This is a genomic window from Chryseobacterium sp. L12 (assembly GCF_056133985.1).
Genome location: NZ_JBVYOF010000015.1, coordinates 1 through 115,343, shown reverse-complemented (window position 1 = coordinate 115,343; position 115,343 = coordinate 1). Strand labels below are relative to the sequence as shown.

At 35.4% G+C, this 115,343-nt stretch carries 93 protein-coding genes (1 of these 93 running past the window's edge); 42 read left to right on the top strand and 51 right to left on the bottom strand.

Annotation, left to right across the window (positions count from 1 at the left end; all coding sequences use genetic code 11):
- Positions 1-150 carry the beginning of a vitamin K epoxide reductase family protein gene (locus AC0NBN_RS09600; protein WP_160812635.1) on the bottom strand. Its footprint begins 1,422 nt before the window's first position, so the window shows 150 of its 1,572 coding nt (coding positions 1-150); the start codon lies at positions 148-150; the stop codon falls past the left edge of the window.
- Between the two features lie 22 nt (positions 151-172).
- A complete protein-coding gene (locus AC0NBN_RS09595) occupies positions 173-1,291 on the bottom strand; it encodes a TlpA disulfide reductase family protein (protein ID WP_160812634.1) in 1,119 nt (372 codons plus the stop codon).
- A 313-nt stretch (positions 1,292-1,604) separates the two neighbouring features.
- Here AC0NBN_RS09595 and AC0NBN_RS09590 point away from each other — a divergent pair, with 313 nt between their 5' ends.
- Together AC0NBN_RS09590 and AC0NBN_RS09585 are read left to right on the top strand one after the other, a co-directional pair.
- Positions 1,605-1,976, top strand: coding sequence for a helix-turn-helix domain-containing protein (locus AC0NBN_RS09590; RefSeq protein WP_160812633.1), 372 nt, complete (start codon positions 1,605-1,607; stop codon positions 1,974-1,976).
- Between the two features lie 8 nt (positions 1,977-1,984).
- Positions 1,985-2,470, top strand: coding sequence for a hypothetical protein (locus tag AC0NBN_RS09585; RefSeq protein WP_160812632.1), 486 nt, complete (start codon positions 1,985-1,987; stop codon positions 2,468-2,470).
- Positions 2,471-2,822: 352 nt separating this feature from the next.
- Here the strand turns inward: AC0NBN_RS09585 and AC0NBN_RS09580 are convergent, their stop codons facing one another.
- Both AC0NBN_RS09580 and AC0NBN_RS09575 read right to left on the bottom strand, forming a co-directional pair.
- Complete coding sequence (locus tag AC0NBN_RS09580) at positions 2,823-3,866, bottom strand: PA0069 family radical SAM protein (RefSeq protein WP_160812631.1); 1,044 nt, start codon at positions 3,864-3,866, stop codon at positions 2,823-2,825.
- Positions 3,867-4,005: 139 nt separating this feature from the next.
- On the bottom strand, positions 4,006-4,197 hold the full coding sequence (locus tag AC0NBN_RS09575; RefSeq protein ID WP_160812630.1) for a hypothetical protein: 192 nt from the start codon (positions 4,195-4,197) through the stop codon (positions 4,006-4,008).
- Positions 4,198-4,382: 185 nt separating this feature from the next.
- Between AC0NBN_RS09575 and AC0NBN_RS09570 the strand changes: the two genes are divergently transcribed.
- Entirely contained in the window at positions 4,383-4,727 is a 345-nt protein-coding gene (locus AC0NBN_RS09570; RefSeq protein WP_160812629.1) for a hypothetical protein, read from the top strand.
- A gap of 100 nt (positions 4,728-4,827) precedes the next feature.
- Here AC0NBN_RS09570 and AC0NBN_RS09565 read toward each other — a convergent pair whose 3' ends face one another.
- Positions 4,828-7,335 (bottom strand): hypothetical protein, encoded by a 2,508-nt coding sequence (locus tag AC0NBN_RS09565; RefSeq protein WP_160812628.1) that lies wholly within the window; start codon positions 7,333-7,335, stop codon positions 4,828-4,830.
- 27 nt (positions 7,336-7,362) lie between these two features.
- On the bottom strand, positions 7,363-8,154 hold the full coding sequence (locus tag AC0NBN_RS09560; RefSeq protein ID WP_160812627.1) for a DUF2797 domain-containing protein: 792 nt from the start codon (positions 8,152-8,154) through the stop codon (positions 7,363-7,365).
- Positions 8,155-8,547: 393 nt separating this feature from the next.
- Here AC0NBN_RS09560 and AC0NBN_RS09555 point away from each other — a divergent pair, with 393 nt between their 5' ends.
- The 20 genes from AC0NBN_RS09555 to AC0NBN_RS09460 all read left to right on the top strand — a co-directional run bounded on the left by AC0NBN_RS09555 (position 8,548) and on the right by AC0NBN_RS09460 (position 45,959).
- Positions 8,548-11,688 (top strand): glycoside hydrolase family 2 TIM barrel-domain containing protein, encoded by a 3,141-nt coding sequence (locus tag AC0NBN_RS09555; protein WP_160812626.1) that lies wholly within the window; start codon positions 8,548-8,550, stop codon positions 11,686-11,688.
- A 133-nt stretch (positions 11,689-11,821) separates the two neighbouring features.
- Complete coding sequence (locus AC0NBN_RS09550; protein WP_160812625.1) at positions 11,822-13,705, top strand: Ig-like domain-containing protein; 1,884 nt, start codon at positions 11,822-11,824, stop codon at positions 13,703-13,705.
- Between the two features lie 17 nt (positions 13,706-13,722).
- The gene (locus AC0NBN_RS09545; protein ID WP_143883112.1) at positions 13,723-14,565 is read left to right on the top strand and encodes a glycoside hydrolase family 16 protein; all 843 of its coding nucleotides are present in this window, start codon (positions 13,723-13,725) and stop codon (positions 14,563-14,565) included.
- Positions 14,566-14,714: 149 nt separating this feature from the next.
- Complete coding sequence (locus AC0NBN_RS09540) at positions 14,715-18,137, top strand: hypothetical protein (RefSeq protein WP_160812624.1); 3,423 nt, start codon at positions 14,715-14,717, stop codon at positions 18,135-18,137.
- A 185-nt stretch (positions 18,138-18,322) separates the two neighbouring features.
- Positions 18,323-19,537: a glycosyl hydrolase family 17 protein gene (locus AC0NBN_RS09535; protein ID WP_160812623.1), complete on the top strand. Its 1,215-nt coding sequence runs from the start codon at positions 18,323-18,325 to the stop codon at positions 19,535-19,537.
- Between the two features lie 105 nt (positions 19,538-19,642).
- On the top strand, positions 19,643-21,127 hold the full coding sequence (locus tag AC0NBN_RS09530) for a glycoside hydrolase family 30 protein (RefSeq protein WP_474468249.1): 1,485 nt from the start codon (positions 19,643-19,645) through the stop codon (positions 21,125-21,127).
- A 13-nt stretch (positions 21,128-21,140) separates the two neighbouring features.
- Positions 21,141-23,504 carry an MFS transporter gene (locus AC0NBN_RS09525; RefSeq protein WP_160812622.1) on the top strand — a complete coding sequence of 788 codons (2,364 nt, stop codon included), beginning with the start codon at positions 21,141-21,143 and terminating at the stop codon, positions 23,502-23,504.
- A gap of 91 nt (positions 23,505-23,595) precedes the next feature.
- Positions 23,596-24,492 (top strand): glycosyl hydrolase family 17 protein, encoded by an 897-nt coding sequence (locus AC0NBN_RS09520; RefSeq protein ID WP_160812621.1) that lies wholly within the window; start codon positions 23,596-23,598, stop codon positions 24,490-24,492.
- A 513-nt stretch (positions 24,493-25,005) separates the two neighbouring features.
- Positions 25,006-26,703 carry a family 16 glycosylhydrolase gene (locus AC0NBN_RS09515; protein ID WP_160812620.1) on the top strand — a complete coding sequence of 566 codons (1,698 nt, stop codon included), beginning with the start codon at positions 25,006-25,008 and terminating at the stop codon, positions 26,701-26,703.
- Positions 26,704-26,753: 50 nt separating this feature from the next.
- Positions 26,754-28,310 carry a T9SS type A sorting domain-containing protein gene (locus AC0NBN_RS09510; RefSeq protein ID WP_160812619.1) on the top strand — a complete coding sequence of 519 codons (1,557 nt, stop codon included), beginning with the start codon at positions 26,754-26,756 and terminating at the stop codon, positions 28,308-28,310.
- A 150-nt stretch (positions 28,311-28,460) separates the two neighbouring features.
- Positions 28,461-31,073, top strand: coding sequence for a triple tyrosine motif-containing protein (locus tag AC0NBN_RS09505; RefSeq protein WP_160812618.1), 2,613 nt, complete (start codon positions 28,461-28,463; stop codon positions 31,071-31,073).
- A gap of 199 nt (positions 31,074-31,272) precedes the next feature.
- Positions 31,273-34,872 (top strand): S8 family serine peptidase, encoded by a 3,600-nt coding sequence (locus AC0NBN_RS09500; RefSeq protein ID WP_160812617.1) that lies wholly within the window; start codon positions 31,273-31,275, stop codon positions 34,870-34,872.
- A gap of 244 nt (positions 34,873-35,116) precedes the next feature.
- Positions 35,117-35,464, top strand: a complete 348-nt coding sequence (locus AC0NBN_RS09495; protein WP_160812616.1) for a transposase — start codon at positions 35,117-35,119, stop codon at positions 35,462-35,464.
- Positions 35,465-35,556: 92 nt separating this feature from the next.
- Positions 35,557-36,711 (top strand): hypothetical protein, encoded by a 1,155-nt coding sequence (locus AC0NBN_RS09490; protein WP_474468244.1) that lies wholly within the window; start codon positions 35,557-35,559, stop codon positions 36,709-36,711.
- A gap of 13 nt (positions 36,712-36,724) precedes the next feature.
- Complete coding sequence (locus AC0NBN_RS09485; protein ID WP_160812614.1) at positions 36,725-37,747, top strand: GDP-mannose 4,6-dehydratase; 1,023 nt, start codon at positions 36,725-36,727, stop codon at positions 37,745-37,747.
- A gap of 141 nt (positions 37,748-37,888) precedes the next feature.
- Positions 37,889-38,110 carry a DUF2795 domain-containing protein gene (locus AC0NBN_RS09480; RefSeq protein WP_027382805.1) on the top strand — a complete coding sequence of 74 codons (222 nt, stop codon included), beginning with the start codon at positions 37,889-37,891 and terminating at the stop codon, positions 38,108-38,110.
- Positions 38,111-38,231: 121 nt separating this feature from the next.
- The gene (secA, locus tag AC0NBN_RS09475) at positions 38,232-41,306 is read left to right on the top strand and encodes a preprotein translocase subunit SecA (protein ID WP_160812613.1); all 3,075 of its coding nucleotides are present in this window, start codon (positions 38,232-38,234) and stop codon (positions 41,304-41,306) included.
- Between the two features lie 146 nt (positions 41,307-41,452).
- On the top strand, positions 41,453-43,588 hold the full coding sequence (locus AC0NBN_RS09470; RefSeq protein ID WP_160812612.1) for a TonB-dependent receptor: 2,136 nt from the start codon (positions 41,453-41,455) through the stop codon (positions 43,586-43,588).
- A 96-nt stretch (positions 43,589-43,684) separates the two neighbouring features.
- Positions 43,685-44,914: a PepSY-associated TM helix domain-containing protein gene (locus AC0NBN_RS09465; protein ID WP_160812611.1), complete on the top strand. Its 1,230-nt coding sequence runs from the start codon at positions 43,685-43,687 to the stop codon at positions 44,912-44,914.
- A 76-nt stretch (positions 44,915-44,990) separates the two neighbouring features.
- Positions 44,991-45,959: an ROK family protein gene (locus tag AC0NBN_RS09460; RefSeq protein WP_160812610.1), complete on the top strand. Its 969-nt coding sequence runs from the start codon at positions 44,991-44,993 to the stop codon at positions 45,957-45,959.
- 66 nt (positions 45,960-46,025) lie between these two features.
- On the opposite strand, the gene AC0NBN_RS09455 is transcribed toward AC0NBN_RS09460, so the two are convergent.
- From AC0NBN_RS09455 to AC0NBN_RS09445, 3 genes are all read right to left on the bottom strand, one after another.
- On the bottom strand, positions 46,026-46,334 hold the full coding sequence (locus AC0NBN_RS09455) for a thioredoxin family protein (protein ID WP_143883126.1): 309 nt from the start codon (positions 46,332-46,334) through the stop codon (positions 46,026-46,028).
- 11 nt (positions 46,335-46,345) lie between these two features.
- Entirely contained in the window at positions 46,346-47,755 is a 1,410-nt protein-coding gene (locus tag AC0NBN_RS09450) for an MBL fold metallo-hydrolase (RefSeq protein ID WP_160812609.1), read from the bottom strand.
- 105 nt (positions 47,756-47,860) lie between these two features.
- Positions 47,861-48,916, bottom strand: a complete 1,056-nt coding sequence (locus tag AC0NBN_RS09445; RefSeq protein WP_160812608.1) for a hypothetical protein — start codon at positions 48,914-48,916, stop codon at positions 47,861-47,863.
- 124 nt (positions 48,917-49,040) lie between these two features.
- Between AC0NBN_RS09445 and AC0NBN_RS09440 the strand changes: the two genes are divergently transcribed.
- From AC0NBN_RS09440 to msrA, 13 genes are all read left to right on the top strand, one after another.
- Positions 49,041-50,570: a helicase HerA-like domain-containing protein gene (locus AC0NBN_RS09440; protein ID WP_160812607.1), complete on the top strand. Its 1,530-nt coding sequence runs from the start codon at positions 49,041-49,043 to the stop codon at positions 50,568-50,570.
- Between the two features lie 108 nt (positions 50,571-50,678).
- A complete protein-coding gene (locus AC0NBN_RS09435; RefSeq protein ID WP_160812606.1) occupies positions 50,679-51,902 on the top strand; it encodes a 3'-5' exonuclease in 1,224 nt (407 codons plus the stop codon).
- 222 nt (positions 51,903-52,124) lie between these two features.
- Entirely contained in the window at positions 52,125-53,324 is a 1,200-nt protein-coding gene (lysA, locus tag AC0NBN_RS09430; RefSeq protein WP_474468237.1) for a diaminopimelate decarboxylase, read from the top strand.
- Between the two features lie 132 nt (positions 53,325-53,456).
- A complete protein-coding gene (locus AC0NBN_RS09425) occupies positions 53,457-53,939 on the top strand; it encodes an energy transducer TonB (RefSeq protein WP_143883131.1) in 483 nt (160 codons plus the stop codon).
- Between the two features lie 20 nt (positions 53,940-53,959).
- Entirely contained in the window at positions 53,960-54,355 is a 396-nt protein-coding gene (locus AC0NBN_RS09420) for an energy transducer TonB (RefSeq protein WP_474468234.1), read from the top strand.
- A 67-nt stretch (positions 54,356-54,422) separates the two neighbouring features.
- Positions 54,423-55,112, top strand: coding sequence for a hypothetical protein (locus tag AC0NBN_RS09415; protein ID WP_160812604.1), 690 nt, complete (start codon positions 54,423-54,425; stop codon positions 55,110-55,112).
- Between the two features lie 136 nt (positions 55,113-55,248).
- The gene (gene miaB, locus AC0NBN_RS09410; protein WP_160812603.1) at positions 55,249-56,688 is read left to right on the top strand and encodes a tRNA (N6-isopentenyl adenosine(37)-C2)-methylthiotransferase MiaB; all 1,440 of its coding nucleotides are present in this window, start codon (positions 55,249-55,251) and stop codon (positions 56,686-56,688) included.
- A gap of 129 nt (positions 56,689-56,817) precedes the next feature.
- Complete coding sequence (locus AC0NBN_RS09405) at positions 56,818-57,279, top strand: DUF1016 N-terminal domain-containing protein (RefSeq protein WP_160812602.1); 462 nt, start codon at positions 56,818-56,820, stop codon at positions 57,277-57,279.
- A gap of 9 nt (positions 57,280-57,288) precedes the next feature.
- Positions 57,289-57,720 carry a hypothetical protein gene (locus AC0NBN_RS09400; RefSeq protein WP_160812601.1) on the top strand — a complete coding sequence of 144 codons (432 nt, stop codon included), beginning with the start codon at positions 57,289-57,291 and terminating at the stop codon, positions 57,718-57,720.
- An 88-nt stretch (positions 57,721-57,808) separates the two neighbouring features.
- The gene (locus AC0NBN_RS09395) at positions 57,809-59,104 is read left to right on the top strand and encodes a sigma-54 interaction domain-containing protein (protein ID WP_160812600.1); all 1,296 of its coding nucleotides are present in this window, start codon (positions 57,809-57,811) and stop codon (positions 59,102-59,104) included.
- Positions 59,105-59,128: 24 nt separating this feature from the next.
- On the top strand, positions 59,129-59,650 hold the full coding sequence (locus AC0NBN_RS09390) for an LptE family protein (RefSeq protein WP_160812599.1): 522 nt from the start codon (positions 59,129-59,131) through the stop codon (positions 59,648-59,650).
- Positions 59,651-59,654: 4 nt separating this feature from the next.
- Positions 59,655-61,832: a midas domain-containing protein gene (locus tag AC0NBN_RS09385; protein ID WP_160812598.1), complete on the top strand. Its 2,178-nt coding sequence runs from the start codon at positions 59,655-59,657 to the stop codon at positions 61,830-61,832.
- An 11-nt stretch (positions 61,833-61,843) separates the two neighbouring features.
- On the top strand, positions 61,844-62,395 hold the full coding sequence (msrA, locus tag AC0NBN_RS09380; RefSeq protein WP_143883140.1) for a peptide-methionine (S)-S-oxide reductase MsrA: 552 nt from the start codon (positions 61,844-61,846) through the stop codon (positions 62,393-62,395).
- 164 nt (positions 62,396-62,559) lie between these two features.
- Here the strand turns inward: msrA and AC0NBN_RS09375 are convergent, their stop codons facing one another.
- The 14 genes from AC0NBN_RS09375 to mraZ form a co-directional block, all read right to left on the bottom strand.
- A complete protein-coding gene (locus AC0NBN_RS09375) occupies positions 62,560-63,006 on the bottom strand; it encodes a GatB/YqeY domain-containing protein (RefSeq protein WP_160812597.1) in 447 nt (148 codons plus the stop codon).
- Between the two features lie 103 nt (positions 63,007-63,109).
- Complete coding sequence (gene ftsZ, locus AC0NBN_RS09370; protein WP_160812596.1) at positions 63,110-64,996, bottom strand: cell division protein FtsZ; 1,887 nt, start codon at positions 64,994-64,996, stop codon at positions 63,110-63,112.
- A gap of 80 nt (positions 64,997-65,076) precedes the next feature.
- On the bottom strand, positions 65,077-66,459 hold the full coding sequence (ftsA, locus tag AC0NBN_RS09365; RefSeq protein ID WP_160812595.1) for a cell division protein FtsA: 1,383 nt from the start codon (positions 66,457-66,459) through the stop codon (positions 65,077-65,079).
- A 31-nt stretch (positions 66,460-66,490) separates the two neighbouring features.
- Positions 66,491-67,426: a cell division protein FtsQ/DivIB gene (locus AC0NBN_RS09360; protein ID WP_143883144.1), complete on the bottom strand. Its 936-nt coding sequence runs from the start codon at positions 67,424-67,426 to the stop codon at positions 66,491-66,493.
- Positions 67,427-67,505: 79 nt separating this feature from the next.
- The gene (murC, locus tag AC0NBN_RS09355) at positions 67,506-68,858 is read right to left on the bottom strand and encodes a UDP-N-acetylmuramate--L-alanine ligase (protein ID WP_160812594.1); all 1,353 of its coding nucleotides are present in this window, start codon (positions 68,856-68,858) and stop codon (positions 67,506-67,508) included.
- Between the two features lie 54 nt (positions 68,859-68,912).
- The gene (murG, locus tag AC0NBN_RS09350) at positions 68,913-70,046 is read right to left on the bottom strand and encodes an undecaprenyldiphospho-muramoylpentapeptide beta-N-acetylglucosaminyltransferase (RefSeq protein WP_160812593.1); all 1,134 of its coding nucleotides are present in this window, start codon (positions 70,044-70,046) and stop codon (positions 68,913-68,915) included.
- Between the two features lie 76 nt (positions 70,047-70,122).
- Positions 70,123-71,361, bottom strand: a complete 1,239-nt coding sequence (locus AC0NBN_RS09345; protein ID WP_160812592.1) for an FtsW/RodA/SpoVE family cell cycle protein — start codon at positions 71,359-71,361, stop codon at positions 70,123-70,125.
- 11 nt (positions 71,362-71,372) lie between these two features.
- A complete protein-coding gene (murD, locus tag AC0NBN_RS09340) occupies positions 71,373-72,710 on the bottom strand; it encodes a UDP-N-acetylmuramoyl-L-alanine--D-glutamate ligase (protein ID WP_143883149.1) in 1,338 nt (445 codons plus the stop codon).
- 74 nt (positions 72,711-72,784) lie between these two features.
- Positions 72,785-74,026, bottom strand: coding sequence for a phospho-N-acetylmuramoyl-pentapeptide-transferase (gene mraY / locus AC0NBN_RS09335; protein WP_160812591.1), 1,242 nt, complete (start codon positions 74,024-74,026; stop codon positions 72,785-72,787).
- Positions 74,027-74,057: 31 nt separating this feature from the next.
- Positions 74,058-75,518 carry a UDP-N-acetylmuramoyl-L-alanyl-D-glutamate--2,6-diaminopimelate ligase gene (locus tag AC0NBN_RS09330; protein WP_160812590.1) on the bottom strand — a complete coding sequence of 487 codons (1,461 nt, stop codon included), beginning with the start codon at positions 75,516-75,518 and terminating at the stop codon, positions 74,058-74,060.
- A gap of 15 nt (positions 75,519-75,533) precedes the next feature.
- A complete protein-coding gene (locus AC0NBN_RS09325; protein ID WP_160812589.1) occupies positions 75,534-77,525 on the bottom strand; it encodes a penicillin-binding transpeptidase domain-containing protein in 1,992 nt (663 codons plus the stop codon).
- A complete protein-coding gene (locus AC0NBN_RS09320; RefSeq protein ID WP_143883153.1) occupies positions 77,509-77,874 on the bottom strand; it encodes an FtsL-like putative cell division protein in 366 nt (121 codons plus the stop codon). Before AC0NBN_RS09320 ends, AC0NBN_RS09325 begins: the two co-directional genes overlap by 17 nt.
- Positions 77,875-77,969: 95 nt before the next feature.
- Positions 77,970-78,863 carry a 16S rRNA (cytosine(1402)-N(4))-methyltransferase RsmH gene (gene rsmH, locus AC0NBN_RS09315; protein WP_160812588.1) on the bottom strand — a complete coding sequence of 298 codons (894 nt, stop codon included), beginning with the start codon at positions 78,861-78,863 and terminating at the stop codon, positions 77,970-77,972.
- Positions 78,864-78,885: 22 nt separating this feature from the next.
- Positions 78,886-79,344 carry a division/cell wall cluster transcriptional repressor MraZ gene (mraZ, locus tag AC0NBN_RS09310; RefSeq protein WP_160812587.1) on the bottom strand — a complete coding sequence of 153 codons (459 nt, stop codon included), beginning with the start codon at positions 79,342-79,344 and terminating at the stop codon, positions 78,886-78,888.
- A 268-nt stretch (positions 79,345-79,612) separates the two neighbouring features.
- Here mraZ and AC0NBN_RS09305 point away from each other — a divergent pair, with 268 nt between their 5' ends.
- The 3 genes from AC0NBN_RS09305 to AC0NBN_RS09295 are packed head-to-tail and all read left to right on the top strand — an operon-like array spanning position 79,613 to position 81,498.
- Entirely contained in the window at positions 79,613-80,374 is a 762-nt protein-coding gene (locus AC0NBN_RS09305; RefSeq protein ID WP_130914409.1) for an alpha/beta fold hydrolase, read from the top strand.
- A 58-nt stretch (positions 80,375-80,432) separates the two neighbouring features.
- Entirely contained in the window at positions 80,433-81,056 is a 624-nt protein-coding gene (gene yihA, locus AC0NBN_RS09300; protein WP_144281402.1) for a ribosome biogenesis GTP-binding protein YihA/YsxC, read from the top strand.
- Complete coding sequence (locus tag AC0NBN_RS09295; RefSeq protein ID WP_160812586.1) at positions 81,049-81,498, top strand: GNAT family N-acetyltransferase; 450 nt, start codon at positions 81,049-81,051, stop codon at positions 81,496-81,498. Before yihA ends, AC0NBN_RS09295 begins: the two co-directional genes overlap by 8 nt.
- Before the next feature lie 78 nt (positions 81,499-81,576).
- Here AC0NBN_RS09295 and AC0NBN_RS09290 read toward each other — a convergent pair whose 3' ends face one another.
- The 4 genes from AC0NBN_RS09290 to AC0NBN_RS09275 form a co-directional block, all read right to left on the bottom strand.
- Positions 81,577-81,810: a DUF3820 family protein gene (locus AC0NBN_RS09290; protein ID WP_160812637.1), complete on the bottom strand. Its 234-nt coding sequence runs from the start codon at positions 81,808-81,810 to the stop codon at positions 81,577-81,579.
- Positions 81,811-81,825: 15 nt separating this feature from the next.
- A complete protein-coding gene (locus AC0NBN_RS09285; protein WP_160812585.1) occupies positions 81,826-82,914 on the bottom strand; it encodes an AI-2E family transporter in 1,089 nt (362 codons plus the stop codon).
- On the bottom strand, positions 82,915-83,646 hold the full coding sequence (locus AC0NBN_RS09280; protein WP_160812584.1) for a beta-carotene 15,15'-monooxygenase: 732 nt from the start codon (positions 83,644-83,646) through the stop codon (positions 82,915-82,917).
- Between the two features lie 69 nt (positions 83,647-83,715).
- Positions 83,716-84,438, bottom strand: a complete 723-nt coding sequence (locus AC0NBN_RS09275; RefSeq protein WP_160812583.1) for a hypothetical protein — start codon at positions 84,436-84,438, stop codon at positions 83,716-83,718.
- Between the two features lie 46 nt (positions 84,439-84,484).
- Between AC0NBN_RS09275 and AC0NBN_RS09270 the strand changes: the two genes are divergently transcribed.
- Both AC0NBN_RS09270 and AC0NBN_RS09265 read left to right on the top strand, forming a co-directional pair.
- The gene (locus AC0NBN_RS09270; RefSeq protein WP_160812582.1) at positions 84,485-85,462 is read left to right on the top strand and encodes an aminodeoxychorismate synthase component I; all 978 of its coding nucleotides are present in this window, start codon (positions 84,485-84,487) and stop codon (positions 85,460-85,462) included.
- On the top strand, positions 85,446-86,072 hold the full coding sequence (locus AC0NBN_RS09265) for an aminotransferase class IV (protein ID WP_160812581.1): 627 nt from the start codon (positions 85,446-85,448) through the stop codon (positions 86,070-86,072). Before AC0NBN_RS09270 ends, AC0NBN_RS09265 begins: the two co-directional genes overlap by 17 nt.
- Before the next feature lie 10 nt (positions 86,073-86,082).
- On the opposite strand, the gene AC0NBN_RS09260 is transcribed toward AC0NBN_RS09265, so the two are convergent.
- The 7 genes from AC0NBN_RS09260 to AC0NBN_RS09230 form a co-directional block, all read right to left on the bottom strand.
- Positions 86,083-86,727, bottom strand: coding sequence for a response regulator transcription factor (locus AC0NBN_RS09260; RefSeq protein ID WP_160812580.1), 645 nt, complete (start codon positions 86,725-86,727; stop codon positions 86,083-86,085).
- Between the two features lie 19 nt (positions 86,728-86,746).
- Positions 86,747-87,511: an ATP-binding protein gene (locus tag AC0NBN_RS09255; RefSeq protein ID WP_160812579.1), complete on the bottom strand. Its 765-nt coding sequence runs from the start codon at positions 87,509-87,511 to the stop codon at positions 86,747-86,749.
- A 14-nt stretch (positions 87,512-87,525) separates the two neighbouring features.
- Positions 87,526-88,164 (bottom strand): hypothetical protein, encoded by a 639-nt coding sequence (locus AC0NBN_RS09250; RefSeq protein WP_143883165.1) that lies wholly within the window; start codon positions 88,162-88,164, stop codon positions 87,526-87,528.
- Between the two features lie 12 nt (positions 88,165-88,176).
- Positions 88,177-88,737 (bottom strand): hypothetical protein, encoded by a 561-nt coding sequence (locus tag AC0NBN_RS09245; protein ID WP_160812578.1) that lies wholly within the window; start codon positions 88,735-88,737, stop codon positions 88,177-88,179.
- Positions 88,738-88,844: 107 nt separating this feature from the next.
- Entirely contained in the window at positions 88,845-90,836 is a 1,992-nt protein-coding gene (gene uvrB, locus AC0NBN_RS09240; RefSeq protein WP_160812577.1) for an excinuclease ABC subunit UvrB, read from the bottom strand.
- A 51-nt stretch (positions 90,837-90,887) separates the two neighbouring features.
- Positions 90,888-92,321, bottom strand: a complete 1,434-nt coding sequence (locus AC0NBN_RS09235; RefSeq protein WP_160812576.1) for a M56 family metallopeptidase — start codon at positions 92,319-92,321, stop codon at positions 90,888-90,890.
- A gap of 2 nt (positions 92,322-92,323) precedes the next feature.
- A complete protein-coding gene (locus AC0NBN_RS09230) occupies positions 92,324-92,695 on the bottom strand; it encodes a BlaI/MecI/CopY family transcriptional regulator (protein WP_160812575.1) in 372 nt (123 codons plus the stop codon).
- 111 nt (positions 92,696-92,806) lie between these two features.
- Between AC0NBN_RS09230 and AC0NBN_RS09225 the strand changes: the two genes are divergently transcribed.
- On the top strand, positions 92,807-94,006 hold the full coding sequence (locus AC0NBN_RS09225; RefSeq protein ID WP_160812574.1) for a PQQ-dependent sugar dehydrogenase: 1,200 nt from the start codon (positions 92,807-92,809) through the stop codon (positions 94,004-94,006).
- 126 nt (positions 94,007-94,132) lie between these two features.
- Here the strand turns inward: AC0NBN_RS09225 and hemE are convergent, their stop codons facing one another.
- From hemE to AC0NBN_RS09140, 17 genes are all read right to left on the bottom strand, one after another.
- Entirely contained in the window at positions 94,133-95,164 is a 1,032-nt protein-coding gene (hemE, locus tag AC0NBN_RS09220; RefSeq protein ID WP_143883171.1) for a uroporphyrinogen decarboxylase, read from the bottom strand.
- A 44-nt stretch (positions 95,165-95,208) separates the two neighbouring features.
- A complete protein-coding gene (locus AC0NBN_RS09215; RefSeq protein ID WP_160812573.1) occupies positions 95,209-95,889 on the bottom strand; it encodes a uroporphyrinogen-III synthase in 681 nt (226 codons plus the stop codon).
- A gap of 117 nt (positions 95,890-96,006) precedes the next feature.
- A complete protein-coding gene (locus AC0NBN_RS09210) occupies positions 96,007-96,663 on the bottom strand; it encodes a peptidoglycan recognition protein family protein (protein ID WP_143883173.1) in 657 nt (218 codons plus the stop codon).
- Between the two features lie 6 nt (positions 96,664-96,669).
- Positions 96,670-97,251: a DUF1287 domain-containing protein gene (locus AC0NBN_RS09205; RefSeq protein ID WP_160812572.1), complete on the bottom strand. Its 582-nt coding sequence runs from the start codon at positions 97,249-97,251 to the stop codon at positions 96,670-96,672.
- A gap of 241 nt (positions 97,252-97,492) precedes the next feature.
- A complete protein-coding gene (gene hemC, locus AC0NBN_RS09200) occupies positions 97,493-98,401 on the bottom strand; it encodes a hydroxymethylbilane synthase (RefSeq protein WP_160812571.1) in 909 nt (302 codons plus the stop codon).
- Entirely contained in the window at positions 98,388-99,659 is a 1,272-nt protein-coding gene (hemA, locus tag AC0NBN_RS09195) for a glutamyl-tRNA reductase (RefSeq protein WP_160812570.1), read from the bottom strand. Before hemA ends, hemC begins: the two co-directional genes overlap by 14 nt.
- Before the next feature lie 390 nt (positions 99,660-100,049).
- Positions 100,050-100,547, bottom strand: a complete 498-nt coding sequence (locus tag AC0NBN_RS09190; RefSeq protein WP_160812569.1) for an SMI1/KNR4 family protein — start codon at positions 100,545-100,547, stop codon at positions 100,050-100,052.
- A 17-nt stretch (positions 100,548-100,564) separates the two neighbouring features.
- Complete coding sequence (locus AC0NBN_RS09185; protein WP_160812568.1) at positions 100,565-101,194, bottom strand: deaminase domain-containing protein; 630 nt, start codon at positions 101,192-101,194, stop codon at positions 100,565-100,567.
- Between the two features lie 8 nt (positions 101,195-101,202).
- A complete protein-coding gene (locus tag AC0NBN_RS09180) occupies positions 101,203-102,942 on the bottom strand; it encodes a hypothetical protein (protein ID WP_160812567.1) in 1,740 nt (579 codons plus the stop codon).
- 134 nt (positions 102,943-103,076) lie between these two features.
- Positions 103,077-107,150, bottom strand: coding sequence for a coiled-coil domain-containing protein (locus AC0NBN_RS09175; protein ID WP_160812566.1), 4,074 nt, complete (start codon positions 107,148-107,150; stop codon positions 103,077-103,079).
- A 206-nt stretch (positions 107,151-107,356) separates the two neighbouring features.
- A complete protein-coding gene (locus tag AC0NBN_RS09170; protein ID WP_474468218.1) occupies positions 107,357-110,830 on the bottom strand; it encodes a pyocin knob domain-containing protein in 3,474 nt (1,157 codons plus the stop codon).
- Between the two features lie 257 nt (positions 110,831-111,087).
- Positions 111,088-111,255, bottom strand: coding sequence for a hypothetical protein (locus tag AC0NBN_RS09165; RefSeq protein ID WP_160812565.1), 168 nt, complete (start codon positions 111,253-111,255; stop codon positions 111,088-111,090).
- A 187-nt stretch (positions 111,256-111,442) separates the two neighbouring features.
- Entirely contained in the window at positions 111,443-112,480 is a 1,038-nt protein-coding gene (locus tag AC0NBN_RS09160) for a patatin-like phospholipase family protein (protein WP_160812564.1), read from the bottom strand.
- A 135-nt stretch (positions 112,481-112,615) separates the two neighbouring features.
- Positions 112,616-113,857 carry a beta-ketoacyl-ACP synthase II gene (fabF, locus tag AC0NBN_RS09155; protein WP_160812563.1) on the bottom strand — a complete coding sequence of 414 codons (1,242 nt, stop codon included), beginning with the start codon at positions 113,855-113,857 and terminating at the stop codon, positions 112,616-112,618.
- A complete protein-coding gene (locus AC0NBN_RS09150; protein ID WP_160812562.1) occupies positions 113,857-114,282 on the bottom strand; it encodes a PaaI family thioesterase in 426 nt (141 codons plus the stop codon). Before AC0NBN_RS09150 ends, fabF begins: the two co-directional genes overlap by 1 nt.
- Positions 114,283-114,287: 5 nt before the next feature.
- On the bottom strand, positions 114,288-114,890 hold the full coding sequence (locus tag AC0NBN_RS09145) for a TetR/AcrR family transcriptional regulator (protein ID WP_160812561.1): 603 nt from the start codon (positions 114,888-114,890) through the stop codon (positions 114,288-114,290).
- 194 nt (positions 114,891-115,084) lie between these two features.
- Positions 115,085-115,285 (bottom strand): OsmC family protein, encoded by a 201-nt coding sequence (locus AC0NBN_RS09140; protein WP_474468256.1) that lies wholly within the window; start codon positions 115,283-115,285, stop codon positions 115,085-115,087.
- Between the last annotated feature and the right edge of the window lie 58 nt (positions 115,286-115,343).

Genomic DNA, 115,343 nt, shown 5'->3' with positions numbered 1-115,343 from the left:
TATTTTAAAAAAAGAAAAAGCATCTGAAAATGCCAACAAACTAGGATAATCTGGATGAGATTCTATTTGAAATTCAAATTCTGCTTTGTCTAGTGATATACTTTGAGATTGAGCATAAGAAATTACTGCTTCTAAGTTTTCAGATGCCATAAGTAATGTTAAAATTTAAGTTTTAGTTTTTTAAGTTTTCTTCAAGAAATTGTTCTAACTCTTCAGGAGAAATATCTTTTTTGATAATTTTTCCTTCTGAATCTAACAAAAATGTTGTTGGAAACTTATTAATGTTATATTTCTTCGCTTCCGTACCATTTTCATCCAAATATTGCCTCCAAATGAGTTCTTTTTCTTTAATTACTTTTCGCCAATTTCCTTTATTTGAAGTTCTATCTGTTGAAATACCTATGATTTCAAAGCTGCGTCGTTTATATTTTGAATATAATTCTTTGTACTTTGGCATTTCTATTAAGCAGGGTCCACAATTGGAAAACCAAAAATCGACTAATGTATATTTTGTGTCTAAATTATATCCATTTTTCTTTACATCATTATAATCTTTTAAAGAGATTTTTGTAATCTTATCTTCAAAATTTTTTTCATTGAGTTTCTTAATAAAAACCTTTGCTGTACTTGTTTTTTTAATTTTTGGGGATAGATAATTATAAATGTCTAAAAATTTATCATTATAACCTATAACAGAATATCTTTCAATTGCGAACCATAGACTTATATAAGAATTAGGATATTTTTTTGTATAATCCAATAGATATTGGATTTTCTTTTCATTGAATTCTCTTCTAATTTTTTTATAATCTTTTTCTTGGACAATATTTTTATCTTCAACAGCAAGTTCTTCATCTTGAAGAATCTTATAATACTGAGGCAAAAACTTTTTATTTAGTTCAGTATTAATTTCTGAATTTGAAAGATTATAATACTTATTAGGAATAAATTCGTCAATTGAAAGAGTATGATTCCCTTTATCTACGAGTATCATTTGGGTCATTGCATAGCCTCCATTGGAATTTTGAAAACTTAAAAACAAACCTATAGGATAAGAAATCTTTCCGGTAAAAGTAAAATTGTTATTTTCAATTTTGGATATGAAAGATTTGTTTTCGTAAAATGATGTGTCAATGAAAGCAGGCTCTAAATATATAGAGTCTGCTTTTGTTACAGAAGGTTTAACAACCCCTTTGATTTCAAAAGATTTAGAACTATTCTGACCAAATATATTTATGCTAATCCCTAAAGCAATAAATAAAGTTTTCATTTTAGCTCCAACAATAATCATGACGATGTGCATTACAAGTTACACACGTTAGCCCACCACAACAGCTTTTGTTAGCCGTGTAACAAGCCTCTCCTCTTGATGCACATCCAGTACCACCACTACCTCCCATGATACTTCTCATTTCACTTCTAGTTAAGCTATCTTTTGCAGCTTTAAGATTCATTTTTTTCATAATAGAATTATTTAAATTATTTTAACATTTCAAAACTAAAAATAATAATCATAATACCACACTTAATAATTTGCAATTTTTTGGTAATTTTTTTGCAGATTGTGTACAAATTGTGCAAATTTGCTAATCTAAAACATTCAAATGATACAGCATAAGCTTCGTAACCAAAGAAAACAAAAAGGATTTTCGCAAGAACAAATGGCAAAAATTTTAGGAACCGATACTTCTAATTATTCTCGTAAAGAACGGGGAGAAGTAAAAATACATGACGAAGAATGGGAAAAAATGGCTAAAATATTAGAGGTTTCTGTGGAGGAAATCAAAAATCAGGATCACAAATTTTCTTTTCAATTTGAGAACTCTACTTTCCATGATCATTCTGGGAGTAATATAACATATTCTAATGTACCCGATTTCTTCTTAGAAACTCAAAAAAAATACATTGAAAAAATAGAACAAGAAAACGAATCTTTAAAAAAAGAAAATATACAGCTTAAAGAACAACTAAAATAAAAACACTTATGTCAATCACCAATCTTAACAACACCCACCTGAATTCCCAGCAAATTGCCGATGCTCAAGCTGCCATATTAGCATTAGAAAATGCCTTGTCTGCAATCAATATAAATCTCACCGCAGATGACCGAAGAAGATACGGAAGCATTAATGAACAAAATAAACTGTTCGTTAACAAAGTCTATGATTACGGTAAAAACCAACCCTCTCTTGCTGCACCAGAGGTAGATTGGCAAGAGTTTAATAGCGACTATTCATCTCGTCAGGTATTAGAAGGTTTTATCGCTCGTTTAGAAAGTCTTACTACCCGATTGGGCAACGCTAAAATTCTTTATGATTACGACAATTTTCAGGCTGCTCTTACAGATTACGCATACACTACCTACAAGGCTGCCACTTCTGAAGCAGGGTATGAAACCAAACAAAGCGATCTGAAGCAGTTTTTTGCCAAAACCTCAAAAAATACCGAAAATCCATCTTCTGAAAGCTAAACGATATTCAATATCCACAAAAAAGCTTTTTTGTTACCCCGCAAAAGAGCTTTTTTGTGATACAATTGTATTGATTACCACAAATTATCTTTATTGTAGAACAAGGGAGATCTGCGGTTGACATCATGATATATGCTGCATCGATCTGCACTCATTCAGCAAATATATTTCGGGGTTTGGCAATGTATATTTTGGGGTTTCGAACATCAAAAAACAAATCAGTAACCTCAAAAGAGAACTTCGGAACGTAGAATTTGATATAGATAAACGTGTAAAGAGGAGTTGGTAACATATTGTGATATTTAGCGAACGTGTAAAATGTACTTAGAACGTATATTTATTGCAAATAATTCTAAAACAACCTCAGCTGCTGCTCCTTCGTCCCTGTAAAGCCATCCGTTGAAAGCTTCGGAAACTCTTTTCCTTCAAAGAATTTCTTTCTGCCGATTTTAAAAGTATTGTGAATCATTTCAGCAATATTTCCTTCACCTTTCTGTCGGTCAAAGTATCTTTTTTCGCCCAGTTTTCCGCCATGCATAGACTTTATTAAATTTAAAACCTTTTGTGCACGATCAGGAAATGCATTTTCAATCCATTGTACAAAAACAGGTTCTACCGTATCGTTCAGCCTTACCAATGTGTAACCAAAACTTTGTGCGCCTGCTTCTGAAATAGCTTTTAAAATAGCTAAAGGCTCATCACTGTTAAGTCCCGGAATGATTGGTGCAACCATAACATGAGTTGGAATTTTGCTCTCAGAGAGAATTTCAATAGCTTTCAGTTTGTTTTTCGCAGAACTCGTACGTGGTTCCATCTTTCTGCGCAGATCCTCGTTTATGGTCGGAATACTAAGAGATACAGAAACTAAATTCTGTTCTGCCATCGGTTTTAAAATATCCAAATCCCGCAGCACCAAAGCATTTTTCGTTAAAACATTCACAGGATTTCGGTAATCAAGACAAACCTGTAAAAGCTGTCTGGTAATTTCAAATTGTCTTTCGGCAGGTTGATAGCAGTCTGTATTTCCGGAAAGCAGAATCGGAAAAGGTTGGTACCCTCTTTTCTTGAAAAATTTCTCCAGCAATTCCGGAGCATTTTTTTTTACCATTATTTTTCTTTCAAAATCAATTCCTGCACTGTAACCCCAATATTCGTGGGTAGGTCTTGCAAAACAGTAGGAACAGCCGTGTTCACAGCCTTGATAAGGATTCATTGAATATTCCATAGGCAAATCTTCGCTTTTTACCTTATTGACAATCGTTTTAGGAAAAATCTCCGTGAAAGTAGTTTTTATGGATTCTAAATCTTCATCATCAGGTTCATAGGTAAATCTGTCGAAACGGTTATTAACATTCCGTTGCGCTCCTTGACCTTTTTTGAAATTTTCGTTCTGCATATTTTTATAAACGTAAAAATAGGTTTAGAAGTATTGAAAATAATAAGTTTTAACAGGATAGTTTTCCACAAAAAATCCGAAATCAAAAAATGATTCCGGATTTTAAAAAAATTATATTCTTACTATTTCTTACGGGTCGCTACTTAAGGGCATAAAATTCTATTCCATGATCATCATCAGGGTTTTTGTTGTCAAAATGTCTGTGATAATCAGAGTAATAGTCGTTATATTTTCTATTTTTCTTAGATAATATTTTTTTTACGCCAAAAAAACTCAAAACTGCCAAAAGTCCTACGCCTCCTGCCAGTAAAACTCCTACTTCTTTTTTCATATGTAGATATTATTTAATGTTCCAAGATCAATAAGATTTAAAGAAATATTACCGATCTGTTTCAAACTATATCAAATAATATACCTTTTTGTTTTTTAATGAATGATAAATTTTGTTAATTATCAAAATAATGCTTTCAGTGTTTTATGGTTTAAAAATTGTACTAAACATAAAAAAATATTATTATGGAAAGTTCAGAAAACATAGACAGAATGACAACGCTTACCGGTGTCATGGAAACTTTAAGACAAAGAGGAATTCACAGAGAATTCAGAATGAATGAAGACTGCGAAATGAAATATGAAGGATCAGACAAAAACTATAAGCCGGACGAGCTTAGAATTGTAAAAACATACAGGTTTGAAGGTCCGAGTAATCCTGATGATAATGCTGTTTTGTATGTAGTGCAGGATACCGAAAAAAACATAGGAATCATTCTTGATTCTTATGGAGCAGACAGCAATTATCCGGGTCAGGAATTTGATGCTTTCCTAAGAGATATTCCTATTGAAGAAAGCGATGAGTACTAATTTTTAATTCATATTAGCATAAAAGAACATCCCGAAATATTCACTTTCGGGATGTTTTATTTTAAACTTTTCTACGGTATAATTCAGGTTTTAGCTATTTTTATTTTTTTGAAGACTCATTTTTCGTATTGTTTTTAGCTTTATCGGGATTGATTCCTAATAAAGTTTTTTTCAAACCACTTTCCACACCTTTCCAAAACATATTGAAAAAAGATTTTGTAGGATCTCTTTCCACACCTTCTACGATCACAGATTCGGGAAACTGACCGGAGTCTGTTTTAATAAAGATATTGGCAACCGCACTTAGGAGATTCTTTTTTTCTTTGCTTTTTTTGTCTAAAACAGAGATCTTTAAATCCTTGTGTTTGATATTGAATGTTCCACCGATTCCCTCCGGATTGCCTTTAAAGTTAAAAAGCATTTGCTGAATAGATCCTGTTGCCGAAACACTCATATAAGGAACAATAAACGAATTTAGTGCGACAGCCGGAATATTGTCTAAATTTCCTGAAATCGCAAAACGGTCACTCTGATCAGCAGTATTAAAAGTCCAGTTTACCGCCAACGGCGATGTATTCATAAACTTACAGTCAATCTTTATACTAACCTGAGTGGGTTTCCCCTTCATTTTTGCAGAATTGAGATTATTAACATTCATATTAAAATTACTGAAAGTCAATTTTCCAGGGCCACTGCTTTTCGGAGTGTCTTCTTCATATTCTAAAGTCGAATTTTTAAGTTGAAGATTGGTGACAAACATGGGAATTTTAATGGTTCGCAATAACTTTGAATATAAAGGCTTTATTTTCGGATCATCTTCCGGAATTTTACTTCTGAAAATATTGGCATTTGCAGACTGAATGATAACTTGTGATGCATAAAATGATTTATTTTCGGAAAATAAATCCCAGTTGCCCCGCGCAGAGATCTGATCTGCTTTAATATCATACAGATCCTGTTCTACAGGAATCATTCTTATAAATTCCGCTCTTGATACAAGCGGAATCATTGCAAAACGATTGATCTGAAGTTTATTTTGATCTAAACTCAGGGCAGCCGTTTTCATTTGATAGAACTTAGTTTTGTAACTGAAATCGTTTGCAGTAATATGATAATTTTTTACCTTCACAGCCATTCCGTCTTTTGCAGAATTATCTGTTAGTTCAAGATTTTCAATGGAAGCATTAAGATTATTGAGACTTAAAGGTTGCTGGTTACTCTCATAAGTAATATTGGAATTTTTAAGATCAATTTTTCCAATTTTAACGGGAAAATGAATTCCTTTTGCTGAATTTTTCTTTTTTTGTGGCGTTTTTGAAGAAGCTATTTTACCGTTTACGCCATCAATAAAAATATCATTTACATCCAAATTGAGTTTTTTATTTTTAATATCAAACGTATTGATGTTGAATTTTATCAGGTTGGTTTTAAAATCCATTACCAGATCAGAGTTTGTAGGCTTGGCGATAATGTTTTTAATCTGACCGCTTTTGGGTGTTAAACTGAAACTTTCTGCATACAGATTCTGTTGGTCATTGTAATAGATTCCGTTTCCTGAAATTTTGAAATCTTTATATAAAACAGGAATCACTTCTTCCGAACTCTCTTTAGTCATCTGCAATTCGGAAATGTCCATATTCAGATCCTGTGCAAAAAAGAAATCTTTTGCATTCGTTTTCACCATTTGTATTTTTGCATGGCTCACCTTTACATTTTTCAGATCAAGTTCAAAACTTTTTTTCTTTACTGCCTTTTTAACCGAGACACCGGTGTCATAAGCTCTTATAAATGGGTTTACAAAGATGGCGTTGGCGAGAGAAACTTTATTTTTTTTGAGAAAAATATCCTTGAAAGTCATCTTGGGAACCATAAACTGAAACATTTTAGATTTTTCAGGATATGTTTTCTTAAACTGCTCAAATGAAATCAGCGGTTGAAGATGAAAATTCTCAACAGAAATTTGACCGTTGGTGGTTGCAATTTTAGCGATTTTAAGCTCATAAATATCATCGGGCTGAAAAAAGAAATTTTTTCCTTTAATTTTATACTGGTCAAAAATTACAGGAAGTCTTTCTTCAACAGATTCTTCCGTTAATTGAAGGTTTTCCACATAGAGATTAAGCTCTTCCACACCAACGAATTTTTGTCTGGTATGACGGAAAACAGCAATAGTTCCGTCATTGATTCTGATGTTTTCAAATTTAACCGGATTGGGCTTTTTACCTGTTTTTTCGTCAACAGGTTTTGGAAGAATAATATTTAAGTTGGGTTTAGAAAGCAAAAGATCATTGGAGCTGATTATTTTATTAAACACAGCATCGTAGATCCCGAAACGACTTATTTTTAGCGTATCAATCGTTCCCTGAAGTCCTATAACCGAAGTATTTGTTGGGTTTTTATTATTAACAGTAACTCCGGTTGCAAGAATATTTCCTGTTCCCAAGTCTACATTCAAAGATTTATAAGTTACTCGGTAATCCGTATTTTTCTTAATATAGTCTGGAAGTTGGGTTTTGAGCCAGATATTTAAGCCAAAATTTGCCAGTAAAATTATTCCCAACAATATGCCAAAGCCAATAAAAAGCTTCTTAACCCAAGGTTTTTTCATGATTATATCTTGTTTTTCATTAAATTATTAGATTTTCAATTCTACTAAATATCCTTCATGTCCTCTTACATTCATAAAATTTCCGCCTTCAAAAGCTAAATACTGCCCTTTTATTCCGGTAAGTCTTCCTGTAAATTCAGGGTTTTTATCCAGTGTAAAAGAAGTTACTTTTTCAGGTTTGTCAAAAGGATAATCAAACTTCCAGAGATTTTCTCCTTCCGAATAAAATTTTTGGAAATCTTCAGGAAAGTATTCTTTAATCTTCTGCTGAAAATCTGCTAAATCCATTTCGCCTTCAAAGTCATCCTGAAGCATTTTTTTCCAGCTTGTTTTATCTGCAACATGTTGTTTTAGGGCGACTTCTATCATGCCTGCTTCATAGCGGTTTTCTGTTCTGGCAATAGGAAGAGCAAAAGTCGCTCCCTGATCAATCCATCGTGTCGGAATTTGGGTGTTTCTTGTTACCCCTACTTTCACATCACCTGTGTAAGCCAGATATACGGTATGTGGCTGCAGTTGGATTTCTCTCTCAACATTCAAATCCCGTTCCGCAATTCCAAGATGTGCAGTAGAAAGTTCAGGACGAATGATCGTATCACTTGCATAAGGGCTTTCAAAAAAACAGCTTTTGCAGAATCCCATTCTGTAAACTGTTTTGTCTAATCCGCAATTGACGCATTGGTAACCAATATGTCTTATGGTTAATTCTTTCCCGAACAGCTCATTCATGTGAATCAAATCATTGGAAAGATTAAGATAATACTGAATAGGCTCGTCATTGAAGCTCGTCATTTTTAATATTTGTCCCTGAAACTGCATGTTTTAAAATTTTAAATAAATATAGAAATTAAAATCTACTTTGATTTGTTCTATTTCACATAAAATAACATGGTAATCCCAAGCTAAAATTTTAAGGGATTGAGAATAAATCTTTTTTAGAGTAGGTTTTATGTTAAAATATCAGCTAAATACTTTTGGTTTTTGTTCTCATATTAATGTATAGAAAGTTCTTTTTATAAGTTAATTTTATTGTGTTTAAATTGTAAATAATTGTTTTTCAATATTTTAATTGTTGTATATTAAATGTATATATATAAGATTTATGAACTAATTGTTAACATTTTTAAATTAGGCATGTTAAGATTCTTAAAGAATAATATGACAGCGCTTATTTAAGACAGCATAATAAAACTTAAAAAAATTATATAAATCATGAGAAGAATATTACTTTTTTTAGTTTGTTTAAGCACTCATATCTATTACTCCCAATTTCAAAAAGTGGAAGTAGTAAATGACTTAAACGGACAAAAATTAGAAGTCAACGGGAAGCCTTTTATTGTAAATGGTATGAATTGGGATTACTTCCCGGTAGGAACTAATTATAATTATTCATTCTGGACTCAGTCAGATGATTTCATCAGAAAAGCATTGGATGATGAAATGTCATTGCTGAAAAATATGAATGTAAATGCAATCCGTGTATATACAGGAATTCCCAAAAAATGGATTACCTATATCTATGAAAACTATGGCATTTATACGATGCTCAATCACTCCTTCGGAAGATACGGACTTACTATTGACGGTGTTTGGACACCCGTTACCCATTATGATGATGCTAAAACTCAAGAGCTTCTAATGAAGGAAGTGAAACAACTGGCGTCTCAATACAAGAATACACCAGGCTTATTACTCTATTTATTAGGAAACGAAAATAACTATGGTTTATTTTGGCAAGGTGCAGAAACTGAAGATTTTCCAGATGATGAAGAACAGAAAAAATTTGTTGGAGAAAAAAGAGGACGGCCTATGTATCGTTTGATGAACGATGCAGCTAAAGAAATGAAATCGTTGGACGGAAATGTTCCGGTGGCGATTTGTAATGGCGATTTATTGTTCCTAAACATTATTAATGATGAATGTAAAGATGTAGATATTCTCGGAATCAATTCTTACCGTGGTGTTTCTTTTACCGATTTGTTCGATAGAGTGAAAAAAGAATACGGAAAACCGGTACTTTTTACAGAGTTCGGAGCAGATGCCTTCAACGAACTTTCTCAGCAGGAAGATCAGGATGCACAAGCCTACTATCTTAAGGGGAATTGGCAGGAAATCTACGAAAATGCAGCGGGAATGGGAAAAGCTGGAAACTCCATAGGTGGTTTTACGTTCCAGTTTAGCGATGGATGGTGGAAGTACAAACAAACCGAAAATCTGGAAGTTCATGATTCTAATGCTTCTTGGAGCAACGGCGGCTATATCAAAGATTTCAAACAGGGACAAAACAATATGAACGAAGAATGGTTCGGTATCTGTGCCAAAGGTAAAACCGATGCTACGGGTCATTACCAACTGTATCCAAGAGCGGCGTATTATACTTTGAAGGAAATCCATCAGTTTAATCCTTACAACACTAGTGCTTCCAGATCTGGAAATCCTGTGCAGTCTTATTTCGGAAATGTAAATACTGCCGATGCTCAACTTCGTGCGAGAGGAGACAAAGCCGCTTTAAAAGGGGAAAGTACTGATTTGATTAGAATCAGCCAGCTTAGAGCAGATTTCACCACATTTAATACAGGCGGAAGTCTTACAGAAACCCCAAAAGACAAATCAGATGCTTATACCAAATACCCCAATAAACAGGGTTTTGATCATATGCAATCTTATTTCGTAGGAATTGAAGGAAATCCTGCACCCAATATGAGAGCCAATGTCAATTTCAACATTTTAGGAAATGTAGCAGAAAATCCTATCGATCAGATTTTCTACGAAAACCGAGGCAGACCTATCAAAGTAATGAATGCCGACGGAACCATTACCGAGATGAGAGACCTGAACAGAGTACAAGTCTATAGCGCAAGTTACAACTGGAATCACAAAAATTTCGACTTGCACGGTTTCTACAGAACAGGTCATTATCATTGGGCTTATGAAGGAGATTTCTTTAACCTATATCCTGAAGCCAACTATGGGCAAATGATTGATATCTACAATGGTGAAGCTCCTTTTGGTTTTGAATTTACAGGTAAAAAAGAACTAAACGGTCTAAAGATCGCTTTTGGACCAGAGCTTTGGTGGGGAGCCAACCCGGCATTTTTAGTGAAATACTCTAAAAACTTAGGCAAATTCAATTTTACAGGGATTTTCCACGAAGATGTAGACCAAAGAGGAGATTCTCAAAGTTCATTTGCTGTTCCTCAGCCAAAAACCAGAAGAGCAACTTTAGCCGTACAAAGAAAATTCGGCAAGTTTGCAGTAGATTTAGGAGGTATTTGGGCAGGTCAGCCGCTTAACGGCAGAGACTTCCAATTATACAGAGACGGAAACATCTATCAAGACCAAATTAATGGTAATGACAACTGGGGAGGAAAAGCCAAACTTACCTACACCGGAGGAAAATTCAACTGGTACGCACAAGGTTCTGCAATGGGATTGGTTGCTAACGGAGGTTGGGATCAAACGCAGACCTTCACCGGTTGGAGACTAAAAGATACCGGAAGCGGTAACCAATACAATTTCCTTACAGGTTTTACCTACAAAATAGGAAACTTTGAAATCGCACCCAATTTCCTTTGGCAAGAACCCATCGAAGGGCCAATTCCTGCCACAGCAGCAGCTCCAGGAAGACCAAGAAACATTCTTCAAGATCCTTTTGTAGTAAGAGTGAATAGAAAACAAACCGCAGGAGAAATTTTGTTTACCTATGATCCTACTCCTGCAACATGGATGTACGCTTGGGATAGCGACAGAACAGAAGATGCACCATTTGCATTCAGTGCGGGGTTTGTGTACAGACATTTACCAACCACTCAAGATGCTGCTATCGGTATTTTAGGAGACGGAAGATCGTTGTTTGCGTTTCCAGGTGCAGCTCCAGCTGCAGATCTTTGGGAAGCCAACGCCAGAATTGTTTCCAAAATATCGCACGATTTCGGGGTAATTGCCAACATTTATGGAGGAACAGGTCAGGCAAACGGAAGCGACCCTCGAAAAGTAGAACGATTCGGTCTAGACCTAAGAACCATCTACAAAAAAATGAAATTTATTTCTGGAATTAAATTCAACGATTGGGGACCATACGATTTCCACAGAGACTTCAATCAGACATTCCCGATGCAGTTAATGGGAGATTTATCTCTTGAAATCGGAAAACCGGATTGGTGGATTCTTCCTGGAACGAGAATCGGAATCAGAGGAACCTACAGAACGCTAGACCAATACTCCCCAAGATACAACCCGACACAAACAATTGACGGTGCAGGAAACTGGGTTCCTGATCCCACTGCAATTGGCTTTCCCAATGGAAATGAATGGGAAATCAGAACGTACATTCAAATTAATATAGGTAAATAAAACAGAATTTTTAGGGCAGCTTTATCCGCCTTCCGCTACCAATCTTTTTGTTTCGCTTTGCTCAACAAAAAGGATTTCCGCTCAAGTCGGGCTGCAACATTCAACCTTAAAATTTAGAATTAAAAAAATCAAAATGAAAAATATACTTAAAAATAGAATCATAAAATCCGTATTAGGATTATCCATGCTTTTGGCTTTGGGTTGTCAGCGCGACCTGAATGAATTGGAAGAAGCCGGATATCCTAAAAATCCCGAGATTTTTATCGATGGTTTCAGTTCAGGACTCAATTATGCTGCATTTGGAGGCTCTGCTCCTAAAGCATTTCAGGTAGATAATGAAGTAAAATATGCCGGAACAGCATCTATGCGTTTTGAAGTTCCGGATTTTGGAAGTCCGGAAGGAGCTTATGCAGGCGGAAGTTTCTTTACATCTGTCGGCAGAGATTTATCAGACTACAATGCATTAACATTTTGGGTAAAAGCGACCCAATCTGCAAACATTGATATTATCGGATTCGGTAACGATTTAGGAGAAAACAAATATCAGGTTTCTATCAGTGCATTAGCTGTAAACACCAATTGGAAAAAAGTCTATATTCCGATTCCGGATGCAAGCAAACTCATTGCTGAAAAAGGAATGTTTTTCTATTCCGAAGGTCCGGAAAACAACAACGGATACACTTTCTGGATTGATGAGGTGAAGTTTGAAAAAGTTCCGGGTGTTGCTCAGGGAACAGCAGGAATTCTAAACGGGGATGCAAAAACAGTCACTTCTTTTGTGGGAGTAAACCAAAATGTTGACGGTTTAATTTCCACATTCAGCCTTCCGAACGGAATCAATCAGGTGGTGAATCTTACTCCGTATTATTTTAATTTTTCATCTTCCAATCCTTCGGTTGCGACAGTAAATACTCTGGGAAATGTAGCTACAGTTTCAGGAGGTTCTGCGGTAATTACAGCAACTTTGGGTGGAAAACCAGCTTCTGGTAGTTTAACAATCAACTCTCAGGGGAATTTTCTGGCAGCTCCAACACCTACACTTCCTGCAGATAAAGTAATTTCGGTTTTCAGTGACGCATATACGAATGTTCCGGTAGATTATTACAACGGATATTGGGCGCCTTATCAGACGACACAATCTGCAGATTTTACAGTAAACGGAAACAATGTGCTCAATTATTATAATTTTAATTTTGTAGGAATACAGTCTGCCGCCAACCCAATTAATGCTTCTGCAACTTCGCATTTTCACGCAGATATTTACCTTCCAAATGCATTAGCAGCGGGAGCAAATTTCAAAGTAAATATTGTAGATTTTGGACCAAATGGAGCTTTTGGAGGAAATGATGACAGCAATCACGTTACAACCATTACCGCACCTGCTTTGCAGGGGCAAAACTGGGTAAGTATCAACATTCCTTTTAGTGCGATGACAGGTTTAACTTCCAGAAGCAAAATCGGACAGATTATTTTTGAAGGTACCAATATTCCGGCTTTCTACGCAGACAATATATATTTCTACAATGACGGAAGCATTATCCCATCTACACCAGCTACAGCTGCACCAGCACCTTCTCATCCGGCTTCTGGAGTTCTTTCGGTTTTCAGTGATGCGTATACAAATGTTGCCGGAACAGATTTTAATCCAAACTGGGGACAAAATACGGTAGTTTCCCAACTTCTGATTGCGGGAAATAATACTTTGAAATATGCAGGTCTTAATTATCAAGGAACACAATTCGCAAGTCCGCTTAATGTATCTTCTTATGGTTTTGTTCATTTGGATTATTACTCTGCCAATTCTACCAGCCTAAAGTTCTATTTAATCAGTCCCGGACCGGTTGAGAAAGTGTACACTTTGTCTGTACCTTCAGGTATTGGAACTAATACAAATGGATGGAAGAGCATCAGTATTCCACTCTCTGCATTTTCAGGAGTGAATTTGAGCAATATTATTCAGTTCAAAGTAGATGGGAACGGAGATGTTTTCTTTGATAATATGTATTTCCACAATTAAAATCAAAAAGAAGAATTATGAAATTTTTAAATCAACATAAATTTTTAATGTTTACATCGCTTGTTGCTTTTGCATTTTTTGCAGTTTCTTGCGAAGAAGAATCGGTTCAGACGTTACCCGAAAGAAGCTGGGAGCTTACCTGGAGCGATGAGTTTGATGGTGTGGCGGGAACTTTACCTGATGCTGCCAAATGGTCTTATGATATCGGTACCGGAAGTGGTGGCTGGGGAAATCAGGAGTTACAATATTATACCAACCGTCCTGAAAACGTTTCGCTGGACGGAAACGGAAATCTTGTCATCACAGCCAGAAAAGAAAATTATAATGGCTCAGCATTTACATCTGCAAGAATCAAAACCAAAGGGCTTTTCGACCAGCAATACGGAAGATTCGAAGCAAGATTAAAAACGCCTTACGGACCTGGATTATGGCCGGCTTTCTGGATGCTGGGTGCAAACATAGACACTGTTCAGTGGCCTCAATGTGGTGAAATTGATATTATGGAATTACGTGGACAGGAACCGCACATAGCTCACGGAACTCTTCATGGACCAGGTTATTCTGCTGGAAATGCAATTACAAAAGCTTATGCATTAAAAGACGGAAGATTTGATGTTGATTTTCATCTTTTCGCAGTAGAATGGGACGCAGACAAAATTGATTTTTTTGTAGATGATTATCTGTATCAACGTTTGACCCGCGATGAAGTAGAAAAAAAAGGTCAATGGGTGTATAATTCACCGTTCTTTATGATTCTAAATGTCGCTGTTGGAGGAAATTATGTTGGCTTCCCGGTGGATGGAACGCCTTTCCCACAAAAAATGACTATAGATTATGTAAGAGTTTACAAAACAAAATAAATTTTCAAAAATCTTAAACCTTATAGTTTTCAAAACCTATAAGGTTTCACTATAAAACAACATTTTTCAGACCATTACATCCGAGGATCTTTTTTCCTTCGGAAGGGTTTTACAACCAATTTTAAAATTAATTTATCAAAATTTCAATAATGCAATCCACGATTTCCCATATCGAATCCTCTTTAGAAGCTGTAAAAATCAACCACGAAGTTTTTTTCAAAATTTCCGATGCCGAAGCTTTGCGTCCGTTTTTTATGACCATCGTGAGCGACTCCAATCATTGGATGTTCGTGTCCAGCAATGGCGGACTTTCCGCAGGAAGAAAAAACTCAGAATTTGCCCTTTTCCCGTACTACACCGATGACAAAATCACCGAATCGGCAGAAATTACCGGAAGCAAAACAATGGTTCAGGTGCATCAAAATGGGGAAACACTAGTTTGGGAACCTTTTTCCGTTCGCAACGAAGCACAATTTCGCACCACCAGAAATGTGTACAAAAACGAATTTGGCAACAAACTCATTTTTGAAGAAATCAACCACGATTTAGCACTCGCTTTTTCCTACGAATGGAACAACAGCAGCGAATTTGGCTTCATCAAAAAATCAACCATCAAAAACTTAGCCTCCGAAAATCAAAACGTAACTGTTTTAGACGGATTGCAAAACATTTTACCGTACGGAATCGGCAGCGATTTGCAAATGAGGGTCAGCAATTTGGGCGATGCCTATAAACGTACCGAGCTCGATGCAAAATCAGGTCTCGGAATTTTCGCATTAAGTGCCATTATCGTAGATAAAGCCGAACCCAGCGAAGCTTTGAAAGCCAACACCGTTTTCTCCATCGGAACAGAAAATCCAACGTATTTGCTGTCTTCGCTTCAGTTGAAAAATTTCAGAAAAGGCGAAAAAGTAAGTCAGGAAACCGACATCAAAGGAGAGAAAGGAGCGTATTTCGTTCAACAAGAATTAGCATTAAACACCAATGATGAAAAAAATTGGTGGTTTGTAGCCAATGTGAATCAGTCGCAATCGAATGTTATTAACTGGATTGAACGCATTAAAACCGAAAAAAATCTTGCTTCAAGCATTCAAAAAGATATTGATTTAGGCACCGAAAATCTTAAAAAATTAGTTGCTGCAGCCGATGGTTTGCAGTTTACCAACGACGATTTGCGAGACAGCCGTCATTTTTCCAACACGCTGTTCAACATTATGCGTGGCGGAATTTTCGATGACAATTACACCATCGAAAGGTGGGATTTTTCCAAATATATGGAGAAAGCCAACCAACAAGTTTTCAAAAATTCAGATAAAATTTTAAACAATCTTCCAGAGAAATTTTCTTTGTTTGAATTGAAAGCAGCGCTAGAGAATGCTGATGATGCCGATTTTATCCGATTAGCAAAAGAATATTTACCGCTCAAATTTTCCCGCCGTCACGGAGATCCTTCCCGTCCGTGGAACAAATTTTCCATCAACACCAGAAGTGAAGTGGACGGTTCTAAAATCCTCGATTACGAAGGAAACTGGAGAGATATTTTCCAAAATTGGGAAGCTTTGGCGCATTCCTATCCGTATTTTATCGAAGGAATGATTTTTAAATTCCTAAACGCCACGACTTTTGACGGGTACAATCCGTACCGGGTAACCAAAGACGGTTTCGATTGGGAAACCATTGAAGAAGACGATCCGTGGAGTTACATTGGTTATTGGGGCGATCATCAAATTATTTATTTACAGAAATTTTTAGAATTTACCGAAAATTATTTCCCTAATTCGTTAGAAAATCTGTTGGATCAGGAGCTTTTTGTGTACGCCAATGTTCCGTACAAAATAAAATCCCACGAAGAAATTCTGAAAAATCCGAAAGATACCATCGATTTTGATTTTGAATTGGACGCAACAATTCACCAAAGAAGAGCCGAAATGGGAGCAGACGGCGCTTTGCTTACCGATGAAAACGGAGAAGTGTTGAAGGTAAATTTCACCGAAAAAATATTAGCAACTGTTCTGGCTAAATTGTCCAATTTTATTTTGGAAGGCGGTATTTGGATGAATACGCAACGCCCAGAATGGAACGATGCCAACAACGCTTTGGTAGGAAACGGCGTTTCGATGGTGACGTTGTATTATTTGCGAAGAATGATGCAGTTTTTCCAAGGTATTTTTGAAAATTCGGCTTTGGAAAACGTGAAGGTTTCTACCGAATTGGTAGATTTTTACAAAAAAATACGAGAAGGTTTCCAAGAAAATCTTGCGTTATTGGAAGGAAACATCAGCAACGAAGACCGCAAAAAAATCCTCGATCTATTTGGCGAAGCGGCTTCGGAATACCGAAATCACGTGTACACCAAAGGATTTTGGGGTAAAAAACGTACCGTTTCTTTGGAAGGGTTGAGAAGATTTACCAACCTTTCGTTGCAGTTTTTGGAGCATTCCATCAAAGCCAACGAAAGAAAAGACGGTTTATATCACGCCTATAATTTGATGACTTCCAACGAAAAATCTGTTACGATTTCATACCTCAGCGAAATGTTGGAAGGACAAGTTGCGGTGTTGAGTTCTCAATTTTTAACTTCAAATGAAGCATTGAAAGTTCTCGACGCGTTGAAAAATTCGGCGTTATTTAGAGAAGACCAATACAGTTATTTATTGTATCCGAACAAGCAACTGAAAGGATTTTTGGAAAGAAACAGCATTCCTGAAAATTTAGTTCAAAAATCAGCATTGCTTCAACAATTGGTTGCGGAAAAAAATACGCAAATCATTGAAAAAGATGTGTTAGGAAATTATCATTTCAATGGAAATTTCAAAAATGCAGGCGATTTAGAAATAGGATTAGATGCTTTAAACGTTGAAAATCAGGAAAAAACCTTGATTTTAGAAATTTTTGAAGAAGTTTTTAACCATAAAGAATTTACCGGAAGAAGCGGCACATTCTACGGTTACGAAGGTTTAGGCTCTATTTATTGGCATATGGTTTCCAAATTATTGTTAGCCGTGATGGAAGTTTGCCAAAAAGCCATCAACGAAAATGCTTCGCCCGAAACGGTGGGAAGATTGTTGGAACATTTCTACGAAATCAACGCAGGAATCGGGGTTCACAAATCACCGGAATTGTACGGTGCATTCCCAACCGATGCGTATTCGCACACGCCATTTACCAAAGGCGCACAACAACCGGGAATGACGGGACAGGTAAAAGAAGATATTTTGAGCCGTTTCGGAGAACTGGGAATGGTGGTAAAAGACGGACAATTGCAGTTTAAACCCGATTTATTGAGAAAAGAAGAGTTCTTAACGGAAGAAAAAACCATCGAATATTTTGATGTACAATCCAATACTTCATCGTTGAAGTTACCCGAAAATTCGTTGTTTTTCACCAAATGCGAAGTTCCAGTAATCTATGAAATTTCGGAAACTGAAAGCGTAGCAATTTTTAATGAACAATGTGAAGCAAAAATAGAGAACAGTTTAACCATTAATAAAGAAGATTCTGAAAACATTTTCAAAAGAAACGGAAAAGTGTCTTTGATTAAAGTGAAAATCAGAAAAGAACAGTTGAAATAAATCTTTTCCCGCAGATTTCCGCAGAATTTTTCCGCAGAATATCGCAGAGAAAAAGAAATATCAGCGTAAATCAGCGGTTTAAATCAGAGAAGATCTGCGGGAAAAACGGAAAATTTCGATTAAAAATGAAGCTATTCAGCCTAATATCAACCCTTTTTTTGACATTTTTAATGTCCTGTACCAGTATGCAAAAAACAACGAAACCACATAAATCAGCTTCAGAAATTTTGGGAAATCCCAATTATTTAGCAATGTCTTACGGCGGTTATAGAACCAACTCCAGAAGATTGCAACCTACCATTGCCCAATTAAAGGAAGATATGAAAATAATGGCGGCAATGGGCGTGAAAATCATCCGAACCTACAACGTGCATCTTCCGCACGATGTGAATGTTTTGGAAGCTATTCATCAACTGAAACAAGAAGATCCCAACTTTGAAATGTATGTAATGTTGGGCGCTTGGATCGATTGCAAAAATGCGTGGACCGGTTTTGAACCCAATCACTACGAAGAAAGCGAAAGAAACGCCACCGAAATAGAACGTGCTGCTGCTTTGGCAAAACAATATCCCGATATTGTGAAAGTGATTGCCGTAGGAAACGAGGCGATGGTAAAATGGGCAACAGCGTATTACGTGCAGCCTTCCGTGATTTTGAAATGGGTGAATCATTTGCAAGATCTAAAGAAAAAAGGAGATTTACCAAAAGATTTATGGATCACCACTTCTGATAATTTTGCAAGTTGGGGCGGTGGCGACAAAGAATACCACACCAAAGAACTTACAGAGCTCATTAAAGCGGTGGATTATATTTCGATGCACACCTACCCGATGCACGACACGCATTACAACCCGATTTTTTGGGGAATTTCGGAAGATGAATTTCAGTATTCTAAAGAAAAACAGTTGGAATTGGCAATGTTGCGTTCTTTGAAATACGCACAATCGCAGTACAATGCAGTGAAAAAATATATGCAAAGTTTGGGCGTAGAAAAACCGGTACATATTGGCGAAACCGGTTGGGCAACTTTTTCTAATGAATTGTACGGAAGCAACGATTCTAAAGCGGTGGACGAATACAAATCGGGTGTTTTTTACAAAATGATGCGAGACTGGACCAATAAAAACAATATTTCGTGTTTCTATTTCGAGGCGTTTGACGAGCCTTGGAAAGATGCCGGAAATGCAGGCGGTTCGGAAAATCATTTCGGATTGTTTACCGTAGATGGAAACGCCAAATATGCACTTTGGGATTTAGTAGATGAAGGTGCTTTCAAAAAATTGAAAAGAGACGGAAACACCATTCAGAAAACCTTTAACGGAAACCTGAAACGATTATTAGACAGCGTAGAAATGCCTCCACATCGTGAGTTTGAAAAACAATTGATGGAAACGAAGTGATATTTTTCCCGCAGATGAGCGCAGATGATTTTTCGCAGACTACCGCAGAAAAATAGTAAGAATCAGCGAAGATCAGCGGGAAAAAAAATCAGAATAAATAAAAAAATGATTGCAAAAAGCCTACATATTGCCATACTAATGAGTGTAACAATGAGTTGTACCGCACAAAAATCGTGGAAAGCCAATATCTACGAAACTTCGGCAAGCGGAAATCAATTAACTAAAATTGATGCGAGAAATGCTGTTGAAAATTCAATTAAAATAAACATTAAACCCGAACAACAATTCCAAAAAATTACGGGATTTGGTGGCGCTTTTACCGAAAGTTCGGCGTATTTACTGGGTAAATTAAGCCCCAAAAATCGGGAAAAAGTATTGCAATTGTACTTTGGCAAGGAAGGTGCTAATTATTCTTTAACCCGCACCACGATTGCTTCTTGCGATTTTTCTTTGAACAATTACACGTATGCTCCGGTTGCCGATGATAAAGAACTGAAACATTTTTCGGTAAAGGAAGATATGGACGATTTGGTGCCGATGATTAAAGACGCACAAAAAATTTCCAAAGATGGTTTTAAAATTTTGGCTTCACCGTGGACTTCACCACCGTGGATGAAGGACAACAACTCTTGGATCAACGGAAAATTATTGCCGCAATACAACGAAACTTTTGCTTTATACTTTTCAAAATATTTAACCGAATATAAAAAATTAGGCATTCCGATTTGGGGAATTACCGTGGTGAACGAACCTCACGGAAACGGCGGAAATTGGGAAAGTATGCTCTTTACGCCAAAAGAAATGACGGATTTTGTGGAAAATTTCCTTGGCCCAAAATTAGAAAAAGACGGTTACGGAAACGTGAAGATTTTCGGCTACGACCAAAACCGAGCGGAACTCAAAAATTGGGTGGACGAAATGTACCGGTCCGAAAAATCGTCGAAATATTTCGCAGGAACTGCCATTCATTGGTACGAAAGCACTTGGAAAGTGTTTGAAGATGAGTTGCAATACGCACACAAAAAAAATCCATCCAAACACTTAATCCAAACCGAAGCCTGCATTGATGGCGATATTCCGAAATGGAAAGACGATTCTTGGTATTGGAGTCCTGAAGCTACCGATTGGGGTTGGGATTGGGCAAAAGAAGAAGAAAAATATTTGCACCCGAAATACGTTCCGGTGTTCCGTTATGCAGGAGATATTATTGGTTGTTTGAACAATCAAGTCGATGGCTGGATTGATTGGAATATGGTTTTGGATAAAAATGGCGGTCCCAATTGGTTCAAAAACTGGTGTGGCGCACCGATTTTGGTAGATCCCGAAACCGATGAAGTGTATGTAACGCCTTTGTACTACACGATGGCGCATTTCAGCAAATTTATTCGTCCCGATGCGGTACGAATTGGTTTTGAAAACCCGGATAAAGAATTGCAAGTAACGGCGGCAAAAAATCCCGACGGTTCGGTTGCAGTGGTGGTTTTCAATCCATCGGAACAGGCGAAAAACATCGAAATTTCTTTAGGAAATCAATACATATCCACAAATATCAATGCGAAAGCATTGCAAACCGTTCATCTAACTTTTTAAAAACTAAAAGTATATGTCACAATCAGTAATTTCAAAAAATAAAGTTCCATTAGGACAGAAAATAGCTTTCGGTTTGGGAATGTTGGCGAACCAAATGTTTCCTGCAGCACTAGGAATCTTCATCGTAGTATTGGTTCAGAATTTAGGATTTTCTGGTTGGATGTTAGGATTAATTTATTTTATTCCAAAGTTGTTTGATGCCATTACTGATCCATTGATGGGGTTTATATCGGATAATACCAAGTCGAAATGGGGCAGAAGAAGGCAATATGTTATCATTGGTGGCATCATTACAGGGATTGCGTTTGCATTAATGTTTCAATTGTATTCTTCTAATTCGCCAACGTTCAATTTCTTTTATTTTTTACTGATTTCATTAGTTTTCTTTTTGGGAATTACCATATTTAGTGTTCCGTATGTGGCAATGGGTTATGAAATGAGTGATGATTTCCACGAACGAACCAATATTATGGCGGTGTCACAATTAATCGGACAATTGGCTTGGGTTATTGCGCCTTGGTTTTGGGTGATTATGTATGATCCCGATTTTTTCCCTACCGCAGAAATAGCCACCAGAACTTTGGCCATCTATGTTGCCATCGGTTGTACCATACTCGCAGTTATTCCGGGTATTTTTATCAAAAGTAAATCAACGCTCAACGAAAATTATGAACCCTTAAATTTAAAAAACGCGAGTAGAAGTTTTGATTTAATCATCGAAGGATTTAAAGAAGCTTTAAAAATAAAGCCGTTTAAAAAACTATGTATTGCTACTTTTTTAATTTTTAATGCATTTAATACGGTTGCAAGCTTTACATTTTTTGTAATTGTTTATCATTTATTTAATGGAAGTCCAGCTGATGCTGGGATTTGGCCAACTCTTTTTGGTTGTTTAGGAGCAACCTCTACAACGCTTTTTGTGATACCCATCGTGAGATGGATGGCCAATAAATATGGCAAAAAAAATGCTTTTATCATCTCTCAAAGCATTTCTATTTTAGGGTATATTTTGCTTTGGTTTTTATTAGTTCCGGGCAAACCCTATTTGTTTATTATTGCATTGCCTTTTTTCTCCTTTGGTATAGGGAGTTTGTTTACCATTATGATGTCGATGACCTCCGATGTGATTGATATTGACGAACTCAATACCGGAAAAAGAAGAGAAGGAATATTTGGCGCTATTTATTGGTGGATGGTAAAATTTGGCGCTGCTATTGCGGGTGGATTAAGTGGTTTAATTCTAACTTGGGTAGGCTTCAAAGAAGGGATTCCTACAACACAACAAGAAGGGGCAATTTCTATGTTGCATATTCTTTTCTCGGTAATTCCAATTGCAGGTACATTAATAGCCATTTGGGTAATGTGGGATTATGATGTGTCAGAAGAAAAAGCCAGAGAAATAAGTGCAGAATTAGCCAGAAGAAAAGCGCCAAAACCTTCTGGATACGGTGCCAACAATATATTGAAAGGAATGAATTTGGCTGGACTTTCCCGATTGCAACTGCAACAGCAATTTCCGCAGTATTATTTCCCAACCTTTGATTATACCAATGTTGAAGGCATAAAAACTGAATTTTACAATGTTTTCAAAGCCGGAATGAGTGGCATTTGTTTCAGTGCATTCACCGAAAAACAATTTCCGGGCGATTACATCACTGAAGAACAAATCCGAAAACGCTTGGAAGTGCTGCAACCTCATACACAATGGATCAGAGTCTTTTCTTCCACGCACGGACACGAAAATATCCCGAAAATTGCCAAAGAAATGGGCTTCAAAGTATTGATGGGAGCGTGGATTGGCAAAGATGAAACCGAAAACCAACAAGAAATTCAGGCTTTAATTCAGTTAATCAAAGAAGGAAATGTAGATATCGCCGCCGTTGGAAACGAAGTATTGTTCCGTGGCGACCAAAATGAAGAAACGTTGTTGAGCTACATTCAACAAGTTAAAAATCAAACGATGGATGTTCCTGTAACGTATATTGATGTGTATTACGAAATCATCAATCACCCGAAATTGGCAGCAGCAACCGATAAAATTTTAATCAACTGCTACCCGTTCTGGGAAGGTGCTTCTATAGACAATGCCGGAATGTATTTGCAGGAAATGTATCATCAAACCAAAAAAATAGCGGGTGGAAAAGAAATCATCATTGCAGAAACCGGTTGGCCAAGTAAAGGTGACGCCGTACAAAATGCACAACCATCGCCAGAAAATTTAATGCGATATTTCTCCGAAGCACAAAAATGGGCATCGAAAGAAAACTTAACGCTGTTCTATTTCTCTTCTTTCGACGAATCTTGGAAAATCCATTTCGAAGGTTGGGCAGGAACTTCATGGGGATTGTGGGATGCCAACGAAAAATTCAAATTTTGAAAATAGACGCAAGATATTAGACACGAGACACAAGATTTTAGAAACTGTCAATAATCAATTAACCATTATCAACTCATAATCATCATTACCAATGTCATACAGAGCAGAGCAATATTTATCCTTACCCAAACTCAATCAGGATAATTATATTATAGGAAAAACCGAAACCGAAAAAAGAGATTTGTTTCGGGAAATTCTCAACAATGGCGTTCACGGCTTTTGTTTCAGTTTGTATGAAGACGGACAAAAACCCGGCGACATCATTTCCGAGGAGCAAGTTCGCCGAAGAATGGAAATCCTGAAACCGCACACATCGTGGGTTCGCTCGTTTTCTTGCACCGAAGGCAACGAACACATCCCGAAAATCGCCAAAGAATTCGGAATGAAAACCCTGGTCGGAGCTTGGTTGGGAGACGATCCCGAAATCAACGAAAGAGAAATTGAAGGATTGATAAAACTCGCCAAAGAAGGATATGTGGACATTGCAGCCGTAGGAAATGAAGTGATGTACCGCAAAGATTTAACCGAAGACGAATTGCTGGATTTCATCAACCGTGTAAAAAAAGAACTCCCCGAAATTCCCGTAGGTTACGTAGATGCCTATTACGAATTTACCATAAAACCAAGAATTACAGAAGCTTGCGACGTTATTTTGGCAAACTGTTATCCGTTTTGGGAAAGTTGCCCCGCCGAACATTCGCTCAATTATATGAAGCAAATGTATTATCAGGCAAAACAGGCAGCCAACGGAAAACCCGTCATCATTTCCGAAACCGGTTGGCCAAGCAAAGGCGAAGATTTGAAGGGCGCTTTTCCGTCCAGAGAAAACGCTTTGAATTACTTCATCAACACCCAATTGTGGTGTATGGACGAGCAAATCGACTGTTTCTACTTTTCCTCCTTCGACGAAAGTTGGAAAGTAGGTCCCGAAGGCGAGGTCGGCGCACATTGGGGAATCTGGGACAAACACGAGAAGTTGAAGTATTGAGAAGAGTTGCGAGTTACGAGTTACGAGATGCGAGTTTTTTTTGGGCAGCTTAATCCGCCTTCCGTTCCCGCTTTTTTGCTCATCGCATCCTGAGCTTTGCCGAAGGACTCCTCACAAAAAGAGCTCCACTCAAGTCGGGCTGCGAGAGATTCAACGCAAAAACCTTGTCAGGGTTTCAAACCCTGACAAGGTTGAAAAAAAATAAAAATTTTTAAAAAAAATAAATGACATAGGAAACGGAGGCGTTAACAAAACAAAGTTTCGCTGATTCCATTGAAACATTAAAAATGGTGAAGCAAATTTTAAAAGATTTCCGTTAAAAAATTTCCACTGTTTGAGTGGCGGCAAAAAAAGAAATGAGAAAAACTAATCTTTTTTTCCGCCCGAGTTTGGAAATTTTAGGAAATGTTTTAAAATTTTAGCCGAGTTTCCAAGTCTTGAACTTTTGGTTCTTTTGTTTGACTTCGTCGAATCTTCGATTTCAAGACAAAAGAACATTAATACAAAAATATTATGCTTAAAAAATTACAGCATTTCGTTTTATTCCTTTTCAGCACACTCTATTTGGCACAGGTCGATGTCGTGTACAATGATTTGGTCTGGTCCGACGAATTTTCCACCAACGGAGCCGTTGACAATGCGAAATGGCATCACCAAACCCAATTGCCAAATGGCGGAAGTTGGTACAATGGAGAACAACAACATTACACTAATCTCGTTACCAATTCCTTTGCAAACAATGGAAACCTGAATATTGTTGCTAAAAAAGAAGTATTCACGGATCAAGGCTACACCAAGAATTACACTTCGGCAAGACTCAACTCAAAATTTGCCTTTAAATATGGGCGAGTAGATGTTCGTGCAAAAGTTCCAAAAAACCAAGGAACGTGGCCTGCAATCTGGCTTTTAGGAAAAAATGTCAATGAACCGGGTGGCTATTTTGCTTCCACTTATGGAAATACCAGTTGGCCGGCTTGCGGAGAAATCGATATGATGGAATACGGAATTTTCCCATCAGCTCCTGAAAATTATATTCAAAGTACATTGCATACGCCATCATCTTCCGGAAACTCTGCCAATCACGGCGGAATGTTGGCTTCATCGGATATTACGGATAATTATCACATTTATTCGATGAACTGGTCGCCGAATCAAATTACATTTTTGCTGGACGGAGTAGCGTATTACACGTACAATCCTTCGGTGAAAAACGCATCAACGTGGCCCTTTGATAAAGAGCAATATCTACTTTTAAACATTGCAATGGGTGGTGTTGCAGGAGCTATTCCTTCCACATTTACCAATGCTTCTATGATTATTGATTATGTAAGAGTTTATCAAAACACCACTCCGGATACGGCTGCACCGACCAATTTTACGGCAACTGTTGGAGCTGTAACCAGCGATTCTGTAGAATTATTATTGAATGCAAATGATAACTTTGGAGCAATTACTTATCAAATTTCTGGTGGAGCTACTCAAACAGCTTACGGAACTTCGGGCGTTCAAAAATCGGTGATTATTTCAGGATTGAGTCCTACCACAACGTACAATTTTACCGTAACAGCCAGCGATGCCGCAGGAAATACGGCTGCCAATAATCCCATTATATTAAGTGCAACCACGCTTTCCAATATCAACACCGCCTGCAACGGAACTTCTACTTTGGCTTCGCAAGGTGCATTTTCTACGGGATACAAATACGGTTTCCAAACCATCGGAACCGATGTAAAAGTAACGTTTGAATTGTTAGATACCGATAAAACGGGCGTTGTGGCTTATTTGTGGAAGCAAACGCCTTTCACCGAAACCGCAATGACGAATACTTCTGGAAAGATTTTTACTCAAACTTTAACAGGGCAAACGTTGGGATCTACCATCAATTACGCCGTTAAATTTGCGTATGCAGGTGGAATGTCGGTAACGAAATATTATTCTTATGTGGTAGGAGATGCGTGTACATTGGGAGTAGAAAACTTTTCTGCTTCGCAGGAATTCATTTATCCCAATCCTGTGGAAACAGTTTTGAATTTAAAATTATTTGAGAAAAAAAATATGATTACTCTTTACGATTTTTCAGGTAAGAAAGTACTTGAGAAAAATATAATAGCCAATTCTGAAATAGATATGACTTCTTATCCTTCAGGGAATTATTTAATTAAAATTGAAAACTCAAAAGGAACAAATACTCATAAATTCATAAAAAAATAGTTGTTAAAAAGATCAACTAAAAATATTATTAACCCTTAAATTTTTATAAAATGAAAAATTTATCTCTTTTTTTAATGTTGTTGGCATTTACGTTTGGCTTTTCTCAGCCAACAACCAATGCACCAACACCGACACACTTGCCGGCTAATGTAATTTCGATATTTAGTGATGCATATACTAATGTTGTCACTAATTATAATCCAAACTGGGGGCAGTCAGGAACAGTAAATCCTACATTTATTCCTGTTTCTGGTTCTGGAAACAATGTTCTGGTTTATTCTAATTTCAATTATCAAGGAACGGAGCTTACAACACAAAATGCAGCTTCAATGGAGTTTTTGCATATTGATGTTTGGTCTAATACTTCCGGTGCAATTCTGAAAGTTTCTCCAATCAATAACGGAACAGGAGCAGGGGAATTTTTGGTTAATGTACCATTAACCGCAGGTAGCTGGAACAGTGTGAATTTGCCAAAATCAGCTTTCACCGGAATGACATGGAACTCTGTTTTCCAGTTGAAGTTTGATGGTCAGTCGGGAACGACACCATCAACTGTTTATTTAGATAATATCTACTTCTGGAAAAACCCTGTAGATCCTACTGCCGATGCTACTTTAAGTGATTTGAAAGTTAATGGAACAACTGTTGCCGGATTCAGTTCTGCAATTACTACTTATTCTGTACAGTTTCCGCAGGGAACTACTGCTATTCCACAAATTACCGCAGCTATAACAAGCAATACAAACGCAACAAGAGTAATTACGCAAGCTGCTTCTATTCCTGGAACAGCAACAGTTGCTGTAACGGCTCAGAACGGCACAACGACGAGAATATATACGATAAATTATACCGTTTCGGGTCCCTCAACAGCCGCTCCAAATCCACCTGCAAGAGCTGCTGCTGATGTAATATCTTTCTTTAGTGAGGCATATACTAATGTTCCTGTTTCTGAATGGTCTACTTCTTGGGATGATTCTACAATTCAGGATGTTACAGTGGCAGGAAATGCTGTGAAAAAGATTACATTTACCAACTTTCTTGGTGTACAGCTTGCTAATTATATAAATGCTACTGCAATGACGCATTTTCATATGGATTATTTTATAGATGCAGGAACAGACTTAGTAGGCAAAGTATTCAATCCGAAATGGTCAAATCATGCTTCTCAGGCTGGGGAAACTTCATCATTTTTATTGAATCATTTACCTTCAACAACAGGAACATGGGTTTCGATTGATGTTCCGATCAGCGACTTTAACATTCCAGGAGGACAAATCAGAAACTCTTTGTATCAATTCCTAATTTCGAGTAATCTTGGAAGTGTTTATGTAGACAACATCTATTTTTATAAAAACGGAACTTTAGGAGTAAAAGACATTCAAAACAAAAAAGAAGCAAGAATATATCCAAATCCTGTAAAAGCTGGGGAAACTGTGACGGTTGATGGTAAAGTGAAATCTTTGGAGATTTATAATATGGCTGGTCAGAAAGTGAAAAATTCAGTAGATAATACCGTAGCTACTGATGGTCTTTCTAAAGGGCTTTATATCATCAAAACCACCAACGAAAAAGGAGAAACACAATCTTCTAAGCTTGTTATTAACTAAATTATGTTATTTTTTTTAAAAGCTCGTCATATTTGGCGGGCTTTTTCATTTTAATTCGTTATTTTTGATATGATGGTGAAAAGACTTCTTAGCTGTATATTGTGTTTATTGTTTGCTTTAATATACTCACAAAGCATTCAAAATATAGGTTTGCCTTTTATTCAGAATTATCTGCCTAAAGATTATGGCAACCATGGTAAAATCTGGGAAATAAAAGCAGCAGACAATGGGATGGTTTATATGGCTGCGGAAAACGGTGTTTTGGAGTTTGATGGTCAAAACTGGAACAGATTTAGGAATTATAAAGGATATACGAGATCTCTTCACATTGCAAATGCTTCTACCATATATGTTGGCGCAGATATGGATTTCGGCGTTTACAAAAAAGACAAATTTCAAAAGTTTTCTTACACTTCGCTTTATCCTTACCGAAAAAATAACAACGGCGTTACAGAAGAATTTTGGGGAGCGTATCAGGTAAAAGATAAGATTGTTTTTATTTCGCATCAGAATTTATACACTTTGTATTGGGGGAAAGTTTCAAAAATATCAGCTCCGGTAAGATTCACAGACAGCTTTTTAGTAAACGGATTACTTTACCTTGCTGACGACAGGAAGGGATTGCTGCAATTTGATGGAAAAAATTTGAATTTAATCTGTTCTTATCCTGAAAACAGCCAATTAGAAATAGCTGGAGTGTTCAAAATAGCTAAAGAACTTAGAATTGTCACTAAAAACCATGGGATTTTTCAGGTTTCAGAAAAGAAAATGACACCCGCTATTTCGGAGGTCAATTCTATTCTCGAAAAAAATAAAGTTTTCAGTTTTACTTCAATTGATGATAAATATTTAGCTTTTGGAACGATTACCGATGGACTGTATATTACAGATCTAAACGGAAAAATTGTTCAGCATATTAATAAAAACAAAGGCTTACCCAATAATACTGTTCTTTCTCTTTTTTATCAAAAAAATGGCAAATTGTGGCTTGGTTTGGATTATGGAATTGCCTCTGTAGACATAAGCAGCAGTATTTCTTACTTTTACAGTGTCAACGGTGATTTTGGGACAGGATATACAGCCCTTATTAATGAAAGTAAATTATTTTTGGGTTCCAATCAGGGATTATATTATACAGACTGGAATAATTTTAGAAATAATCAGAAAAATCCACTTTTTAATCTTATCAAAGGTTCGGACGGGCAGGTCTGGACTTTAGAAACAATTGAAGGAAATATGTATTGCGGTCATGATAGAGGATTGTTTCTAGTAAAAGATAATGTATTTCAGAAAATCAACGATGAGTATGGTGTTTCCCAAATAATTCCTTTTAGAAATAACTATGTATTAACCGGTAATTATAAAGGAATTTCTATTTATAAAAAAGAATTTGGCAGATTGAGATTTGTAAAAAATATGAAATACATTCTCGGAGCAGTAAGCCAGATTCAAATCGAAAGCAACCAGACCATCTGGATTAATATTCCTAATTACGGAGTGATAAGAACCGATTTGGATGTAAATCTTAACCCGGTGAACAGAAAAATTTTTCTGGATTCTGAATTTGAAGGAAATTCTCCTCAAATCTATAAAAATGATGGAGAGATCATGATTGTCACCGCAACTCATGCATACAAATATATTTCGGCTGACAAAAAATTCAGATTGATGAATGATAAAATCGGCGCGGCAGTCATCAAAGAAGTGCTTCCCGGTTTTTATTTTCCTAAGAAGATTTCGCCAGAATATAACTTTTATCCTGTTTACAATGGTTTTGCGCTGGAAAAAACACCAAACCAGAAAGTAAATTTTCTTGCAGATTTAGTTTTCAGAAAAGCTAAGGCGTTTAATAATCATAATGAAACAGCAATACATCATCAGCAAAGCATCAGCTATAAATATAATAACTTTCATTTTAGCTTTATAGCTCCTAACGAAGAAGGAGTGGAATATCAGTATTATTTAAAGGGTTTTTCAGATAAATGGTCGCCCTGGAGTACTAAAAATGATGTAAATTTTTTAAACCTCAAAGAAGGCGATTATACACTTCACATTAAAGCAAGAAAAGAAAATTTTTTCTCGGAAACGAAAAAAATTAATTTTACGGTAAAAGCACCTTGGTACAGAACAATATACAGCTATGTTCTATATGGACTAATCATAATTGCTTCATTTTACTTTTTGAGGAAGCATCATCAAAACAGACTTAAAAAACAGGCTTTTGATTTCCTGCAAAAACAGCGGGAATCTCTGAGAGAGCAGTCCGAAAAACACCGTGAGGAAATTCTGATTGCAAAGCAAAAACAGATGGAAACAGAACAGCAAAATCTAAGAGAGGAAATCCGAAGGAAAACCATTGAGCTGGCTACTAAAGCAAAAGATGATGAAGACAAAAACAGAATACTTTCTATCATTAACTGCAAAATAAAAGAAATAGAAGATACCCCAAATATTTCTAAAATTAGGTTGGGAGAAATCCGCAGAATGCTCAGCCAGTATCTTCATACAGAAGATCACACGTTTGAAATTCAAATGGATGAGCTGCATCAGGAATTTTTCAAATCTATGAAAGTCAGGTTTCCCAATCTTTCTATTTATGAGCTGCGGCTTTGTGCCTATCTCCGAATTGGTTTAAACTCAAAAGAAATGGCAGATATTTTCCAAGTGCTTCCGTCAAGCATTAATGTAAGCAGATCAAGACTGAGAAAAAAACTAGGGCTAAAACCCGAAGATGATTTGTATAACTTTCTTAACGGATTTTAAATATTTATAACCAAATATTTATTCTCTTTATTTTAAGATATTGTATTGAGTCTCATTAAAAAAACTAAGTGTAAAAATCAGTTATAATGAGTGCTAATTATAATTTCAAATATTAATTCCATTTTTATTATGCATCTTTTTCCAAATAACTTAAAATTGAAAAATTTAATGTATATTACATCGTCTAAATCCATCTCAAATGAAAAAAAATCAACCCTTTTTTAAATTAAAATCCTTTTATATTTTAGTTGCATTTTTGATATTAAACTTTGTGTATTCGCAGAGTAATTATAGTATTTCCTTTCAAGATAAAAATATTGAAATTCCGGAGAATATTAGCACATTTGAATGGAATCAAATGCCTGAAAAGGCGAAGTTCAATGAAGGTTATTTTGGTTGGTTTCAATTTTATGAAACACCAAATCAGACTATACAAGATGAGTTGAAAAATTCTAATATTAAGTTATTGGATTATATTGCCAACAGAACTTACTTGTTTTATTCTCCTATCAATACAACTGTTGATTATTTAAAAAACCTCGGTGTTAGAGGCATTATACCTGTTGATCCTTCAAATAAAATTTCAAAAGAATTAAATCATTCAGCTTTTGAGCCTTGGGCAATGGATGGTAATAATATAAAAATAACTTTGCAATTTTATAAAATTGTTCCTTTAGAAGTAGTTAAAACAGAATTAAGCAAAATAGGTGTTAAAATTGAACAAGAATATAAAGATTCAGATTTAATTGATATATCAATGCCGATACAAAATTTGAATAATTTAGCAGATCAATTTTTTGTCAAATGGATAGAATTGATACGAGCTCCAGCAGTGAAAGAGGATACCAGAGGGAAAAGTTTACATAGATCTAATAGTTTAGTCACACAAACAAGTGCTGGTACAAATTATACAGGTTTAGGAGTTGGCATATTAGTACGAGATGATGGTATTGTAGGCCCTCACATTGATTTTCAAGGACGAATAACCAACACTTTTGCTACTGGAACTGGTCAAAATCATGGTGATGGTGTAGCTGGTATTATGTCCGGTGCAGGAAATTTGAATCCAGACATGAGAGGCATGGCTGCTGGATCGAATGTTTATGTTGTTAATTATGCTTCCAGTTTTTTGGACATACAAACTCAAAATTATATAAACAATAATACAGTACAAATTACTAATTCATCATATGGTAATGGTTGTAATAGTGGCTATACAACTGTAGCAAGAACAGTGGATTTACAATCCAATTCAAATTCTAAATTATTACATGTTTTTTCGGCAGGTAATTCAAATGGAACAGATTGTGGATATGGTGCAGGTGGACAATGGGGAAATATCACTGGTGGACACAAACAAGGTAAAAATGTAATTGCGACAGCAAATGTTTTTTTTAATGGAACTATAGCAACTTCGAGCAGTAAAGGTCCTGCAAAAGACGGTAGAATAAAACCAGATATTACAGCCAATGGTCAAAATCAAAATTCAACCGATGAGAATAATCAATATCTTGTTTTCGGAGGAACTTCTGGTGCTGCTCCTGGAATTGCGGGTGTTTCTGCACAGTTGTATGAACTGTACGCCTCTTTAAATTCAGGTGTTCATCCGCCATCAGCATTGATAAAAGCAGTTTTGTTAAATACTACTAATGATTATGGAAATGTAGGTCCAGATTTTCAATTTGGCTGGGGAATAGTGAATGGAAATAGAGCAGGAAAACTTATTCAAGACAATAGATATTTTAATGCTACTGTTTCGCAAGGTGTACTAAATTCACATACTATAAATGTACCTGCAAACACTTCTCAAGTTCGATTTATGCTTTATTGGAATGACCCTGCAGCTACGGCTGGTGCAACTAGTGCATTGGTAAATGACTTGGATCTTATTGTAAAAAATCCTGCCAATAACTCTTTCTTACCATGGAAACTTGATCCTACTCCAAATGCAGTAAACTTAAATACTCCAGCAACAAACGGGATTGATAGACTAAACAATATGGAGCAAGTATTGATTAATAATCCTCCTTCTGGAAACTATACTTTAGAAGTTACTGGTTTTAATGTACCTGTAGGACCACAACAATATTTCATAGTTTATGAAATAATAACAGACAAATTAGTAATTACGTATCCAAATGGGGGCGAAAAGTTTGTTCCAGGAACTAGTGAAACAATTCATTGGGATTCAACAAATAACACTCAAAACTTTGTTTTAGAATATACTACAGATAATGGTTTAAGTTGGAATCCAATTGCTACGGTTAATAACAGTGTAAAACTTTATTCATGGACGGTTCCATCAACTATTACAGGCAGTGCGAAAATTAGAATTACAAGCGGAAGCATACAAAGCCAAAGCGTAAATCCCTTTTCAATTGCAAATATGGCAACTGGTTTGCAGATTACTCAAGTATGCCCCAATTCAGCAAGTTTTTCATGGAATGCTTTAGTTGGAGCTGAAGAATATGAACTATATAAATTAGGAATAAAATACATGGAAATTGTTGGGACTACAACAACAAACTCCATAACTATTCCAATTACTAATCCTAATGACCCCATTTGGTATGCAATTGTTGCAAAAAATAATTCGTTAGGTTGGAAATCAAGAAGAACAAATGCACTTTATTACGCTGGTGGATTGTTAAATTGTTCTTTTTCTAATGATTTAAATTTAAATGCAATTAACAATGTTGCAAGTGATTTTAATTTTGTTTGTAATACTTCACCTGTAATTATATCAGCAAGTGTAATAAATTCGGGTACAAGTCCTCAATCAAATTTTTTAATGCGTTATCAAATAAACGGCCAAGCACCAGTAGATCAAATTTATAATGGAACATTAAATCCTGGTCAGCAAATGAATTTTCAATTTACAACGCCAGTTTCGTTATCAGTTGATGGTAATTATCAATTAACCGTTTCTGTTCTTAATTCAGGAGATTTAAACACACTTAATAACAACAAACAATTGAATTTTTACGCTACAACACAAGCCGCTCCAATTAATATTACAGAAGATTTTGAAACTACTTTTCCGCCTCAATCTTGGTCTATAATAAATGCAGATAATAATACTACTTGGGTTGAAAGAACCAATGTTATAGGTATTAATGGTGCAAATTCTAAAGTAGCATATATAAACAATTACAGTTACAATGCTCCTTTACAATTAGATATAATTCAATCGAAAATTTATGATTTAACAAATGTAAGTTCCGCTAATTTAAATTTTCATCTTGCTAAAGCACAATATAGTGCTACATCATCGGATGGTTTGAGAGTAGAAATTTCTACAGATTGTGGTTTAACTTACTCAAGTGTCTATTTTAAAGATGGTCTTACTTTATCTACTATGCCAAGTTATGTTACTTCAATCTGGACACCAAGTTTAGCCACACACTGGCGATCAGAAACTATTAATCTTTCAAGTTATTTAGGACAGGTTGTTCAAATAAGATTTATTAATATCAACGGATATGGCAATAGCACTTTTATTGATAATATCAATTTAGTTAGCACATTAGCAGTAGAAAATAGCAATATCAAAAACAATACGATTTCTATCTATCCAAACCCATCAAATGATGGTGAATTTAGTATAAAATTTGCAGAAGCATCTTTCAAAACTGTACATGTTACTATTCTTGATATGGCTGGAAGAATGGTTTACCAAACCACGACAACACCAAAAAATAGCACTTTGAATGTAAGTGCTAATCTTACAAAAGGAAATTATATTGTAAAAATTATTTCTGAAAAAACAGAAACTACAGAAAAATTAATAGTTAGATAATCTCCCATGCTGGCGCAAGCATCTTGCTTGTGACCACAAAGTAAATAAACGCAAAAAGCACTCTGTAACAAGGGTTGCTTTTTTTTATCTTGTAATCCTGCATAGGCTTTGCCGAGATATAAGAACGTATAATTAGTTACTCCTTAAAATATATTTAACACATTGAATGTTAGTATTTTAAATATTAATTCATTTGTTTTTTCTTGCAGGTTTTTGTATTTTAGAGCTTTAAAACCTTGCAAATATGTTAGGAAAAAATCCAGAAAAACTGCCAGAATTATTTCGCCCGATGTTGGTGGATTTTATTGATAACAAGTACGAACTTGTATTGCTTTCAGAAAAAATTGATTGGGATTATTTCGAGAAAGAATATTCTCCATTGTATTCTAAAGTAGGCAATGCAAGTCATCCGATTCGGTTTATGGTAGGCTGTATTCTTTTGAAGCACCTGTACAATTTGGGCGATGAAACCCTTAGCTTAGCATGGATTATGAATCCTTACATGCAGTATTTTTGCGGAAGAGTTTTCTTTGAACATGAATTCCCGTGTGACCCGAGCTTAAAGCATGAAACAAAATCCACGTTATGTTAGATACATTTGCCATTGTTCTTTTTTAAAATTAAGAATACTGACATATACTCGGTCAACTTAATTTTTATAAATTTGTGATTCTTCAAACACTTATGAAAAATACACTTTACCTGTTCTTTATTTTATGTACATTAATTTTCAAAGCTCAATCTTTGAAAACAGTTTCAGTTTTCGATTCTGAAGAAAATAAGCCAGTTCCTAATGCAAAAATTCTTACAGAAACAAGAGTTTATTATACTAATGAAGATGGTAAGGTTTTAATTCCTGAAAATATTAAAGAGATTGAGATTTCTGCACCTCTTTATGAAAATAAAAAAACCGGCATTTCCGCTCAAATTTTTCTAAAACCTCTTTTCAAAGAAATTGAAGAGGTAACAATTACAAATATTGATTTAAAAAAACTATTCCAAGACTTAATTGATAATTACAAAACAGTTTACTATTCAAGCCCTTCACTTTATTCAGGAACCATAAAACAAAAGTCATTCGTTGATGGAAAAATTTCACATCTTTTGGTAGCAGATGTTAATATCTGGACTAAATTTAATTTTTTTAACTTCAGTGCATCGAAAGACGCCGACAGCTTTTTCAATATTGGTCTTAATAATATTAGATATTACAAAACAATAAAGCTGGACGAAAAATATCCTTTTCAATCTGTTCCGAATTTACAACCGGAAGATTTTGTAGGAACTTTCTTCATGAATCGTCAGATTGTGGGAATGCTGAATGTTTTTAAGGATACAAAAATAAAAACTTCATTACTATACGAAAATGCAGGTATTCAGAAACTCCGTTTTGAAACTGAAAAAAATGAGAAATTAGGAGTGAAATTTGCCGGCTTTATAACGTATAATAAAAATGACCGTGCAATTGTAAATATGCAGGTGGATATTGATCAAAACAATGTTGAAACAGAAAAAAAAGCAAAAAACGGCGAACTTTACAATAGTAATACGACTAAGGCAAACGTGTTTTTTGACTTTTACAAAAGAAACAACAAGTATTTGCCATCACTTATTACAGTTACAGGAGAAGGGTATTGTGAATTTAAAAACAGAAAAATACCATTTGCTGCTTATCAGGAAATAAAGCTGGAAAATTTCGTTGAAGGAAATAAAAGAGGTTTGAAAGAAAAAATAGACCTCTCCAAGCCTTTTGTAGAAAATGTTCCCGATAAAAAGATCAATGAAACCAGCACATTGCTCTCTAAAGAAGAACAGAATTTTATTGACACAAAACAATAATATAAAACAGCAAATGATATATCTCGTTACCGGAGGAAGCGGTTTCATAGGTTCCCATCTGATAGAAAATTTATTAAAAAAAGGACATTCTGTCATTAATGTTGACAATTTTGATGATTTTTATGATTATAAAATAAAAATCGAAAATACTTTGGAGTCTTTAAACATAAATCAGCAATTTGAATTTGCAGATAAGAAAAAAGATACCGAAAGACTTTCTGCTCTTACAAAATCCCCACAGTATCAGTTGTTTTTTCAGGACATCCGGGATAAATCTGGGCTGGAAAAAATTTTCAGCGAAAATACAATAGATATGGTAATTCATCTGGCTGCTCTTGCCGGAGTTCGTCCTTCTATTGAAAGACCTCTGGAATATGAAGAAGTAAATGTCCGCGGAACGATGAATCTTCTGGAACTTTGCTGTCAGTTTCACGTTAAAAAAATTGTCTGTGCATCTTCATCCAGCGTTTATGGAAACAACCAGAAAGTTCCTTTCTCTGAAAACGATAATGTAGATAATCCTATATCGCCTTATGCTGCAACCAAAAAATGTGTAGAGATTTTAGGTCATGTGTACCATGATTTATATAAAATTGATATGATTCAATTAAGGTTCTTTACCGTGTACGGACCGAGACAAAGACCCGATCTTGCCATTTACAAATTCACTAAATTAATTTCTGAAGACAAAGAAATTCCCTTCTATGGTGATGGCAATACGGCAAGAGACTATACGTATATTGATGATATTATTGATGGGGTTTTAAAGTCTGCCTCTTATCTTGAAAATAATTCAGATGTTTACGAGATCATTAATTTGGGAGAAAACGAAGTTATTACATTATCTGAAATGCTTTCTGAAATTGAAAAAAATCTTGGTAAAACTGCCATCCGGAAAAATCTGCCATTACAACCGGGTGATGTATTGAAAACCAATGCAGATATAGCAAAAGCAAGACACTTAATAGACTATCATCCTGCCACAAACTTCCAAAATGGCATAAAAAAATTTGTGGAATGGTTTTTGAGAAAATGACAGCAATACGCCGGAAAAACTTTGGTAGCAATACTTTAAAGTTTTCAGCAATAAATATTTTATTAAAAGAATTGAAAATCAAGTCATAAAAAAGTTTATAATATAACCTATTTTTATACTTTTGCAAAAAAAATAAAAATTATGTACTGGACATTAGAATTAGCTTCTTATTTAAGCGACGCACCTTGGCCGATGACAAAAGCAGAACTTATCGACTATGCGATCAGAACTGGTGCACCAATGGAAGTAGTGGAAAACCTTCAGGCAATTGAGGACGAAGGCGAAATCTACGATGCAATTGATGAAATCTGGAGCGATTATCCTACAGATGAAGATTATCTTTGGAACGAAGACGAATATTAATAAGCACCTAAGCTTTAGGCATCACGCTTAAAGCTTTTTTGCCTTTTCTACATATCAATTTACACGTTAAGTGTTATTAAAACGCTTAAAGCATTTCGCTTAAAGCATAAAGCAAAAATTTATGAGTTTTTTAAACAAAGTTCTTAAAGGGTTTTTGGGAGACAAAAAAGCGCAGGACCTAAAAGAAGTAAAAAAAGTTGTAACAAAAATCAAAGCCGTTGAACCAACGATTCAGCAATTGTCTGATGATGGTTTGAGAGAGAAAACTGCGGAGTTTAAATCTAAAATAAAAGAGGCAACAAGCAGCATCTCGGCGCAGATAGAACAAATTAAAGAGCAGATCAAAAACTCCAAGAATGTAGATGAAAAAGAAGCTCTTTTTTCTAGAATCGAGACTTTAAAGAAAGATTCTTACGAAATTGAAGAAAAAGTACTGGCTCAGGTATTGCCGGAAGCTTTTGCTTTAATTAAAGAAACATCCAGAAGATGGGCTCAGAATGGTGAGATCCGTGTAACAGCGACAGATTGGGACAGACAATTGGCGGCTGCAGGAAAAGATTTTATCGAAATTCAGGGCGACCAGGCTGTATGGAAAAATTCATGGAACGCTGCAGGAACTCCTGTAGTATGGGACATGGTGCATTATGATGTTCAGTTTATCGGCGGGGTAATTCTTCACAGCGGAAAAATTGCCGAAATGGCAACAGGTGAAGGTAAAACGTTAGTAGGAACACTTCCGATTTACTTAAATGCGCTTCCGGAAAGAGGAGTACACGTAGTAACCGTTAACGATTATCTTGCAAAAAGAGACTCGGCATGGATGGGACCATTGTATCAGTTCCACGGAATGTCTATTGACTGTATTGACAACCATCAGCCAAATTCTGACGGAAGAAGAAAAGCATACAATTCGGATATTACTTACGGAACCAATAATGAGTTCGGTTTTGATTACCTTAGAGATAATATGGTGACTTCACCAACTGAATTGGTTCAGAGAGAGTTGAATTTTGCCATAGTTGATGAGGTTGACTCCGTATTGGTGGATGATGCAAGAACGCCGTTAATTATTTCCGGTCCTGTGCCGCAAGGAGACAGACAGGAATTTGATGTTTTGAAACCTTCTATCGACAGAATCGTTGAGGTTCAGAAAAAAACAGTTTCTGCAATTTTTAACGAAGCAAAAAAATTAATTGCCGCAGGTAACACCAAAGAAGGTGGTTTCAAGTTGCTTCAGGCTTACAGAGGTCTTCCAAAAAACAGACAGTTAATTAAATTTTTATCGGAGAGCGGAAACCGTGCATTGCTTCAGAAAGTAGAAGCGCAGTATATGCAGGACAACAACCGTGATATGCCGATTGTAGATAAAGATCTTTACTTCGTGATTGAAGAAAAGAATAATCAGGTGGATTTGACCGATAAAGGGGTTGAATACATGTCTCAGGGGAATTCGGATCCTAACTTTTTCGTACTTCCGGATATCGGGACAGAAATTGCAGAAGTTGAAGCTAAAAATTTATCTAAAGAAGAAGAATTTGAAGCTAAAGAAAAACTTTTTTCAGAATTTGCCGAGAAATCTGAGCGTGTGCATACGATGAGCCAGTTGTTGAAGGCATATACTTTATTTGAGAAAGATGACGAATATGTCGTTATTGACGGGGAAGTAAAAATCGTTGACGAACAGACAGGTCGTATCATGGAAGGAAGACGTTATTCAGACGGTCTTCACCAGGCAATTGAGGCTAAAGAAAATGTAAAAATTGAAGCAGCTACTCAAACTTTTGCAACAGTTACCCTTCAGAATTACTTCCGTATGTACAACAAATTGGCGGGGATGACGGGTACAGCAGAAACTGAAGCGGGAGAATTGTGGCAGATTTATAAGCTGGATGTAGTGGTAATCCCTACCAACAGACCAATTCAGAGACATGATAAACAGGATTTGGTGTATAAAACCAATCGTGAAAAATACAATGCAGTAATTGAAGAAATAGAAAGACTTACCGCAGCAGGAAGACCTGTTTTGGTGGGTACAACTTCGGTTGAGATTTCACAGTTATTGTCAAAGGCGCTACAGCTTAGAAAAATTCAGCATCAGGTTTTGAATGCGAAACTTCACAAAAGAGAAGCGGAAATTGTAGCTGGAGCAGGACAGCCGGGAGTGGTAACCATTGCAACCAATATGGCGGGTCGTGGTACCGATATTAAGCTTTCTAAAGAAGTAAAAGAAGCAGGAGGTTTAGCAATTATCGGGACAGAAAGACATGATTCCAGACGTGTTGACAGACAGCTGAGAGGTAGAGCAGGAAGACAGGGAGATCCTGGAAGCTCACAGTTTTATGTTTCTTTGGAAGATAATCTGATGCGTTTATTCGGTTCTGAAAGAATTGCCAAAATGATGGATAGAATGGGGCATAAAGAGGGTGAGGTAATTCAGCATTCTATGATTTCTAAATCTATCGAAAGAGCGCAGAAAAAAGTAGAAGAAAACAACTTCGGAGTAAGAAAAAGATTGTTGGAGTATGATGATGTGATGAATAAGCAGCGTGACGTAATCTACAAGAGAAGAAAGAATGCATTATTCGGAGATCATTTAAAATATGATATTACCAACATGATTTTTGATGTGGCAAACTCTATAGTTTCTAAAGGGAAAGTATCCGGAAATTATAAAGATTTTGAGTTTGAAGTCATTAAAAATTTCACAATGGAATCTCCGGTTTCTGAAAATGATTTTAAATCAAAACAAATTCCTGAGCTTACCAATATTCTTTTCAAAGCTGCTCAGGAAGATTATAATATGAAGCTTAATCTCCTGAAAGAGAAATCATTCCCGATTATAGAAAATGTATACCAGAATCAAGGTTCTATGTTCAAAATGATTCAGGTTCCTTTTACAGATGGGACAAAGACATTAACTATTGTTACTGATCTGAAAGAAGCTTATGAAACACAATGTGACAGCTTGATTAATGATTTTGAAAAGAATATTACTTTATCCATTATTGATGAAAACTGGAAACTTCACCTTCGTGAGATGGACGATTTAAGAAGATCTTCTCAAGGTGCGGTTTATGAGCAGAAAGATCCTTTGGTAATTTACAAACAGGAATCTTTCCATCTTTTCAGTGAAATGGTAGATAAAATGAATAAAGAAATCATTTCATTCTTATACAGAGGAGAAATTCCTGCGTAAGATTTAATTTTTAAAATAGAAAAGTCCTGTTGATGATCCGACAGGACTTTTTATTTGGAATAAATCTTAACAAGCTGACAAAAATCACTCAATTGATTAATTTAGAATAATTAAAAACAATATATTTGCAAAAAGTTTTTAATATTATGAAGAAAGTTTTGGTGTGTGTATCTATTTTGGGTACAGTTGCAGCAACTGCACAGGAAAAAGATTCTGTAAATGCAAAGAATATTGATGAAGTAGTTGTTGCCGGATATTTGTCAAAAGACAGCCAGTCTGCCAACAAAATGCCTTTGAAAGATATTGAGAATCCGCAGGTTTACAATACTGTAAATAAAAATGTAATCAAAGAGCAGGTGGTGACCAATTTTAATGATGCCTTGAAGAATGTTACCGGAATTACAAGGCTTTGGGAGTCTACAGGAAGAGGCAACGACGGAGGAGAATTTTATTCAATGAGGGGATTTTCTTTACAGCCCAACCTTATCAATGGAATGCCGGCTTTTAATAACGGAACACTAGATCCTGCCGGAATTGAAATAATTGAAGCTATAAAAGGACCTTCAGGTACATTGTATGGCGGAAGCGTAATTTCTTATGGCGGTCTTCTGAATGTTATTACTAAAAAACCGTATCATTATTTCGGGGGAGAAGTAGGCTACGTTACCGGAACTTATGGTCTGAATCGTGTAACAGCAGATGTGAATGCTCCCGTTGCAAAAAATATGTTTGCAAGAGTAAATGCAGCGTATCAAAAACAAAATTCTTTTCAGGATGCAGGATACAGCGAATCATTTTATGTAAATCCTTCCTTGAAGTTTATTGCTAATGATAGACTTACTTTCTTTATCAATACTGAGATTAAAAAATCTGATGCAGCCAATGCTCCCATGATTTTCTTAAGCAGATACAGTCCGTTATCATTTAATTCTATTGATGTATTTGAGCAGAATTACAAAAAATCGTATACTTCAAATGATCTGAATATCAAAAACTCTACTTTCAATATTCAGGCACAGGCTCAATATAAAATATCCGATAACTGGACATCAAGTACCATACTTTCCAGAGGAAATAGTAAAACAGATGGTTACTACCAATATTTATGGGATTCTTCCAACGGAAATGAGTTTACAAGATTTATCACGAAGGCTTACGGAGAAACCAATACAACAGGAATTCAGCAGAATTTTGTAGGAAACTTCAATATCGGAAGCGTAAAAAACAAACTTTTATTCGGATTAGATTACTTGCAAAGAGAATTTTTGATTGGAGGAACGGGCTGGACAGGATTCGGAACAATTTCTTTAATAAACCAAACCGATACATCTTTTCAAAACTTAAATAAATCTGCTGTAGATAATGCGCTTGCAGGAACCAATCAGGAAATAAATACAATGACGGCACAGATTTACAGTGCGTATGTTTCAGATGTGATAAATATATTTCCTAACTTATCTGCAATGTTAAGTTTAAGACTTGATCATTTTACAGGAAACCCTACGGCATTTGCTACGGAAGAATCTGAGCCTACTACTACTTTGTCTCCAAAATTAGGATTGGTTTATCAGCCGATAAAAGATAAGGTTTCAGTTTTTGCAAATTACATGAACGGATTCCAGAATGTTGAGCCGCAACTGGTTCAGTTTACAGATCAAACCGGAAATGTTACCGGACAGGAAGTCCGCTATTTTACTCCGGAACAGGCGAATCAGTGGGAAGTAGGGACTAAAGCAAGCTTAATCAAAGATAAACTATCTATTACAGCGAGTTACTACGATATTAAAGTTAAAAACAAATTGATGGGAACAGGTCCTGATGTAAGTCAGGGAGGAGAGGTAGAAAGTAAGGGTTTCGAAATAAGTGTTGTTGGTAGTCCGATTGAAGGATTAAATGTTATTGCAGGATTCAGTTCAAATGACAGCAAAGTGGTTGCAGGAGATGATACTTATGTAGGGTACAGACCTGAAGAAGCTGGACCAAGAAATATTTTTAATTTTTGGACTAACTATAAAATCCAGCAGGGAGTTCTGAAAAATGTAGGAATTGGTTTTGGAGCCAATTCTGCAAGCGAATTATATACATTAAACAGAGCGGCAGTCGGTACTTTTGCAATTCCTAGTTATGCTGTTTTCAATGCGGCATTGTCTTATAATGCTGAAAAATATTCAGTAATAATGAAACTGGACAATATTGCCAATAAAAAATACTTTACAGGATGGTCTACAGTAACTCCGCAAAGACTGAGAACATTATCTCTAAGTTTAAATTATAAATTTTAGAACAAAAATACTTTGAGTAAAAGAAGTTTTTTATAAAATACATTCTGAGCCAGGCTTTTTAAAGCTTGGCTTTGTGCGTTTAATTCAATAGTAGAAATGAGAAAAAAACATCATCATCAAAAAAAGAAGCCGACACTTTTCAAGAAATGGACGGGAAAGCTGCATCTCTGGTTCGGACTTTCTATCGGGCTTATTATATTTGTTGTTTCGGTGACAGGAGCTTTATACGTCTTTAAAGACGAAATAGAAAACTATACCCGTAAAGATGTTGTTTATCATAACGAAAAAAATATTGAGCAAAAGCAGACTCTTCCTATTCGTGTTTTAGAAAAAGCTGTAGAAACTCAGGTTCCGGAAAAATATAAGATTCATTGGGTAAATGTTCCGATTGATAAAAAAATGTCTTATCAGTTTTACTGGTATGAGCATGATACGGAAGGAACCTGGAACTATTTTGATGAGTTTCCTATTTTCAAAGTAGCCTATGTAAATCCATATACAGGTGATGTTCTTCGGGTTTATGATGAGAAAAACGGCTTCTTTCAGATCGTCAAAATGATTCACTGGAGTTTTTTACTCAAACAGGATTGGGGAAAATATGTTGTGGGAATACCGGTCATCATTTTTATCATTATGCTGATTTCAGGAATTATTCTGTGGTGGCCAAAAAACAGAGCAGCCCGCAAGCAAAGATTTTCATTTAACTGGAAAAATGTTAAAAGCTGGAAAAGAAAAAATTATGATTTACACAACGTTTTAGGTTTTTATACATCCGTTTTTGGATTAATTTTCGCCATTACGGGGCTTTTTTACGCTTTTTTTGTAGTTCAGACCATGATATACGTAGTTTTTTCCGGCGGAAATACTGTTTACCCGGACTTTTCTCATATTACTACAAAAGCTCCTGTCGAAATGCGTAATGAGACAACTTTAGATAAAGTAATGGCAACTGTAGAACAAAAATATCCCGATTCTTACGGATATTCTATTGATTTGGGACATCCGCATATGGATGATCATGAGCATCCTAATTTTTCAGTTTTTGTGAAACATCTTTCCTATTCTTATCATAAAAACAGCAGCCTTATTTTTGATGAAAACTCAGGTGAGCTTCTTCACACACATGATCATGATGACAAAAATCTTGGTGAAAAAGCAATTGCAGCCAATTACGATGTTCATGTAGGTTCTATTTTGGGACTTCCTACCAAGATTATCGCATTTGTTGTAAGTCTTATGTGTGCATCCTTGCCTGTAACAGGTTTTCTGATTTGGTGGGGTAGGAGGAAAAAGCAGAAAAAAGCTGTAATATCATTCAAAAAATAAAGAATTATTTCTATTAATAAAGATTAAATCAATCTTTTTTATAAATTTATTGCTTCTAAATTATACAATAATAAAAATGTCAGTAATAGATTTGTCAAAACAGGTTGCATTAGGGATAGATATTGGTGGAACAAATACCAAGTTCGGACTGGTTAATCACAGAGGTGAAATTATAGTTAAAGGTTCTATCTCTACCGATCAGTATGAGACAGCAGAAGCTTTTGTGGATGCTTTATACGAAACCATTAAGCCATTGATAGATAAACATTGTGACGGAAAAATAATGGAAGGTATCGGAGTAGGCGCACCGAATGCAAACTATTACACCGGAACAATCGAACACGCACCCAATCTTCCATGGAAAGGAGTGATAAATTTTGCTGAATTGATGTCTGCAAAATTTGGAAGCCCTTGTAAAATGACCAATGATGCCAATGCTGCTGCTCTGGGAGAGATGATGTACGGAGCTGCACGTGGGATGAAAGATTTTATTATGATTACTTTAGGAACCGGCGTAGGAAGCGGAATTGTTTCGGGAGGTAATCTGATCTACGGACATGATGGTTTTGCCGGAGAGTTGGGACATACCATTGTAAAACCGGGAGGAAGAAAACATTGGAGTACAGGCTCTGAAGGCAGTCTTGAAGCGTATGCTTCCGCAACAGGAATTTCTATCACCGCTAAAAAAATGAGAGCAGAATTTCCAGATTCTATGCTCAATAGCTATCCTGAAGATGCCATCAATTCTAAAACAGTTTATGAATGTGCAGAAAAAGGAGACGCTGTCGCTATTGAAGTATTCAGATATACAGGTCAGAAGTTAGGAGAAGCTTTGGCAAATTTTGTTATGTTTTCCTCACCACAGGCAATACTCTTGTTCGGAGGCGTTATTAAAGCAGGAGATTTTATTTTAAAGCCTGCAAAGCTCCACATGGAAAGAAATCTTCTTCCTATCTTCAGAAATAAAGTAAAACTTGTCTTTAGTGAACTTGATGAGGCTGATGCTGCAATTTTAGGAGCAAGCGCATTGGTTTGGGAAAAGTAGAATTGAATAATTTATACACAAAAATAAAGCATCCGAAAATGGATGCTTTTGCTTTTTATATTTAGGTTAAATTGATTCTGAAAACTGCTTTAAAAGATCAGTCAGTGTATTCACATCATGTACTCCGCTTTGCTTGTACAGCAATTCACCGTTTTTGAAAACAGCTAAGGTTGGAACTCCTCTTACGCCTACCTGAGCTGCAATATCTGGGTATTGGTCTACATCCAACATCATAATTCTTGCAGACTCTCCTACATTTTCTTTTACTTTTGTCAAAACTGAAGACTGTACTTTACAAGGCTGACACCATGTTGCGAAAAAGTCAATAAGAACCGGACGTTCAGAGTTGATAACTTCCTGAAATTTTTTAGACATTTAGATCAAATTTAAAGGACTTTAGACTGACAAACAAAATCCGAAACCGGAAGTTTTTCTGTTTTTTTTATTCCGTTGAATCCTCCTTCTATTTCCGTGAAATTTCTGATTCCGTGAGAGTTAAGAATACTGGCTGCGATCATGCTGCGGTAGCCTCCCGCACAGTGTAAAAAGAAATGTTCAGAATCATCAATCGCAGAAACCCATTCGCTGATGATATCTAGAGGTCTGCTATACGCATTGTCAATATGTTCTGCGGAATATTCTGAAATTTTTCTTACATCAATTACTTTTGAATTTGCAGTAAACTGTTCAGCAAATTCAGCAGGAGAAATCCTTTTTACTTCGTCAATTTCTTTGCTGGATTTTTTCCATGCATCAAATCCTCCTTTCAGATATCCCAAAACATTGTCAAAACCAACTCTGCTCAATCGCATAATTACTTCTTCTTCAGTTCCTTCATCAGAAACCAATATGATAGGTTGCTGTACATCTACTACCAATGTTCCTACCCAAGGTGCAAAGTCTCCTTTTAGACCAATATTGATCGAATTGGGAATAAAACCTTTGTGAAAATCTGCTGGATTTCGGGTGTCTAAAATTAAGGCACCCGTTTCTTCTGCAAAGCTTTCAAAGTCTTCAACAGAAATAGGGTTAAGACCTTTATTCATGACAACTTCCAGACTTTCGTAACCACCTTTATTAAGTGCAACATTCATCCCGAAATATTTCGGAGGAGCAGTTAACCCATCCAAAACTTCTCTTATAAAAGATTCTTTATCCGGCTGATTGAGTGCGTAGTTTGTTTTTTTCTGATTTCCAAGAATATCAACAGTTTCTTTCTGCATATTTTTTCCGCAGGCAGATCCGGCTCCATGTGCTGGATAAACAGTAATGCTGTCATCCAAAGGCATGATTTTCGACTGTAAACTGTCATAAAGAATTCCCGCCAAATCTTCTTGCGTAAGATTGGTTGCTTTCTGGGCAAGGTCAGGTCTTCCGACGTCACCTAAAAATAAAGTATCTCCGGTAAAAATAGCAGTTTCGATACCATTTTCGTCAATTAAAAGATACGTTGTGCTTTCCATAGTGTGACCGGGCGTGTGAAGAGTCTTTATTTTGATTTTTCCAATTTCAAAAATTTGACCATCTTCAGCAATGATTGCCTCAAACTGAGGTTCTGCGGTGGGACCGTACACGATAGAAGCATTTGTTTTTTCACCTAAATCCAAATGACCCGAGACGAAATCTGCATGAAAGTGAGTTTCAAATATATATTTTAGAGTAACATTATCTTTTTCTAATCGATCCAGATAAGGTTTTACCTCTCTCAGCGGATCTATAATTGCTGCTTCATTTTCTGATACGATATAATATGCACCTTGTGCTAAACAGCCTGTATATATTTGCTCAATTTTCATTTGGGATTGATAATTTGTCTTTAATGTACAAAAATCGGATATTATTTTCTAAAAAGCCAGTAAAATGAATATCTGTTATGATAGAATAAATCTATAAAGTTTCATTTAGTTTAAATCATAGAATAATTTGTAGTAGATATCATCTAGCTCCTCAGAAATCTTATGGTTTTTTTTAAACTCTACATAGGATGTTTTATAAGTCTCACCTTCAGGATAATCAATTACTCCCATGTTTCTGTTATAGAGGTAATGTTTAATGAGTTTATTATCAGAAATTACAATCAGATCTTCAAAATATTTTTTTGTTTCAGGAGTTTGTTCCCAATTGTTTTTGTTTGTTTTGTAAAATTCCAGCATCTTTTCTGTAGCATAAACTTCAGATTCAATTTGCATATCATTAAAGCCTGTTAAAATATCTTTTATATCCAGATTTTTTTTCAGCCATTCTATTTTGGCTTCTGCAGCGACGAGGGTTGCTTTCGTCATCATAGAATCTCTTTTTACGATAGGAGAAAAGAGAATGTCCGGAGAATCGTTCACCGGTAATGTTTTTGTTGCGGCAATATCCAAAACACTGAAATAATTTTCTGTTTTCTGTTTCAGATCAAGTAATTGCTCGTTGGTCATTTCGTCGCTTGAGACTCTTATTTTAAATGTCCATCCGCCACTTTCATAGATTGCAAGTAGAGAGTTTTTTTCAACAGGTCTTATTCCATTGAAGAAGTCGGCTTCAACCATTGAATTTTTGAACAGTGAATAAATATAATGTACATTGAGTTGATCACCCGAAATTTTTCCGAATAAAGGTTTCATCTCAACATGGGTTTGTGAGTTTTTATTAATGGCAACCCAATAGCTCAAAAACTCATCTCTGAGTGTCTGATTATTAATTTCTTCTTTCGGATAGATGTAAATGGTAAGGACGGTTTTATTTTTCTTAGATTGTTTTTGTACATAACTGATTCCCATATTTTTATTTTTAGAATCGTATGATCGCACTGTTTCTCTCTCAAAACCTGCCCATAGTTTCGGGAAAACGGTTTTTGTCCATTGATGGGTAAAGTCATCTTTTACTTTAAGATCAACGGGTTTTTGATTTTGCTGAGAGAAAATAATAACTGAAATAAAACAAAAGGAAAAAAACAGACTTTTTCTAAACATAATTAAGGTATTCTGACTGCTAAATTAAATTTATTTTATTAAAGTGGTGGTGTAGTCTAATAAGTAAAAGAGATTATTAAAACTTTTTACAAAAAACTTTATCTTTAGATGTTAAAAAAATCAAATGAGAGACAAAACAAAATTTATTGACGAACTTACTGCAAGATATACTCCGAAAGGGGAACATATCATTTTAGGCAAAGGAATGTTGGATGGCGATGTCGTAACGGAAGTGAATGTCACCATTCCTTTAAAAACAATCAACCGTCATGGTCTTATTGCCGGAGCTACAGGAACCGGAAAAACAAAAACACTCCAGGTTTTTGCAGAGCAGCTTTCGCATGCAGGAGTTCCGTCTTTAGTTTTAGATATTAAAGGAGATTTTTCGGGTATTGCAGAAGCCGGAAAAATGAATTCTGTTATTGAAGAGCGATACGCAAAAACACAACTTTCTTACAATCCGCAGGCTTTTCCTGTTGAGCTGATGAGTATTTCGGGCGGAAAAGGTGTGAAATTACGTGCTACAGTTACCGAATTTGGTCCTGTTTTATTAAGCAAGATTTTAGAACTGAATGATACCCAGCAAAGTATCATGTCGATTGTTTTCAAATATTGTGATGATAAAGGATTGCCTTTAATAGACTTAAATGACCTCAAGAAAGTTCTGCAATATGTTACGGATAATCCGCAGGGAAAAGCAGAATTGTCAGCCAATTACGGCTCTATTGCCTCTGCGTCTTTAGGTGCAATTTTAAGATCCATCGTTGCTTTGGAACAGCAGGGAGCATCAGATTTTTTTGGAGAGCTGAGTTTTGATGTTCATGATTTACTGGAAACACGAGATGGAAAAGGCGTTGTTAATATTTTACGGGTTGCAGATATTCAAAGTAAATCGCAATTGTTTTCTACGTTTATGCTTTCGCTTTTTGCTGAAATTTACATGACCTTTCCGGAAGAAGGCGACAGCGGAAAACCTAAACTGGTTCTTTTCATTGATGAAGCGCATCTGATTTTTGATGAATCTTCCAAAGCTTTAATTTCACAAATTGAAACGATGGTGAAACTTATTCGTTCTAAAGGTGTCGGGATTTATTTTATCACTCAGATTCCAGGTGATGTACCGGAAAATGTGCTTTCTCAGTTAGGTTTAAAAATTCAACATGCATTGAGAGGTTTTACGGCAAAAGATAAAAAAGAGATTTCCAAGGCTGTAGAAAATTATCCTTCAACAGAATTTTATAATGCTTCAGAACTCATCCAAAATTTAGGAATTGGTGAAGCTTTTGTTACTGCGTTGGATGAAAAAGGAATTCCAACGCCTCTGGTTCATACTTATCTAATTTCTCCCGAATCCAGAATGGATGTTTTGAATGATGCCGAAGTTTCAGATCTGGTTTCAAGATCTGCACTGGTCGCTAAATATGAAAAGCCGATTGATAGCGAATCTGCCTACGAAATCTTAGTGCAAAGAATGGAGCAGGCTGTCGAAAATTCAGCTTCTACACAAAAAACAAAACCGGTAAAAGAAGAACCGGGAATGTTTGAAAAGGTTTTAAACAGTAGACAGGGAAGAACTTTTACAAATACTTTGCTGCGTGAAGGTGCAAAAGCGATTTTAGGAATGCTCGGTTTAGGAGGTAGAAAAAGAAGGTAACTGCAAGTTTCTGGAATTTTATTATTTTAGCAGAATTGCGTTTTAACAACGGACGATCAAAAGGTTTGGTTTTTGATTGCTGAATTTGTAAAGTAAGATTAGAAATAAATGTATTCAATTATAGATATAGAAAGTAATGGTGCAGGTTTCAGAAAAGAATGCATTATAGATATTGCCATTTATCGCTATGATGGTCAGAAAATTGTAGACCAGTTTATCTCTTTGGTAAATCCTGAGAGTGATATTACCCCTTTTGTGCAAAAACTGACCGGAATTACTCCAAAAATGGTAAAAACTGCTCCAAAATTTCATGAATTGGCAAAAAGAGTTGTAGAAATCACACAGAATACCACATTGGTGGGTCATAATATTGATTTTGATTACAGAATGCTCCGTCAATCATTCAGTCGGCTTGGGTATGATTTTAAAATCAATACTTTAGATACGATACCTCTGGCTAAAAAGCTGATTCCTGATGAGGTAAGTTATTCACTTCAAAAATTGGTTAAATCTCTCGGTATTCCGCTTTCTAATGCTCATAGGGCAGAAGGTGACGCAAGAGCTACTTTAGAACTGTTCAAGCTTTTAATCTCAAAAGATACAGAAAACGAAATTATTCAGAAACAGCACGAAGAGACTAATGCTAAGAATTATATTAACAAAATCAGAGAGTTAACTCAGGATCTGCCTAACGAAAAAGGATTTGTCTACTTTCAGAACGGAGACGGAAAAATTATTTTTTCGGATTATGTGCAGGACATTAATAAGTTTTCTAAAAAACTGTTTAATTCCAAATCCAAAAAATGGGAAATAATACAGCAGGAGGTGGAACAGATTCGTTTTGAACTTACAGGCTCGGATATCATTGCCAAATTGATTCTAAATTCTAAAGGAATTAAAAAAAGGGAAGTGTTTCCATTCGGACTGTATTTTAGAAAACAAAAGTATATTGTAGAGAAAAATAATTTAAACAAAACCGAAAAACCGATTCTCAGATTCAAAGCATTTACGCAGGGTACAAAAGCTGTTCAGTTTATTCAGCTTCTTGAAGAATGGAAAGATCCTGAAAATCTTAAATCTAAAATTGATTTCAGAAAAAGAAACGAACTTTGGCTGGGAACGGGCAGAAAGCTTGGCGAAAAATTATTTATCATCGTAGAAAACGGAAAGCCTGTTTCGTATGGTTTTTATGAACTTTTTACCCAGATTCAGACGATGAGCAAAATTTCAAAACTGAAAATTGATCTGCCGCTTCCCGTCACAGATCTTATCAATGACCTGCAGCTCGCTTTGCTTCGCAGTGATTTTGAAACACTTCCGCTGCCAAAATAACGAGGCTTCTTCAGAACCTTTTTTCTCAATGTAAAAAAGAAATAGTATTTTTGCAGAAATTAAACAAAGCAATGCAGAATTTTAAACAAAATAAAACCGGAAAAAAGGGAGCTGTAAAGTTCTCTAAGGTTTGGAATATTTAAAAGAGTAGCTTGCATAAAATAATCATTGCGGCAGACTCTTTTTTAAGAATCTGTCGTTTTTTATGTCAAAAATGAAATTATGAATTCAAAAGATTTACTTAAAATTGCCAATGAATTTGGTACACCGTTGTATGTATACAATGCAGACTCGATAAAAGCACAATACGAAACACTTTCTTCGTCATTTTTAAAACACACCAAGTTTTTTTATGCTGCCAAAGCTTTAACAAATATCAATATATTAAAGTATATCAAAAATTTAGGAGCTTCATTGGATTGTGTATCCATCAATGAAGTAAAATTGGGTTTAAAGGCAGGATTTCCAAAAGAAAAAATTCTTTTCACGCCCAACTGTGTAGATCTTGCTGAGATTGAAGAAGCGATGCAGTATGGCGTTCACATCAACATCGACAATATCTCTATTCTGGAGCAGTTCGGGAACAAATACGGAAATTCTTATCCGATTTTTGTCAGAATCAATCCGCATATTTATGCCGGTGGAAACCACAAAATTTCTACAGGACATATTGATTCAAAATTTGGTATTTCAATTCACCAGATGCGTCATATTGAAAGAGTAATGAAATCAACGAATCTGAATGTAGAAGGGCTTCATATGCATACCGGAAGTGAGATTAAAGATCCGGAAGTTTTCATTCAGGCATTGGAAATTATGCTGGATCTGGCTGAACATTTTCCGAATCTGAAATATCTTGACATGGGAAGCGGATTCAAAATTCCTTATCAGGACAGTGAAATGGAAACAGACGTAAAAACTTTAGGAAAGAAAGTAGAAAAAGTACTCTCCGAATATGCCAAAACAGCCGGAAGAAAATTTGAGCTATGGTTTGAGCCCGGAAAATTTTTGGTGGGAAAGAGCGGATATCTTCTGGTAAAAGCAAATGTTATCAAACAGACCACCGCAACCGTTTTTGTAGGAGTAAACTCAGGATTTAATCATCTGATCCGTCCTATGTTTTATGATTCTTACCACGAAATTGAAAATTTATCCAATCCGAAAGGAGCCGAAAGGATTTATACTGTTGTAGGAAATATTTGTGAAACCGATACTTTTGCATGGGACCGAAAACTGAATGAGGTAAGAGAAGGTGATATTCTGGCTTTTCATACTGCGGGAGCTTATGGTTTTGAGATGAGTTCTAATTTTAATTCAAGACTTAAGCCTGCGGAAGTTTTATTTTTGGACGGCAAAGCACATTTAATCAGAAAAAGAGACGAGTTTGAAGACTTACTAAGAAATCAGATTGAAGTTTTATAATTTAAACTTAAATAAAAAAAAGGAAACTTCACTTTTGTCGTGGAGTTTCTTTTTTTTGGCTCAATTTTTACTGTGAAATTTAATGATTAGCTTTTATGTAATACAGCTCAATTAATTCTAAAAATTACGCACATGAAAACATTAACATTTTTACTAGCCTTAATCACTGCCAATCTTACTTATTCTCAGGTTTTAGATGAAAGAGACGATTCTTTTATGATGGAAAACAATAAAAATTTGCTGAAAATTGATATCAAAGAACCTTTCATGCAGGTTGCCATAAAAGGATGTTCCGATTTCAAACCGGCGAGTTTTGAAGGTGGAGCAGCCGCATACAAAGAGATACTGAGAAAATACATGTATACATTTCTAAATTCCGATTTTTATACATTAACGGGCGATTTTACTTTTACACTTACTATTGATGCGATGGGCAAAGTGATTGATATTGCAGGAGATCCAAAGGTGCTGAACAGTGAAATTTTTTTTGATGACATGCAATATGTTGTAAGAAGAATTAAAACAAATTGGACACCCGCAATGTGTAACGGAGAACCTGTAAAATCTGAAATGAAATTAAAAATGAATTTCTCATCTTTGTCATCTGATATGTAAAGATGATAAAGTATTTTGTGATGATATGTTTTCTGTTAGGCTTTAAAAGTTATTCGCAGGAAACAAGGGTAAACTCTGAAAATCCTGTAACATATAAAAGTGCAGAATTTCCGGGAGGTGACAGTGCATTTTCGAAAGAGTTTTTGAAAATGATTCATGCATATATTGACTTGGGTTTGTATGCGGTGAACGGTAAATTTGTTTTCACGTTTGATGTTGATGAAAATGGAAAAGTAATCAATCTCAAAGTTTTACCTAAAGTTAAAAACAGTGAAATGTTCATAGAAGATATGCAGTTTGCAATGAAGAAAGTAAAGAAGAAATGGAAACCGGCAGTCAAAAATGGGAAACCTGTACTATCACAAAAAATAATCAGTATTTATTTTACATCAGATCATTTTGATCATGGAGATTAATCTTTTATCTTTTTAATAAAAATCCTATTTTAGCTGTTGTTAATTTACAATAGCTATTTTTTTTGGTATGAATAAATTTTTTGTTTTAGTTGGTCTGTTTATTACATCATTTTTTAATACTCAGGTTTTATATGATGATAATATCAAAGGATATGAAGGAGGCTCTGAACAGTTCTATGCTGATTTGAATGATGCTTTAGTTAAAAATGGTTTTGAAAAATGTAATAATAGGATGTCTGAAATGTTTGTGGCAAAAGTTGAAATTATCGAAGGTATTGCTAGAATAAACAACAAGAATGTTCTAGATGACTGCGCAACACAATGGTTTATTAAAGGATTTAATAATATCAATAAATCAAAAAAATGGAAGTATGCAGATGGAAATTTAAATAAATTTTCTATAACATTTTATCCAATTGATTACGGAAAAAATTTTATGAAAGGCTATACTCCAGAAAAGCTTGTAAAAAATGCTGAGTTTCCCGGTGGAACGATTGCTTTTAGAAATGCACTATTTGAAAAATTAAGAAATCAGAATATTAATCTTAAAGATTTACAAATTGTTGTCAATTTTACCATTAACAAAGAAGGAGATTTAAATAATATCATTGTAGAAAAACCACAAAATTTAGGATTAGATTTAAAAAGTAAAATTATCAAATCGATAGAACAAATTAATACGAAATGGAAACCGCAATCTTTCCGAAATATTCCAGTGTCCTCAAGATTCAGAATTCCAATAACATTCAAAGGTTAATTAAAAACACTCCTGACATTCTGTCACAATATTTTGTATCTTTGCAAATTCAATAAGTTCAGAATTTAATATTTTGAGTTCAAATCTTTATGTGTAGAACCTAGACGTTAAATTTTAAACCTTAAATAAGATTATCGTGCAGGAAAAATATATAGACGAAACAAAACAGGGAGAAGCTTTCGCCATTGCGGAAAAAGCAGAAAACTCAAAGAAACTGTTCCTGGAGAGCTACGGTTGTCAGATGAATTTCTCTGACTCTGAAATTGTTGCATCCATACTTAATGAGCAGGGTTACAATACAACATTAAAGGTTGAAGAAGCAGACCTTATCCTTTTAAATACCTGTTCCATCCGTGAAAAAGCCGAGCAGACCGTAAGAATGCGTCTGTCTCAGTTCAAAAACCTGAAAAAAGAAAAGCCGAATATGACGGTTGGTGTTCTGGGCTGCATGGCAGAAAGATTAAAAACCAAATTCTTGGAAGAAGAACAGTTGGTGGATCTTGTGGTTGGTCCCGATGCATACAGAGATTTACCCAATCTTTTAAAAGAAACCGAAGACGGAAGAGATGCAATCAACGTAATTCTTTCGAAAGAAGAGACTTATGCAGATATCAATCCGGTTCGTTTGGGCGGAAATGGGGTTACAGCTTATGTAACTATTACAAGAGGCTGCGACAATATGTGTACATTCTGCGTCGTTCCTTTCACGAGAGGGCGAGAAAGAAGCCGTGATCCGCATTCTATTCTTGATGAGTGCAAAAGCCTGTGGGAAAATGGGTATAAAGAAATTACCTTATTGGGGCAGAACGTAGATTCCTACCTTTGGTATGGAGGCGGTCCTAAAAAAGATTTTGCCAAAGCATCTGAAATGCAGAAAGCTACAGCTGTAAATTTTGCACAGTTGCTTGATCTGGTTGCGAAAGCCGTTCCTGAAATGAGAATCCGTTTCTCCACTTCCAATCCGCAGGATATGAGTCTGGATGTATTCAGAATGATGGCGAAACACGATAACATCTGTAAATATGTTCACCTTCCGGTTCAGAGCGGAAGCAACAATATGCTGGAAGCCATGAACCGACAGCACACCCGTGAAGAATATTTAGATTTAATTAAAAAAGCAAAAGAAATCGTTCCTGAAGTGGGTTTCTCTCAGGATATGATCGTTGGTTTCTGCAACGAAACAGAAGAAGATCATCAGGATACATTAAGCTTAATGAGAGAAGTGGAATATGACTACGGTTATATGTTCGCTTATTCAGAAAGACCGGGAACTCCTGCTCACAAAAAGATGGAAGACAATATTCCTGCGGACGTTAAACAGAGACGTTTGGCGGAAGTTATTGCTTTACAGGGAGAACTGTCCAGAAAAAGAATGAAATCTTATGTAGGAAGAGTTCACCAGATTTTAATTGAAGGAACTTCCAAAAAGAACGAAAACCAGTGGAAAGGAAGAAATTCTCAGAATGCAGTTTGTGTTTTCGATAAACTGGAAGGTCAGAAAATTGGTGACATTGTGGACGTTTTTGTTTTTGATAATACACAAGGCACACTTTTAGGGGAAACGGTAAATAAATAATTTAAAATTCTTATGGCAGCTTTATCCGCCCTCCGTTCCCGCTTTTTTGCTCGTCGTTCCTCCTCGCAAAAAGAGCTCCACTCAGGTCGGGCTGCGAAGTGAGGTTTCAAAACAAGATTTTATCGTTAAATGAAAGATTTACAAAATACACCACTTTTAAATACGATTTCTGCATTATTAGAAAATGCCAGAAAGAGTGTTGTTGTTGCTGTAAATCAAACAATGGTTCTGACCTATTTTGAAATTGGAAAAACAATTGTAGAAGACGAGCAAAATGGAGAACACCGGGCAGAATACGGAAAAACGCTCCTAAAAGATTTGTCTTTACATCTTAAGGAAAGATTTGGAAAAGGGTTCTCGGTAGAAAACCTTGATAGAATGCGATTTTTCTATAAAACTTATTCTGAACAAATTTCGTCAACACTGTTGACGAATTCTTCAAATACAATTTCCCAGACACTGTCTGTAAAATTCAATCTTTCATGGTCTCACTATTTAAAATTAATGAGAATAAAAGACCCTAATGAAAGAAAATTCTACGAAATTGAAAGTTATAAAAATAACATAAACAAGATTTTATTAACATTTTAAACTCAGACAATGGAAAAATTTCATAAATATTGCCTAAGTGTATTGTTGGTAATAATCTGCAGCAATATTTCAGCTCAAATTTCCAATGGAACAGCCGAAAGTGAAGACTGTAAACAGTTGTATGAACTTTATAACCGGATTTTAAATCAGGGTTGTGAGGATTTACAGGAAATTGGGGTAAAAGAAGATCTTGTGCATAAGATAACGATAAATCAAAAGCAGTACGCAATTGATATTATCGGTAAAATTTTTCCTAATAAACAAAAGAACAATTTTCATCAAAATATAACGGGAACAGATTTTTCTGAAAAAGAAAAACACAGTCTTCTCCTGAAAAACTTTGAAAACAATAGCAGAGAAACGCTCTTCGCTGAAATTTTATATTTTAAAACCAAAGTTTCAAAAGTCAGAAATAAAGATTATTTAGACGTTGTAAGTTAAATTTAAATCCAATTATTTTTAAACTAACTAACAGATTTACACTTATTAATGTAAGTCATATTTAAATCAATAATCTAAAAATTTACTTATGAGCAACGAACTTCAAAATATAAAAAACCGTTTTGGAATCATCGGAAATTTTCCGGCTCTCAATCGTGCATTAGAAAAATCTATACAAGTAGCACCTACCGATATTTCCGTTTTGGTTATCGGAGAAAGTGGTGTCGGGAAAGAATTTATTCCCAAAATCATTCATTCAGAATCAAAAAGAAAACATCAGCCTTATATCGTAGTGAACTGTGGTGCAATTCCGGAAGGAACAATCGATTCTGAACTTTTCGGACATGAAAAAGGAGCGTTTACCGGTGCAACAGCTACCAGAAAAGGATATTTTGAAGTGGCAGATGGCGGAACGATCTTTCTGGATGAGGTAGGAGAACTTCCTTTGCAGACGCAGGTTCGTTTGCTTCGTGTCTTGGAAAGCGGCGAATTTATGAAAGTAGGTTCTTCACAGGTTCAGAAAACGAATGTAAGAATTGTTGCCGCAACGAACGTGAATATGATGAAAGCAATTCAGGACGGAAGATTTCGTGAAGATTTGTTCTATCGTTTGAACACCGTTCAGATTGATATGCCTGCTTTGAGAGAGCGGAAAGGTGATATTCATCTGCTGTTCAGAAAATTTGCCATTGATTTTGCAGAAAAATACAGAATGCCTGAATTGGAGCTTGAGCCAAGCGCAGTTCATTATATCGAAAATTACACTTTTCCCGGAAACGTACGCCAGCTGAGAAATTTGGTAGAACAAATGACCGTAGTGGAAAGAGAAAGAAAAATATCAGTAGAAAAACTGACAGAATATATTCCGATGGATGCCCATCTTCCAATGGTTGTCAATCAGCCGAATACACAAAAGCAAAGTGATTTCGGAAGTGAAAGAGAAATTATGTACAAAATTCTCTTCGATATGAGAAACGATATTAATGATCTGAAATCCTTAACTTCGGAACTGATTAAAAACAGGGGAAACTCGGATCTGAGTAATCAGGAAAAAAATCTTATCAACAGAATTTACACTTCAGAAACCCAACAGTCGGCAAATCCGAATTCTCTTTTGTTTTTTGAAAACAATAATAATTCAGGACAAAATAATATTCAGAATCCTACAATTATATCTAATTCCGATGATAATTTTGATGATTTTGAAGACGTGGAAATTGAAGACAATAAACCGGAATCTCTTTCACTACAGAATAATGAAAAAGATCTGATTGTGAAAGCTTTAGAAAAGCACAACGGAAGAAGAAACAGAGCAGCAGATGAACTGGGAATTTCTCAGAGAACGCTTTACCGTAAGATTAAACAGTATAATCTGGAAGATTAAATATTTAACCCGAAACACCAATAAATGAATAAGCTCACAAATCTTTTTATTTTGATATTATCAGTAGGATTGCTCAATTCTTGCTATACATTTACCGGCTCTTCTCTGAAAGATGAGAAAACAGTTCAGATCAATGAGTTTCCTAATAATGCAGCTTTAGTAAACCCAACACTTTCTCAGCAGTTTTCGACGGACATTCAAAACAGATTCCTGCAGCGAACTACTTTGAAAGGAACAAAAACCAATCCGGATATTTTAATTGAAGGAGAGATTATAGATTATGCCATCACGCCGACAACTATTAGTTCGTCAACACAGCAGACGAGCGCTGGAACAATTCAACAGTCTCAGAATAAGCTTACGATCACCGTGAAAGTGCGTTACGAAAACAAACTTCATCCTGATGTGAGCTTTGAAAGAAATTATTCTGATGAAGCCGTTTTCAACAGTGATTTGTCACAAAGCCAGATTGAAACATCACAGGTAAGACTGGTAACAGAGAGAATTATTAATAAGATTTTTAACGATATTGTAGCTAATTGGTAAAGTGATGAATAACAGAGTTTTAGAATTATTAAAAAATCCGAAAATTATTCAGTCAGAAGATTTAAGTCTTTTGAAAGAGGAAATTAATTCTTCCCCGTATATTCAGAATATCCGTGCACTTCACCTTTATGGAGTTCATCTTTTTGACAGAGAAAATTATCAGAAAGAATTATCTACTACAGCGGCCTATACTACCGATAAAAAAATCCTTTACCAGCTGATTAACGGTAAATTACAGCAGCAGCCATCAATTCCAAAGATAGACGAAGAAACTAAAGCTGTTGAAAAAGAAAATGTAAGAGAGAAAGTAAAACATGATTACGAAGCTGTCTCACAGGATCTTATTGCTCCCAAACCGGAGATTAAGCATGTTTTGGTAAACGGAGAACGAAACAGGATTTTATATGAAGGAGAGGAGAACTTCCTGACTGATGAAAACTCTGAAACAATTGATCTGGAATCTACATTAGAATCCGGAGTAATTGTAATTCAAAAAAGAGAAATATCTACAGAAACTCAAAATACAGAAGAAAAAAATCTTCAGGAAACTGATTTAGATGAAAAACAGACCGCTTCCAGCTCTTTAGATTCGGAAATGCCTGAAACTTTACTTTCTGACAAAGATAATACACAAGAAATTCAGGAAAAAGTTCATATTTCAGAGCCTGAAATTGAGACAGTAGCAGAAAATCTGAATGTTGAAACGGTTATTAATGAAGATAAAATTGATTCTGAAAAGGTTTCCGACAAAGTAAATGATAAATCAGAATTAAGCTTCCTTAAAATTGAGTCTTTTGAACCCGAAAGTGGAACAGAAGAAATTCAGAATCAAAGTACTATTTCAGAGCCTGAAATTGAGCCAGTTGCAGAAAATCTGAATGTTGAAGCGGTTATTAATGAAGATAAAATTGACTCTGAGAAAGTTTCCGACAAAGTAAATGATAAATCTGAATTAAGCTTCCTTAAAATTGAATCTTTTGAACCTGAAAGTGAAGTAAATGCAGAAAGCTTGCCTGAAAGAGAAGATCATCAGGAGGAATCAAAGGTGACTCTAAATCCTGAAACCATCATTAATGAAGACCGGATTGAAACACCTAAGATTGCTGAACAGATAAAGGATGATGCTCAGCTAAGTTTTCATGGAACAGAATCTTTTCTCCCTGAAATAAAAATTGAAACTTCTCATTCTGAAGTTCAAACAAAAATTGAGAGTCCTAAATCTTCTGTAAATAAATATGAAGAAGAGATGAGACGCCTGATTGAAGAAGTTGAAAAAAGGATGAAAACGGAGAAGAAAGCAAATACTGCTGAAACGCCAAAAGATGATGATCATCCAGGAAATGAGATCAGTTTCGCAGAAACACAGGATTTTGTGATTGATACTAAAGAAGAAAAAGAAAATTTAACTTCAGATAATCAAAAAAATATTTCGGACGAAATAAATAATGAAGAGGAGGAAAATAAGATTGTAAACTCGAGCTGGAAGCCGATGAGTTTTGAAAGTAACCTTCCCGATGCTTTATTAAACAAAAAAAATGAAAGTAAGGAAATCTCAGCAGAAGAAACAGAAATTGTAAAAATACAGGAAGATAAATCTGATCTTGAACAACCAAAAACAGTTTCTGAAACTGAAATGAATGATGAATCTGAAATTGAAGAAAGCAAAGCAATAACAGATGATGAAAGCGAAAGTGGGGAAGTTCCTGTAATGAATGTGTCATTCTTTGGATCAGAAATTTCAAGTCTGCTGATTAATAAGGAAGACAATAAGCCAAAGGAGAAAACACAGCAAGCACCAATTGCTGCTGAACCACTAAAAAAACAAGTTGCTGACAGTAATATTCCTGGTTTTATCAATACATGGCAAAGCTGGCTGAAAATTGACCGTACAGAAGAGATTCTGAAAGAAAAGGCTATAACTAAAACTAAAGTTATTGAATCTTTCATTGAAAACAATCCTAAAATCAGTCAGCTGAAAGATGAAGTAAATTTTGTGGTGAAAGAAAAAACTGACGATATTTCGCATCTGATGACAGAAACTCTTGCTAATTTGTACATTGAGCAAAAGCTTTACACAAAGGCAATTAATGCATTTCAGATTTTAATCGGGAAACATCCTGACAAGAAAGATTATTTTGAAGCCAAAATTCAGGAAATAAAAGATAACAGAGGAAAAAATTAATAAAATTTAAGATGGATAATGTGAAACAAATTACCTTTGGCGGAGGTTGTTTTTGGTGTGTTGAAAGCTGTTTTAATATGCTTAACGGTGTAATTTCTGCTGTTTCAGGATATTCAGGAGGTCATAAAGATCATCCGACATATGAGGAGGTTTGTACAGGAGAAACAGGTCACGCAGAGGTTGTTCAGATTACTTATGATGCGGATGTGATCTCTTACGAACAACTGATGGATGTTTTCTTTTTTCTGCATGATCCAACACAGCTCAACAGACAGGGAAATGATATAGGAACCCAGTATCGTTCAGTAATTTTTTATAAAGATGAAGAGGAAAAAACAAAAGCGGAAGAAGCTGTTGAAGCATCAAAAAAATCGGGAAGATGGGAAGGAACTTATGTGACCGAACTTTCAAAACTGGAAAAATTTTGGGCTGCTGAACAGTATCATCAGGGATATTATAACGAGAATCCGTTACAGCCTTATTGCAGCGCTGTTGTAGGACCTAAAATTCAGAAGTTTAAAAAGTATTTCGGGGAGCTCGGAATACTCAAAAATGAAGCTTAATAAGTTCATACTATAAACATATAATGAAGCCCGAAAATAACTTTCGGGCTTCTTTAATCAAATCGATATGCAAAGGTTGAATATCCGTAGTGTGTTGCGAGATACTTGGCTGGAGATAATATTTGCGAGATTAAACCCGAAATTTTAAACCCAAACTCTGAACTCTATGAAAGCAGCTTTTTTGCCATCTCGGAAATACTTTTCCCGTCAGATTTTCCGGCTAAATTTTTAGATGCTATTCCCATAACTTTACCTAAATCTTTTATAGATTCGGCACCAGTTTCTGCAATAATAGCCTTCATTTCGGCTTCCAGCTCTTCTGAAGAAAGCTGTTTAGGCAAAAACTGTTCTATAATTTTCATCTGAGCTTCTTCTACTTCTGCCAAGTCATTTCTTCCCTGTGCAGAAAACTGGTCGTAAGAATCCTTACGCTGCTTCACCATTCTCTGAAGAATGGCAATTTCCTGCTCCGGAGAAACTTCTTTTCCCAAAGCTTCAGTTTTCAGTAATAATATTTGTGCTTTCACAGCGCGAAGAGAATCTAAAGCTACTTTATCTTTAGCTCTCATTGCTGTTTTTATCGCTTCGTTTATGGTAAGTTCTAAACTCATGTTATTAATTTGAAAATTTAAAAATGAGATAATTTGAAAATGCAATAATAAAAGTGAATTGATAATTTTCAAATTCTCAAATTACCACATTTTCAAATGATATTTAGTCAACGTCTTTATTCAAAAATCTGTTTTCTCTGATCTGCATGTTTCCGTTGTTATCAGAAAGATAGGTGTTGATATTTTGGTCTGATGCATTGCTTCCGTCAATCGAAATATTTTTTCTCTTGAAAGCAGGAACAGATTCAAACTCATTAGCCATATCAAAATTCTGGTAACGGGAATTGAACTCTTTCAGCTTATTTCTTCTTTCCATTACACGCTCCTGATCTGCGGGTTTGCTGACAAAAGTAAATTCGCTTTCTGTCTGTCTTGGCATTTCAGTTTTTGGCTCTGTAATATTTTTTGGCTCTTCTTTTACTTCAAATATATTCTGAGCTTTTGGAGCGGTTTCTTCTGCCGTTTTTGTGAAAGTTTCTACTTCGTTTTTTGGCTGTCCGAAATCTGCTTTTGGTTCGTTTACCGGTTCATTTACCGTAAAACTAAATTCTACAGGCTTTTCATCAGCATACTTTCTTGTAAATGTATCGTTGTCTGACTCTTCTTTTTTGTTTTCAAAATCAAATGAAAAAGACTGAATTTCCAGATCATTATCGCCCTCATCGTCAAAAGAGAAAAGATTGTATGCATCATCCTGAGATTCTTCACTATTTTTCCAGCTCTGAACAGGGTTGTCAATCGTATCTTGCTCTCTGTCAGAGAATTTTATTTCAGTTTTAACATCTTCATCCTCAATAATCATTTTTTTTTCAGTAGAGGAAACTTTAAACTGAGGCGTATCCTGATCTTCATCATCTAATCTGAAAAGATTTTTACCTCCAAAATCATATCCATGCTCTGGTGTAGTTTCTCTTTCTTCCTTTGTTTTGAAAGGTGAAGCTTTCGGAGTATCTAAAGCATCATTCAAACCAATTCTGATTTTTTCTGTAGGACCGGCAAATTTTTTGTTATCGTTAGAAAAACCGGTTGCAATAACCAATACACTTACTGCATCGCCCAATTCTTCATCTGCACCAACTCCAAAGATAATATCTGCAGTATTTCCTGCCTCTTTCTGGATATAGTCCATGATAATTCCGATTTCATCCATCGTAGCTTCTTCTGCACCACTTCGGATAAGCAAAAGTACATTTCTCGCTCCAGTAATTTTATTGTCATTCAATAACGGAGAATCCAATGCTTTTTTCACTGCTTCTTCTGCTTTGTTTTCGCCTGAAGCCATACCTGTTGACATCAATGCTGTTCCGGAATTTTGAAGAACCGATTTGGCATCACGGAAGTCAATATTTACATCAAAGTAACCCGTAATTACTTCTGCCATTCCTTTAGCTGCGTTGGTTAGTACCTCATCAGCTTTAGAAAATCCTTGTTTGAAGCCTAAATTTCCAAACTGCTGTCTCAATTTATCATTATTGATAACAATTAAAGAATCAACATTATTTCTCAGCTTTTCAAGACCATTTTCTGCCTGTTCCAGTCTTCTTTTTCCTTCAAAGCTGAAAGGTACGGTAACAATTCCTACAGTAAGAATTCCCATATCTTTGGCTACTTTAGCAATAACGGGAGCAGCTCCGGTTCCTGTACCACCACCCATTCCGGCGGTAATAAAAACCATTTTCGTATTTTGTCCCATGGCTGCTTTGATGTCTTCTATACTTTCGATAGCAGCTTTTTCTCCTACTTCTGGGTCTGCACCGGCACCAAGACCTTCGGTAATGGTAACACCCAACTGTACTTTGTTGGATACCGGATTGTTGTCTAAAGTCTGAGCATCGGTATTACAGATCACGAAATCTACTCCGTGAATTCCTTTTTCGTACATGTGCTTTAATGCGTTGTTACCGCCGCCGCCAACACCGATTACTTTTATAATTGATGAATTTCCTTTTGGCAAATCAAATGAAAATCCTTGTGAACCTATATTTTCCATGTTTAATTTTTTTATAATTGATAATCGACTCTGATAATTGATGAGAAAATCATTCATCGCTTACCATTCATCATTTATTTTTATTCTACTTCTTCAAAGAATTTTTTTACTTTTTCCATCAAAGATTGCCCGAAAGTCGGCTTTGACTGTTTTGCAGGCTGTGCCTTTACCTCTTCATGTACCTGTTGAGGCATCATCGCCGGCTGGGAATCTTCAGTTTCAGTTTCAGATGTGTGCTTTTCTTCAGTTTTCGTTTCTGCTTTATTTTCAATAGTTTCTTCTGCAACGACAGTTTTTTTGTCACGGATTTTCAAACTTTCCATTAATAATCCGATGGAAGTAGCAAATTCCGGTCCCTTAAGATACTGATTTTTATCGTTTGCAATATACTCATTGGCAAAACCGATTCTGCTGTCGAATCCTGTCGTATAATTTGCCAATTGACGAAGATGTTTCAGGTTTGAACCACCTCCAGTCAAAACGATTCCTGCAATCAGTTTTTTCTTCTGTTCAAATGCGCCGTACGCCTTTAGTTCTGTATTTACCATTTCCAGAATTTCTTCTACTCTTGCATTGATAATCTGCGCTAAAGTTTTAAGCGAAATTTCTTTATCCGGTCTTCCGTGAAGTCCGGGAATGGTTACAAATGTACTGTCTTTTTCCAATTCAGGAACTGCAGAACCGAACTTAACCTTTAATTGCTCGGCATGCTTTTCTATAATTGAACATCCTTCTTTAATGTCTTCTGTGATAATACCACCCCCGTAAGGAATTACACAAGTATGACGGATGATATTATCTTTAAAAATAGCAATATCTGTAGTTCCGCCACCGATGTCTACAATGGCAACTCCTGCTTCTTTCTCTTCTTTGGTAAGAACAGCTTCGGAAGATGCTAAAGGCTCCAGAGTAAGTGCTTCCATCTCCAAACCGGCTTCTCTTACGCATCTCGCAATGTTTCTGATGCTTCCCATTTGTCCTACTACCACATGAAAATTGGCTTCCAGACGTTTTCCGTGCATTCCGACAGGCTCCTGAATTTCTCCTTCAGAATCAACCTTATATTCCTGCGGAAGAACGTGGATAATTTCTTCACCAGGAAGCATCACCAGTTTTTTTACCTGATCCTTCAGTGCTTCAATATCATCATCCGTAATAAATTTATCAGGATGTTCACGCATAATGTAATCGGAGTGCTGTAAAGAGCGAATGTGCTTACCTGCAATTCCTACTGTTACCTTTTTGATAGGAACTCCTGCGCTGGATTGTGCTTCCGAAACAGCCGCTTTGATTGAATTGATCGTCTGCGAAATATTATTCACAATACCTTTGTGAACCCCAAGACTTTTGGCTTTCCCAACACCGAGAACTTCTATTTTCCCGTGTGCATTCCTCCTTCCGACAATGGCGACAATTTTGGTTGTCCCAATGTCCAGACCTACTGAATACTCTTGATTTTCCATTGTTTATATCGATTTGATTTTTTATCTATTTTTACTTTGCCTTCGTTTTCTGCTTTGCTGCTGTTGTTTTTTTCTCTGTTTTCCTGACTTCTGACTTTGCTGTCTGAGTTTTTACAGAGGCTGTTTTTTTAGTTTCAGAGACCTTTGCCACTGGCTGTTTTTCTTTTTTTAAGGAAGTGTTTTCTGAAATTTTTGCCAGATCTTTTCCTCTTGCTTTCAGTAAACTGTCATTTTCCTTAAAATAAGGATTCAAAGTAGTAACAATCTGATTCTGATACTTCACCGAAATCATACTGTATTTTTGTGAATCCTGGTAAACAAGATATTTTTCTACAAAGGTTTTGAAGCCTTTTACCTTGAAATCTATATTGTCTAAATCTCCAATTTCCACTTTATAGTTCCCCTCACTTGTAAGGAGATTGTAGTCATTGTTTCTGTCTTTTGAAATTCCTATAAAATATCTTTTACTGAAATCATCTTTATCTATTTTTTCGACGAGTTCTGCAAGCTTTTGATATTCATCTTTTTTTACATCTCCGGTAACCAGCATACATGGATGAGAATATGTTTTGGAAATCGGAAACTCTACTCCTTTTTCATCTACATAAAAATCTTTTCCGTCTTTATTTAATCTGAAAACCGGTACCCTCTGTTTGATATCTAAATTTAATTTTCCATTCAGATTTAAATAAACATTTGCGCTGTCAACAGCCGGAAGCGCGTTGATTTTCTTTTCCAGTTCAGGAATATTTAAATCTCCTACCTTTCTGGAAGGATTTTCTTTATTGACGATCTCCCGAATGTCTTTTTCATCAATAAAATAAACCGGTGTTTTCTCGTTCATCTTCACAGAAATCTTATTGTCTGTAATCTTTTGTCCGCTGAATTTCTTCAAAGAGAAACTCAACAGAAATCCGAGGATGATTACTGTGATGACAATTTTTAAAATTCTGTATTTATTTTTCATTTTTTTTAGATAACAGATTTCAGATGTTAGATTTTAGACATTTCAAACTGTTTTTTGATTATTAATTTTTAATTATTCTTTATTTTTCAAGCCACTCACAAATAGGATCATACAGCGTATCTATATTCCCTGCACCAACCGTGAGCAAAATGTCAAAATCCTTTTCTTTTATTGTATCAAATGCTTCATCTAATGTTGAAACTTCTTTTTTACCTAAATTCACTTTTTCCAATAGCCAATCTGAAGTAATTCCTTCAAAATTTTCCTGAAGTTCTCTGGCAGGATAAATATCAAGCAGAATCAGTTCGTCAGACTTGCTTAGGCTTTCTGCAAAACCATCCGCAAAATCTTTGGTTCTGCTGAATAAATGCGGCTGAAAAACCACCAGAAGCTTTTTGTCTGGGTTAAATGTTCTCACCGAATCTATTACTGCGTTAAGTTCTGTCGGGTGGTGGGCATAATCATCAATGTAAATTTTACCACTCTCAAAAATATGTTTGGTATACCTTCTTTTTATTCCTTTAAAAGAGGAAATTGCTTTTTTCAGGGTTTCAAAATCGACTCCTAAATGATGCAGAATAGCAATAGCTACTGTTGCATTTTCTACATTATGCGTTCCGGGAATCAGCCAGGCAAATTCTTCTTTCTGACCATTATGGTAGAAGTCAAACATCATCCTGCCATCAACAATACGGAGATTGTCTGAATAATAATCAGCTTCTTCGTTTACAGCGTACGTGAGGTGAGGTCTTCCGATTTCGATTCCTTTTCTTACAAAAAGCTGTTTGTCTTCCGGGACTAAAGCCGCAAACTCTCTGAATCCTTCTTCAATGGTATTTTTATCTCCATAAATATCCAAATGATCAGCATCTGTAGAAGTAATCACTGCCCAATCCGGAGAAAGATTGAGGAAACTTCTGTCATATTCGTCTGCTTCTACAACTGAATATTTATTGCCGTTATACAGAAAGTTGGATTTAAAATTCTCAGAAATCCCGCCTAGAAAACAAGAAAACGGTAAATCTGCTTCTTTACACAAATGAGAAACCAATGTTGATGTCGTGGTCTTCCCATGTGTTCCCGCAATGGCAATGCAGTTTGTATTTTCTGTAATTAGACCTAAAACTTTTGCGCGTTTTAAAACTTCAAATCCATTTTCATTAAAATAGTCTAAAATTCCCAGCCTTTTAATGGCAGGAGTATAAATCACCAACGTATCAGCTTTCTTAATTGAAGTGATTTTCTCATCAGCAATATCTTCAAAAACAATATCAATTCCTTCGCTGATCAGAGCTTGCGTGAGTTTGGTATTGGTTTTATCATATCCCAACACATTCTTGCCTGAAGCATGAAAGTAGCGCGCCAAAGCACTCATTCCGATACCTCCGATTCCCACGAAGTAAAAATTTTGATATGTATTTAAATTCTTCATTCTTTTTTGTATTGCTGTATTCATGTAAATGTATAAATGGCACATTAATACATTTTACAGTTTATTTAAAATCTCATCTACAATCTCTTTTGCTGCATTAGGTTTGGCAAAATATTTCAGATTGTCTGACATTTCTTTTCTTAAATTTTCATCTTCACATACTTCTGAAAGTGTATTCCAGAATTTTTCTTTCATTTCAGAATCTTTCACCATTCTCGCAGCATTCTTTTCAACCAGATTCATTGCATTTTTGGTCTGATGATCTTCTGCTGCAAACGGAAACGGAACCAAAATTACAGGCTTTTGTGCCACTGCCAATTCTGAAATCGCTATAGCTCCGGCTCTTGAAACGATTATATCCGCAGCAGAATAAGCTGTTTCCATCTCTTTGATGAATTCTTTAATTTGAATCTGGTTGTTGGTTGTTGGTTTTTGGTTGTCGGAATTTCCATCAACTGATAACTGACAACTATCAACAATTTCTTTATAATCCAATTTTCCGGTTTGCCAGATTAGCTGATATCCTTTTTCTTTCAGATTTTCAAGACTGTCTTTCCAGCCATTGTTTAAGGTTCTTGAACCTAAAGATCCTCCAACAGAAAGAATCGTCAATTTATTTTTATCTAAACCTAATTTCTCTTTTGCCTGAGAAGATTCCTGCATTCCTGAAATAATGTTTTCACGAATAGGATTTCCAAGGAAAAATACTTTGGAATTTGGAAAAAATTTGTCCATATCCGGATAAGCGGTGAAAATAGCTTTAGCTTTTTTCCCATTGGCTGTATTGGTTTTTCCGGGAAGCGAATTCTGCTCCTGAATAAAAGTCGGAATTTCCATTTTTGCAGCCATAAACAAAGCCGGTCCGCTGGCAAAACCACCTGTTCCTATTGCAAAATCCGGTTTAAATTCTTTTATAATTTTTTTAGCTTTAAGCAAACTCGAAATAAGTTTGAACGGCAAGCCTATATTCTTAAGCAAATTTCCTCTGTCGAATCCTGCAATATTTAATCCTTCAATCTTGTAGCCGGACTGCGGAACTTTTTCCATTTCCATTTTTCCGTTGGCTCCGATGAACAAAAACTCTGCATCAGGAAATCTTCTTTTGATTTCGTCTGCAATAGCAATGGCAGGAAAGATGTGTCCTCCTGTTCCGCCGCCGCTTAGTAAAACTTTTAATTTTTTGTTCATACTTATTTATTATTGATAAACGATGAGTGATAAGCGATATGAAAATCAGTTATAAATTATCATTCATCATTTATATTTATGCAATGTCATTTATCTCTGCAATGCTTTGTTTTTTTCCTAATCCTTCTTCATCGTAAATCTGTATTCTTGAACTTATATTCAAAATAATTCCTAGCTGGATGTAGGTTACCAGCATAGAAGTTCCTCCATAACTAATCAGCGGCAATGGCTGTCCGGTAACCGGAATGAGATTTACGGCAACGGCAATATTTACTGCCAACTGAATAAAAATCATTACTCCGAGGCTCAAAACCAGCAACGAGCCGAAAAATGCGGGCATTTTACTGGCAATCATCACAATCCGGACAATCATAATCAAATACATGCTGATTAAAAATCCGGCTCCTATTAAACCATATTCTTCCACAATTACCGCAAAAATAAAATCGGATGCAGATTGAGGAAGCATTTGCTTTAATGCAGACTTTCCTGGTCCCATTCCGGTTATTCCGCCGTGAACGATGGCTGCTTTCGCCTGCATCACCTGGTAATTTTTTGCTTTTAAACTTTCATCATCAACATCGGCTGTTTTTGCTTTGCTTGATGTAAAGGTTTCAATACGGCTCATCCATGTATGAACACGGTTTCCGCCAATTAAATTTGTATTTAAAGCAATCAGTAAAAACAAAACAATCGCAATAAATGATGCAGAAATAAATCCTGCAATATATTTCCAGTGAAGTTGCCCGATAACCAGTACAATCACAGAAACCATTAAGATCATCAAAGCTGTAGAACCGTTATCTTTTGCAACCAATACGAAAACCAGTAAAATAGGTCCGAAAATGTACATCACATTCTCAATCGGAAGCCTTTCTCTCGTTATTTTCTTGGTTAAATATCTGCACAAATAGATAATCAACATTAAAAAAGCAAAAGATGAAGGTTGAAACGAAATCGGTGTTCCGGGGATTTTCAGCCATCTTGAGGCACTTGCGCCGTCGATCGTCTGCCCGGTAAATATGGTGACAATCAGCAAAATAATCGTTAATCCCAGCATGATGCTGCTGAGTTTTCCCATGTATTCATATTTTACTGTTCCCACTAATCTCATGATTCCCAGTCCCAGAACTACAAAAAACATATGTTTCATTACGTGACCGGTAGTGGTTCCGTTATTTACAATATATTCCAGATTTGAACTTGCAGAGTATACCGGGAAAATAGAGAAAATGGAGATCACAAGAATGACCATCCAAAGCACTTTATCGCCCTTTAGAAATTCAAATCTGCTTTCTGTAATCTGTTCGTTCATATTGTATGCGGCTAACTGCCTTTAGCTTTTAGTACTTGTTCTTTAAACTGTTTTCCTCGGTCTTCGTAGCTTTTAAATAAATCAAAACTTGCACAGCATGGCGAAAGTAAGACTGTATCTCCTTTTTTAGCAATAGATTTTGACATTTCTACTGCGCTTTCCATACTTGAAGTGTTGTAAATAAAGTCTTTTTTATCTTTAAAAAAATCAATGATCTTCTGGTTATCAATTCCTAGACAGACAATTGCTTTTACTTTTCTTTTAACTAAATCTTCTATTTCGGTATAGTCATTTCCCTTATCAACTCCGCCTACAATCCATACCGTTGGATTTTTCATGCTTTCTAAAGCGTAGTATGCAGCATTCACATTGGTTGCTTTGCTGTCGTTGATGTATTTTACGCCGTCGATTTCAGTAACAAATTCCAATCTGTGTTCAACTGCCTGAAAAGTCATCAATGAATTTCTTATGCTTTCGTTGTTGATTTCCAATATTTTACCTGCAATTGATGCCGCCAAACTGTTAGCAACATTATGATTTCCCAATAGAGAAAGCTCATCAATCTTCATTGATAATTCATCCTTTAGCTTAATCACAATTTTATCTTCTTGAATAAAACCTCCTTCCGCTAATTTTTCATGTGTTGAAAAAGGAATCATTTTAGCCTTTACTTCAAACTTTTCGAGAATATTTTTACTCATTTCGTCATCTTTGTTGTAGATGAAAAAATTGTCATTCTCCTGATTTTCAGTAATTCTGAATTTGGCTAATGCATACTCTTCGTAGTTGTAATTGTACTGATCCAAATGATCTTTAGACAAATTAAGCAACATAGAGATATATGGTCTGAAGTTCTGAATATCATCTAACTGAAAAGAGCTTACTTCCAAAACATAATATTCATAGTTTTCATCAGCAACCTGCTTTGCAAAACTATAGCCGATGTTTCCGCCAAGACCTACATTTAATCCGTCATTTTTCAGGATATAATAGATCAGGGATGTTGTTGTTGTTTTTCCGTTGCTACCTGTGATGGCAATGATTTTCGCATCCGTAAATTCAGAAGCAAATTCAATTTCGGAAGAAAGTCTGATTCCTTTCTCATGAATTTTATGGATGATGTCTGCTTTTTTCGGAATTCCCGGACTTTTTACAATCCAGTCTGCATTCAGAATTCTTTCTTCATCATGATTTTCCTCTTCAAATTCAATTTCATTTTCCAATAAAAATTGTCTGTAGTGATCTTTAATGGCAGATCTGTCTGAAAGAAAAACTTCCAAACCTTTCTTTTTAGCCAGATAAGCAGCACCACAACCACTTTCTCCTCCTCCTAAAACAACTATTTTCATAAATAATCTTTTTGTAAAAATGTAAAATGTAAAACGTAAGATGTAATTCTAACTGTTTTACTTTTCACAATGTTCTATCTCATTTTCAATGTAATGAGACACACAATTGCCAGCATAACTCCGATGATAATCATTCTGTTAACGATTTTACTTTCGTGAAAACCGTCTTTCTGATAATGATGGTGTAAAGGTGACATTTTAAACAATCTGTTGTTCTGGGCGTATTCCAGCCCGAATTTTCTTTTTCTGTATTTAAAAACCGCTACCTGAAGCATTACTGAAATATTTTCTATCAGAAAAATTCCACAAAGCACAGGAATCATCAGTTCTTTTCTTAATATAATAGCTAAAACGGCGATTACCCCGCCCAACATAAGACTTCCGGTATCCCCCATAAAAACCTGAGCAGGATACGTGTTATACCAAAAAAAGCCAATCACTGCACCCACCATTGCTACTGCAAAAATGGTAGTTTCACCCATATTCGGGAGAAACATGATATTCAGATAATCTGCAAAAATGATATTTCCCGAAACATAAGCAAAGAAAGCCAATGCCAAAAGGATAATTGTGCTGGTTCCTGCAGCCAATCCATCAATTCCGTCGGTAATATTAGCTCCATTGGAAACTGCTGTAACAATAAAAATCACAATCGGAATAAATACTACCCAAGCCCACTCGTGAGCATCTTCATCATTCATCCAAAATAGAAATCCGCTGTAATCGAATTCATTATTTTTAGCGAAAGGAACTGTAGAAACTGTAATATTCTCAGTTGGCATAAAATTTTGCTCAACATTGTTTCTGTTGACCACTTTAGCATCTGCATATTTCCTTTTTACTGTAATGTCTGAGTGAAAATACATGGTTACTCCCACAATCAGTCCCAATCCAACCTGACCTACAATCTTAAATTTGCCACTTAATCCGTCTTTGTTTTTTTTGATTTTCTTTAAATAATCATCTAAAAAACCAATAGCTCCCATCCACAAAACTGTTACAAGTAAAAGGATGATATAAATATTGGTAATTCTTGTAAACAGCAAAACCGGAATAATGGTCGCCAAAATAATGATGAGCCCTCCCATTGTAGGAGTTCCTTCTTTTTGTTTTTGCCCATCTAAACCTAAATCACGAACCAATTCGCCCATCTGTTTTGCTCTGAGATAATTGATGATTCTCTTTCCGTATACCAAAGCAATAGTAAGGGAGAGCAAAACTGCCATTCCTGCACGGAAAGAGATATATCTCAGCATTCCGAGACCGGGAACGTGAATTCCGTGATGGGTTAAATATTCATATAGGTAGTATAGCATTTTGTTTAATTTTGGTTAGGAGCTTAAATTATTACTTACTCATAAGCTTCCAAAGCTCATTAATTACTTCTTTGTCGTCAAAATGATGTTTTACACCATTGATTTCCTGATAATTTTCGTGACCTTTTCCGGCAACGAGGATAATATCTTTTGGCTCGGCAAATTTTATTGCCATTTTTATCGCTTCTTTTCTGTCGGGAATTGAAGTGTATTTGCTGAAGTTTTGAGGCTCAACACCAGTTTCAATTTCTTTTATAATTGCATTGGGGTCTTCCGATCGCGGATTATCTGAAGTGATGATCGCCAATGTTGATTTTTTCGTGGCAATATTTCCCATTTCAGGTCTTTTTGCATGATCTCTGTCGCCGCCGCAGCCAAAAACAGTGATCAGTCTTTCGTTTTTTGTTCTGATATCATTGATGCTGTCTAAAACATTTTCCAATGCATCCGGAGTATGAGCATAATCTACAATAAAGAAAATTCCGCCGTCTGATTTGAAGGTTTCAAACCTGCCATTTACTCTTTTTAGTGTGCTGATTGTCTGAAGAATTTCATCATCTTCAAAACCCAATTCAGAGGCAATCCCGAAAACCAACAAAAGATTATATATATTGAATTTCCCGGTTAATGTAGTCCAGAATTCCTTTCCGTTAAAATTCAGGAGCATTCCGTTGAAGTCGACTTCTAAAAGTTTTCCGTGATAATCTGCCAATGTTTTCAAAGCATAAGATCTTTTTTGTGCTTTTGTATTCTGAAGCATTACATTTCCGTTTTTGTCATCAATGTTGGTGATGGCAACAGCTTCATCATTTAATTCATCAAAAAATCTTTTTTTTGTTTTAAGATATTCATCAAAAGTTTTATGATAATCTAAATGATCGTGTGTAAGATTCGTAAATCCTGCAATTTTGAAATGTAAACCTTCAATTCTGTTTTGGGCAATTCCGTGAGAACTTACTTCCATAAAAGCAAATTCACAACCTTCTTCAACCGCCTGCGCCAAAATTTTATTGATGGTAATTACATCCGGAGTAGTGTGTGTTGCTGGAATTATTTTCTCTCCGATTCTGATTTCAACTGTGGAAAGCAAAGCGGAATCGTAACCTAAATTTTTAAAGACATCAAATAGTAAAGTAGAAACAGACGTTTTTCCGTTGGTTCCGGTCACGCCAATTAATTTTAAATTTTCAGAAGGATTCCCGTAAAAATTAGAAGCCAGCCTTCCTAATGTTTTAGAAGAATCTTTAACTTTTACATAAGTTACATTTTCGTCTAAATTTTCAGGAAACTCTTCACAGACAACCGTTTTTGCTCCTTTCTCAATAGAAGATGCGATAAATGAATGTCCATCCGCAAGCGTTCCTCTTATTGCTATGTACAAAGAGTCTTTCGCCACCTTTCTGCTGTCGAAAACCAAATCGGACACCTCACGGTTGTGATTACCATGAATTTCTATTACCGGAATTCTGCTTAATAAATCATTTAACTGCATTTTCTTATGCTTTATTTAGTTTTGAAGAGATAAATAAATTCTCTGGTTTTTACTTATACTTGTTCCTTCCAGCGGAAACTGCTCTTTTATTCTGCCAACACCTTTAAAATCTATTCTATAGCCTAAATTTTCAAGCTGCGGAATTACATTTTTTCCAATTAATCCCACCACATTTGGCATCTTTTTATTCTGCACAGTCACTTTTACGTTAGGTTCTACCAGTTTATTCAGGTTAACTTTCTTATCGACAAGCATTTCTTTTTCAACATTTTGCGGTGTTTTAAGGAAAGTTTTACCTGCTATTTCTTTAAAGACCGGTGCTGATACTGTTCCTCCATAAAATCCTTTAGAAACATTAGGCTCGCTGATCATTACATAGCAAGTGTATTTAGGATTATCAGCCGGATAAAAACCAGCAAATGAGGCTCTGTATTTCATAGGACCGGGAAGCCAGTATTCAAACCTTGCGGTTCCCGTTTTTCCAGCCATTCTCAGATTGGGTGTGAAAATACTTTTTGCGGTTCCCTTTTCTACAGCTTTTGTAAGAGCACTGGTCATCATTTTTATGGCTTTTTCGGATGCCATTTTGCTGACCATTACCTCTGGTTTTGCATCATACAATACCTTTCCGTCCTTCATTATTTTGTCGATAAACAAAGGCTTAAGCATTTTACCTCCATTCGCTACTCCGTTGTAAAAAGTAGTAAGCTGCAAAAGGTTGAAATTGCTTGCATATCCAAAAGATGTAGAGGCAAAAGTTCCCTTGCTCCATTTTTTATGCTCCGGAGTGTATACAAATGGTTTTGTAATGCCTGGAAGCTCGATATTCATTTTGTCGAGCATTTTCCATCTTTTTAAATGATCAAGAAAGATACTTGGTTTATCACCATAGAATTTTGTAATTAATTTAGCTGTTCCTACGTTGCTGGATTTTGCTAAAACATCACTAATGTCGTACGTTCCGTGTCCGTGTCCATCACTAATTCTTTGTCCGGCATATACCCAAACTCCGTTTCCGATATCTACTGTTGTATTCTCGTCAATAAATCCGTCATCCATTGCTGCTAAAAGCGAAACCGTTTTAAAAGTCGATCCCGGTTCAATGCCATCTTTCAGTGCATAATTATAGGAGTCTGTATAACTTCCGTCTTCGGTTTTGGTTAAATTAACCAAAGCTCTGACCTTGCCTGTTGATACTTCCATTACGATAACGGTTCCGTGCTTTGCTTCGAAATTGATCAACTGTTTTTCTAATGCAGAATGAGCTATATCCTGAATCCTGAGATCTAAAGTTGTATAAACATCCTGTCCGTCTGTAGGTTCGTTTACTTTCCAGTAATCAATTGGTTTCCATTGAGAAGAATTGACTCTCTGTTCCAATCTGCTTCCGTCGGTACCAGTAAGATATTTTGAGAAAGCACCTTCAAGACCGGAGCTGTACTTCCCATGATCCATCCCGATAGTTCCGGCTCCGATTTCTGTGGTTGCAAGTTCACGCTTATAATTCCGGTCAACAATAAAGCCTCCTTTATTTTTTCCTTTTTTGAAAATCGGAAAATTTCTGATCCTGTCATATTGGTCAAAATCAAGACCTTTTACCAAAGTATAATATTGGTTTTTTTTCTTTCTCTGCTCGTCAAATCTTTTTCTGAACTCAGCTCGTGACTTTCCGAACATTTTGCTTAAAGAATCTGTAAGAGCGCCGATATTATTGCTGTAAACGGTATCTTTTATGGTTTTAAAATCAAGATAAATATCATATCGCATTACGGTTGTTGCCAAAATAGAACCGTCTGATGCGTATAAATTTCCTCTTGCTGCCTTCAAAGTTGCTGTTCTGTAATTATTGTTGATATAATCATCTTTAATTTCCTGAACATTAGTGTTTTGAAGAATAATGATTCTTCCCAAAAACATTACAAAAACGCATAAAGCAACCACTGCAAAGAGGTAGCCCCATCGCAGCGTTTTTTTTCGCTTGTTGTCGTAATCATTTTGTTTTTGCATCAGTACTGTCTAATTTTATTAACAATTTGTGCGGATGGCTTTCCAACGGCATTAATGAATCTGCTGCTACTTCTTTACCCAGCTGAGATTCCATTTTTACTTTAATTAATTTACTCTGTGCAAATGCATTTCTGGATTTGTATTCTTCTGTCTGTTCCTTCAGTGCATTTACAATTTTTATTTTTTTATTTACCAGATGATTGCTGTAAATCATTGCCATCATTAATACAAAAAGCAGCAGGAAGTACTTGTAGTACATCTTTAGCTCATCCCGATTGAGGAAATTTCCCTTTACAATATCTATAAAGGTGAGTTTCTTTTGGGGTTTGTATGTTGTTCTTTTTGCCACAGCTTTTTTAATGTCAATTTGCTTTTGCAGTGAATTTACTTTGTTGTCAATTATCAATTTTAAAAATTCACCGCTGCCAATTCACTCGTTCACGTTTATATTTTTATTCCTGTTCTCATTTTTGCACTTCTGGCTCTTGAGTTTTCTTCAATTTCTTTATTATCAGGAATGATTGCTTTGCTTTTTACCAGTTCAAATGCTTTTTTATAATTTCCGAAAATATCTCTTTCCGGCTCACCTTCAAACATACCGTTCTTCAAAAATCTTTTTACAAGACGGTCTTCAAGAGAGTGATAAGAAATTACGACAAGCCTTCCTCCCGGCTTTAAAATATTATATGACTGAACCAGCATTTCTTTTAAGACCTCCAGTTCCTGATTTACCTCAATTCTGATTGCCTGAAACAACTGTGCGTAAAATTTATTTACTTTATGCGGTGGGAGGTAACTGAAGAGTTTTTTCAGATCTTCGGTGGTTTCTATGTTTTTGGATTTCCTGTGATGAACGATGTCCCGCGCCAGTTTTCTGGCTTCTCTGAGTTCGCCGTAATAATAAAAAATGTCTGCCAAAGCCTCTTCATCATATTCATTGATGACTTTTTTCGCATCAAGACTCTGCATTACATTCATCCTCATATCAAGCGGAGCATTGCTTCTGGTAGAAAAACCTCTTTCTGCTTCGTCAAACTGGTGTGATGAGACACCGAGATCAGCCAAAATTCCGTCTACCTTAGAAACTCCGTACATCAGGAGAGAATTTTCTAAAAACCTGAAGTTTTGATTGATAAGTGTAAATTTTTCGTCGTTAAAAGAATTTTCAAGCGCATCAAGGTCTTGGTCAAAGGCGTATAATTTTCCTTTTTCGGAAAGTCGGCTTACAATTTCACGGGAATGTCCACCACCACCAAACGTGCAGTCCACATAAATTCCGTCAGGATTCGTCACCAAATCATCCACACTTTGCTTCAATAAAACGGGGTTGTGATACATTCTGTATTTGTGTTTACATTAATTATTCTTCATCAAAAGCTCCCATTACATCTTCTGCCAGATTGGCAAAATCTTCTTCGTTGGTTGCGATTACTTTTTCATAAGCTTCTTTATCCCAGATCTCAAAAAGTTCTCCGGCACTTGTGACCACTACATCTTTCGTAAGATGGGCAAAAGTGGTAAGGTCTTTAGAGATCTGCAGTCTTCCGGCAGTATCAAGCTCTACGGTCTTTACGCCTGCGGTAAACATGCGGATAAAATCTGCATTTTTTTTGATGAATCTATTCAGTTTATTAATCTTTTCCATCAGTTTGTCCCAGGCTTTCATAGGATAAACTTCAAGACATGGTTGGAACACGGAGCGTTTTACCACAAAGGTTTTATCCTCAAAGTTCTCCATCTGCTTGATAAGCGATGAAGGTACTTTCAGGCGACCCTTGTCGTCTATTTTACACTCATATGTTCCAATGAAATTTCTCATTTGGGACAAAATTAGAAATATTTTTCCGAAATTTCCCACTTTTTCCCACTTTTTGACTTAATGTTAATAAGTTTTGATATTTGTTGATTATCAGCGAGATAAATATTTTTGCTTATTAATCTTTGAAAGCTTTATTCACCGCATAGAAAAAAGAATTTCAAATTTCTTTTCAGAAGTGGGTGAATATATTATTTTTAGTTTAAATTAGAGACATCAAAACAATTTTGGTGTTTAATTTGTATTTTTGCAAGGCTTATACAGGCACTTTATGAGATTTAGTACAAAAAAAGAAAAGAAATATAACTTTATAGAAGCGGGAGAAGGTCATCCGCTTGTGCTTTTGCACGGGCTTATGGGTGGTTTGAGTAATTTTGATAAAATGGTGAATTTTTTTTCAGAGAAAGGATTTAAGGTGTATGTGCCTCAATTGCCGATTTATGATTTGCCGGTACTCAATACCAATCTTACGACCATTGCAAAATACGTTATCAAGTTTATTGAAACCAATATCGGAAAACCCGTAACCATTGTAGGAAACTCTATGGGTGGTCATGTAGGTCTTATTTTAACACTTGCAAGACCAGATCTGGTGCAGAATCTCGTTCTTACCGGAAGTTCAGGATTGTATGAAAGAGCTTTTGGTGACAGTTTTCCGAGAAAAAATGACCGCTCTTATATCAGGAAAAAAGCTGAGGAGGTTTTTTATGATCCTGCAGTAGCTACGGAAGATCTGGTAGATGAGGTCTTCAGTGTTGTAAATGATCGGATGAAAGGAATCAAAACCGTCATGCTGGCAAGAAGTGCGATTAAACACAATATGCTGAATGATCTGCCCAAAATATCCAGACCTACGTGTCTGATTTGGGGAAAGCAGGATAATGTAACACCACCGGAAGTAGCAGAGGATATGCATAAATTTATTCCGAACTCAGATTTATTCTGGATTGATAAGTGCGGACATGCTGCGATGATGGAAAAACCGGACGAATTCAACGAAATTCTTTACAACTGGGTAAAAGATAAAGTATAAAACAATAGCCATTAAGAGAGTTCTTAATGGTTTATTTTTCTAAATAAAAATCAGATCAATGGTTATTAAAACAGCAACTTTTGTAAAAAGCAGCGGCAAATGGCAGGAATGTCCTGAGCCGAATATGCCTGAATATGCTTTTATCGGGAGATCAAATGTAGGAAAGTCTTCGCTTATCAATGCGATGATGAATCATAAAGATTTAGCAAAAACTTCGGGTACGCCGGGAAAAACCCAGCTTATCAATCATTTTTTAGTAAACGAAAACTGGTATCTTACCGATTTGCCGGGATATGGATATGCAAAGGTTTCAAAAGTTATCAGAAAAGATTTTGAAAAGCTCATTACCAATTATATTTTAAACAGGAGAAACCTGGTCAACCTTTTTGTGTTGGTAGATTCGCGTCACAGTCCGCAGAAAATAGATCTGGAATTTATCCAGTGGTGCGGAGAAAGCGGTGTTCCGTTTTCAATAGTATTTACAAAAGCGGATAAACTTAAACCTAATGTTGCGCTTCAGAATATTGAAAATTATAAGGCTGAACTTCTTAAAACATGGGAAGATCTGCCGGAATTATATCTTACTTCAGCAGAAAAAAAAGAAGGCTGTGAGGAAATTTTACATTTCATTCAGAAAACCAATGAATTTTTAGCCAACAATAGTGTAAGTTTTGATGAGTAATATAATCTGGAAAGTAAAGAGCTTTGAAGAAATGACGACTTCTGAACTTTATGAAGTGATCAAAGCGAGAGTAGATGTATTTGTAGTTGAACAAAACTGTCCTTATCCTGATCTGGATAATTATGACAGAAAAGCCCTGCATTTGTGGGCGGAAGAAGATCATACCGTTCTAGCTTACTGCAGGATTTTTGATAAAGAAATTAAATATCCTGAATGTTCCATCGGGAGAGTTTTGACCTCGGAAAAAGGGCGTGGAAAAAATTTAGGAAAACAGTTGATACAATATGCTGTTGAAATTATTGAAAACCGCTTCAGAACTTCAGAAATAAGAATCTCTGCACAAGATTATCTGTTAAGGTTTTATTCCTATTTCGGATTTGAAGATACGGGTAAAAAGTATCTTGAAGATAATATTCCGCATTCGGAAATGTTCAGAAAGTAAGATATTGCTACCTTACGAATGGCAAATAAATAAACCGGACTTTTTTAATCCGGTTTTGTTTTTTTTGTATTATTGAGTTCATTTTTTTTTGAAATTGACTAATCCTTTACGAATTGGGATCAATAAATCGGTCAATCCGTTCAGTTTTATTTCATAAATCGTAGCAAGCTGCATCCCCAATTTTCCTTTTGGCATTCCCTGTCTCTGAAACCATTCCAGATAACTAATCGGAAGATCTGCCAATACAGTATTCTGATATTTTCCGAAAGGCATTTTTACGGTACATATTTCCTGTAAAATCTCAGGATTGATTCCATTCTCCATTTTTTATACCATTAAATCTATTTTTTCTTCCAGTTCATCATCTTTGTCGGGAAGCTGAAGCTCTGGCGTTTCATCATCTGAAAATTCATTTCTGTATACCTGAATCAACAGTAGGGTAAATGAAACCAGAATAGGACCAAAAACCAATCCCATAAATCCAAAAAGTTTCATCCCCATGATGATCCCGAAAACGGTGTTAAGCGGATGAATATCTTCCAGCTTTTTAAGAAGAGTAAAGCGAAGAACATTATCAGTAAGACCTACTACAACCATACAGTATGCTCCCAAACCTAATCCTGCACCTGTGTTTCCTTCCGCAATCATAAAAATACATATCGGAACGTATATAATCGCAGCTCCTACAATAGGAATCATCGAAGCTACTGCGGTTAAAGCAAAAAGCAAGATCGGACTTGGTGCTCCAAAAATGAAGTAACCAACCAATGCAACAATTCCCTGTCCTAAAGCTACAACTGGAATTCCAATAGCATTTGCCATAATGAGTTTTCTCATTTTTTCTCCAATCATAGATACGTTCGATCTTTTCAAAGGAGCGGCAGATGTAAGAATGCGCTCAAAAAGTCTTGGCTTTTCAAACATAAAGTAAAGAATAAAATACATTGAAGCGATTACGGTCAGCGTATTAAAGGTACTGCTCAGTGCTGATGTAGAATATTTTCCGGCAAAATCTTTCAGCTTCGTCATGTTTTCTTTACTCAGAATGTCGAAATTGGTTTTAGAATAAACAAAATCATGAATCTTATCTATAAAAATATTGAACTTTTCCATGTAAGCCTGCGCATTTCCCAGCTTTTCGATCAGCAGGTCAGCAATGAAATAAATTGGAAGGATGATGATGATCAAACTTGCGAACATCAATGCAAGAGAAGATGCCCAAGGTTTCCATTTTCGTTCTTCCTGGAGATAGAAATTGTATTTTCTGCATACTACATAGATCGTAATTGCTCCTAAAACAGACGGAATAAACAAGGCAAGATTAAAGCAGATAAGAACTGCCAAAATCAGAATAATTGCAAGAAGCGAGACCTGTTTTATTTTAATACTGCTGATTTGATTTTCTTTGTGTAACATTTAGTGGTTTGTTATTTGTCTTGGTTTTCCTAAAAATGCACAGTAAGTAGAATACATTACGATGTTGATGAATGGTAAACTAAAAATTATACCAACACAGCAAAAAAGTAATCCTGAAAGACTGATTATTCCTCCCAATAGTGCCGTAAGTAAAAAAACAGCATAATTATCTTTAGCAATATTAAATGTCTTGTTGAGGGCATCCATTGTGGTGGCATTTTCAAACAATAAAATAGGATACCCCATTAAAAATAAAGGATATACAAAAAGGAAAGGCAGTCCGCACAACATTAATGATACAAAATAAATGATGGTAGTGATAAGCCCGTAAAGCAATATATTCCCGAGATTTTGCCGATAACCAATAAAAAGATCAGAAAACTGAATTGGAATTTTGGTGTTAAATTTATTGGTAATATAAATTAAACCAACACTGAGTGGTGCAAGCAGGATGCCCCAAAGTCCTGAAAAAGAATAATAAACCCGTGATTCCGGTCTTTCCCAAATTGAAGAATTGGAAGAGAGTTCGCTGAAATTCCCATAATCGAAATCCTGCCATATTGTAAATCCCGTTAATGTTTGGATGATGCTGTCACCAATGATATAAATAATCATGTATAGGATGACATACAGAAATACACCCTTATACATTTCAAAAGCGTGAGAGATAATAGAGCCGGTTTCTCTTGCAGGAACAGAACCCTGCTCATCAAATTCGTTAAATTCTGACATAGCTTAATATTTTTATGATTACTCAAATTTAATTTTTTTGAGTCATTAAACCATGAAAGATTCAGTATTTTATGATTTTTCTGAAAAAATAATCTTGTAAAGAGAATAAATCATGGCGTTCCAAAAAGGAAAAGTGAAAAGCGCACCCACGAAAAATACTCCAAAACCGATGTATTTGAAAATGAAAGCAATCAGAATACAAACAAAAATTTCAATAAAGTAATTTTTCATTGCTTTGAAGCTTAACGAAAGTCCCTCAAAAATGGTTTTGTTCTGGAAAAACATCAAAGGTGCAATAAATAAGGTAACAGCAATCCAGAATACCGGAAAAATGACTGTTCCTAAAAGTTGTGAGTAAGGTAAGATCCAAAACAGAAAATAAGAACCGTATCTGAAAAAATTGGAACCATTATATCCTACAAACAGATCAGAAAGACCGATTTCTTCATTCAGATCCATCTTTCTGTAGATTTGGAAAAAGCCCAGATTTAAAGGATAAAGAAAAATGATGGTTCCTAAGAAAGAGTACATAAACATTCTTGAACTTTCGGTCTGCGAAAGAGCCTGAGCTTTTTCCAGATAAGCTTCTGTACTTGTTTTATACGCTTCGATCAATGCCTGATTCTGTTCCCATATTCCGAATTTTGTGGCAAAGAAAAATAGGGAGGTAAAAAAGACGGAAAAATAGATAATGGAAAACATCAGTTGATAGATCAACGTTTTATTCCAGTAGAAAAACGCCTGCTTTACTATAAAATCTATTCCCGGTTTTTGTGGATAATTCTCCTGCATTGAAATTTTTTATGCAAAAGTAAACATCAATAACTATTTTTGCGGAATGTTTTCTGTAAATACTCAAAAATTTTTGGAAATGGACGAACTTTCACAGCAGAAAGTTCCTTTTTTCTTCATGATTGATTTTTTGGCAGACCATATTGAAGTATTTAAAGAGAATGAGTTGAAAGAAAAAGGTTTGTTGCTTGATTTTCAATTGTTTTCTAATGCTTCTGAAAAGCCTGAATTAAATAAAAATCCCGAATTGCATTCTTATCCCGAAACGCTCGAAAGTTTCAGAAAGGGCTTTGAATATGTTCAGAAAAATATTCATTTAGGCAATTCCTATCTTACCAATTATACCAGAAAAACCAAAATTGAAACAAATCTAAGCCTTGAAGAGATTTTTTATCATTCTAAAGCTAAATATAAAGTATTATATCCGGATTTTTTCGTATTTTTTTCTCCCGAAACATTTGTAAAGATCATTAACGGAGAAATTTTCACTTATCCGATGAAAGGCACTATTGATGCTTCTGTAGAAAATGCCGCCGAAGTGCTTAAAAATGATAAGAAAGAAAAAGCAGAACATTATACAGTTGTAGATCTTTTAAGAAATGATCTCAGCAGAGTGGCAGATGATGTAAAGGTGGATAAATTTCAGTACATTGATTTTTTAAAAACCCACCAGAAAGATTTGTACGCAATGAGTTCTGAAATTTCGGGAATAATAAAGCCTGAATATGTTGGGAAAATCGGAAGTGTAATGCGGAAACTTCTTCCTGCCGGTTCTATTCTGGGTGCGCCAAAACCCAAAACTCTGGAAATTATTCTGGAGGCAGAAAACTACAACAGAGGGTTTTACACAGGCATTTGCGGCTGGTTTGATGGTGAGAATCTCGATAGCTGCGTGATGATAAGATTTATTGAAAAAGAAAATGATACGCTATACTTCAAAAGCGGCGGTGGAATTACCCACATGAGCAAACTGGAAGACGAGTATCAGGAAATGAAAAATAAGATATATGTTCCAATTCATTGAAAGTATTAAAGTAGAAGATCAGGAAATTTTCCTTTTGGAGCTTCACCAGAAGCGTACAAACCAGACCTTTGCCAATTTTGGTAAGGAAGGTTCTATTGATCTGGAAAAAATTTTTAAAAACCTGAATCACGATGAAGATGGTTTGTATAAACTAAAAATTACCTACGATTTAGACAAACGTTTCCGTACAATGATGATTCCTTATGCTATTCCGGAAATTCATGATTTTCAGTTGGTTGAAAACAATAGCTACGATTATTCATTCAAGTTTGAAGACCGGAAAGAACTGGAAAGAATGAAGATAAAAGCTAAAACGGAAGAAATCATTATCGTAAAAAATAATCATATTACCGACACTTCATTTTCTAATCTGCTTTTTCTAAAAGGTAAAGAATGGTTTACACCGACAACCTACCTTCTGAACGGTGTACAGAGACAGAATCTTCTGAAAAAAAAGAAAATCAAGGAAATGGAAATCACCCTTCAGAATATTAAGGAGTTTTCTCATTTTCAGTTGATTAATGCGCTGAATGACTTTGATGATATGTTTATCTACCCGATTCACAAAATCAGCAATCTTCCCGGAAACAATGATTATTTGGATTTTTAATTGAATTGTTTCAGCACAGATTATGTTTCATGGCAAAAAGCACAAGTCCGACTCTGTTTTTGATTTCTAATTTGATGAAAACAGAATCTCTGTAGCCGTCAACAGTTTTTGGGCTTACAAACATTTTGTCAGCAATTTCTTTATAGGTCAGTTCGCTGCATGCCCATTTAATAAATTCGAGTTCTCTGCCTTTTAATTCTGAAAGTAAAGATTCGGTTTTAAGATCTTCGGTTTTCACCTTTAGTAATTTTTGTGCGACGAAATCGGTATAAAAGCTGCCCTTTTCGTATACCGTATCAATTGCCTGAAATAAAATGGAAGGCTGCATATCTTTCAGCAAATATCCTTTGGCTCCGGCTTTCAGCATTTTGATCAGAATTTTTTCATCATCTTCCATGGTAAGTGCGATGACTTTAATTTCGGGATGATTTTTAGAGAGCCATTCCGTGGTTTCGATTCCATTTTTAAAGGGCATATTAATATCCATCAGAACAACTGCGGGAAGTTCTTCTGATTTCTGCAGTGCTTCAATAAAGTCTTCACCGTTCGGCTGATTCATCACCACACGATAATTGGGATTTTCCACGATCATATTTTCCAGTGCTTTAGACATTAGGGTATGATCGTCAACAATGGCAATGGGAATTTTTTTCATAGGTAGTTTTTTAGGGTAATCAGTTTTTATGATAGATTATGGTTGTCTTTGTTCCTTTTTCCAATTGAGAACTGATGGAAAAGTCTGCCTGAATGATTTTTGCGCGAAGCTGCATATTTTTCAGTCCCGAACCGTCATTTTCTGTGGCAGTATCAAACCCTTTTCCGTTATCTGAAATCGTAATGGAAAGAATGGATGGCGTTTCATCAATCGTAATTTCTACTTTCTTAGCTCTTGAATGTTTCAGAATATTGTTGATACTTTCCTGAATGATTCTGAAAAGAATAAGACCATTTTTCGGAGAAATATCAATGTCATGCTTTTGTGAAATGATTTCAATATCCAAAAGTCTCAGCTTTCTGATTTTTAGAATTTCACGCTCCAGAGATTCCATCAGTCCGAAATGGATAACCTGCTCTGTGATGAGTGTTTTCGATAAATTTCTGATGTCCTGAATGCACTCACCCAGCAATTCGCTCAATTCTGTAAGCTCTTCCTTCTCTACAGTATTTATTTTGCTGATGAGCTGATTCTGCCTTAATCTTACTACTGAAAGTTTTTGGCCAAGATCATCATGAAGTTCCTGACCGATGTAATTGAGCGTCTGTTCTTTTATTTCAATCTGAGAAGTCGTTAATTCTTTTTCAAAACGCATATCTTTCTCTTTCTGCTGAATCAGTAATATTGTTTTTTTCTGAAGAAAAATTACATAAACGAAAATCATCGTCAGAACAACGATCAGTAAGGTAATGGTAAAAATGATAACCAGATTATTCAGTTCCATACGCTGATTTCAATTTATGTTTTTTCGGGTTTGTTCAGAATAAGACCAAAAATAATAATAGCGTTATTGATAAGGTTCAATAAAAATAAAATAAAAAAATAAATGTTAAGAGAAACGGTATTCCGGAAAAAAATAATAGGAATGATTCCGATATAAAAAATCAGACAGGCAACAGAAATCCAGAAAGGCAGATAATTTTTTATTCTGAATATTTTATCAGAATTGAACGTTTGGTATAAAAATAAAATAACCGAAAATGTGAGCAAAAGGATGTTAACGTAAAATATACTAAAAGAAAAATGCCCAAAAAAATTAGGATTAAAAAACATCATTACCCCAATATTTACCCAGAAAACCATCAGAAATAAAAGTTGCGTTTTTTTAAGAAAAGGGATGTAAAACAGACGGTAATAATATAGTAAATAAAGAAAAAAAGCACCGAAAATGCCTAAAATATAAAAGGTATCGGTTGGCTTCTTTGTTGTTTTAAAATAGAAATAGCAAAAAAGATCAATGGCAGAGAGTAAAATAAATCCTGAAAAAAAATACATATTTACTTTCTGAATTTTTTTATAATTCCAGAAAATTATCATCAAAACGATCACCAGCATGATCATTGACACTTTTTTGCTTATTTCTACATCCCAATTCATTTTGATGATTTTTTAGTTCATGGAATTGGTTAAAGAGTTAGGCGGCGGTGCAAGATTGGTCATATTCAGTGGCTGAATAGACTGTACATCTTCGTTTTCGTCCATCGTTTGTGCTCTTTTAAGTGTTGTATTGTCTTCTTTTTCTGCTTTTGCAGTTGGCATTAAAAAAATAGTCTGGTAGCCGGCGTATTCAGGTTTTGCCATTTTACCGGCAGGATGATTTTCCGGATATTTCCCTAAATAAATTCTTATTCCGGGATCTTTCAGATTTTGTTTTTTAGCATTTTCTTTTACGTACTTGATAAAGCCTTCCATATCTTCCAGGGAAAACCAATACCAGCGGGAATCGGGATTTCCGTTTCTTGATTGGGCGAGAATCTGGTTGTTGGTTCTGGAGTATTCGTCAAACAAAACCCTGCTTTCCTCATAGGTGATCAGTTTCTTTTTGTAGCTGTCGCTTACGGGTTCTTCGGGCGGAGGCGGAGTGCATCTTACAGTAAAGACTGCAATAAAAGCAAATACAATCAGGCTCAAAATTGCACCTGGATTTCTGAACAAAAATTTAGTTTTCATGTTTTACTATTTTTTTATAAGGTTGTGTAACAAAGTTAGTTATATGCTTCCTTACAAAAAAGGGGTAAAACACCGTTTTTTAAACCAAAAAAAATATTGAAGAAAGTTTATCCTTTCAAAGCAGCAATCTCGTCACGTAATTTGGCAGCTTTTATAAAATCTAAATTTTTAGCAGCCGCTTCCATTTCTTTTTGTTTCTGAGCGATAATTTTCTCTACATCTGCTGATGAATAATTGGCTTTTGTTTCTGCAACTTTTTGTACAATTTCTTTCTGAGTGTACCTTTCATCGGGGAAATCCTTGCTTCTTCCTACCAGATTTTCGGATATTTTTTTATTTAATGCAGTCGGAACTTTGCCATGTTTCTCGTTATATGCTATTTGTTTAGCTCGGCGGTATTCGGTTTCATCGAGTGTATTCTGCATGGATTTTGTGATTTTATCTGCATACATAATCGCTCTTCCGTTCACGTTTCTCGCTGCACGTCCTACAGTCTGAATCATAGACCTTCGGCTTCTGAGCATTCCTTCTTTATCAGCGTCCAAAATGGCAACCAATGAAACTTCGGGTAAATCTAAACCTTCTCTGAGTAAATTTACTCCAATCAATACATCAAATAGTCCCAGACGCAGATCCTGCATAATCTGGATACGCTCCAGAGTTTCTACATCAGAATGAATATATCTTGTTCTGATTCCGAATTTTGTGAAATATTTGGTGAGTTCTTCCGCCATTTTCTTAGTTAAAGTGGTTACAAGAACCCGTTCGTCAATTTCTGCACGCTTCCGGATTTCTTCCATTAAATCATCAATCTGATTGATAGTCGGGCGGATTTCAATAATCGGATCTAGAAGTCCGGTTGGGCGGATAATTTGTTCAATATATTCACCGCCTGTTTTTTCAAGCTCATAATCTGCAGGAGTTGCCGAAACGTAAATAACCTGATTTTGAATTGCTTCAAATTCTTTAAACTTTAAAGGTCTGTTGTCCATCGCAGCAGGAAGTCGGAAACCGTATTCTACCAAAGCTTCCTTACGGCTTCTGTCGCCGCCATACATAGCATGAACCTGCGGAACAGTAACGTGACTTTCATCAATGACCATCAAAAAATCTTTAGGAAAATAATCTAAAAGGCAGAATGGCCGTGATCCGGGAATTCTTCCGTCTAAATATCGGGAATAATTTTCAATTCCTGAGCAGTAACCCAGTTCCTTAATCATTTCAAGATCAAGTTCGGTACGTTCCTGAAGCCTTTTAGCTTCAAGCGGTTTTTCGATAGAACTGAAAAAATCAACTTGTTTTACCAAGTCATCCTGGATGTTTCTTATGGCTCCGTTTAATGTTTCTTTTGAAGTAACAAAAAGATTGGCAGGATAGATCTGAATCTGTTCAAAATTAGATGTTACATTTCCTGAGACCGGATCAAAGCTCTGGATTTTTTCTATTTCATCACCAAAAAACTGAATTCTTACTCCGTTATCTGCATAGGCAGGAAAGACATCAACTACATCACCTTTTACCCTGAATGTACCTCTTTGGAAGTCTCTCAAAGTTCTGGAATATAATGCATTAACCAAAGAATGAAGAAGGGAGGTCCTTGTAGTTTTTTCACCAATTGCCAGTGAAATCAAAGATTTATGAAACTCTGACGGATTTCCGATACCGTAAATGCATGAAACAGAGGCAACAATCAGTACATCTCTTCTTCCTGAAAGTAAACTTGCCGTTGCTGAAAGTCTTAATTTTTCCACCTCTTCATTGATGCTGAGGTCTTTTTCTATATAGGTTCCGGAACTCGCAATGTATGCTTCAGGTTGATAATAATCGTAATAACTGACGAAATACTCTACCGCGTTTTCCGGAAAAAATTCTTTAAATTCCATAAAAAGCTGAGCTGCCAAAGTTTTGTTGTGAGCCAAAACTAAAGTCGGTTTTTGTACATTGTTCACTACATTGGCAACGGTAAAGGTTTTTCCCGAACCTGTCACTCCGAGTAAAGTCTGATATTTTTCACCGATTTCCACGCCTTTTGTCAGCTTTTCGATGGCTTGAGGCTGGTCTCCGGTTGGCTTATATTCTGATTGAAGCTTGAATTTCATAGAACAAATTTAGGAAATAAAAAAGAGTCCGAATCGGACTCCTGAATATATTTATTGTGTTTTTTTAGGTTTTTCAAAATGCAGGCTTATTGGTATGCTAAATGCCGTTTTCACTGGTTTTCCTGCATTGGTTGCAGGCTTCCATAATGTTTCTCCTAATGCTAGTTTTACAGACCTTTCTGCCTCCTTATTAAAATCTTCCTGAATTCCTGTGCTAATTACTTTTTCTACTTTTCCGGTTTCATCAATAGAAATATATACTACAGATTGTAAAGTTTCCTTGTCATCTTTAATATTAGCAGGATTAAAGACTTCTGCCGCTTTCTTTCTTATACCGGATACTCCGCCAGGAAATTCTGCCTGTACAAAACTTGATGATGGAGGCGGAGGCGCCGGAATGGAAGAGTCATTGCTTTTATGGTTTTCTTCTGCTTTTATATTGTTCTTTTCCTGAGGTTTTATTGTATCTTTTTCTAGATGCGATAAGAAGTCGTTTTTATCATTGTCATTAAATGTTACGCCAATACCTTTTTTTTCATCATTATTGATCTTTTGATAAACTTCAGAATAATAAGTTGATTGTTTTTTAGTATCTGTTGTTATTTTTGAATCAGCAGCTTTTGTATTTTCATTCGCATATACTTTTTCAGCAAATACAAACGCAAGTACAATAAAAGCGGGTAATGCTAGATAGTTCTTGGTAGTTGCAAATTTTGAATTTTTCTTTGTCATCATAATAAATCTTTTTTTAGTGTTGTTAAAATTAAATTGGTGTATTAAAGCGATATTTTGCTGCTTTAGAATTTCTTGTAAAATCAGTTCCTGATAAACTTTTATATTTTTATTTTCTGCAATTACAGCTTCATCAGCGAGAAATTCATGATTGTTGATAATTGCTTTTTTATAGAAATATATGAAAGGATTAAACCAAAAAACAGCTTTTATAATTTTTATAAATAATATATCTGCTGTGTGTTTTTGCATTATGTGAATATTCTCATGCAGAAAAATAGTTTCATCAATCTTTGAGTCTTTAAAATAGTTTTCTGAGAGATAAATTGTATCCCAAAAACTGAATGGAGCAAAATCTTTCTGTAGGAGAACAATTTTTCGGTCCTGATAGATGATTCTTTTTCCTTTTAATCTTTTTATTTTTAATACTGAGTAGATAAGTTTTAGAAATAAAAATCCGGTAATCAGAACGCTTAAAACCAGAAGAGCTTTTAGATAATCAAAACTTTCTTGCTGTATAGCCGGATTTTGTAAAATGGTCTGTGAGATTTCTCCCACTAAAACTGTTTTTGGAGTTACTTCTTCAATTTGTTTTGTTTCTATCGTTGCAAAAGGAATTGATAGTGAGAATATTAAAGCTGAAAGTAGATAAAAACGATTGAATACAAAAGTTTTTTCTTTTGCTAGAAATATATGATAAAAACCCAACAACATTCCTGAGCATAAGATAGTTTTCAAAAGAATGATTTCCATAACTAATCTTTTATTTCTTTATCAATAATATCACGGAGTTCTTTCAGTTGTTTTTGAGTCAATTTTGAATTGGAGGTAAAAAATGAAGCAAATTGTGTCACAGAGCTGTTAAAAAAACGGTCAATCATAGAAGTCATTTCCTCTTTGAAATATTCGGTTTTTGCTACTTTCGGGAAGTATTCACGCGAATTTCCATATACCTTAAATCCTACAAGATCTTTGTTATGCATTCTTTTTAGAAGCGTTGCAACGGTAGTTGCTGCTGGCTTCGGGTCGGGATAAGCTTCCAGAATATCTTTCATAAAAGCTTTTTCTTTTTCCCAGAGAATTTCCATCAGGCTTTTTTCTGAATTGGTAAGTTTTATTTCATTCATGTTCTACAAAATTTAATATTGTTCTACAAATGTAGAAATTAATTTTAATTGTGCAAAATTATTGTGGCATTATTTTTCCACTTATAGAAAATTGAACCTTTAAATATTATTATGAAAAAATTACTCTTACCTATTTTACTGGCTTCTGCTACAGGCTTAGTTTCCTGTCAGGGAAAAGGAAAGCCAAGTGAACCATCCGCAAAAGAAGAAAAGCCAAACACCAACTACAAGCCTGCTTTTGGAGGACAAACAAGGATTACTCCAATAAAAACCTCAACTCCATATAAGGTAGAAGTCCTTAATACATCTTTAGGCAGACCTTGGGGAATTATCAATCTTCCTGACGGCCGTTTTTTAATTACTGAAAAATCAGGTTATATGAATGTGGTTTCTGCTGACGGAAAACAGGTTTCTAAAATTGAAGGATTTCCTAAAGTAGATTCAAAAGGACAAGGCGGTATGCTTGATGTTGCTCTGGATCCAGATTTCAAAACTAATAATATGATCTTTTTTGTTTTTTCTGAGCCTTATGGCGAAGGAAATTTGACATCTGTTGCCAAAGGAAAGCTTTCTGAGGATATGAAGAATATTTCTGATGTAAAAGTAATTTTCCGTGCCACTCCTTCTTATGACGGAGATAAACATTACGGAAGCCGTCTTGTTTTTGATAAAGATGGTAATCTTTTTGTAAGTACCGGAGAAAGATCTGATAAGGTGACAAGAGTATATGCTCAGAAAACAGATAACTATTTAGGAAAAATCCTGAAAATAACAAAGGATGGAAAACCTGCTCCGGGAAATCCATTCATTGGCAAAGATGGTTATAAGCCTGAAATCTATGCTTTTGGAATCCGCAGTCCGCAAGGTATTGCGCTGGATGAAAAAGGGCAGCTTTGGGATATTGAAATGGGACCGAGAGGTGGTGATGAAATCAATTTAATTCAACCGGGGAAAAATTACGGTTGGGGCGATGTAAGCTATGGAATTGAATACAATGGTGATAAAATAAACAATGGAACCACCCAAAAGGCAGGGACTGAACAGCCGGTTTATTATTGGGACCCGGTAGTTTCTCCGAGTGGCGTGACATTCTATAACGGAAATATTGAGGAATGGAAAAATAATCTTTTTATTGCGTGTCTCAGCGGACAACATATTAACAGAATTGTCCTGAAAGACAATAAAGTAGTAGGTGAGGAGCGTCTTCTTTTAGATCAAAAAGAAAGATTCCGTGATGTCTTGAGTGCAACGGATGGAAATCTGTACGGAATTACCGACAGTGGAAAGTTATATAAAATTTCCGGAAAATAAATTCCTGATTAATCAAATTGATATGTAATTCCGGTGTAAAGTAAGTAATTTTGCACAGGAAATAAAAAATCCCTTTCAAAAAAATGAAAGGGATATTTATTTAAGGCTCTTTAATAAATTATAGAATTAATTAATTGGTTTCCAATCAACAACTGCCCTGATAAAAGCTTCTGCGTTTTCCACAGGAATATTTGGTAAAATTCCGTGTCCGAGATTGGCGATGTATCGGTCTTTTCCGAAACGGTTGATCATTTCAGTAACCATTTTTTTAATAGTTTCAGGACTTGAATGTAATCTTGCCGGATCAAAATTTCCCTGCAATGTGATTGAATTATTGGTGAGCTTTCTTGCGATTTCCGGACTTACTGTCCAGTCTACACCTAATGCGGAAGCATTAGAATTTGTCATGTCTTCTAAAGCAAACCAACATCCTTTTCCGAAAACGACAACGTGAGTTAGCGGGCTTAAAGCTTCTACGATTTGATTGATATACTGCCATGAAAATTCCTGATAATCAGCAGGAGAAAGCATTCCGCCCCAGGAATCAAAAACCTGAACGGCAGAAACACCTTTTTCAACCTTTCTTTTTAGATAAGCAATGGTTGTATCGGTAATTTTCTGAAGTAATAAATGTGCGGCTTCCGGCTGCTGGAAACAGAAAGATTTTGCAATATCAAATGCTTTGCTTCCTTTTCCTTCCACACAATAGCAAAGAATTGTCCATGGAGAGCCTGCAAAACCAATCAGGGGAATCTCGTTGTCTAATTTCTGCAAAGTAAGTTCTATCGCATCAAAAACGTATCCTAAAGTATCATTCACATCGGGAACAACAACATTCTGTACATCTTCCATAGTTCTGATCGGGTTATCCAGCCACGGACCAACAGATTCCTTCATCTTAAAATCTATTCCCATTGCTTGCGGAACTACCAGAATATCAGAAAATAAAATCGCAGCATCTAAAGGAAATCTTCTGATCGGCTGTACCGTGATTTCGGACGCCAATTCAGGAGTCTGACATCTTGTAAAAAAATCATACTGATCACGAAGTGCAATAAATTCCGGCAAATATCTTCCTGCCTGTCTCATCATCCAAACCGGAGGTCTTTCTACGGTTTCTCCACGAAGTGCTTTTAAGTATAGGTCGTTTTTAATCATAATTATAGTTGATGGTTGTTGGATTTCACTAAGCACTTTTCAGGCTAAATCTTTTTTAAATTGTTTCGGATAATCGACAGCAGATTTAATAAAGTATTTTGCTTACTTGTGAAAATCTCAGATTTTGTATGTTTCTTTAATTCCTTTGAGGTGGTTTCTCCAATAGAAAAAAGGATAGCACCTTCCAAAGAATTATTTTTTACAAAACTACGAACTCCGCTTGGGCTAAAAAAAACTATTGCGTGATATTTCTCATTTATTACAGGATAAAGTGGTTCTGTTTCATAAACAGTAATTTTTTTATACTCAATATTCTGCAGCGGGAGTTCTCGGTCTAGTACATCTAACGCTAAATTTCCGCAAAAATGAATAAACTTTTCATGTGCGCAGTTTTCGATAATAAAATAAGAGAGTGTTTCTGCATTTTTTAAAACCTTAAAGGTTCCGAAACCGTTTTTACGAAGTTCTTTTTTCGTTTTTTCTCCTACACAGTAGATTTTATTGTAGTTTTTGGCTGTGAAATCTTCGTTTGGCTGAAATTTGTTTTCAAAAAATGCCTTTACCCCGTTTGAACTGGTGAAGATTAAAGATTTATCTTTTAAATCAAAACTTTTTACGGAAAGTGATTTTGTTTTTATTACCTCAATGCATTCAGCCGTAATATCATCTCCCAATTTTTCGGAGATGTATTTTAGGTCTAAATTTTTGGTAAATAAAATGTTCATTATTTAAATTGTATAATTTTAACGTAAAGGTCGCAAAGATTTCTTTTAAGTTATTGAGGATATTTTTCGTTCGCAAGGCGTTACACTCAGCAAAGAGCGTAAAGTTTTTAATATTAATTATGGTTTGTCTTTTAATTTTAGATCAATGACCTGAAGTCTTACTTTATTCATAAAATCTTTTCCCGGATCTTCTTTGCCGGTGAAATAGTTCGGGTCTGATTCTTTCCACAGTTTAGAATTTCTGAAAACGCCATATTCCGAATGACCGATGAGGTATTCTATTTTATATTTTTGAGCTAAATATCTTACTAACTGTGCGTTTGCAGTAACTTGTTTCTCTGTAAGAGGCTGCTTTTTGCTTCCTATATTTTCAACTCCGATGGCACAGTAGTTTAAGCCTATTGTGTGTCTCGCAAACATATTCGGTTCCATCAGCTGATAAATTGTTCCGTCTCTGTCTATGATAAATTGCGATGAAACATTCAGTGTACTTTGCTTTTTTAAAGTATTTCTGGTGTTTTCCAGATGTGTTTTATTGAAATATTTAAAGTTGCTTTCAACGGTTCCGCCTGCAGTGTAATGCAAAACAATCATTTTAGGAATAATGACCGGATTTTTTTGTACTAAGCCATGATGATCCTTCAGATATTCCAGGCTTAACCGCACTCTTTCCTCGTTGTAGCTGATTGGTTTACTGATGATTTTAATTTCACTTTTCTGTGCTGTTGAAAAGCTGCCAATCAACAAAAACAGAAAATAGATCAAGTTTTTCATATCCTTTTATTTCTGATATTGATAATGTCCAGTAATGGTAAAATTAAACAGGCAATCTTCAATTACTTGTCCGCCACCAATATTATGAACAATTAAATATCTTTTTCCGTCAGCAGATTTTTTGTTGACCACAATTCCGATATGCGTTAAATTTCCTGGAAGAAGCCATGTCACAATATCTCCGGGAACATATAATGCAGGATTTTTTTCAATAGGTTTAGATTTGCCGAACTTGGCAAAAAATACCTGCAGATTTGGCACTCTTCTGTGATCAATATTCGTATCTGGTTTTTTCAGACCATATTTTGTAGGATATTTAGAAAAATTTTTCTTCATATCTTCATGTACTTCTTTCTGAAGATCTATTCCCAACTTTCTGTAGGCACGGATGACGACATCTGTACAAACACCCTTGTCTGCAGCCACATCTCCATTAGGATATTTAATTGAGTAATAAGCAGGATCGTAAGTGACTTTATCTTTAGTTAAGCTTAAAGCAGCATCAGACAGTTTTTGTGCAAACGTATTTTGAGCATTTGCAGTAAAAACAAAAAACAAGAAAATAAATACGGAAAAATACTTTTTCATTGGCTTAATTTTGATCGGAAGAATTGGAAAACTCAAAAGTCTGTAATCTTTATTGATCTATTATTAATCGTAATCTTTTTTAACACAAAAGGTCGCAAAGATTCTTTTATATAACAACTGTTTTTGAGTTCTCAAAGGCGTTTGACTCAACAAAGAACTCAAATAGTTTTCAATTATGACAAATTACGGATAACCTTAAATCTTTATAAAAAACTTTTTATAAACAATAAATCTTGAAATATCAGATATGGTTTTTGATTTCAGCCATCAATTCCTTTCCTCCGTTTTCTAAAACTATATTGGCAAATTTTTCACCAAAATTTTCTTCTTTGTTATATTCAAAACTTTCGTCTGTGGCGATGTAATTTTTTCCGTCTAATGAGCAAAGTGCTGCTTTAAAGCGAATCTGGTTCTCTATAATTTCTGCAAAAGCACCAATAGGCGCAGTACAGCCACCTTCGAGTGTACTAAGGAAATTTCTTTCGATCTCTACACAGATTTGTGTTTCTTTATGAGAAATTTGCTTCAGAATATCGTTAATCTCCTTTTTGTCAGAATGTCCGGCAACAGCAATTACACCTTGTGAAGGTGCAGGAATCATCAAAGGGAGCATTTCGTAATCAATATCCATATTCATTCTTTTGATTCCCGCCAATGATAAAAGCGTTGCATCAAAATCCTGTTCTTCAAGTTTTTGGAGACGGGTCTGTATGTTTCCTCTGATGTCTGAAAATTCAGCATCCGGATAATGTTTAAGCCAGAAAGCTCTTCTTCTTAAACTGCTGGTTGCTAATTTAAGCTCGTGAAAGTCTTTATTTTCGGCAGATTTCCTTCTGATGAGAACATCCTGCGGATAATCTCTTTCAAGATAGGCGATCAGCTCGATATTTTCCGGAAGTTTAGTCGGAACATCTTTCAGTGAATGAACTGCAATGTCGATTTCGTCATTCAGCAAAGCCGTATCCAGATCTCTTGTAAAAACACCTGTAATTCCTAAAGAATATAAAGGCTGATTGAGATTTTTGTCTCCGGAAGAAACAATCGGGATGATTTCTGTGAGATAATTGAGGTTTTGCAGATGTCTTGCCACTTCTCTTGCCTGCCAAAGTGCAAGTGCCGAATTTCGGGTTCCTATTCTAATGCTTTTCATTGAATTCTTTATTGGGTTGTTCAACTAAAATTTCGTGCATTAATTTACTAATTTCTTCGGCTTTTAAAGGATTATCAATAATATATTTTGCAAATCGACTGGTAATTTTCTGAATCATCTTGTCAGAAAGCTCCATATCGTTGATATTGACGTATTTATTTTTTCGGTAGAAGTTGTGCATTTCGTTGCGCTCCATATTTTTCAGCACCGCTTTGAAGTGATGAATGTTGGGTGCAAGTTTTCTCTTTTTTTCCCATTCCAGAAAGTCTTTTGCCATTTCTTTAATGATTTTTTCGGCTTTCGGGATTTCTTTTTCTCTTTGCTGAATGGTTTCCTGAATCTGCTTGGAAAGTTCGTCCACATCAATCAAAGTAACATTCTCAAGTTCCGAAACGGCTTTGTCAACATTATTCGGAATCGAAAGATCAATAACCAGAATTTCCTTCCCGTTAAGGTGAGTCTGGTTGATGATTGGTGTTTTTGCTCCGGTTGCCACGATGAGGATATCTGTGTCCTGGAGTTCTTTCTCAAAATTTCCGTAATCAATATTCGGGATGTTGTATTTTTCGGAAATTTTTGCTGCTTTCTCCTGAGTCCGGTTGGCAATTTTGATCTTTGGCTGATAGACATGTTTTACCAGATTTTCCACCGTGTTTTGCCCGATCTCACCAACTCCGAGGAGAAGAATATTTTTTTCGGTAATTCTTTTCTGATTATTTAAAATATAGTGCACCGCTGCATAAGATACAGAAGCGGCACCGTTGGAAATTCCGGTTTCGTTTTTTATTTTTTTGGAAATCTGAATGGCAGAATTGATAGATCTCTCTAAAAACGGATTGGAGTTTTTCCTTTCTTTTTTGAATCGGGCATAGGCTTTTTTGATCTGTCCGATGATTTCAAAATCTCCGATGATCTGACTTTCTAATCCGGCTGCAACCCTGAAAAGATGATTCAGTGCTTCTTCTTTCGTTAAAATATTGGCAAACTGAAGAAAATCTGAAAGATTGACACCAATGGTTTTGCAGTATTCTTCTGCCACGAAGAGATAATTGGAAGTAGTGGTATAAATCTCGGTTCTGTTGCATGTTGAAACCACAAATGCATCTCCCAGATTTTCCTGATGGATTCTTTCAACAAAATTTTTAATATTATCATCAAAAAAAGCAAATTTTCCCCGTGTTTCCACATCTGCCTTTTCATAGCTGATGGATAAAACAGCAAAATTTGATGTCTGATGAATATTATTATACTGTGTCATAATCAGGGGCAAATTTACGGAATTTTTGGCGAATTGTCCTCTGATTGTCTGTATGATAATTATCGTAAAAACCTATGAATTTGAAATGATTTTTATGGAAGTGTATTAATATTTGTACTAATGGAAATTGTTATTAAAAGAGCCATGTTATTGTGGAATTTGTAATTTCTGCTCATCTTTATGTTTTTATAAAGATAAAAAATTACAATTTGAGAAACTTTGTTAAAAGGAAAAGCCACACGAAGGGATTCGTGCGGCAGCGGGGGGCTTCTTCCAGAGTGTCATCAAATAAGTAATTTTTGCTTCATTATTTTTAACAGAAGATATTTAATTAGAATTAAAAAAATACGGCAACTTGTGGTTGCCGTTGAAATTATAATTATTAATAGATTATTTCAAATTATTGAAAGGGCTTTTACCATCTTCTAAATACAACTCAAAAAATTCTAATAAACTGTTCGTTAGTTTTGGAAAAGAGTTTTTTTCTTGACCTTCAACATACCCATAAACGGGAGGATTTTCACCTTCATCGAGTTTGAAAAAAGCAAAAATATAGCCTTGCGATGAAAAAAAGACAAAAATATTATCATTTACTTGTGAAATTAGACTTGTTTTACCATCTTCTTGCAATTGCTCCAATAGACCATCTTTATTAGAGTGATTTCCGTAGATGTTATCGTAGAAAATGGATTCGCCCACAAAACCGCCTCTTGAATAATCATCTTTTCTGTCCATGTCATAACCGAAATTTTCTAGAAATTCTTTGTAACATAAAGGTAATTTTGTTCCAATTTCTTGTTCAATACTATTAATTTGATTTGAAGTACAGCCCTTATATTTTGTGCCCCATTTTTTTAATATTTCTTCAATTTTATTTAAATATTTCATCTTTTAATTTTTTTAAATTATAACTTTTCTTTTACCCAAATTTTAACTATCTCAATATTAGGAAAGTCTTTTTTAAACCTAAGAATAATATCAGCACAATTATCACAAATTTTTAAATCTGAAACAATTTCTATTTTACCTTTTACATGCTTATCATGTTTAAATATATTGTACAAATATTCAATTTGTTTTTGCTCAGTATGGTATTCATAATAAGGAATAGGACCATTTTTATAATGATAATTTTCAGGCTTTAGTTGTGTGAAATTATCAAAATTCTTTGGAGTTCCTTTTGGTTCTCCACTACGAGAATATAAATCTATTTTTTTACCTCCGATTTCACCTTTAGTGAAAGCTACATTTTTACTTTTACCCGCACCAAACCGGTTTCTAATTTTTGCTAACTCATCAATATCTAACTGTGTAGGATTCCGAGTTTTAGGTATAACCAAATCATCTAAATACTCATTCGCCGTTTTTCCCTCTTTTTTTGCTTTTGCCTCAATATCTTTGACAAAATCATCCAAACTTTCTTCTGGTATATCATCAAAATAAGTAATATTTCCTTCTTTATTTTTAATAGAACAGACCTTCTTACCATCTTTTAATTTGGTATCTAATATAATACAATTCCACATATTTCCCATAGCTTCATTTATTTTATTGGACACATATTAAATACACCGTTTTCGTACTTCGTAGGATGAAGACCTATTTTCTCTAAGTATTCTCGTACCTTGGGACTAAAGAAATCTTCGTAGGCTTCTTTAAGAAAATCTCTCAGTTTTTTTCCTACATTAAAAATTTCTTCTATCCAGATTTTTAATTCATCAAAAAGTGCTTTAGCACCCTTTTTCAATTTGATAAAAATCTCACTTACAAAATCAATAAAAGAAACCAATAATCCTCCGGTAAAACTGACTCCCGTAAACATCGCTTCCTTCATTTTTTTAAGGGGACTTCTCATAAAATCAAGTGTTTTATCGATTATTCTAACGACCGCTGCAGTACCTCCGGTAAGTAAGGTTTCAAGGATGATCTCTATAATTAAACCTATAATATATCCTGCATAATAATATACCTGCTCAAGAGAGATATTAGGTTTCTGTGTAGTGATCCACTGATATATTTTTTTGGTTGTAGTTATCTGAAAACTTATCCACTCAAACAGAAATTTATCAATCTCAAATTTTTCAATTGCTTCAGAAAATTGCTCAAAAAATTCTAATACATAATCTGCTACTATTGATGGGTCTTTATGAATGTCTTGTAAAGCGGCTAAACCTTTAAAGAGTAAAGCTATGATTGAAAAAATACCCGCAATAATATCTATCAAGCTATTATAAATCCCACATAGCAATGCATTCACACAACTGATAGATTTGGCTGCTAAAAACTGTAAATATGGTGTGTATTGCTGAAGTTGTCCTTTTAGAGAATCTAATCCACTAAGAAATTTTTGTGAAATTTTATGAAGCGTAGTGGAAAAACTTTCAGGAAGTTTACCATTTATTGTGGAAATAACTTTCGTAAACTCTGCCTTTTTAATATCCACAATCTCAAAGAATTTATCGAATACTCCTTTTATAATATTTTCACCGGCATTAAAGTTTTTTTGAGGTTCATCATAAACAGAGTGATTATAGAAAGGTTTTAGATTGTTCCAAACTATTGGAGGAACAATAAATGGTTTGTAGTTTTCGACTGCTGGATTCCAATCTACTTCCTCAACTCTCAGTTTTTGAATGTTTTTTGCTATTCCTTCTTCAAAAAAGTCTCCTAAACCATCGAATAGCACATCCTGAAAAAATTCAACTATGTTTTTAAAGGTAGAATCTTTCACCTGTAATAACCAGCTTAAAAATGATTCTCTATTTGCCAACACTTCTTTTTCAATAAGATCTTTAAAGTTTTCTGCTGTAATTCGTACATTACGCATATTGACAAGGTACTGCAGCTTAACAATTGGAATTTTAGATGCATCCTTAATTTGCGGAGATACTTTTACCCGCATTATGGTATTTACATTAGAGTCACTATGAATTTCTAGAAAAATATTTACAGATTCTTCTGTAGGAACAAACGAGTTGTACATACTAAGAAGTTGTAAACCATTTTTGGACATATAAATATTTACTACAATATCATCGAACTTAGACTTATAGTTAGGAATAATGACTGGGTCGATCTTTTTCTCATCAATCTGTAGAGTTTCGTCGTCAGTGTAAACATTATAATTATTTGTAGAAATATCTGGAACTCCACCATAAAATTTATCCGCTAATTCTCTCTCGGAATAAGTGGTGAAGATATTTTCTTCTTGGTTTTTTGATAATTCCTTCCATTTATTTTTCGAAAATTTATTAAATGAAGGACGGTTTATATTATTTTCCATTTTCTTTGTTTTTAGTGGTTAAAAAATTCATTATTTGCTTTCAAAAACTTCATGAGGATTATAAGGCAGCACGATAAAGTGCTGCCCAATAATCTCGGGTTTTGCCCGATTCATCATGAAAAATTTTAAAAATATTACACTAAAAACTTAGAAAACGGAGCCTGAATCTCGTATTCTTCAGGTAGTAATGGCTGTCCTTGTTTATCTAAAATTCTTGAAATTCCAAAATCAGGAAGAGGGTAAGTTATTTTTAAATAAGAATCTGCATCTGTTGTAAAGACAAATTTTCGGTCATCAGAATTAATGCTAACTTCTTTAAAATCAAAATTCTTAATGAGTCTCGCATTTACTTTAAATGTAATTCCGTTTTCTCCGGTAGGATAGGCTTCTACACCTTCAATTTGTGAAACTTCTTCGGCAATACGTTTGTAAAGTTTTATTGAAGAATCAGATCCTGTCAATTCATCATCTATTTCAAATGAATTGCCTAAACATTCAAATGTTTTAGGATAAACTCCCGCGTTTTTAAAATCCTGAATTGTCGTAAACGAAACATCATCCATTTCATTAAAGCTAATCTCTATCCACTTATCTGAAGACTGACCAAGCTGATTGTTGTTCAGTGCAAAATTAGTTCCGCACATTTCACCCAACTGATCGTCAAATTTCACTCCTGGTTCGCAATGGCAAGGCAAAGCCTTTTCTACTTTTAAGCCGATAGAATCTGCCTGAAGAATAGTAAGCGAAGTCGGGATTTTCTCTCTCCATGGTTCACCCTGTTTTTTGCCGACTGCAGCACGCATTTCGTCTACAATAGATAAGAATAACGGATCGTCAATCACCGGAACTTCACCGCCGTTCCAGATTTGTCCGGTTGCCATGAAGTGTCTTACAGCTTCTTCAAAACCGGGTCTTACCGTAACGATTACTCTCGCCATACCAGATTGCATAAACGCTCTGAAGGTAGGATCGTTATCATCAAACTGATACATATCTGACCATTTGTTTCTGTCTCCCCAATAAAAAGGGTAGAAGTAATAGCTCATAATGTCCCATTCAAAAGCTTGTTCCATGAATTTCACGAATGCGGCGTACTGATCTAAGGAAGAATCTACTTTTATATCGGTGTTTAGGAAGGTTTCAGCTCCGGAAGTAAACCCGTTATTGTGATATTTTCTTTTACCGAAAGTAAGTTCTGTAAAAGGGTTCTGACTGATCATGTAAGAAATACAATTCTTTCTTAAAATGGTATTCTCAATCTTTCTGTAGAAGTCTGGGTTTGAATCTTTAATCTGTACATCTAAAGCTTTTGCTTCTGCTAAAGCTTGGTTGTATTTGTCTAATTCAATCTCGTAGGCTTCAATGATTTTATTGAAGGTTTTTTGAAGCCATGCGTTTTTGGCTTCCGTAGTTAATTGGCATTTTACATCAAACGACACTACTACAGTATGATAATTTGTAATTCCTAATGACACTGGAATTTCTTCAATGTAGCTGCTAAAAAATCCTCCGTCTGGATTAACCAAAGTATATTGCGATGGTGTTATGTAAAAAGTTCTATGTCCCACTTGAGCATAAATTTGTCTTCCCCATCCATTATTTCCCCCTGGAGCTGCTCCCACACAATGTGCACCAGCACTAACTGCTTTATAGTTTTCAGGAATTTTTATTGATGAAGATTTTGAAGATGCTGTGTTACTTTCTGTAGAGGAGTGATCTAATGTTTTACCAACATTTATAAACTCTGGTTTTTTATCATCTATCTCAACATTATACTTACTGATCCAGTATTTTAGTTTGGTTTCATCAGATAACGCAATGTAATCTTTGATTTGCATTGACGATTCTTCTCTCGGATCTACGGGTTTAACCAATTTTTCTGATTCATCAATCATTTTGATTCCTAAATTGTGAAGCTTGGCAGGTTCAGGAATCATAAACTCAAACATCATACGCTTACCATAATTGTAGATTTGGTTTTTTACCACCTTATCTACCCATCGGTAAACTCCGACAACGTGATTGCTTCCTTTCGTATTATCGAAACCATGTTTATTGTTTTCTTCGTATTCTTCAAGAATCTTGTCGATACGCTCTTCTTTTACTTTGGTAACGATTCTGTCTAAAGCTCTTGCTGTAATGTCTTTGGCTTCTGTTACCGCCTGTCGGTTACTTTCTTCTTTTGAATTGTGAGTAGCGTAACTTGCGTTAGCATTTGCTATAAATCTTGCTTTCTCTGGTCCCCAGCTTGCTTGAAATCCTGTTTGCGCAGCAAAGTCTTTAGATTCCTGTAAAATTTTAGAAATCTCACTTTGCATTTCATGCCTTTCGGTCGTGGTGGTGTCTGTCAGTTTTTCTTTTTCAGACTCTGAAGATTTTGTGGTTTGAGATTCGCTTCTCTTTAATCTTCTGGTTGCACGTTCTTTGTATTCGCGCGCCATGATATTTTCAATATGAGCAACGTCTCCTTCTACATAGCAATAGGTGCTTTGCTCAACCTTTAGATAGTCTGCAACTCCGATATTTTTCATTCCGAATCCGGAAGGGATAAAAGTTTCAATAGTCGGATCTACAGGCGGATTTTCTGTTTCACCCGGATTTCCTTTAGGTGGATTTTCGGGAGGGAGGCATCCGTCTGCGCCACGGAATTGATACTGTTTGGTCATTCTGTCTAAATCATTAGGATCAACAAACAGAGTAACATTAAAATCGTACACAGTGCCATTGGCTGATGTAAACTTCCCTTCTACAACAAACTGCTCAACTACTGTAGTTTGAGAAACTAAAATTTTAGGTATATCAAATAAAAGATATGATCCTCCGCCTAAAGAAGAAAAACTTGTTGAGGAAATTTCAGTATTGTTCACCGTGGCTTTATATTGTGCGGAAACCAGGTCTATATGGTCGTTAAATGCCAATATAAGACTCCATTCAGTTGCACTTCTGGCAAATGTTTTAATACTGAAAGGAATATATCCTGATGAGGATGAATTGGCAGTAACCGGAATTACAACACCTCCGACTTTGGCAGAAACCTGTTGATTGATCACCGTATTGTTCAGTATAGTCTGCTGTAAAACCTGATTATTCTGATGGATGTTATCATGAAGCTCCTGAAATGTACTAATTCCTGATAAAGCTTGCGCTACTGTAGAAGTTCCGAATACTCTGCATAAAGCATTCTGCTCTTGCTGACCGAGCGCTATTCCTATTTCAGAGGGATCAATTTGCGGAGTTTCATAATTAAATTCAAATTCAGGGATTTCAGTATCAGACACGGTAATTTCCATGATTTCTTCCTTGATGCGGTGAAGTTCCATTTCAAGCTCGCTGTTGGCATAGAACTTTTCCGGATCGGCTACGCTCAGCTGTGTAAGATAATTGATTCTGTTTTCCAGGATCTGTTTTCTTCTGTCGGCTTCAGTCGCTTCCTTTTGTATTTCTCTCAAAAGAGGTTTTATGTTCCGCTGATAATCTTTATAGGCTGACTTTTGGGCTTCATCATATTGTGTTCTGTATTTTTTTTCCAGCTTAGATATAGAATCGGCGAGTTTTTGAGTTTCCTTCAGTTGCTGTGTAGCTTCAGCAAATTTCATTGCAGTGCTGTTGAAGGTGGTTCTCTGAGAGTAATTTGTGGAAATTCCTGTAGAATTTGTGGAAGGAATTGTAAATAATTCTTTTGGTAAAACAACTTTTGCTTTCCTTAGGTCTTCAAATGCTTCTTCTGTGCCGTCATAACTTTCAAGAATATGATTCACATGAAGAAACTGCATCAATGTTTCTTTTGCATAAAAATCTTTTTGTGTAACTACCTGATAAATTAAATTATCCCAAATCAGTTTCATATCGGCAATATAAGGGAACGTATTTGAAGCTTTGTAATCATTGATTTTAGTGTCAAATTCAGTTTTTGATACTGTTGATTTATTTCTTGCAACCCATACAGCCAGATCGTGAAAAGCGGGATTGATTGATATTAAATTATCTTCTGAATACATCGTGATAAGCTGTTGCTCATCTATTCTTCTGCAGACAGCCTGTAATGTTTTGTCTGTTGAGATGTGCTCATTGAAAACTCCTTTATGAATTTCTTTTCTGAATACAAATCTTCTTTTTTTGTTTTTAGGATCGGATAATTCCGGGTTTCTCATTGCGGCAAACCTGAAAAGTGTTTGTGAAGAGTTGTTTGTATTTAAATTTGTTGACATTTTAAAATTGTTTTGGTTTTTAAGATTAAAATTTTTGGAAAGTTCTTTTTAGTAGAGCGTTTCCGAATTGCAGCCTTATTTTTTTAAGTGGTTTCAAGCGACAGGATATCCACTCATTTTCTTATTCATCTGTAAGTTTTGTTATTGCAATAATAAGGGGGTGATGCGACAAAACTTGACGCATTATAATTCCGAATTAATTTTTTTTAATTTAAAAAAGCTGCAGAATGATAAGAGCCTTTTTTAATTAATCTCCTTTCAGCAGTAATGTAATATTCTGTGGTTTCTCCTGTACGTATTGTATCAATAGAATGATCCTCTCTTTTTACATTAATCTCAAAAGGAGCGAGATTGGTTACAGTTATCTGTCTTTCAGGGATGAGTTCGGCTTCAAGTTCCAGATATTCTTTTGTATATTCTTCTGTAATAATTACAGTGTTTATTTTACACGAAGCACTTATAGGATAGTCGGGATTGATGAATTCTGCGGTGATTTGTGCCATGCTTTCATTTACGAAATCAGAAGTTGCATAACCTGCTGCAGCGTGATTGCCCCATCCGAAAGCAGAGTTCCAGCTGTTGATTTGTGTAGTATTAACTCCATTAACAGGATGACTTATTGGTATTGCATCAGTTATTCCGTACCCCGCTAGAGTTGTAGGTTTGGAAGTTATTGATGCAAATGTATGAGTGTGATTACTTAATGCGAATTGCGTATTAGACCATTCTCTTGTAGCAATTTCCAACCAATTTGTTGTTCCATTAGAAGTATTTTTTGTTCTAAACCAAAGCCTATGAGCTATTGATGAATTGTGACCATTATTAAAATAAAAGTCAAGATTATTTACATCTCCTTGGTTTGAAAATTTAATATAACCCCCATAGCTTGCTCCAACTGGTGCATCTGAACCTCCCCAAGTAGGTTGACTATACCCCATTATAATACCACCATTAGGTAAATAACTATCTAAAGTAGTTACCCAGCCAGTATTAACATTTTTACCTATTAAATATTCTCTATTAAATGCATCAGTTATCCCATAACCTGATAGAGTTGTAGGTTTGGAAGTTATTGAAGAAAAAGTGTGAATGTGATTAGTTAATGCATAACTATTGCTATCTACAGAACCGTCAGCTTTTAAAAATTGTGATGAAGTACCTCCTGCCTTTGCAATTGACTCAGCCGTAAATTTACCTGTATTATCTATGTAAGCTTGGCTAGATGTTACTGCATCTCCTTGTGGTCTAAAATATAAGTATCCAGTAGACCCTTCACCTGATAATATTAATGAATTACCATTAGTACCTCCAGTTCTAATTCTATTAACATTGAATCTTTTAATTACAAGTTCTCCACTGACAGAACTTATACTGTCGGTTACATCTAAATTGCCAAAAACAAATTGATTACCAGATACGTGTAAGGCATGATCTGTAGATGGTGTAGAAACACCACTGAGTCCGATGCCCACTCTACCATCAGATGTCCATCGTATAGCATTTTTAGTATTATATGTTGCACCACCTAAATAACCATAAGTCAAAGTAACAGTCCCAAGTGTAGTTGCGTTACTATAATTACCATAATGACCAAATGCGTCTACTGTACCATTACTCCCTATAAGTTTTATGAAGTCTACTCCAAATCCACTATTACCGTTAGTTGTAGAATAATCTCTTGTTATTGAAGATGAAAAATTACCTAATCTTATTGAACCAGTCATAGTACCACCAGATAATGGAAGGTAATTAGAAGGATTGAAATTATTTGAATGCCAGATTTTATTCCATGTACCCCAACTATTATTATAATTTTGAAAAAATAAATTATTACCATGTTGAGCCAGTCTATATGATGTATTATTATTTCCTGAATTATCGACATACGGTACTACAGTCATTACTGAACTATATAAACCTACTGATGGGTCAGTTAAACCAATTGCAGAATTATTTTTAAAATCAAACCATACACCTGATTTTAAATCTGTTGAAGGCAATGGGTTTGAATTTCTTGTATCAGAAATTCGTAATGAATTTACATTACCACCGAGTAAACCTTGTCTCGGAACATCAGTAATACCATACTCTGATGCGGTAGTTGGTTTTTCAGTTATGGATGCAAATGTATGACTGTGATTGTTTAATGCGTAAGTATTTGAATCTGTAGAACCATCAGCTTTTAGAAATTGAGATGAAGTACCTTCCTTGTCAGTTAAGATCTTTCTCCATGTAGACCATGAGCTTCCATTATAAATTCTCTTATAAGTAATACCAATATTATATGTGGTATATTCTTGTATTACAGCATTTCCAGTTGTTTTCAATACATTTAATGAACCAGCAAAATTAACAGGATAATTTCTTACAGCCGTCGCATTTAAATCTGATGTTTGATTATAAAACCCTGCGGATGTAATTGTATTTAAGTCTGATGTTAATAAACTAACAGGATTTTTAGGGTTTTGCCCTAAATCTCTAACAAAATTATCATTTACTATGGTAGTTACTAACGTATGACTTGAATTATCAGGATTAATATTTAAAGTATAAGTATCAGGGTTATGTAATGGGTCATTTTGTAACGCTAAAACATCCGTAATAACAGATTTATGATATGAACCAAAATTAGTAGTAAAATTAACTTTTAAATGTAAATTAGCATCATCTTCTTTGTAAAATTCAACATTAATGATTTTTGTGCTATCACCATGTAACCATGTTATTGATGGAACATACCAATTATGGTTATACTTATACATAGTAACTCTAAATGAAATAGTCTGACCGGTATAACCAAATATTGTTACAGTAAATGAACCCATCATAGTTGATGATCCGGGATTTGTTAGTTTAATACCAAAACTTGTAACTGTAATGTTAGCGTGTACTGCATATGTTTTTACTAAGGAAGAACTTGATGTATTTCTAAATGCAGTTGCATCTATTGTTCCTACATTAGCAATATTTTTAGTATTCAGATTTACATTTGTATTTGCTCCTGTATATGGAATATACTTTGCATCAGCACCAGTAACAGTGGCAAAATCTGTTACTGGTCTATCTGTTCCATCACCTAAAAGTATTCTGCTACCATTTGAACCATCCTTTTTAAAGCCTTGAGCAAATACATATCGTGAAGCAGTATTATCAGAATTTCTGAATCTGAAATTACCAACCCCATCAAAGTGCATTGTTGCAACGTCCGTTCCTGCTTTGTAAAAAGTTACTCCCGGATTAGATCCATCATTTGAATATAATCTCAAGCTATGATTATTGTATCCGCTTCCGCCGATAGTAAAAAAAGATTTTTTGCCGTTGATAAATTGATTATCATTCAGATTCATCAGATTCTCATCAGCATTTAGCCGGATATACTCAGAACCACTCCATCTGTATTGAGAATTATCGCTGGTAGTGATATAAATTTTGCTTTTTTCTCCGGGATTGGGTAAACTTTCCAAAGAATTAAATTCTAAAACATCATCCACATAACTTGGGAGTTGAGAAGACGGGATTTTACCATCAATGAGATCTGCTTTCTTACTTAGCTTTTGATCTGTACCTTGGGGAAACTGCCTGTTTGTATGCCAGTAAGCGTCCAGTCCGTTCCAGAACGTATCCGTGTCCGGAATGTTGTCTGGATCGAAATCGAAATTAAGTTCTTCATTTTCTGCCATTTTTTATTATTTTTGTTAAGGTTTTTAAGATTAAAATTTTTGAAGTTTCTTTTTAGTAGAAAGCTTCATATTTTAGCCTTTATTTTTTAAGGTGGTGTCCGGCAAAGGATATCCACCTTTATTTTTAATGAGTAAAATCATTGTAAAATCGTTTAGGATTAGACGTATTTATTTCTGCCCGGCATATAAAAGGATGCTGAGTTAAAAAAAATATCAAAAAATTTAGCTGTAATTATTTCATTATGAATCAGGCTGGATTAATCGTCATCTTCAAGAATATCATTTTCAAAATCCTCTTTGAAAAAACTTTCAATCTCGCTCAGATAATTTTCATAATCCGGTTCTTCATTTTCAATCTCGTTCCAGGTAATAGTGTAGGAAGTATCTTCTATCGACACTTCAGGATTGTAATTATTGTTTTCCATATTTGATAAGTTTTTTTGAAAATATTTTTTCGTCAGTTTAATAGATTGTTTGTGTTTAAACTGTTGGTTTCAAAAGTAAAATGGCAATACGACAAAACTTGACTTGTTATAATTTATTTGTAGAAAAATTTTAGATTCTCATGTATAAGTCTTTTGCCTTATTTAAGTGTATTATAAGCAAAAAAGATTATATTTTGTTTTTAATCAGTTTTTGTACAATTTGATTTAAGGTTTCTTTATGATCATCTATATAGCTCAATCCTGCCTGTACAAGGCTTTCTATATTTGATCTCCTTACATTATCCATAGCAGGTGAAGCGTTCTTCAACGAAGGATTTAGTCGGTAATAATTTTTTTGGTTTCTCAATCCTAATGTCTGAAACATTTGTGTAAGCTGATAATCTACCGTTTCAGCGTTCGCAGACATCAGAATGTCAATGATAGGGTTTACCCAGCCAATTTTTCCGGCTTTCTCTAGTTTTTTAAATGAATAGGATTTTGCTTCAATTCCAGTTCCTATTGAAACGATAATCATGTCTTTTACGGTCGGATAATTAGCCTTTTGATGATTTTTCAGAACTTCTGCAAAAGGAATTTTTCTTGCTTCAGCATAAGCACACAAAGCAGGATTATTGGCAAACATTCCGCCGTCAATGAGACTGAAAATTTGTCCGTACATTGATTTGATCTGTACTGGCGTGAAGTAAGTAGGAGCTGCTGAAGTAGCCCTGCAAACATCTTTTACATAAAAATTATCAGTATTTACCCTTGCTTTCCAGGAATTGAAAAGTTTGGCTCTCCGGTTTTCAATATCGTAACTTGTAATTAAGCAGGGCTTTATTAATTCCTTTAGTTCCAGATTTCCAAAAAAATCATTAAGGTTTTTTTCTAAAGCTTCCTGAGAAATTTTTTCGTTTAAAAGACCAAAAGGATTTACCAGTTTTTCCCAAAAGGAAACCTGAAATATGTCGCCGCCTTTTTCGGAGTAAAGTTCCAATCCTTTCTGGATGGAATATTTCGCTTTTCTATGTTCATCAGGACAAAGAATAATGGAGGCAATCAGTGCTCCGGTACTGCTTCCTGCAACAAGATCAAAGTAATCACCGAGTTTTGCGCCTGGTTTGTCGTATATCTGAAGCTGCTCTTCGATATAACGCAGAATGATGCATGTTATAATTCCCCGAATGCCGCCGCCGTCTAATGAAAGTAATGTTGTCTTTTTCATTTTTTCTACTTTTTGGTAAAGCAAAAGTAGGAGCGTGAAGCGACAAAACTTGACGTGTTTAAAATAATTTCGAAAAATAAAAAGAAACCCTCTTAAAGATCAATTAATTGTCTGTGAGAGGGTTGTGTGGAGGTTTTAAGAAAATTTCTTAAAGATGAGTGTTGCATTATGTCCGCCAAATCCAAAGGCATTGCTTAAGGCATAATTAATGTTTTTTTCTTTCGCTTCACCAAAAACAATATGAATATCTTTAGGGATATTTTCGTCTATTGTATGAAGATTTATGGTTGGCGGAATAATTCCGTTTTCAATAGCTTTAATAGAAAGGATAGCTTCAGCTGCTCCGGCTGCTCCTAATAAATGTCCGGTCATAGATTTCGTAGCACTGATGTCAAGATTTTTACTTCCTTTGAATAATTTATTTATTCCATTCAGCTCAACCAGATCTCCTAATGGAGTAGAGGTAGCATGAGGGTTTATATAGTCAATATCTTCAGTATTAATTTGCGCTTCTTTCAGGGCTAGCTGCATTGCTTTGATGGCTCCGGTTCCTTCAGGATGAGGTGCTGTCATGTGATACGCATCGGCGGTCATCGCCGCACCTGCCAATTCTGCATAAATTTTTGCACCTCTTGCTTTTGCGTGTTCGTATTCTTCCAAAATTAATGCTCCTGCGCCTTCTCCCATTACAAAACCGTCTCTGTCTTTATCATAAGGCCGGCTTGCTGTGGCAAAATCATCGTTTCTTACAGACATCGCCTTCATTACTGAAAAACCACCCACAGAAGCAGGAGTAATCGCTGCTTCAGATCCTCCGCTTACAATCACTTTAGCTTTTCCTAATCTGATGTAATTGAAGGCATCCATCAGAGAAGTATTTCCCGTTGCGCAGGCTGAAATGGTTGTATAATTGATTCCCTGAAGCCCGAATTTCATAGAAATCATTCCCGAAGCCATATTGGCAATAAACTTAGGGACAAAAAACGGATTAAACCTTGGGGTTCCATCTCCTTTAGTGAATTCCATTACCTCGCTTTCAAAAGTCCACATTCCTCCCTGTCCGGTTCCCCAGATAACTCCAATATCAAAAGGATCCATCTTTTCAACTTCAAGACCGGAATCTTTCAAGGCTTCAGCAGTAGAGTACATAGCGTATTGTGAAAAAAGATCACTTCTTTTGATCTCCTGATGAGTTAAATGAACTTTCGGATCAAAATTTTTAACTTCACAGGCAAATTTTACTTTAAATTTTTCGGTATCGAAATGGGTTATTGTATTGGCACCGCTTACCCCGTTAATACTGTTTTGCCAAAATTCTTCTACATTGTTTCCTAAAGGCGTTACTGCGCCCAAACCTGTAATGACAACTCTTTTCATTAATTATTGATTTTAAATAAATTTGAGGTTCCTCTTGCAATGATGCGTGTTTTATCTGCATTCCAGATTTCACATTCGGCATTTACAAACTGTTTGCCTCTTTTGATGATTTTTGTTTCTGCTATAATATGATCATGTTCTTTGGCTGTTGAGAAATAATCTATATTGTTGTTGATGGTTACAATAAAGTTTTTTTCGTTAAGTGAAAACATAGTGGCTCCGATAACATCGTCAAAAATTGCCGCTGTAACTCCGCCGTGAAGATTTCCCATCGGATTTAGCCATTCATGTCTTACGGTATAGCGAAATTCCAGATGCCCTTCTTCAGCCAAAATCACAACAGGATTCAGCCATTTCATAAATGGGGAAGGAGATTCTGTAAACTCTTTTCCGATATGCTGTTTTAATATTTTTAATTTATCCATGTATTTTATGAGTGTATTTTGAGTTCCTGTTCTGTAATTTGAGAAATTTTGTCTAACGCAAGATGAAGGTATTTTTCGTCATCCATTGTTTTGGCTAAAAGAATACCGCCTTCAATCATCATTATAAATTGAGCTGCATATTCTTCAGCAACGATTTCAGAATTAAATTCATGGATGTTCTGCCCTTTTTTGATGATCTCTGAAATGGTTCCTATCCAGTCGCTAAATGAAATCTGTACCTGCTTTTTCAATTCTGGAAAGGTGTCGTCACATTCCGTAGCAGCATTCAGTAAAGGACAGCCACCATTTTGAAAAACTGTTGTCCAGTTGTTTCGGTAAAAGGATAGAAAAGCGTTAAGTTTTTCTGTCATGTTCAGAAATTCTTTATCCAGAGACTGAGCTACATTTTTTTTAAGATTAGAAGCATTATAATGATAGACTTCAAGGGCAACCTGATCTTTATTTTTAAAATTACCGTAGATACTTCCCTTGGTTAGACCGGTCGCAGTACTAATGTCTGAAAGGGATGTAGAAGCATATCCTTTGATATTAAACAAAGTGGATGTTTTTTCAATGATGAACTGTTTGGTCTTTTCTGCTTTTGACATTTTTGCTGAACTGATGCAAAGATACAAAAATATACCAATCGGTATTTTTTATTTCAAATAAATCTGAAAGATAGAATTCGGATCATTTTATAGAAAAATGTTGATGAATAGGATAAAAAATCCCACTCCGGATGAAGTGGGATTTGTCTGGAATAATAATTTGAAAAAGAACTCCGAAAGAGTTCAATTAATATTTAAGCTAAAGCAGCATTCAAAGTAATCTCAAAATTAAAAGCAGCACTCACAGGGCAGCCTTCTTCTGCAATTTTCGCATATTTTTGAAACTCTTCCTCTGTAATTCCCGGAACTTTTGCGGTTAAAGTCAGTTCAGATTTTGTAATTTTCCCAACACTCGGATCTAAAGTAACGTGAGTTCGATTTAAGACGCAATCAATCTATCTTGCTCAATAATGTCCCCCTTGGTGCTTATTGATGGTTTTTTATCAAAGAACG

Coding starts and splice junctions, on each gene's coding strand:
- AC0NBN_RS09490 (WP_474468244.1), top strand. CDS start 35,557: ATGAAAAATACACTTTACCTGTTCTTTATTTTATGTACATTAATTTTC.
- AC0NBN_RS09390 (WP_160812599.1), top strand. CDS start 59,129: ATGAATAAGCTCACAAATCTTTTTATTTTGATATTATCAGTAGGATTG.
- AC0NBN_RS09405 (WP_160812602.1), top strand. CDS start 56,818: ATGAAAGATTTACAAAATACACCACTTTTAAATACGATTTCTGCATTA.
- AC0NBN_RS09185 (WP_160812568.1), bottom strand. CDS start 101,194: ATGGGAAATATGTGGAATTGTATTATATTAGATACCAAATTAAAAGAT.
- AC0NBN_RS09590 (WP_160812633.1), top strand. CDS start 1,605: ATGATACAGCATAAGCTTCGTAACCAAAGAAAACAAAAAGGATTTTCG.
- AC0NBN_RS09175 (WP_160812566.1), bottom strand. CDS start 107,150: ATGTCAACAAATTTAAATACAAACAACTCTTCACAAACACTTTTCAGG.
- AC0NBN_RS09520 (WP_160812621.1), top strand. CDS start 23,596: ATGTCATACAGAGCAGAGCAATATTTATCCTTACCCAAACTCAATCAG.
- AC0NBN_RS09210 (WP_143883173.1), bottom strand. CDS start 96,663: ATGAAAAACTTGATCTATTTTCTGTTTTTGTTGATTGGCAGCTTTTCA.
- AC0NBN_RS09480 (WP_027382805.1), top strand. CDS start 37,889: ATGTACTGGACATTAGAATTAGCTTCTTATTTAAGCGACGCACCTTGG.
- AC0NBN_RS09250 (WP_143883165.1), bottom strand. CDS start 88,164: ATGAATTGGGATGTAGAAATAAGCAAAAAAGTGTCAATGATCATGCTG.
- hemC (WP_160812571.1), bottom strand. CDS start 98,401: ATGAAAAGCATTAGAATAGGAACCCGAAATTCGGCACTTGCACTTTGG.
- rsmH (WP_160812588.1), bottom strand. CDS start 78,863: ATGTATCACAACCCCGTTTTATTGAAGCAAAGTGTGGATGATTTGGTG.
- AC0NBN_RS09535 (WP_160812623.1), top strand. CDS start 18,323: ATGCAAAAAACAACGAAACCACATAAATCAGCTTCAGAAATTTTGGGA.
- AC0NBN_RS09230 (WP_160812575.1), bottom strand. CDS start 92,695: ATGAATGAAATAAAACTTACCAATTCAGAAAAAAGCCTGATGGAAATT.
- AC0NBN_RS09165 (WP_160812565.1), bottom strand. CDS start 111,255: ATGGAAAACAATAATTACAATCCTGAAGTGTCGATAGAAGATACTTCC.
- AC0NBN_RS09580 (WP_160812631.1), bottom strand. CDS start 3,866: ATGCAGAACGAAAATTTCAAAAAAGGTCAAGGAGCGCAACGGAATGTT.
- AC0NBN_RS09500 (WP_160812617.1), top strand. CDS start 31,273: ATGAAAAAAAATCAACCCTTTTTTAAATTAAAATCCTTTTATATTTTA.
- AC0NBN_RS09495 (WP_160812616.1), top strand. CDS start 35,117: ATGTTAGGAAAAAATCCAGAAAAACTGCCAGAATTATTTCGCCCGATG.
- AC0NBN_RS09215 (WP_160812573.1), bottom strand. CDS start 95,889: ATGAACATTTTATTTACCAAAAATTTAGACCTAAAATACATCTCCGAA.
- AC0NBN_RS09515 (WP_160812620.1), top strand. CDS start 25,006: ATGCTTAAAAAATTACAGCATTTCGTTTTATTCCTTTTCAGCACACTC.
- AC0NBN_RS09445 (WP_160812608.1), bottom strand. CDS start 48,916: ATGTTTAGAAAAAGTCTGTTTTTTTCCTTTTGTTTTATTTCAGTTATT.
- AC0NBN_RS09235 (WP_160812576.1), bottom strand. CDS start 92,321: ATGGAAATCATTCTTTTGAAAACTATCTTATGCTCAGGAATGTTGTTG.
- ftsA (WP_160812595.1), bottom strand. CDS start 66,459: ATGGAAAATCAAGAGTATTCAGTAGGTCTGGACATTGGGACAACCAAA.
- AC0NBN_RS09415 (WP_160812604.1), top strand. CDS start 54,423: ATGAATAAATTTTTTGTTTTAGTTGGTCTGTTTATTACATCATTTTTT.
- AC0NBN_RS09550 (WP_160812625.1), top strand. CDS start 11,822: ATGAAAAATATACTTAAAAATAGAATCATAAAATCCGTATTAGGATTA.
- AC0NBN_RS09585 (WP_160812632.1), top strand. CDS start 1,985: ATGTCAATCACCAATCTTAACAACACCCACCTGAATTCCCAGCAAATT.
- AC0NBN_RS09265 (WP_160812581.1), top strand. CDS start 85,446: ATGTTCCAATTCATTGAAAGTATTAAAGTAGAAGATCAGGAAATTTTC.
- AC0NBN_RS09510 (WP_160812619.1), top strand. CDS start 26,754: ATGAAAAATTTATCTCTTTTTTTAATGTTGTTGGCATTTACGTTTGGC.
- ftsZ (WP_160812596.1), bottom strand. CDS start 64,996: ATGGAAAATATAGGTTCACAAGGATTTTCATTTGATTTGCCAAAAGGA.
- msrA (WP_143883140.1), top strand. CDS start 61,844: ATGGATAATGTGAAACAAATTACCTTTGGCGGAGGTTGTTTTTGGTGT.
- AC0NBN_RS09375 (WP_160812597.1), bottom strand. CDS start 63,006: ATGAGTTTAGAACTTACCATAAACGAAGCGATAAAAACAGCAATGAGA.
- AC0NBN_RS09275 (WP_160812583.1), bottom strand. CDS start 84,438: ATGCAGGAGAATTATCCACAAAAACCGGGAATAGATTTTATAGTAAAG.
- AC0NBN_RS09255 (WP_160812579.1), bottom strand. CDS start 87,511: ATGGAACTGAATAATCTGGTTATCATTTTTACCATTACCTTACTGATC.
- mraZ (WP_160812587.1), bottom strand. CDS start 79,344: ATGAGAAATTTCATTGGAACATATGAGTGTAAAATAGACGACAAGGGT.
- lysA (WP_474468237.1), top strand. CDS start 52,125: ATGAATTCAAAAGATTTACTTAAAATTGCCAATGAATTTGGTACACCG.
- AC0NBN_RS09425 (WP_143883131.1), top strand. CDS start 53,457: ATGAAAACATTAACATTTTTACTAGCCTTAATCACTGCCAATCTTACT.
- hemA (WP_160812570.1), bottom strand. CDS start 99,659: ATGACACAGTATAATAATATTCATCAGACATCAAATTTTGCTGTTTTA.
- AC0NBN_RS09330 (WP_160812590.1), bottom strand. CDS start 75,518: ATGCAGTTAAATGATTTATTAAGCAGAATTCCGGTAATAGAAATTCAT.
- AC0NBN_RS09465 (WP_160812611.1), top strand. CDS start 43,685: ATGAGAAAAAAACATCATCATCAAAAAAAGAAGCCGACACTTTTCAAG.
- AC0NBN_RS09260 (WP_160812580.1), bottom strand. CDS start 86,727: ATGAAAAAAATTCCCATTGCCATTGTTGACGATCATACCCTAATGTCT.
- AC0NBN_RS09245 (WP_160812578.1), bottom strand. CDS start 88,737: ATGAAAACTAAATTTTTGTTCAGAAATCCAGGTGCAATTTTGAGCCTG.
- AC0NBN_RS09285 (WP_160812585.1), bottom strand. CDS start 82,914: ATGTTACACAAAGAAAATCAAATCAGCAGTATTAAAATAAAACAGGTC.
- murD (WP_143883149.1), bottom strand. CDS start 72,710: ATGAAAATAGTTGTTTTAGGAGGAGGAGAAAGTGGTTGTGGTGCTGCT.
- AC0NBN_RS09530 (WP_474468249.1), top strand. CDS start 19,643: ATGATTGCAAAAAGCCTACATATTGCCATACTAATGAGTGTAACAATG.
- mraY (WP_160812591.1), bottom strand. CDS start 74,026: ATGCTATACTACCTATATGAATATTTAACCCATCACGGAATTCACGTT.
- AC0NBN_RS09440 (WP_160812607.1), top strand. CDS start 49,041: ATGAGAGACAAAACAAAATTTATTGACGAACTTACTGCAAGATATACT.
- AC0NBN_RS09150 (WP_160812562.1), bottom strand. CDS start 114,282: ATGGATAAATTAAAAATATTAAAACAGCATATCGGAAAAGAGTTTACA.
- AC0NBN_RS09160 (WP_160812564.1), bottom strand. CDS start 112,480: ATGAAAAAGACAACATTACTTTCATTAGACGGCGGCGGCATTCGGGGA.
- AC0NBN_RS09205 (WP_160812572.1), bottom strand. CDS start 97,251: ATGAAAAAGTATTTTTCCGTATTTATTTTCTTGTTTTTTGTTTTTACT.
- AC0NBN_RS09570 (WP_160812629.1), top strand. CDS start 4,383: ATGGAAAGTTCAGAAAACATAGACAGAATGACAACGCTTACCGGTGTC.
- AC0NBN_RS09560 (WP_160812627.1), bottom strand. CDS start 8,154: ATGCAGTTTCAGGGACAAATATTAAAAATGACGAGCTTCAATGACGAG.
- AC0NBN_RS09305 (WP_130914409.1), top strand. CDS start 79,613: ATGAGATTTAGTACAAAAAAAGAAAAGAAATATAACTTTATAGAAGCG.
- yihA (WP_144281402.1), top strand. CDS start 80,433: ATGGTTATTAAAACAGCAACTTTTGTAAAAAGCAGCGGCAAATGGCAG.
- AC0NBN_RS09395 (WP_160812600.1), top strand. CDS start 57,809: ATGAGCAACGAACTTCAAAATATAAAAAACCGTTTTGGAATCATCGGA.
- murG (WP_160812593.1), bottom strand. CDS start 70,046: ATGAACAAAAAATTAAAAGTTTTACTAAGCGGCGGCGGAACAGGAGGA.
- AC0NBN_RS09565 (WP_160812628.1), bottom strand. CDS start 7,335: ATGAAAAAACCTTGGGTTAAGAAGCTTTTTATTGGCTTTGGCATATTG.
- murC (WP_160812594.1), bottom strand. CDS start 68,858: ATGAAGAATTTAAATACATATCAAAATTTTTACTTCGTGGGAATCGGA.
- AC0NBN_RS09170 (WP_474468218.1), bottom strand. CDS start 110,830: ATGGCAGAAAATGAAGAACTTAATTTCGATTTCGATCCAGACAACATT.
- AC0NBN_RS09525 (WP_160812622.1), top strand. CDS start 21,141: ATGTCACAATCAGTAATTTCAAAAAATAAAGTTCCATTAGGACAGAAA.
- AC0NBN_RS09420 (WP_474468234.1), top strand. CDS start 53,960: ATGATATGTTTTCTGTTAGGCTTTAAAAGTTATTCGCAGGAAACAAGG.
- AC0NBN_RS09485 (WP_160812614.1), top strand. CDS start 36,725: ATGATATATCTCGTTACCGGAGGAAGCGGTTTCATAGGTTCCCATCTG.
- AC0NBN_RS09540 (WP_160812624.1), top strand. CDS start 14,715: ATGCAATCCACGATTTCCCATATCGAATCCTCTTTAGAAGCTGTAAAA.
- AC0NBN_RS09360 (WP_143883144.1), bottom strand. CDS start 67,426: ATGAAAAATAAATACAGAATTTTAAAAATTGTCATCACAGTAATCATC.
- AC0NBN_RS09385 (WP_160812598.1), top strand. CDS start 59,655: ATGAATAACAGAGTTTTAGAATTATTAAAAAATCCGAAAATTATTCAG.
- AC0NBN_RS09455 (WP_143883126.1), bottom strand. CDS start 46,334: ATGTCTAAAAAATTTCAGGAAGTTATCAACTCTGAACGTCCGGTTCTT.
- AC0NBN_RS09345 (WP_160812592.1), bottom strand. CDS start 71,361: ATGAACGAACAGATTACAGAAAGCAGATTTGAATTTCTAAAGGGCGAT.
- uvrB (WP_160812577.1), bottom strand. CDS start 90,836: ATGAAATTCAAGCTTCAATCAGAATATAAGCCAACCGGAGACCAGCCT.
- AC0NBN_RS09460 (WP_160812610.1), top strand. CDS start 44,991: ATGTCAGTAATAGATTTGTCAAAACAGGTTGCATTAGGGATAGATATT.
- AC0NBN_RS09295 (WP_160812586.1), top strand. CDS start 81,049: ATGAGTAATATAATCTGGAAAGTAAAGAGCTTTGAAGAAATGACGACT.
- AC0NBN_RS09280 (WP_160812584.1), bottom strand. CDS start 83,646: ATGTCAGAATTTAACGAATTTGATGAGCAGGGTTCTGTTCCTGCAAGA.
- AC0NBN_RS09450 (WP_160812609.1), bottom strand. CDS start 47,755: ATGAAAATTGAGCAAATATATACAGGCTGTTTAGCACAAGGTGCATAT.
- AC0NBN_RS09470 (WP_160812612.1), top strand. CDS start 41,453: ATGAAGAAAGTTTTGGTGTGTGTATCTATTTTGGGTACAGTTGCAGCA.
- secA (WP_160812613.1), top strand. CDS start 38,232: ATGAGTTTTTTAAACAAAGTTCTTAAAGGGTTTTTGGGAGACAAAAAA.
- AC0NBN_RS09555 (WP_160812626.1), top strand. CDS start 8,548: ATGAGAAGAATATTACTTTTTTTAGTTTGTTTAAGCACTCATATCTAT.
- AC0NBN_RS09145 (WP_160812561.1), bottom strand. CDS start 114,890: ATGTCAAAAGCAGAAAAGACCAAACAGTTCATCATTGAAAAAACATCC.
- AC0NBN_RS09545 (WP_143883112.1), top strand. CDS start 13,723: ATGAAATTTTTAAATCAACATAAATTTTTAATGTTTACATCGCTTGTT.
- AC0NBN_RS09180 (WP_160812567.1), bottom strand. CDS start 102,942: ATGGAAAATAATATAAACCGTCCTTCATTTAATAAATTTTCGAAAAAT.
- AC0NBN_RS09325 (WP_160812589.1), bottom strand. CDS start 77,525: ATGCAAAAACAAAATGATTACGACAACAAGCGAAAAAAAACGCTGCGA.
- fabF (WP_160812563.1), bottom strand. CDS start 113,857: ATGAAAAGAGTTGTCATTACAGGTTTGGGCGCAGTAACGCCTTTAGGA.
- AC0NBN_RS09270 (WP_160812582.1), top strand. CDS start 84,485: ATGTTTTCTGTAAATACTCAAAAATTTTTGGAAATGGACGAACTTTCA.
- AC0NBN_RS09400 (WP_160812601.1), top strand. CDS start 57,289: ATGGAAAAATTTCATAAATATTGCCTAAGTGTATTGTTGGTAATAATC.
- AC0NBN_RS09575 (WP_160812630.1), bottom strand. CDS start 4,197: ATGAAAAAAGAAGTAGGAGTTTTACTGGCAGGAGGCGTAGGACTTTTG.
- hemE (WP_143883171.1), bottom strand. CDS start 95,164: ATGATTAAAAACGACCTATACTTAAAAGCACTTCGTGGAGAAACCGTA.
- AC0NBN_RS09225 (WP_160812574.1), top strand. CDS start 92,807: ATGAAAAAATTACTCTTACCTATTTTACTGGCTTCTGCTACAGGCTTA.
- AC0NBN_RS09190 (WP_160812569.1), bottom strand. CDS start 100,547: ATGAAATATTTAAATAAAATTGAAGAAATATTAAAAAAATGGGGCACA.
- AC0NBN_RS09435 (WP_160812606.1), top strand. CDS start 50,679: ATGTATTCAATTATAGATATAGAAAGTAATGGTGCAGGTTTCAGAAAA.
- AC0NBN_RS09595 (WP_160812634.1), bottom strand. CDS start 1,291: ATGATTATTGTTGGAGCTAAAATGAAAACTTTATTTATTGCTTTAGGG.